This window comes from Streptomyces sp. NPDC059852, assembly GCF_042731455.1.
In the GTDB taxonomy this organism is placed as follows: Bacteria; Actinomycetota; Actinomycetes; order Streptomycetales; family Streptomycetaceae; genus Streptomyces.
In genome coordinates this window covers 1-110,548 of sequence record NZ_JBHWJK010000023.1, presented here as the reverse complement: position 1 = coordinate 110,548, position 110,548 = coordinate 1, and the positions used below count along the sequence as shown (strand labels likewise).

The following is a 110,548-nucleotide window of genomic DNA, read 5'->3' as shown; positions in this document are numbered from 1 at the left end:
GGCCGGAACCGTTCGGCTCCGGCCACCCCGGCGGCACGTTTCTGCTGAGAGCACCCAACCCAGGGACGTGCTCAGCTCTCCTCGGCGTGGGAGACCGCGCGGCGCGCGTCCGCGTCGAGGACACCCCAGCTGATCAGCTGCTCCGTGAGGACCGAGGGGGACTGGTCGTAGATGACGGCGAGTGTGCGCAGGTCGTCCTGGCGGATCGACAGCACCTTGCCGTTGTAGTCACCGCGCTGCGACTGGATCGTCGCCGCGTACCGCTGGAGCGGACCCGCCTTCTCGGCCGGCACGTGGGCCAGCCGCTCCAGGTCCAGGACCAGCTTCGGCGGCGGCTCGGCGGCCCCGCCCGGCGTCGTCCCCGGCAGCAGCTCCTGCACCGGGACGCCGTAGAAATCCGCCAGCTCTGCGAGCCGCTGCACGGTCACGGCGCGGTCGCCGCGCTCGTACGAACCGACCACGACGGCCTTCCAGCGTCCCTGGGACTTCTCCTCGACACCGTGGAGGGAAAGGCCCTGCTGGGTGCGGATGGCCCGGAGCTTGGCCCCGAGCTGTTTGGCGTATTCGCTGGACATATGGCTCCCCGGCACTGGGTCGACGCGACTGGCTTGGCTTCCATGCCGCGCGGTTGGTAACTCACTGTGAGGTTACGCAGCGTTACTCTCGTGCGTCAAGCCGAATGGTCCACACCGACGCTTCCGCTTCCGCCGTGGCCGATTGGGCCAGGGGGGTGACAGGAGGTGTACCGGCGGCCTGCTACCGTGGATGGCGCAAACCAGACGTCCTTTAAGGTCCGTCCCGTGAGGCGGAGAAGGAGGTCCCTTTCGTATGGACAGGCAGCAGGACACCTCGACGTCCGACGCCCGGCCCGTGCTTGAAGGCCCTGACATCGCGCGGGTGTTGACCCGCATCGCCCACGAGATCGTCGAACGCGCCAAGGGCGCCGACGACGTGGTGCTCCTCGGCATCCCCACCCGGGGCGTCTTCCTCGCCCGGCGGCTCGCCGCCAAGCTGGAGGAGATCACCGAGCGCAAGATCCCGGTCGGTTCGCTCGACATCACCATGTACCGGGACGATCTGCGCATGCACCCGCCGCGTGCGCTGGCCCGCACCGAGATCCCCGGTGACGGCCTCGACGGCCGCCTCGTCGTCCTCGTCGACGACGTGCTCTTCTCCGGCCGTACGATCCGCGCCGCCCTCGACGCCCTGAACGACATCGGCCGCCCACGCGCGGTCCAGCTCGCCGTTCTCGTCGACCGCGGTCACCGCGAGCTGCCCATCAGGGCCGACTACGTCGGCAAGAACCTCCCCACGTCGTTGCGGGAGACGGTCAAGGTCCAGCTCGCCGAGGAGGACGGTCGCGACACCGTGCTGCTCGGTGCCAAGCAGACCCCCCAGTAGCGCCGGACGGCGTACGCCGCAGTCGTACGCCCGCCCCGTGCGCCCAGGCGCACCCGTCTGCCCGAAATCCTTCATGAACTGCCTTACGGAGCCTGACAGATGCAGCGTCATCTCATCTCGGCCGCCGACCTCACCCGCGACGACGCCGTCCTGATCCTCGACACCGCCGAGGAGATGGCCCGGGTCGCCGACCGGCCGATCAAGAAGCTGCCGACCCTGCGCGGCCGCACCGTCGTCAACCTCTTCTTCGAGGACTCCACGCGCACGCGTATCTCGTTCGAGGCCGCGGAGAAGCGCCTGTCCGCGGACGTCATCAACTTCAGCGCCAAAGGCTCCAGCGTGTCCAAGGGCGAGTCCCTCAAGGACACCGCCCAGACCCTGGAGGCCATGGGCGTGGACGCCGTCGTCATCCGGCACGGGGCCTCCGGCGCGCCGTACCGCCTGGCCACCTCCGGCTGGATCGACGCCCACGTCATCAACGCCGGCGACGGCACCCACCAGCACCCCACGCAGGCGCTGCTGGACGCCTTCACGATGCGGCGCCGGCTCGTCGGCCGGGACGCCGGGCTCGGCCGCGACCTCGACGGGCGGCGCATCACCATCGTCGGCGACGTCCTGCACAGCCGGGTCGCCCGCTCCAACGTCGACCTGCTGCACACGCTCGGCGCCGAGGTCACCCTGGTCGCCCCGCCCACCCTGGTGCCGGTCGGCGTCGAGACCTGGCCCTGCGAGGTGTCGTACGACCTCGACGCCGTGCTCCCCAAGTCCGACGCCGTGATGATGCTGCGCGTCCAGCGCGAGCGCATGAACGCCGCCTTCTTCCCGACCGAGCGCGAGTACTCGCGGCGCTACGGCCTCGACGGCGACCGCATGGCCCGGATGCCGGAGCACGCCATCGTGATGCACCCCGGCCCGATGGTCCGCGGCATGGAGATCACCGCCGAGGTCGCCGACTCCGACCGCTGCACCGTCGTCGAGCAGGTGGCAAACGGAGTCTCCATCCGCATGGCCGTCCTCTACCTGCTGCTCGGCGGCAACGAACCGGCCGTCACCCACACCCGCACCGAGGAGAAGTGAAGAAGATGAGCAAGACCCTGATCCGTGGTGCGAAGGTGCTCGGCGGCGAGCCGCAGGACGTGCTGATCGACGGCGGCGTCATCGCCGAGGTCGGCACCGGGCTGAGCGCCGAGGACGCCGAGGTCGTCGAGGCCGACGGCAAGGTCCTCCTGCCGGGCCTGGTCGACCTGCACACCCATCTGCGCGAGCCCGGCCGCGAGGACTCCGAGACCGTCCTCACCGGCACCCGCGCGGCGGCCTCCGGCGGCTACACGGCCGTGTTCGCCATGGCCAACACCTTCCCCGTGGCCGACACCGCCGGCGTGGTCGAGCAGGTCTACCGGCTCGGCCAGGAGCACGGCTACTGCGACGTGCAGCCCATCGGCGCCGTCACCGTCGGCCTGGAGGGCCGCAAGCTCGCCGAACTCGGCGCCATGCACGAGTCGGCCGCCGGCGTCACCGTCTTCTCCGACGACGGCAAGTGCGTCGACGACGCCGTGATCATGCGCCGCGCCCTGGAGTACGTGAAGGCCTTCGGCGGCGTCGTCGCCCAGCACGCCCAGGAGCCCCGGCTCACCGAGGGCGCCCAGATGAACGAGGGCGTCGTCTCCGCCGAGCTCGGCCTCGGCGGCTGGCCGGCGGTGGCCGAGGAGTCGATCATCGCGCGGGACGTCCTGCTCGCCGAGCACGTCGGCTCCCGCGTCCACATCTGCCACCTGTCGACCGCCGGCTCCGTCGAGATCGTCCGCTGGGCCAAGTCCCGCGGCATCGACGTCACCGCCGAGGTCACCCCGCACCACCTGCTCCTCACCGACGAGCTGGTGCGCACCTACAACCCGGTCTACAAGGTGAACCCGCCGCTGCGCACCGAGCGGGACGTCCTGGCGCTGCGCGAGGCGCTCGCCGACGGCACGATCGACATCGTCGCCACCGACCACGCCCCGCACCCGCACGAGGACAAGGACTGCGAGTGGGCCGCCGCCGCCATGGGCATGGTCGGCCTGGAGACCGCGCTGTCGGTGGTGCAGGAGACCATGGTGGACACCGGGCTCCTCACCTGGGCCGGGGTCGCCGAGCGCATGTCCGTCAAGCCCGCCGAGATCGGGCGGGCCACGGGCCACGGCCGGCCCGTCTCGGCTGGTGAGCCCGCCAACCTCACGCTCGTCGACACGGCATACCGTGGGTCCGTGGACCCCGCGGGCTTCGCCTCGCGCAGCCGGAACACCCCGTACGAGGGGCGTGAGCTGCCGGGCCGTGTCACCCACACCTGGCTCCGGGGCAAGGCCACGCTCGTCGACGGGAAGCTCACGTGACACCTGCAACACTCCTCGCAGCCGGACTCGCGGCGGACCAGAAGTCGGCCGAGGTCACCGACTGGGCCGCCCGCGTCGGCTGGGTCGTCGGACTCGCCCTCTTCGTGGCGCTCGTCTACTGGCTGATGCGCGAGGGCTGGAAATGGCGCGGCACGCTCCAGAGCGACCTGCCCGCGCTGCCCAGCGCGCCGGACGACCCGGGCCCGGCGAGACTGAGCATGAGCGGCCGCTACCACGGTTCCACCACCGCCGGTCAGTGGCTCGACCGCATCGTCGCGCACGGCCTGGGCACCCGCAGCCGGGCCGAGCTCACGCTGACGGACGCGGGACTGGACGTCGTACGCCCCGGCGCGGCCGACTTCTACGTCCCCGCGGACCGGCTGCGCGGCGCCCGGCTCGACAAGGGCATCGCCGGCAAGGTCCTCACCGAGGGCGGCCTGCTCGTGGTGACCTGGGCGCACGGCGACCGGCTGATCGACTCCGGGTTCCGCTCGGACCACGCGGCGGAGCACACCGCGTGGGTCGACGCCCTCAACTCCATGACCAACGACACCAGCACGGAAGGCGCCGAACGATGACCACCTCCACAAGGGGAGCCGACAAGGTTCCCGCGGTACTCGTCCTGGAGGACGGCCGGATCTTCCGCGGCCGTGCCTACGGGGCCGTGGGGGCGACCTTCGGCGAGGCCGTGTTCTCCACCGGCATGACCGGCTACCAGGAGACCCTGACCGACCCGTCGTACCACCGCCAGGTGGTCGTGATGACCGCCCCGCACGTCGGCAACACCGGCGTGAACGACGAGGACCCCGAGAGCAAGCGGATCTGGGTCGCCGGGTACGTCGTCCGCGACCCCGCCCGCACCCCGTCCAACTGGCGCTCCCGCCGCTCCCTGGACGACGAGCTGCGCGCCCAGGGCGTCGTCGGCATCTCCGGCATCGACACCCGCGCCCTCACCCGCCATCTGCGCGAGCGCGGTGCCATGCGCGTCGGCATCTTCTCCGGCAACGCCCTGCCCGACGAGGGCACCATGCTCGCCGAGGTCCGCCAGGCCCCCGAGATGGAGGGTGCCGACCTCGCCGCCGAGGTCGCCACCAAGGAGGCGTACGTCGTCCCCGCGATCGGCGAGAAGAAGTTCACCGTCGCCGCCGTCGACCTCGGCATCAAGGGCATGACCCCGCACCGGATGGCCGAGCGCGGCATCGAGGTGCACGTGCTGCCCGCCACGGCGACCGTCGAGGACGTCTACGCCGTCAACCCGGACGGTGTCTTCTTCTCCAACGGTCCTGGGGACCCGGCCACGGCCGACCACGCCGTCTCCGTCATGCGGGGCGTGCTGGAGCGCAAGACCCCGCTCTTCGGTATCTGCTTCGGCAACCAGATCCTGGGCCGCGCGCTGGGCTTCGGCACGTACAAGCTCAAGTACGGTCACCGCGGCATCAACCAGCCGGTGCAGGACCGTACGACCGGCAAGGTCGAGGTCACCGCGCACAACCACGGCTTCGCCGTCGACGCCCCGCTCGACAAGGTCTGCGACACCCCCTACGGCCGCGCCGAGGTCTCCCACGTCTGCCTCAACGACAACGTGGTGGAGGGGCTCCAGCTGCTCGACCAGCCGGCCTTCAGCGTCCAGTACCACCCCGAAGCGGCAGCCGGTCCGCACGACGCCGCCTACCTGTTCGACCGCTTCACCTCTTTGATGAACACAGTCCTGATGGAGGGCCAGCGTGCCTAAGCGCACCGATATCCAGTCCGTCCTGGTCATCGGCTCCGGCCCGATCGTCATCGGCCAGGCCGCCGAGTTCGACTACTCCGGCACGCAGGCGTGCCGCGTGCTCAAGGCCGAGGGCCTGCGCGTCATCCTGGTCAACTCCAACCCGGCGACGATCATGACCGACCCGGAGATCGCCGACGCCACGTACGTCGAGCCGATCACCCCGGAGTTCGTCGAGAAGATCATCGCCAAGGAGCGCCCGGACGCGCTGCTGCCGACCCTGGGCGGCCAGACCGCCCTCAACACGGCCATCTCGCTGCACGAGGCCGGCACCCTGGAGAAGTACGGCGTCGAGCTGATCGGGGCCAACGTCGAGGCCATCAACAAGGGCGAGGACCGCGACCTGTTCAAGGAGGTCGTCGAGGAGGTCCGCAAGAAGATCGGCCACGGCGAGTCCGCCCGCTCGGTGATCTGCCACTCCATGGACGACGTGCTCCAGGGCGTCGAGACGCTCGGCGGCTACCCGGTCGTCGTCCGCCCCTCCTTCACCATGGGCGGCGCCGGCTCCGGCTTCGCGCATGACGAGGAGGAGCTGCGCCGCATCGCCGGACAGGGCCTCACGCTCTCCCCGACCACCGAGGTGCTCCTGGAGGAGTCCATCCTCGGCTGGAAGGAGTACGAGCTGGAGCTGATGCGCGACAAGCACGACAACGTCGTGGTCGTCTGCTCCATCGAGAACTTCGACCCGATGGGCGTGCACACCGGCGACTCCATCACCGTCGCCCCCGCGATGACGCTCACCGACCGCGAGTACCAGATCCTGCGGGACGTCGGCATCGCCGTGATCCGCGAGGTCGGCGTCGACACCGGCGGCTGCAACATCCAGTTCGCGGTGAACCCCGAGGACGGCCGGGTCATCGTCATCGAGATGAACCCGCGCGTGTCCCGCTCCTCGGCGCTCGCCTCCAAGGCGACCGGCTTCCCCATCGCCAAGATCGCCGCCAAGCTGGCCGTCGGCTACACCCTGGACGAGATCCCGAACGACATCACACAGGAGACCCCGGCCTCCTTCGAGCCGACGCTCGACTACGTGGTCGTGAAGGCCCCCCGGTTCGCCTTCGAGAAGTTCCCGAGCGCCGACTCCACCCTCACCACCACCATGAAGTCGGTCGGCGAGGCCATGGCCATCGGCCGCAACTTCACCGAGGCCTTCCAGAAGGCGCTGCGCTCGCTGGAGAAGAAGGGCAGCCAGTTCACCTTCGTCGGCGAGCCCGGCGACAAGGACGAGCTGCTGCGCGAGGCGGTCCGGCCCACCGACGGCCGTATCAACGCGGTCATGGGGGCCATCCGCGCGGGCGCCACCCCCGAGGAGGTCTTCGACGCCACGAAGATCGACCCGTGGTTCGTCGACCAGCTCTTCCTCATCAAGGAGATCGCCGACGAGCTGGGCGCGGCCCCCGAGCTGACCCCGGAGCTGCTGTCCGAGGCCAAGCGGCACGGCTTCTCCGACGTGCAGATCGCCGAGATCCGCGGCCTGCGCGAGGACGTCGTACGCGAGGTGCGGCACGCACTCGGCATCCGCCCGGTCTACAAGACGGTCGACACCTGCGCCGCCGAGTTCGCCGCGAAGACCCCGTACTTCTACTCGTCCTACGACGAGGAGACCGAGGTTGCGCCGCGCGAGAAGCCGGCCGTCATCATCCTCGGCTCCGGCCCCAACCGCATCGGCCAGGGCATCGAGTTCGACTACTCCTGTGTCCACGCCTCCTTCGCGCTCAGCGACGCCGGCTACGAGACCGTGATGGTCAACTGCAACCCGGAGACCGTCTCCACGGACTACGACACCTCCGACCGGCTGTACTTCGAGCCGCTGACGCTGGAGGACGTGCTGGAGATCGTCCACGCGGAGCGGCAGGCCGGCCCGGTCGCCGGTGTCGTGGTCCAGCTCGGCGGCCAGACCCCGCTGGGGCTGTCGCAGGCCCTGAAGGACAACGGCGTGCCGATCGTCGGCACGTCCCCCGAGGCCATCCACGCCGCCGAGGACCGCGGGGCGTTCGGCCGCGTCCTCGCCGAGGCGGGCCTGCCCGCCCCGAAGCACGGCACCGCCACCACCTTCGCCGAGGCCAAGGCCATCGCCGACGAGATCGGCTACCCGGTCCTGGTGCGTCCGTCGTACGTCCTCGGCGGGCGCGGCATGGAGATCGTCTACGACGAGACCCGGCTGGAGTCCTACATCGCCGAGTCCACCGAGATCAGCCCCTCCCGGCCGGTCCTGGTCGACCGGTTCCTCGACGACGCCATCGAGATCGACGTCGACGCCCTGTACGACGGCGAGGAGCTGTACCTCGGCGGCGTCATGGAGCACATCGAGGAGGCCGGCATCCACTCCGGCGACTCGGCGTGCGCGCTGCCGCCGATCACGCTGGGCGGCTTCGACATCAAGCGCCTGCGCGCCTCCACCGAGGCCATCGCCAAGGGCGTCGGGGTGCGCGGTCTGATCAACATCCAGTTCGCGATGGCCGGCGACATCCTGTACGTCCTCGAGGCCAACCCGCGCGCGTCCCGTACGGTCCCGTTCACCTCGAAGGCGACCGCGGTGCCGCTGGCCAAGGCCGCCGCCCGGATCTCGCTCGGCGCGACCATCGCCGAGCTGCGCGCCGAGGGCCTGCTGCCGCGGAACGGCGACGGCGGCGAGCTGCCGCTCGACGCGCCGATCTCCGTCAAGGAGGCCGTCATGCCGTGGTCGCGCTTCCGCGACATCCACGGCCGTGGCGTGGACACCGTCCTCGGCCCGGAGATGCGCTCCACCGGCGAGGTCATGGGCATCGACAGCGTCTTCGGCACGGCGTACGCCAAGTCGCAGGCCGGCGCGTACGGCCCGCTGCCCACGAAGGGCCGGGCGTTCATCTCGGTCGCCAACCGCGACAAGCGCTCGATGATCTTCCCGGCGCGCGAGCTGGTCGCCCACGGCTTCGAATTGATGGCCACCTCCGGCACCGCCGAGGTCCTCAAGCGCAACGGCATCAACGCCACCGTCGTGCGCAAGCAGTCCGAGGGCACCGGCCCGAACGGCGAGAAGACCATCGTCCAGCTCATCCACGACGGCGAGGTCGACCTCATCGTCAACACCCCGTACGGCACCGGCGGCCGCCTCGACGGCTACGAGATCCGTACGGCGGCCGTGGCGCGCTCGGTGCCGTGCCTGACGACGGTCCAGGCGCTCGCCGCCGCCGTCCAGGGCATCGACGCCCTCAACCACGGGGACGTGGGCGTCCGATCGCTCCAGGAACACGCCGAACACCTGACCGCGGCCCGCGACTAGCAGCCGACGAGGGGGACACCGGAAACGGTGTCCCCCTCTTCATGAGGGAATCATGTACAAGATCTTCTTCGCCTGCTTCTTCCAGCGGATGGACCCGGAGCAGGCCCATCACCTGGCCTTCCGGTGGATCCGCCTGGCGGCCCGCGTCCCCGTGCTGCGCACCTTCGTCGCCGCCGCGCTCGCGCCCCGCCACAAGGAGCTGCGCACGGAGGCCCTCGGGCTGCGCATGCACGGCCCCTTCGGGCTCGCCGCGGGCTTCGACAAGAACGCCGTCGCGATCGACGGCATGGCGATGGTCGGCTTCGACCACGTCGAGATCGGCACGGTCACCGGGGAGCCCCAGCCGGGCAACCCGAAGAAGCGCCTGTTCCGGCTCGTGCCGGACCGCGCGCTGATCAACCGCATGGGGTTCAACAACGACGGCTCGCTGGCGGTGGCCGCCCGGCTGGCGTCCCGTACGCCGGTCTTCCGGACCGTCGTGGGCGTCAACATCGGCAAGACCAAGGTCGTGCCCGAGGCCGAGGCCGCCGCCGACTACGTGAAGTCGGCCGAGCGGCTGGCGCCGTACGCCGACTACCTGGTCGTCAACGTCTCGTCGCCCAACACCCCCGGCCTGCGCAACCTGCAGGCCACCGAGTCGCTGCGGCCCCTGCTGACGGCCGTCCGCGAGGCCGCCGACCGGGTGGTGACCACCCGCCGGGTGCCGCTGCTCGTCAAGATCGCGCCGGACCTCGCCGACGAGGACGTGGACGCCGTGGCCGACCTCGCCGTCGAGCTGGGCCTGGACGGCATCATCGCCACGAACACCACCATCGCGCGCGAGGGACTCGGCCTGACGTCCGATCCCGCGCTGGTCGAGGAGACCGGCGGGCTCTCCGGCGCGCCGCTGAAGGCACGCTCGCTGGAGGTGCTGAGGCGCCTCTACGCGCGCGTGGGGGACCGGATCACCCTGGTGGGCGTCGGCGGCATCGAGAACGCCGAGGACGCCTGGCAGCGCATCCTCGCGGGCGCCACCCTGGTCCAGGGCTACAGCGCCTTCGTCTACCAGGGCCCCTTCTGGGCCCGCGCCATCCACAAGGGGCTCGCCGCGCGCCTGCGCACCAGCCCCTACGCCACCCTCGCCGACGCGGTCGGCGCCGACGTGAGGAAGACGGTATGACCGAGCCCTTCGGCAGTCGACTGCGCCGCGCGATGGACGAGCGCGGCCCCCTGTGTGTGGGCATCGACCCGCACGCCTCCCTGCTCGCCGAGTGGGGCCTGAACGACGACGTGGCCGGCCTGGAGCGGTTCAGCCGCACGGTCGTCGAGGCGACGGCCGACCGGGTCGCCGTGCTCAAGCCGCAGAGCGCGTTCTTCGAGCGCTTCGGCTCCCGCGGGGTCGCCGTGCTGGAGAAGTCGGTGGAGGAGGCGCGCGCGGCCGGCGCGCTCGTCGTCATGGACGCCAAGCGCGGCGACATCGGCTCCACCATGGCCGCGTACGCGGAGTCCTTCCTGCGCAAGGACTCGCCGCTGTTCTCCGACGCGCTCACGGTCTCGCCCTACCTCGGCTACGGCTCGCTGTCCCCGGCGGTGGCGCTGGCCCGGGAGAGCGGCACCGGTCTGTTCGTGCTCGCCCTCACCTCCAACCCGGAGGGCGGCGAGGTCCAGCACGCCGTCCGCGCGGACGGCCGGGACGTCGCCGCGACGATGCTCGCCCACCTCGCCGCGGAGAACGCGGGGGAGGAGCCGCTGGGCTCCTTCGGGGCGGTCGTCGGCGCCACGCTGGGTGACCTGTCGTCCTACGACCTCGCCGTCAACGGCCCGCTGCTCGCGCCCGGCATCGGCGCCCAGGGGGCCACGCCCGCGGATCTCCCCAGGGTGTTCGGCGCGGCGGTGCGCAACGTCGTCCCGAACGTCAGCCGGGGAGTGCTGCGGCACGGCCCCGACGTCGTGACCCTGCGTGATGCCGCGTCACGCTTCGCCGACGAGGTCCGCGAGGCGGTCGCGGGCGCCTGAGGGCCGGTGACGGCGTCCAGGTCGGCCGCGGAGTCCTCCGGCGAGGGGCCCGCGGCCGACTTGAGTCTGGATACATCCTCAAATCCGGGGCAGTATGTCTTAAATGTCCGGCCTGACGGAGGCTGACCAGGACTTTTCCGCTGTTCTCGCTGACTCTTGCGGACTTGCCCGCTAGTCTCCGACGAGAGTCAGTGGGCAAGCGTGTTGCTCGTGGCTCCCCAGGTGTGGGGCGACTAGGTTCCTCACCGGTCCGTATCCGACAGTTCGACATCCGAGGTGACGTAGGCGTGGCTCTTCCGCCCCTTACCCCTGAACAGCGCGCAGCCGCGCTCGAAAAGGCCGCCGCGGCTCGCCGGGAGCGGGCCGAGGTCAAGAATCGACTCAAGCACTCCGGCGCCTCCCTTCACGAGGTCATCAAGCAGGGCCAGGAGAACGACGTCATCGGCAAGATGAAGGTCTCCGCACTGCTCGAGTCCCTGCCGGGCGTGGGCAAGGTCCGCGCCAAGCAGATCATGGAGCGACTCGGCATCTCCGAGAGCCGCCGCGTGCGGGGCCTCGGCTCGAACCAGATCGCCTCCCTTGAGCGTGAGTTCGGCAGCACCGGCTCCTGAGTCCCGGCTCCCCGGGACCTCGGGTCCCGGGCGGTCCGCGATTGCTGGAATAATCGCCGCATGGCTGTAACACCCCGGGGGACGACCCCCGAGCCCCCGGACGCACGTCCGCGGCTGACCGTGCTCTCCGGCCCCTCAGGGGTCGGCAAGAGCACGGTCGTCGCTCATATGCGCAAAGAACACCCCGAGGTCTGGCTCTCCGTGTCGGCGACGACGCGCAAGCCCCGCCCCGGCGAGCAGCACGGAGTCCACTACTTCTTCGTCACCGACGAGGAGATGGACAAGCTGATCGCCAACGGCGAGCTGCTGGAGTGGGCCGAGTTCGCCGGCAACCGCTACGGCACACCGCGCGCGGCCGTGCTGGAGCGGCTCGACGCGGGCGAGCCGGTGCTTCTGGAGATCGACCTCCAGGGCGCCCGGCAGGTCCGCGAGTCGATGGCCGAGGCCCAGCTGGTGTTCCTGGCCCCTCCCTCCTGGGAGGAGCTGGTGCGCCGGCTCACCGGCCGGGGCACCGAGCCGCCCGAGGTGATCGAGCGCCGGCTGGACGCGGCGAAGATCGAGCTGGCCGCCGAGCCCGAGTTCCATGTGACCTTGGTCAACACCTCCGTCGAGGACGTGGCGCGCGAGCTGCTAGCCTTGATGGACGTTGTGTGATCGTGTCCGATCGCATGACTGAATCTTTCCCATCCATCGGAAGGTAGAGCGTGTCCTCTTCCATCTCCGCGCCCGAGGGCATCATCAACCCGCCGATCGACGAGCTCCTCGAGGCCACCGACTCGAAGTACAGCCTCGTGATCTACGCGGCCAAGCGGGCCCGCCAGATCAACGCGTACTACTCGCAGCTCGGCGAGGGCCTCCTCGAGTACGTCGGTCCGCTCGTCGACACGCACGTCCACGAGAAGCCGCTCTCGATCGCCCTGCGGGAGATCAACGCGGGTCTGCTGACGTCCGAGGCCGTCGAGGGCCCGGCGCAGTAAGTACGATCTTCAGCTTGCAGCTGACTTGTCCACAGGCCCGGCGGCGCGTCCGCCGGGCCTGTGGTGTGTAGTGGAGTCGTACGCAGCCGAGTGCGGGGAGAGACGGTGGACAAGCCGAAGGTCGTTCTGGGGGTCAGCGGGGGCATCGCCGCCTACAAGGCCTGTGAGCTGCTGCGCAGACTCACGGAGTCCGGCCACGACGTACGCGTCGTGCCGACCGCCTCCGCCCTGCACTTCGTCGGCGCCGCCACCTGGTCCGCCCTGTCCGGCAACCCGGTCTCCACGGAGGTCTGGGACGACGTCCACCAGGTGCCGCACGTCCGTATCGGCCAGCACGCCGACCTGGTCGTCGTCGCCCCGGCCACGGCCGGCATGCTCGCCAAGGCCGCGCACGGCCTCGCCGACGACCTGCTGACCAACACGCTGCTCACCGCCCGGTGCCCGGTCGTGTTCGCCCCCGCCATGCACACCGAGATGTGGGAGCACCCGGCCACCCAGGAGAACGTGGCGACCCTGCGCCGGCGCGGCGCCGTCGTCATCGAGCCCGCCGTCGGCCGTCTCACCGGCGTCGACACCGGCAAGGGCCGGCTGCCCGACCCCGGGGAGATCTTCGAGGTCTGCCGCCGGGTGCTCGCCCGGGGCGTCACCGAGCCCGACCTCACCGGCCGGCACGTCGTGGTGAGCGCGGGCGGCACCCGCGAGCCCCTCGACCCCGTGCGCTTCCTCGGCAACCGCTCCTCCGGCAAGCAGGGCTACGCCCTCGCCCGCACCGCCGCCGCGCGGGGCGCCCGCGTCACCCTGGTCGCCGCCAACACGCAGATGCCCGACCCGGCCGGTGTCGACGTGGTGCGGGTCGGCACGGCCGTGCAACTGCGGGAGGCCGTCGTCAAGGCCGCGGCGGACGCGGACGCGGTGGTCATGGCCGCGGCCGTCGCCGACTTCCGCCCGGCCACGTACGCCACCGGCAAGATCAAGAAGAAGGACGGCCAGGAGCCCGAGCCGATCGTGCTGGTGCGCAATCCGGACATCCTGGCGGAGATCGCGGGCGACCGGCCCCGGGCGGGCCAGGTGGTCGTCGGCTTCGCCGCCGAGACGGACGACGTCCTCGCCAACGGCCGCCGCAAGCTGGAGCGCAAGGGCTGCGACCTCCTCGTGGTCAACGAGGTGGGCGAGCGCAAGACCTTCGGCTCCGAGGAGAACGAGGCGGTCGTCCTGGGCGCCGACGGCAGCGAGACCCCCGTTGCGCACGGGCCGAAGGAAGCCCTCGCCGACATCGTGTGGGACCTCGTGGCGCGTCGCCTGGACGGCGCCGTCTGACCCACCCGGAAGGGTGTCGGGCAGCCGCCCGATTCGGGCGTGGCGCCTCTGGCCACCGCCGTGTGCGATTGGCAGAATGCCCGTGCCGCAGGTCACAGCCCTCCCGAGAGGCGAGACAGGGGGGTCCGTGACCGGGCACGACAGATAAACTGTCCACGGACGACGCCGGGCGCAGCCCCCGTCCCGTCCACCAATGATCAGCCAGCAGCCGCTGCAACCCCAGGGAGCGTTGTGTCCCGTCGCCTGTTCACCTCGGAGTCCGTGACCGAGGGTCACCCCGACAAGATCGCTGACCAGATCAGCGACACCATTCTCGACGCGCTGCTGCGCGAGGACCCCTCGTCCCGCGTCGCCGTCGAGACGCTGATCACGACCGGCCTGGTGCACGTGGCCGGAGAGGTCACGACCAAGACGTACGCGGACATCGCGACGCTGGTCCGCAGCAAGATCCTCGAGATCGGCTACGACTCCTCGAAGAAGGGCTTCGACGGCGCCTCCTGCGGTGTCTCCGTCTCCATCGGCTCGCAGTCGCCCGACATCGCGCAGGGCGTCGACGCGGCCTACGAGGCCCGCGTCGAGGGCGACGAGGACGAGCTGGACCGCCAGGGCGCCGGTGACCAGGGCCTGATGTTCGGCTACGCCACCGACGAGACGCCGACCCTGATGCCGCTGCCGATCTTCCTGGCACACCGGCTGTCCAAGCGCCTGTCCGAGGTCCGCAAGAACGGCACCATCCCCTACCTGCGCCCCGACGGCAAGACGCAGGTCACCATCGAGTACGACGGTGACAAGGCCGTCCGCCTCGACACCGTGGTCGTCTCCTCGCAGCACGCGTCGGACATCGACCTGGACTCGCTGCTGGCCCCCGACATCCAGGAGTTCGTGGTCGAGCCCGAGCTGAAGGCCCTCCTCGACGACGGCATCAAGCTCGACACCGAGAACTACCGCCTGCTGGTCAACCCCACCGGCCGCTTCGAGATCGGCGGCCCGATGGGTGACGCCGGCCTCACCGGCCGCAAGATCATCATCGACACCTACGGCGGCATGGCCCGCCACGGCGGCGGCGCGTTCTCCGGCAAGGACCCGTCCAAGGTGGACCGTTCGGCCGCCTACGCGATGCGCTGGGTCGCCAAGAACGTCGTGGCGGCCGGTCTGGCCTCCCGCTGCGAGGTGCAGGTCGCGTACGCGATCGGCAAGGCCGAGCCCGTCGGCCTGTTCGTCGAGACCTTCGGCACCGCCAAGGTCGACGCCGAGCGGATCGAGAAGGCCATCGACGACGTCTTCGACCTGCGTCCGGCCGCGATCATCCGCGACCTGGACCTGCTCCGCCCGATCTACGCCAAGACGGCGGCGTACGGCCACTTCGGCCGTGAGCTCCCCGAGTTCACCTGGGAGCGCACGGACCGCGTGGACGCGCTCCGCGAGGCCGCCGGGCTGTAGGCAGGCCCGTAGCTTCGTCACGCCGAGGCCCGGTGCCCTTCTCTGGGAGCCGGGCCTCGGCGTGTGCGCGGGGCGGCCCCGAGGGGGACGGGGGCGGCGCCGGATGTCAGTGGCGTTTGGTAGGAATGCAGGCGTGAGCAGCGAGGACGAGCAGCCGGGAGGCGGCACCGACGGGGCGCCGCCCGAGCAGCTTGCCCTCATCCGCGAGAGCGTGCGCAAGGCCAAGGTGCCCCGCGCCAAGCCGCGGACCTGGCGCGGGGCCAAGCTCGCGAACGAGCTGCCCGTGGCGCGGGTGCTGGTCGACAAGGGCGTGCTGCACCTCGACCGCTACTTCGACTACGCCGTGCCCGAGGAGCTGGACGAACAGGCACAGCCCGGGGTCCGGGTCCGGGTGCGGTTCGGTGCCGGGGCCCACAATGTGCGCGAGGGGCGCCGCGAGGGCGGCGGGCTGCGCGACGGGTTCATCGTCGAGCGCCTCGCCGAGAGCGACTACCAGGGGCCGCTGGCCGCCCTCGCCCAGGTGATCTCACCGGAGCGCGTCCTCGACCCCGAGTTGCTCGCCCTCGCCCGTGCCGTCGCCGACCGGTACGCCGGCAGCCTCGCCGACGTGCTGCAGCTGGCGATTCCGCCCCGGCACGCCCGGGCCGAGGCCCGCACCCTGCCGCCGCCCCCAGCGCCGCCCCCGGCGCCGGACCCCGGCCCCTGGCAGCGGTACGAGCACGGGCCGCGCTTCCTGGAGGCGCTGGCGTCCGGGCGGTCGCCGCGTGCGGTATGGACCGCGCTGCCCGGGCCCCGGTGGGCCCAGGAGATCGCCCTCGCCGTCCGCGCGACCCTCGCGTCCGGGCGCGGCGCGCTGGTCGTCGTGCCCTCCGGCCGCTCGGCCGCACGGGTGGACGCCGCGCTCACCGAGACACTGGGGGAGGGGCAGCACGCGCTGCTCACCGCCGACGCGGGCCAGGAGCGCCGCTACCTCGAGTGGCTGGCCGTGCGCCGCGGTTCCGTACGGGCCGTGGTCGGCACCCGGGCCGCGATGTTCGCCCCGGTGCGGGACCTCGGCCTCGTGGTGATCTGGGACGACGGCGACTCCGGTCACAGCGACGACAATGCCCCGTTCCCGCATGTGCGGGAGGTGCTGGAGCTGCGCGCCGCGGGCGGCAAGTGCGGTTTTCTGCTCGGGAGTTGGGGCTGCACGGTGGAGGCGGCGCAGCTCGTCCGCAGCGAGTGGGCCGTGCCGCTCATCGCGGATCGCGAGCGCGCCCGGCGGCTCACCCCGCTGGTTCGGACCGTCGGCGACGGGGACCTCGCCCGCGACGAGGCCGCCCGCGCCGCCCGGCTGCCGTCCCTCGCCTGGCAGACCGCCCGGGAGGGGCTGCGGCACGGCCCCGTCCTCGTCCAGGTCCCCCGGCGCGGGTACGTCCCCCGGCTCGCCTGCGACCGGTGCCGGGAGCCCGCCCGGTGCCGGCACTGCGCGGGACCCCTGGAGGCGAGCGGGGCCGGCGGTGCCCTGTCCTGCGCCTGGTGCGGGCAGGACAGCCCCGACTGGCACTGCCCCGAGTGCGGCGGGTTCCGGCTGCGGGCCCAGGTCGTCGGTGCGCGCCGGACCGCCGAGGAGCTGGGGCGGGCGTTCCCGGCCGTCCCCGTGCGGACCTCGGGGCGGGAGCATGTGCTGGACACCGTGCCGGGGGCGCCCGCGCTGGTCGTGAGCACACCGGGCGCGGAGCCGGTGGCCGAGGGCGGGTACGCGGCGGCGCTGCTGCTCGACGGCTGGGCGATGCTCGGCCGGGCGGACCTGCGGTCCGGTGAGGAGGCGCTGCGGCGCTGGATCACCGCCTCCGCGCTGGTCCGGCCGCAGGAGGCGGGCGGCACCGTGGTGATCGTCGCCGAGGCGACGCTCCGTCCGGTGCAGGCGCTGGTGCGCTGGGACCCGGTGGGGTTCGCCGTCCGGGAGCTGGCCGAGCGCGCCGAGCTGGGCTTCCCGCCCGTCTCCCGGATGGCGGCGGTCTCCGGACCGCCGGACGCCCTCGCGGAGTTCCTCGCGGGGGTCGAACTGCCGGGCGACGCGGAGGTCCTGGGACCGGTACCCGTGCCGGTCACCCCGGCGGGCCGCCCCCGGCGCCCCGGCGGCCCCCCGCCGGGCGAACAGTGGGACCGTGCCCTGATCCGGGTGCCCCCCGGCAGCGGGGCGGCCCTGGCGGCGGCGCTGAAGTCGGCCCGGGCGGCCCGGATGGCCCGGGGCGGCGGCGAGACGGTGCTGGTGCGGATCGATCCGCTGGACATCGGCTGACGGGGCCCTGCTGGGCGCCGGGTCGGGCGGAGGCGGACGGTATCGGCGTCCCCCGGGTGCCCCGGGCCGGAAAGTGGTCTGCCCTCCCGGGTGCGCTCCGGGAGGGCAGAGTCGAGGGGGTGTCAGCCCGTCGCGTCAGCCGTTGCGTGGGCCGGGGAAGGCCGTGGGGCGGGCCTCGTCACGGAGGGCGGGGCTGCCGGCCGTCGGCTGGGTCGGCATCGAGCGGGCGGCGGGGACCGTCGGCACCGTCGGCAGGGCGGTGGAGACGTTGACCGTGCGGGTGCCGGCCGGCTCGGCCGTGCGCTCCGCCTCGGCCGCGGCCTGGGCGGCGGCGCGGCGTGCGCCGTAGCGGCGGTGGACGGCCTGCTTGGTGACACCGAGGGCGGAACCGACCGCGTCCCAGGAGAAGCCCAGCGAGCGGTCGAAGTCGACGGCCGCCGTGACCAGGGTCTCGACGCTGTCCCGCAGCTCCTGGGCGAGGCGGACCGTCGGCGCGGGGGCGCGCCCGTAGACGACGAAGCCCGTGGACGGGCCGGAGCGGCGCGGGCGGTAGACGTTGCCCAGCTGGGCGGTGAGGGTACGCAGTGCGTCCACCTGCCGGCGGACCCGCTCGATGTCCCGCACCAGCAAGTGCAGGCTGGCCCGAGCCTGGGCGTCGTGGGTTGCGTGGTCGGCCATGAACAAGCCTCTCGAACCGGCGTGAAAAGGGACGGGCCGCCATGTCGGCGTATGCGGCCCGAAGGGGTCAACTCTTTCTTGACCAACGCGGCAGCGCCCCGCTGGTCACGCTGTGGGGGCGTGTGGGCATATGCCCACGCCCGGCGGAGGGGTGCGCGCCGCGGGCAGCGGCAGGTGGGACCGGCCTCCCGAACGGCCGGTGCTCCGGCGTGAGTCAGCGGCCCCCGCACCCATAGACTGGTGCGTCGCCCAAGCCGCCCCCGCCCGAGAGGCCCCGCCCACCCATGAAGCTCGTCTTCGCCGGCACCCCCGAGGTAGCCGTTCCCGCTCTGGACGCTCTGATCGCCTCCGGGCGGCACGAGGTGGCCGCCGTCGTCACCCGGCCCGACGCGCAGGCCGGACGCGGACGGCGGATGGTCGCGAGCCCCGTGGCCGAGCGGGCCGCCGAGGCCGGCATCGAGGTGCTCAAGCCCGCCAAGCCGAGGGACCCCGAGTTCCTGGAGCGGCTGCGGGAGATCGCGCCCGACTGCTGCCCCGTCGTCGCGTACGGCGCGCTGCTGCCGCGCGTCGCCCTCGACATCCCCGCCCACGGCTGGGTCAACCTGCACTTCTCGCTGCTGCCCGCCTGGCGCGGCGCCGCCCCCGTGCAGCACGCCATCATGGCCGGTGACGAGATCACCGGCGCCTCCACCTTCCTCATCGAGGAGGGCCTGGACTCCGGGCCGGTCTACGGGACGGTCACCGAGGAGATCCGGCCCACCGACACCAGCGGCGACCTGCTCACCCGTCTCGCCTTCGCCGGCGCGGGGCTGCTCGCCGCCACCATGGACGGCATCGAGGACGGCACCCTGAAGGCGGTGCCGCAGCCCGCCGACGGCGTCAGCCTCGCCCCCAAGGTCAACGTCGAGGACGCCCACGTCGACTGGGCCGCCCCCTCCCTGCGCGTCGACCGGGTGGTGCGCGGATGCACGCCCGCGCCGGGCGCCTGGACCACGTTCCGCGGCGAGCGCCTGAAGCTCATCCAGGTGCAGCCGGTGCCGGGCCGGGACGACCTCGCGCCGGGCGAGCTCGCCGCCGGGAAGAACAACGTGTACGTCGGGACGGGCTCGTACGCCGTCGAGCTGCTGTGGGTGCAGGCGCAGGGCAAGAAGCCCATGCGGGCCGCGGACTGGGCGCGCGGCGCCCGCATCGCCGCCGGCGAGCGGGTCGGCGCCTGACCGCGGGCACGCCGGGGCCGTGCCGGGACGTAGGCTGGTCGTATCTCTCGTCCAGCAATCCGGAGCACCTTTTTCGTGAGCGACACCTCTCGTCGGCCCCGCAGGCCCGGCAAGCCCTACCGTCGGCCCCAGAAGGACCCCGTCCGCATCCTCGCCTTCGAGGCGCTGCGCGCCGTGGACGAGCGGGACGCGTACGCCAACCTCGTGCTGCCGCCGCTGCTGCGCAAGGCGCGCGAGAAGGGCGACTTCGACGGCCGGGACGCGGCGCTCGCGACCGAGCTGGTCTACGGGACACTGCGCCGGCAGGGCACGTACGACGCGGTCATCGCCGCCTGTGTGGACCGGCCGCTGCGTGAGGTGGACCCGCCGGTGCTCGACGTGCTGAGCCTCGGCACCCACCAGCTCCTCGGGACGCGCATCCCGACCCACGCGGCCGTGTCCGCCTCGGTGGAGCTGGCCCGCGTCGTGCTCGGCGACGGGCGCGCCAAGTTCGTCAACGCCGTGCTGCGCAAGGTGGCCCAGGACGACCTGGACGGATGGATCGGGCGGGTCGCCCCGCCGTACGACGACGACCCCGAGGACCATCTCTCCGTCGTGCACTCGCACCCGCGCTGGGTCGTCTCGGCGCTGTGGGACTCGCTCGGCGGCGGCCGGGCCGGCATCGAGCGCCTGCTGGAGGCCGACAACGAACGCCCCGAGGTGACGCTGGTCGCGCGCCCGGGCCGGGCCACGACCGAGGAACTGCTGGTTGAGGAGGCCGCCGTGCCGGGCCGCTGGTCCCCGTACGCCGTGCGGCTCGCCGAGGGCGGGGAGCCCGGCGCGATCGAGGCCGTGCGCGACGGGCGCGCGGGTGTGCAGGACGAGGGCAGTCAGCTCGTCGCGCTCGCCGTGGCCAACGCGCCGCTGGAGGGCCCCGACCGGCGCTGGCTGGACGGGTGCGCTGGACCCGGTGGCAAGGCGGCGCTGCTCGGCGCGATGGCCGCCGAGCGCGGCGCGCTGCTGGTCGCCTCCGAGAAGCAGCCGCACCGGGCCGGGCTCGTGGCCCGGGCGCTGGCCGGCAACCCGGGGCCGTACCAGGTGATCGCCGCCGACGGGACGCGGCCCGCGTGGCGGCCGGGCAGCTTCGACCGGGTGCTGGTGGACGTGCCGTGCACGGGTCTCGGCGCGCTGCGGCGCCGGCCCGAGGCGCGGTGGCGCCGGCGGCCGGAGGACCTGGACGGGTTCGGTCCGTTGCAGCGGGGTCTGCTGCGCAGCGCGCTGGACGCCGTGCGGGTGGGAGGCGTCGTCGGGTACGCCACCTGCTCCCCGCACCTCGCGGAGACCCGGGCCGTCGTGGACGACGTCCTCAAGCAGCGCACCGGTGTCGAACTGATCGACGCGCGCGGTCTGCTGCCGGGCGTGCCCGAGCTGGGGGAGGGACCCGACGTGCAGCTGTGGCCCCATGTGCACGGCACGGACGCGATGTACCTGGCGTTGATGCGGCGCGTGGCCTGACGCGGCCTCACTCACGCTTGGGCGGAGCTGCCGCCGGTTCCAGCCGGTTCGGCCACCACACGGCCGGGCCCACGTCCAGGAACAGGGACGTCACCAGGACCGAGCGCACGATGAACGTGTCCAGGAGCACGCCCAGGGCCACCGTGAAGCCGATCTCGGCGAAGGCGACCATCGGCAGGGTGCCGAGGGCGGCGAAGGTGCCCGCGAGGACCAGACCGGCCGAGGTGATGACCGCGCCCGTCGCGGCGAGGCCCGTGACCACGCCGGGGCGGGTGCCCTGGTGCGTGGCCTCCTCGCGGATGCGCGTGGTGAGGAAGATGTTGTAGTCGATGCCGAGGGCGACGAGGAAGACGAAGACGAACAGCGGGAAGTCCGTCGCCTCGCCCGCGTAGTCGAAGACGTGGCGGAACGCCAGCGCGCTGATGCCGAGGGCGGCCGTGAACGACAGGATCACCGTCCCGACGAGCAGCAGCGGCGCGATCAGCGCCCGCAGCAGGACGCTGAGGATCAGCAGGACCACGACCAGCACCAGCGGGATGATCAGGATGTTGTCGTGGGTGGTCGCCCGGTCCGCGTCCAGCAGCGCCGCCGTGCCGCCCCCCACCTTCGCGTCGGCGTCCGGCACCGCGTGCACGGCGTCCCGGACCCGCTCGACGGTCTGTTTGGCGGCCTCGCTGTCGGCCGGGGAGCTCATCGTCGCCTCGAAGAGCACCTTGCCGTCCCAGGACGCTGCGGTGCCCGGCGGCAGGCCGAGCGACGTGGGCACCACACCCTCCGTCTCCGCCACCGCGCGGCCCACCTGCACGGCCTGCGCCTTGTTGCTGACGATGACCAGCGGGTCGCCGCTGCCCGCCGGGAAGTACCGGGCCGAGACCTCCTGGCCGGCGATCGAGTCCGGTTTGTCCGTGAACGCGTCGGCGTTGCTCAGGCCCTCCGCGCGCAACTGGATGAGGCCGAGCGAGCAGATCGCCAGGGCCACGGCCGTGGCGACCCAGGTCGCGCGCGGCCGGCGGGAGATACGCCGGCCGAGCCGGGCCCAGACGCCCCGGTCGTCGGGGTTCTCCGAGCCGAGCCGCGGGATCACGGGCCAGAAGATCCAGCGGCCGAAGACCACCAGCAGCGCCGGGAACAGGGTCATCATCGCGAGCAGCGCGACCGCCACGCCGATCGCGGCCACCGGGCCGAGGCCGCTGGTGGAGTTCATCTCCGCCGCGAGCAGCACCAGCATGCTCACCACGACGGTCGCGCCGGACGCGATCACCGCCGGGCCGGCCCGGTGCAGGGCGCGCGCCATGGCCTCGTGGCGGTCGTCGTGGCGGCGCAGTTCCTCCCGGTAGCGGGCGACGAGCAGCAGGGCGTAGTCGGTCCCGGCCCCGAACACCAGCACCGTCAGGATGCCCGCGCTCTGCCCGTTCACGGTCAGGCCCCCGTGCCGCGCGAGCAGGTAGATGAGGGCCTGGGCGGTGAACAGGGCGACGATCACGGAGACCAGCGGCACCAGCAGCAGGGACGGGCTGCGATACGTGATCAGCAGCATCACGATGACGACCGCCATCGCCGCGAACAGCAGTGTGGAGTCGATGCCCTCGAACGCCTCGGCGAAGTCCGCCGAGGTGCCGCCGGGCCCCGTGATGTGCACGGCGAGCCCGGCACCCCCGTCACCGACGACGTCCCGGATGGAGTCGACCGCCGACGAGATGCGCTGCCAGCCGTTCTCGTCCATGGTGATCGGCACCAGGACCTGTGCCGCGCGCGGGTCGGTCTCCCGGTCGAAGACGGGTCCGCGGGTCTCGGCGCCCCGGATGCCGTGGGCGGTCAGCCGCTTGAGCTCGGCCACGTCCTCGGCGATCTCCGCCCGGTCCCGGGCCGTCAGACCGCCGTCACGGGCGTAGACCACGACCGCGGGGATCTGCTCCGGCCGGAAGTTCTCGGACAGATGCAGGACCTGGGTGGACTCGGCGGAGCCCGGCAGCCAGGACGCCGCGTCGTTGTCCTGCGCGTCCGTCAGCTTCTGGGCCAGCGGTGCCGTCACGAACAGCACCACCAGCCAGAGGATCAGCACGACCCACTTCGCACGCCGCCCGCACACCAGGTGCGCCACGCCTCGCGTCCCGGTCATGGGCACCCCCGCAGCCGTCCGACGACCCGGTCGGCCGCCCAGCATGGCACGCGCGGCCCGCCCCGGGCATACGACGATCGTCTGAGGTCTGGACCGGGGGTAACAATCGCGCCCGGGCATGGCAGGCTTGGGTCATGGCCGCGCAGATCAACCCCAGCATCCTGTCCGCCGATTTCGCCCGCCTCGCGGACGAGGCGAAGGCGGTCGACGGAGCCGACTACCTCCACGTCGACGTCATGGACAACCATTTCGTCCCGAACCTCACGCTCGGCGTGCCGGTCGTGGAGTCCCTGGCCCGTGCGACGGACACACCGCTGGACTGCCATCTGATGATCGAGGCGCCCGATCGTTGGGCGCCGCAGTACGTCGAGGCAGGCGCATCCTCCGTCACCTTCCATGTCGAGGCCGCCGCGGCTCCCGTCCGGCTGGCCCGGGAGATCAGGGCCAAGGGCGCCCGTGCCTCCATGGCGCTCAAGCCGGCCACGCCCATCGAGCCCTACGAGGACCTGCTCCCCGAGCTCGACATGCTGCTGGTCATGACCGTCGAACCCGGCTTCGGCGGGCAGGCGTTCCTCGACATCATGCTTCCCAAGATTCGCCGCACCCGCGAGTTGATCAGCAAGCACGGTCTGCAGCTCTGGCTCCAGGTCGACGGCGGCGTGTCGGAGTCCACGATCGAGCGGTGCGCCGAGGCGGGCGCCGACGTGTTCGTCGCCGGTTCGGCGGTCTACGGGGCCGACGACCCGGCGGAAGCGGTCCGCGCGCTGCGGGCCCGGGCCGACGAGGCCACCAGGACGGCCGGCTGGGCGTGCGGCCACTGAACCAAGGGAACGTGAACGCCCGCCCATCGGGGCGGATCGAGTGCGCCGGATCTGCAAGGATGAACGGCGAATCCAGAGTGTGAACAGCAGTGAGGAGATCGCCGTGTCGGGTATGTCGGCGGGCCGGTCAGCCATGCGGATGGGACCCGCTGAGCTGGTGCAGGCGGCGGCCATGGCCCGCCGCTTCTACCTCGAGGGGAAGTCCAAGATCCAGATCGCGGAGGAGTTCGGCGTCAGCCGCTTCAAGGTGGCCCGGGTCCTGGAGACCGCTCTCGAACGGGATCTGGTGCGCATCGAGATCCGCGTGCCGGCCGAACTGGACGCCGAGCGCTCGGACGCGCTGCGCGCCCGGTACGGTCTGCGGCACGCCGTGGTCGTCGAGTCCCCGGCCGACGCCGAGGAGACGCCCGACCCGGAGAACCTGGGAGAGGTGGCCGCCGACCTGCTCGGCGAGCTGGTCGACGAGGGGGACGTGCTGGGCCTGGCCTGGGGCCGGTCCACCATCCACATGGCCGCCGCCCTCAACCGGCTGCCCCCGTGCACGGTGGTCCAGCTGACGGGCGTGTACGACGCCGGGACCGCCGAGCGCGGCTCGGTGGAGGCCGTCCGGCGGGCCGCGCAGGTCTCCGGCGGCGACGCGCACCCCATCTACGCGCCGATGCTGCTCCCGGACGCGGCCACCGCGAAGGCTCTGCGGCACCAGACGGGCATCGCCCGCGCCTTCGAGTACTTCGACAAGGTCACGGTCGCCTGCGTCTCCATCGGCTCCTGGGAGCCGGGCATCTCGACGGTGCACGACATGCTCAGCGACGAGGAGCGGGCGCACTACGCCTCGCTCGGCGTCGCCGCCGAGATGTCCGCGCACCTCTTCGACGCCCAGGGCCGCCGGGTCGGCCGGGACCTCGGCGAGCGGTGCATCACCGTCAAGGCCGACCAGCTCCGCCGTATCCCCGAGGTCGTCGCGATCGCGGGCGGGGCGCGCAAGGCGGCCGCGATCGACGCGGTGCTGCGCTCGGGGCTCGTCACCAGCCTGGTGACGGACACCTCCGCGGCGGACGTGCTGATGACGGCCGGTCCGGCGCCGAAGCCGGCGCTCAGCAGGTCGGACCCGGACGGCAACTGACGACACGTCGGAGAGGGGGCGGCCCGGTGCCGCCCCCTCCCCGTATCGACGAACATCGGAGCGGCACGCGTATGACGGAGCTCGTGGTCACCCTGGACCTCGACGGGGTCACCGACAAGGCGGCGCTGATGGACCGCTGCGCGAGGGCCCTGCGGCTGCCGGACTGGTTCGGGCGCAACTGGGACGCGCTGGCGGACTCCCTGTCCGACCGCACCGTCTGGCCCGAGGACGCCCGGGAGCGGGGCCTGTGGCTCGTCGTACGGAACTGGCGGGGCTACGCGGACGCGCGGCCCGAGGAGTGGCGGGTGGCGCGGGACGTCCTCGCCGAGGCGGCGGACCGCACCCGGGACCTGACCGTGCTGCTCGATCTCGGAGGTTCCTCCAAGTAGGCCTCCGACCTGCTTGGACGATGTGACCGTTCAGGGCGTTCCGGTCAGCATGGGACAATGAAGTACGTGCTCTTCCCCCGGGCTGTCCTGTCCGGGGGCCACCTCTGATCGACTGGGATGTGCAGCACGTGCGTTTCCTCAACGACATCCAGCCCGCGTACGACCTGACGTACGACGACGTCTTCATGGTGCCGAGCCGCAGCGCGGTCGGCTCGCGGCAGGGCGTGGACCTCAGCTCCCCGGACGGCACGGGCACCACCATCCCGCTGGTCGTCGCCAACATGACCGCCATCGCCGGCCGCCGCATGGCCGAGACGGTGGCCCGGCGCGGCGGCCTGGTCGTCATCCCGCAGGACATCCCGATCGAGGTCGTCACGGACGTCGTCTCCTGGGTGAAGAGCCGCCACCACGTGCTCGACACCCCGATCGTGCTGGCCCCCCACCAGACCGTCGCCGACGCGCTGGCCCTGCTGCCCAAGCGCGCCCACAACGCCGGTGTGGTCGTCGACGAGGACCGGCGTCCGGTCGGTGTCGTCACCGACAGCGACCTGTCCGGGGTGGACCGCTTCACCCAGCTCGAGGTCGTCATGTCCCGCGACCTGCTGCTCCTGGACGCGGACATCGACCCGCGCGAGGCCTTCAACAAGCTCGACGCGCACAACCGGCGCTATGCCCCCGCCGTGGACGCCGACGGCCGTCTCGCGGGCATCCTGACCCGCAAGGGCGCCCTGCGCGCCACCCTGTACACCCCGGCCGTCGACGCCGAGGGCAAGCTGCGCATCGCGGCCGCCGTGGGCATCAACGGCGATGTGGCCGGCAAGGCCAAGCAGCTGCTCGACGCGGGTGTGGACACCCTGGTCATCGACACCGCGCACGGCCACCAGGAGTCGATGATCGCCGCCATCAGGACCGTGCGGGCGCTCGACCCCCAGGTGCCGATCGCCGCGGGCAACATCGTCGCCGCCGAGGGTGTGCGCGATCTGATCGAGGCCGGCGCGGACATCATCAAGGTCGGGGTCGGCCCCGGCGCCATGTGCACCACCCGCATGATGACCGGCGTCGGCCGCCCGCAGTTCTCCGCCGTGATGGAGTGCGCGGCCGAGGCGAGGAAGTACGGCAAGCACGTCTGGGCCGACGGCGGTGTCCGGCACCCCCGCGACGTCGCCATGGCGCTCGCCGCCGGCGCGTCCAACGTGATGATCGGGTCCTGGTTCGCCGGCACCTTCGAGTCGCCGGGTGACCTGCAGCAGGACTCCAGCGGGCGGCTCTACAAGGAGTCGTTCGGCATGGCGTCCGCGCGGGCCGTGGCCAACCGCACGTCGGAGGAGTCCGCGTACGACCGGGCCCGCAAGGCGCTGTTCGAGGAGGGCATCTCGACCTCGCGGATGTTCCTCGACCCGGACCGGCCCGGGGTGGAGGACCTGATCGACTCGATCATCGCGGGCGTGCGGTCCTCCTGCACCTACGCGGGAGCCGCCTCGCTGGAGGAGTTCGCCGAGAAGGCCGTCGTCGGCGTCCAGAGCGCGGCCGGCTACGCGGAGGGCAAGCCGCTGCACGCCAGCTGGAGCTGACGTCTCGTCAAACGGCCCCGGTTCTCCCGTACTTCTCGGGAGGGCGGGGGCCGTTTTCGTGTGCCGTTGTCCGCCGGAGAGCCCGGGTCCTGCCGTGATCGGGCGGCTTCCGGTGCGTGCGGGGTGTTCGCGCAGTTCCCCGCGCCCCTCACGGCGCCGTGTGCAACGGTCGACAGCCTTCCTGCAACGAAACCCCACCGAGTCGCCGGACACGCAATGATCTTGCGGGTATGCGCAAGGTTGCTGCATTTCAACCGCAACGCCGATCCTCGTAGGCTGTCGCCTCGAACGTGGCGTGGCAGGGACCCCGCTCGGTGGGTCCCCGCCCTGAGGGGATGCCGCCGGTCCCTGCCCGTCTGACCGGCAGCGACAAGGAGCCAGCGCGTGCTCGACCAAGGCGCACCCCCGCAGGACAGACACCGGACGGCCGCCGCCGCCCCCCGTGGGACCGGCGCGCGTCTGATGCGCCGCAAGCCCGTGGAACACCTGGTCGCCGAGGGTGGCCAGGGCGAGGGAGGGTCCCTGCGGCGCTCCCTCGGGCTGTGGCAGCTCACCATGATCAGCATCGGTGCCACCCTCGGCACCGGCATCTTCGTCGTCCTCGGCGACGCGGTCCCGGAGGCCGGCCCCGCGGTCACCCTGGCCTTCGTGATCGCCGGTCTCACCGCCCTCTTCTCGGCCCTGTCCTACGCCGAGCTGGCGGGCAGCATCCCCGTCGCCGGCTCCTCGTACTCGTACGCATACGCAACGATGGGCGAGCTGGTCGCCTGGATCTGCGGCTGGTGTCTGGTCCTGGAGTACGGCGTCTCCGTGGCCGCCGTCGCCGTCGGCTGGGGCGAGTACCTGAACGAACTGCTCGACGGGACCATAGGCGTCACCATCCCGTCCGTGCTGTCCTCCGCCCCCGGCGAGGGCGGTTTCATCAACCTGCCCGCGCTGATCGTCGTCCTGCTGGCGATGGTGTTCCTCCTCGGCGGCGTCCGCGAGTCCGCCCGCGCCAACACGATCATGGTCGCGGTCAAGATCGTGGCGCTGGTCCTGTTCTGCGCGGTCGGCTTCACCGGCTTCAAGTCCGGCAACTACGCCGACTTCATGCCGCTCGGCATGGCCGGGGTCAGCGCCGCCGGCGCCACCCTGTTCTTCTCCTACATCGGCTTCGACGCCGCCTCCACCGCGGGCGAGGAGGCCAAGGACCCCAAGAAGGACCTGCCGCGCGCGATCATGCTCTCGCTGATCATCGTGACCGCGCTGTACGTCCTCGTCGCCGGCGTCGCCGTCGGCGCCTGGAACTGGACCAAGTTCGAGGGCTCCCAGGCCTCCCTTGCCGCGATCATGAACGACGTCAGCGGCCAGACCTTCTGGGGCACCCTGCTCGCCCTCGGCGCGGTCATCTCCATCGCCAGCGTGGTCCTCACCGTCCTTTACGGCCAGACCCGCGTCCTGTTCGCCATGTCCCGCGACGGCCTCGTCCCCAAGGCCCTCGGCAAGGTCCACCCGAAGACCGGCGCCCCCCGCCTCAACACGGTGATCGTGTCGCTGTTCTGCGGCGCGCTGGCCGCCCTCATCCCGCTGGGCAAGCTGGTCGACGCCACCAGCATCGGCACGCTGTTCGCCTTCGCGCTGGTCAACATCGCGGTGATCGTGCTGCGCAGGAAGCGGCCGGAGCTGGAGCGCACCTTCCGGGTGCCGTTCGGTCCGGTCCTGCCGGTGCTCGGCTTCCTGTTCTGCGTGTACAACATGGCCAGCCTCGACACCGTCACCTGGGTGGTCTTCGGGTGCTGGATGGCCGCCGGACTCGTGTTCTACTTCCTGTACGGGTATCGCCGGTCCCGTCTCGCCGTACCTGAAGTGAAGTGAACCGCCCGCAGTGCTGAACGATCTCGACGAACGCATCGTGCACGCCCTCGCCGAGGACGCCCGCCGCTCCTACGCCGACATCGGGCACCTGGTCGGCCTGTCCGCGCCCGCCGTGAAGCGGCGTGTGGACCGGCTGCGGGCCACCGGGGCCATCACCGGCTTCACGGTCCGCGTGGACCCGTCGGCCCTGGGCTGGGAGACCGAGGGGTTCGTCGAGATCTACTGCCGGCACAACACCTCGCCGGAGACGATCCGGCGAGGTCTTGAGCCGTACCAGGAGGTCGTGGCCGCGTCGACCGTCACCGGCGACGCGGACGCCGTGGTGCAGGTCTTCGCCTCCGACATGCGGCACTTCGAACGGGTCCTGGAGCGGATCGCCGGGGAGCCGTTCGTGGAGCGCACCAAGTCGGTGCTGGTGCTCTCCCCGCTGTTGCGCCGCTTCTCCTCCGGCTCGCCCACCTGAGAGCCGCCCCGGCGCCTATCATCGGTGTCATGACCTGGCGACATTGATCCACCAGCCGTGCCTCCCGAGGTCCGCCCCGGACGCCGTACCCCCGGTGTCCGCGACGTCCCTGCGGGAAGGCCCCATGACACTCTCACCCACGCGTGTGCCCACGACCGGCGTACGGCGCCTGACGGCCACGCTGTACGGCTACGCGTTCCTCGACGACTTCGTCCTGCTCTATCCGGTGTACGCGCTGCTCTTCGCCGACACCGGCCTGCCGCTCTGGCAGATCTCCTCGCTGTTCGCCCTGTGGTCGCTCACCGCCGTGCTCCTGGAGGTGCCCTCGGGCGTCTGGGCCGACACGGTCTCCCGGCGCCGGCTGCTGTGGATCGGCCCGCTGCTCACCGCCGCCGGCTTCGCGCTGTGGGTGACCGTGCCGTCGTACGCCGCCTTCGCGGTCGGCTTCGTGCTGTGGGGTGCGGGCGGGGCGCTCGGCTCCGGCGCGCTGGAGGCCCTCGTCTACGACGAACTGGACCGGCGTGAAGCCGCTGGCCGGTACGCGCGCGTCATGGGCCGGGCCCGGGCCGCGCGCCTGCTGGGCACCGTGGCCTCCCTCGGTCTCGCCGGGCCGGTGCTCGCCTGGGGCGGCTACCCGGCCGTCGGCGGCGCGAGCGTCCTGGCCTGCCTGGTGACCGCCGCGGTGGCCACCCTGTTCCCCGAGCGGCGCGAGCGCCCGGCCGGCGGCCATGGCGGCTGGGCCGGGACGCTGCGGTTCGGGCTCGCCGAGGTGCGCGGCGACCGGGCCGTGCGCGGCGCGCTGCTGCTGGTCCCGGCCGTCGCGGCGGTGTGGGGCGCGCTGGACGAGTACGTCCCGCTCCTGGTCCGCGACCTCGGGGTGGCCGAGTCGGCCGTGCCGTACCTGGTCATGCTGGTCTGGGCGGCCGTCACCGCCGGGAGCCTGCTGGCCGGGCCGGCCGAACGCCTCGGCACCAGGGGGCTGGCGGCGCTGCTCGCGGGCGCGGCCCTCGCGCTGGCGGTCGGCGCGGCGTCCCGCACCGTGGCCGGGATCGTCCTGGTCGGCGTCGCCTTCGCCGGGTTCCAGCTGGCCGAGGTGCTCGCCGACGTCCGCCTCCAGCACCGGATCGACGAGTCCCGCAGGGCCACGCTCACCTCGGTGGCGAGCCTCGGCACCGAGCTGGCCACGATCGCCGCGTTCGGTGTGTACGCCCTGCTCGGCACGGACCTCGCCCACGGCACCGTCTTCGCGGTGCTGGCGGTGCCGTATCTCGTGACGGCGGCCGCGCTGACCAGGGCCAGGACCTCCCGAAGGTGACCGATGAGGGTGCGGGGGACGGTCCCCGCACCCGGGTCGCGCAACGAATCGCCGCGAAGCCGTCCTGGAACGCAACGAACCGCTCACCGGCGCGCAACGGCTCCTTCTTGTCCCTGCCAGCCGGCCGACCGTACCTTCTTCATGGCCCCCACAACCCCCCTTTCGCCCCGGTGAGGACACATGCGCACCGCCCTGCTCCAGAGCTCCGGCCGCCCCGGCTCCACCGTCGAGAACCTCAAGGTCCTCGACGAGGCCGCGGGCCGCGCCGCCGCCGCGGGCGCCGGGCTGCTGGTGACGCCGGAGATGTTCCTCACCGGGTACGCGATCGGCGACGACATCGCCCGGCTCGCCGAGCCCGCCGACGGCGCGTACGCCGACGCGGTCGCCGGGACCGCCGTACGGCACGGGCTCGCGATCGCCTACGGCTACCCCGAGCGGGCCGGCGACGCCGTGTACAACTCCGCGCAGCTGGTCTCCGCCGACGGCGCCCGGCTCGCCGACTACCGCAAGACACACCTGTTCGGCTGCTTCGAGCGCGACCACTTCACGCCGGGGGACCGGCAGGTCGTCCAGACCGAGGTCGACGGCGTCCGGGTCGGGATCCTGATCTGCTACGACGTCGAGTTCCCCGAGAACGTCCGCGCCCACGCGCTGGCCGGCACCGAGCTGCTGATCGTCCCGACCGCGCAGATGCACCCGTTCCAGTTCGTCGCCGAGTCGATGATCCCGGTGCGGGCCTTCGAGAACCAGATGTACGTCGCGTACGTCAACCGCGTCGGCCAGGAAGGGGAGTTCGAGTTCGTCGGCCTCTCCACGCTCGCCGGCCCCGACGGCATCGCCCGCACCCGCGCGGGCCGCGCCGAGGACCTGGTCCTCGCCGACGTCGACCCCGCCCTCGTCGCCGCCTCCCGCGAGGCCAACCCGTATCTGCGGGACCGCCGCCCCGGCCTGTACGGGTCCCTCGTCTGAACCTCCCCGCTCTTCCCCCGCAGTCGCAGTCGCAAGGAGTCCGCACCCCATGACGTCCACGGTGCCCACCGCCGTCCAGCACGCCGACGAGCAGCAGCCGCCGATCACCATGTTCGGCCCGGACTTCCCCTACGCGTACGACGACTTCCTGAACCACCCGGCCGGCCTCGGCCAGATACCCGCCACCGAGCACGGCACCGAGGTCGCCGTCATCGGCGGCGGCCTGTCCGGCATCGTCGCCGCCTACGAACTGATGAAGATGGGCCTCAAGCCCGTCGTCTACGAGGCCGACCAGATCGGCGGCCGGCTGCGCACCGTCGGCTTCGACGGCCCCAGCACCGAGGGCCTGACCGCCGAGATGGGCGCGATGCGCTTCCCGCCGTCCTCCACGGCCCTCCAGCACTACATCGACCTGGTGGGCCTGGAGACCCGGCCCTTCCCCAACCCCCTGTCGGAGGCCACCCCTTCGACCGTCGTCGACCTCAAGGGCGAGTCGCACTACGCCGAGACGATCGACGACCTGCCGCAGGTCTACCGCGACGTCGCCGCCGCCTGGAACAAGTGCCTGGAGGAGGGCGCCGACTTCTCCGACATGAACCAGGCCATGCGCGAGCGGGACGTGCCGCGCATCCGCGAGATCTGGTCCAAGCTCGTCGAGAAGCTCGACAACCAGACCTTCTACGGCTTCCTCTGCGACTCCGAGGCCTTCAGGTCCTTCCGGCACCGTGAGATCTTCGGCCAGGTCGGCTTCGGCACCGGCGGCTGGGACACCGACTTCCCCAACTCCATCCTGGAGATCCTGCGTGTCGTCTACACGGAGGCCGACGACCACCACCGCGGCATCGTCGGCGGCTCCCAGCAGCTGCCGCTGCGCCTGTGGGAGCGCGAGCCGGAGAAGATCGTCCACTGGCCGTACGGGACGTCCCTGAAGTCCCTGCACGTCGACGGCGCCCCGCGTCCGGCCGTCACCCGGCTGAACCGCGCCGCCGGCAACCGGATCACCGTGACCGACGCGACCGGCGACATCCGTACCTACCGGGCGGCGATCTTCACCGCCCAGTCCTGGATGCTGCTCTCCAAGATCGCCTGCGACGACTCGCTCTTCCCGATCGACCACTGGACCGCGATCGAGCGCACCCACTACATGGAGTCCAGCAAGCTCTTCGTGCCCGTGGACCGGCCTTTCTGGCTGGACAAGGACGAGGAGACCGGGCGGGACGTCATGTCGATGACGCTCACCGACCGGATGACGCGCGGCACCTACCTGCTGGACGACGGCCCGGACAGGCCCGCCGTCATCTGCCTCTCCTACACCTGGTGCGACGACAGCCTGAAGTGGCTGCCGCTGTCCGCGCAGGAGCGGATGGAGGTCATGCTGAAGTCGCTCGGCGAGATCTACCCGAAGGTCGACATCAGGAAGCACATCATCGGCAACCCGGTGACGGTCTCCTGGGAGAACGAGCCCTACTTCATGGGCGCGTTCAAGGCCAACCTGCCCGGCCACTACCGCTACCAGCGGCGCCTGTTCACCCACTTCATGCAGGACCGCCTGCCCGAGGACAAGCGGGGCATCTTCCTCGCCGGCGACGACATCTCCTGGACCGCCGGCTGGGCCGAGGGCGCCGTCCAGACCGCGCTGAACGCGGTGTGGGGCGTCATGCACCACCTGGGCGGCACCACGGACGCCACCAACCCGGGTCCGGGCGACGTCTACGACGAGATCGCGCCGGTCGAGCTGCCGGAGGACTGACCCGGCTCAGAGTCCGGCGGCCCGCACCTTCTCGTACACCTCCGCGGCGGCGTCCTTGAGCTCCTGGGCGTCGCGCGTGTTCGTCTGGAGGTCGAGCAGGGCCTCGTCGACGCCGACCTCGGCGTACGCGGCGAGGTCCGCCACGATCTGGTCGGCGCTGCCCTGGAAGGGCTGGCGGTCCGCGCCGTCGTAGGGCGTGGCGGAGTACAGGGCGTTGACCCGCGGCACCCGCTCGATCGGCCGGGTCCGCCCGCGCTCGGCCGCGAGCTCCTGCAGTCGCCGCCACCCGGCGGCGTACGCGTCGACGTCCATGGCGACCGGGATCCAGCCGTCGCCGAGGTCGACGACCCGCCCGAGGGCCCGGTCGCCGGCCGCGGCCACCAGGACCGGGATCGGGCGGGCGGGCTTGGGGCCGATCACGGCCGCGTCGATCTTCGCCGTACGGCCCTCGAAGGACACCGGGTCCGGGCCCCACACCGCCCGGCACACCTTGATGACCTCCTCCAGGAGGCCGCCGCGCCGGTTGTGCGGTCCGATGGCCGCGGCGGCGAACTCGTCGGTCGACCAGCCCGTGCCCAGTCCCAGGACGACCCGACCGCCGCTCGCCGCGTCCAGCGTGGCGAAGGCCTTCGCGAGCTGGACCGCGCCGTGCAGCGGGGCGACCGTCACCCCGGTGCCGAGCCGGACCCGTTCGGTGACCGCCGCGGCCAGGGCCAGCGTGACCAGGGGATGGGCCATCCCGCGGTACCAGTCAGGCCAGGGCAGCCCCGGCACGTCGTACAGGCCCTGGGTGGGCGACTCGGGGACCAGCAGCCGCTCGTAGACCCAGACGCTGTCGTAGCCGGTCCGCTCGGCGGCGCGGGCCACGTCCGTCACGTCCTTGGTCAGGTCGTACTGCCGCAGCTGGGGAAGACCGAGTCCGAGGCGGATGGCCATGGCGGAGAGCTCCTTCGCGATCGGCGGACCCCCACCGGCCAACGTACTGAAGGCCCGGGGAACCGCCACTCGGCGGCCGCTCAGTCGCGCAGCGGGGTCAGCAGCATGCGCCCGGCCAGTCCCACGGCCGCGTCCAGCCGCTCGGTGAACTCCCCGGCCAGATCGGGGAGTCGGCGCAGCGCCCACAGGGCACGCGCCGCCGCCCAGGTGGCGTCCCGCGCCCGCTCCAGACTCCAGGAGCCGAGCAGATGGGTGAGCGGGTCCGCGATCCGGAACAGGTCGGGCCCCGGCATCAGCTCCTCGCGGATCTGCTCCTCCAGCGAGATGAGCAGATCGCCCACCCGGTCGAACTCGTCCTCCAGGTCGGTGGGTTCGCAGCCGAGGCTACGGCAGGCGTCCACCACGGCGAGCGCGAGATCGTGCCCGATGTGCGCATTGATGCCCGCGAGCGCGAACTGCAGCGGCCGTACGCCCGGATGGCGGCGCATCTGGAACAGGGGCCGCCAGCAGGCGGGCGGACGCCGGCTTTCCTCCGCCGTCTCCACGGCCGTGAGATACCGTTCCGCGAACCGCACGTCCAGGGTGATCGCGGCGCGCGCGTCGGGGAACCGCCCGGCGTCGATGTGCCGGTCGACGGCCTCGGTGACGGTGAGGTAGACGCGGTTGAAGACGGCGACCCCGTCGCGCTCGGGCAGCCTCGCGTCGAGGGCGCGCATACGGGAGAGGACGGCGTCCACGGGGGTGGTGAATTGTTCGCATTGCGCCATGGGGGCAGAGTCCCAGCTTTAGGCTGACCGGAGTGACGGCGGGCCCGGCGCTTCCCCAGAACGGGGGAACGCGCCTGCCGTGGGGGAGGGGGAGCAGGACGGTGCCAGGCACACGCGCCCGGCGACTGGCGTCACGCAGGGCCGCGCGCAGGAGGACCGGACGGCGCAGCGCCATGGTCGCCGCGGCCTCGGTCGTGGTGGCCGTCGGCACGACGACCGGGCTGATCTCCGCCCTCGACGGTGGGCCGGACCCGACGGAGGCCGGGCCGTCCGAGAAGACGCGTTCGGTGCGCCTCGACGCGCTGCCCGTCGCGCCCTCCGCGTCGCCGTCGCCCACCGCGTCCCCCTCCGCCTCGGCCTCGCCGAGCCCGCGGCGGACGGCGTCCGCGACGCCCTCGAAGACCCCGGAGCGGACGCGGCGCGCGGCGCCGGTCTCCACCGGGCTCTACCGCCACCCGGACTCCCAGGTGCAGGAATGGGTCCGCGACCACCCCGGCGACCCCCGGTACGCCGTCATCCAGTCCCGGATCGCCGCCCAGCCGGCCGCGGTGTGGTTCGCCGACTTCACGCCGGACACCATCACCGCCCGGGTCCGCGCGGTCACCTCGGCCGGCGCGGCGCAGGGCCGCACCCCGGTGGTCGTGCCGTACGTGATCCCGGACCGTGACTGCGGCGGGTACTCCGAGGGCGGGGCGCCCGGCCTGGCCGCGTACGACGCGTGGATCGACCGGTTCGCCGCCGGGCTGGGCTCCGGTGACGTCGTCGTCGTCCTGGAGCCGGACTCCGTGGCCCAGTCCGAGTGCCTCTCCGCGGGGGAGCGCGCCGCGCGCTTCGCGTCGCTGGCCCGGGCCGGCCGGGTCATCAAGTCCGCCAACCCCCGGGCCCGCGTGTACTACGACGCCGGGCACTCCGGCTGGCACACGCCGGCCAGGCAGGCGGGATGGCTGCGGCAGGCGGGTGCCGCCTCGGCCGCGTCCTCCGACGGCGTCTTCAGCAACGTCTCCAACTTCCACACCACGGCCGCCGAGATCGCCTACGACCGGCGGGTCCTCGACGCCCTCGGCGGCGGGCCGGGCCTGGGCGCCGTCATCGACACCAGCCGCAACGGCGCCGGCGCCCCGCCGGACGGTGAGTGGTGCGACCCGTCGGGCCGCAAGCTGGGGCGGGCGCCCACCCTCGCGACCGGCGAGGCCCGGATCGACGGCTATCTGTGGGTCAAGCTGCCGGGGGAGTCGGACGGCTGCAAGGGGGAGCCCGGCACCTTCACCGCCTCCTACGCCTACGAACTGGCGCGCTGAGGCCCCTCGCCGGCGCTTCCCTCGTCGTACGACGACGTGCCCTCGTCGAGCAGCGGCTGCTGCGTCCTGAGGTGGGCCGGGGCGAACGCCCGCAGCGCGTGGTAGCCGGTGATGACGACCAGGGTGCCCAGCGCGATGCCGCTCAGCTCGAAGGTGTCGGTGATCTCCAGCGTCACGTTGCCGACACCGATGATGATGCCCGCGGCGGCCGGCACCAGGTTCAGCGGATTGCGCAGGTCGACCTCGGCGTTGATCCAGATCTGCGCGCCGAGCAGGCCGATCATGCCGTACAGGATGACGGTGATGCCGCCGAGGACGCCGCCGGGGACGGCGGCCACCACCGCGCCGAACTTGGGGCAGAGCCCGAAGAGGAGGGCGAAGCCGGCGGCGGCCCAGTAGGCGGCCGTCGAGTAGACGCGGGTCGCGGCCATCACGCCGATGTTCTCGGAGTACGTGGTGTTGGGCGGGCCGCCCACGGCGGTGGACAGCATCGAGGCGGCGCCGTCCGCGGAGATCGCGGTGCCCAGCTTGTCGTCGAGGTTGTCGCCGGTCATCTCGCCGACGGCCTTCACGTGCCCGGCGTTCTCGGCGACGAGCGCGATGACCACGGGCAGCGCCACGAGGATCGCGGACCACTGGAACGACGGGCCGTGCAGCTCGGGCAGGCCGATCCAGTCGGCCTTCGAGACTCCGGACAGGTCGAGCCGCCAGTGGTCGGTGAGCTTGCCGCTCGCGTCGACCGAGTGGATACGGCCGAAGACCCGGTCGAACACCCAGGACAGGGCGTATCCGAGGACCAGGCCCAGGAAGATCGCGATCCGGGACCAGAAACCGCGCAGGCAGACCACGGCCAGACCGGTGAACAGCATCACGAGCAGGGCCGTCCACTGGTCCTGCGGCCAGTAGGTGGAGGCGGTCACGGGGGCGAGGTTGAAGCCGATCAGCATGACCACCGCGCCGGTCACGATCGGCGGCATCGCGACATGGATGACGCGCGCTCCGAACCGCTGCACGGCGAGGCCGACCAGGAACAGCGCCGCGCCGACCACGAGGACCGCGCCGGTCACGACCGCGCTCGACCCGCCGTCCGCCCGGATGACGGCGGCGACGCCCACGAAGGACAGCGAGCAGCCGAGGTAGCTGGGCACCCGGCCGCGCGTGGCCAGCAGGAAGATCACCGTGGCGACGCCGGACATCATGATCGCCAGGTTGGGGTCGAGTCCCATGAGGACCGGTGCCACGAAACTGGCGCCGAACATCGCGACCACGTGCTGGGCGCCGAGCCCGACCGTGCGCGGCCAGGACAGCCGCTCGTCCGGGCGGACCACCGCGCCGGGCGCCGGAGTGCGTCCGTCTCCGTGCAGTTTCCAGCGGACGCCGAGATCCATGGTGCGGTTTCGCTTTCGTCGTGCGAACGAGGGGTCCGGACCATTGTCCGGTACACCGACCGGGCCGCCGACCCGGGGCCACCTCGGATTCTGAGCGTCCGCTTAGGATGGTGGGGTCCTCTCGTACGTCCCAGGAGTCCCGCCGTGACCGCCGAAGCCCTGCCCCTGTCCGCCCCGTCCCACGGCCGGCTCGTGCCCGTCACCGTGCACTTCGACGACCTCGACGCGCTCGGGCTGCTGCACAACGCCCGCTACCCGCTGATGGTCGAGCGGGCGTGGACCGAGCTGTGGCAGGAGCACGGATTCCGCTTCGAGGGCGACTGGGTGGCCGCGGGTGACGCCTGCAACGCGGTCAAGGAACTGCGCATCACCTACGAGGCGCCGGTGACGAAGCCCGGCGCCTACGCGGTGCACCTGTGGCTGGAGCGCCTCGGCACCACCGGGCTGACGTACGGCTTCCGCTTCTGCTCGTCCGACGGCTCGGTGACCTACGCGCACGGCAGCCGGGTGCTGGTCCGGCTCGACGCCCGGACGCTGCGCCCGGCGCCGTGGAGCGAGGAGTTCAGGGCCGCGGGCCGGGAACTGCTGCGTCCGGCCGGCTGACCTTCGGGCGGTCGCGGTCGGCGGTGCGCAGGACGCCCGCGAACGCCGCGAGGCCCGAGGCGAGCAGGGTGACCAGGCAGAACGACACCACCAGGCTGGTGAGCTGGGCGAGCCCGCCGATCGCGCTGGGGGCGACCAGCCCCGAGGTGTAGGTGATGGTCGCGACGCCCGCGATGGCGAGCGAGGGGTTGGAGCCGCTGCGGCCCGCCGCCGCGAAGCACAGCGGCACGACCACCGCGATGCCGAGGCCCAGCAGCGCGAACCCGGTCATCGCCAGGGCCGGGGCGTCCGCGACGACGACCAGCAGCCCGCCGAGCGTCGCGAGGACGCCGCTGGCCCGGACCGTGCGCACCGAGCCGAAACGGTCCACGACCCGGTCGCCGGCGATCCGGGCGATCGCCATCGTGAGCGTGAAGCCCGTGGTGCACGCGGCCGCCAGGCCCGCAGAGGTGTCCAGCTGGTCCCGCAGATACACCGCCGACCAGTCCAGGCTCGCGCCCTCCGCGAAGACCGCGCAGAAGCCGACGGCCCCGATGAGCAGGGCGGACCGGGGCGGCAGCGCGAACCGGGGCGGCGGGTCCTCGTCCTCGGCGGGCTGCAGGTCCAGCACCCACCGGCAGGCCGCCACCCCGAGCACGGTCAGCACCGCCGCCGCGAGCGCGTGGTGCAGGCGCGCGTCCGAGCCCAGGTGCGCCGCGAGGGTGCCGGCCGCGGAGCCGATCAGGGCGCCGGCGCTCCACATGCCGTGCAGCCCGGACATGATCGAACGGCCCAGGCGGCCCTCCACCTCGACGCCGAGGGCGTTCATCGCCACGTCCGCCATGCCCGCCGTGGCGCCGAAGGCGAACAGGGCCAGGCACAGGGCAGGGAGGTTGGGCGCCAGCGAGGGCAGGGCCAGGGCGAGCGTCCACAGCGCCATCAGCCCGCGCAGTGCGTTGCGGGCCCCGAAGCGGTGCGTGACCCGCCCCGCGAGCGGCATCGCGAGGGAGGCGCCGAGCGCCGGGAACGCCAGCGCCAGACCGAGCTGGCCGGCGCTGACCCCGGCGTGGTCCTGGATCCACGGCACCCGGGTCGCGAACGACCCGGTGACGGCGCCGTGCGCGGCGAAGACGGCGGCCACGGCGTACCGGGCACGCCTGACCTCCCGCAGGTCGTAGACCTTCCCAGCGGTCCCGCTCATGAAGTGACCCCCTCCTGGCCCTCGCCTCCGCGCGGTCCGGCCGTAAACTATCAGGAACCCTGCCTGATAGATAGGGTGCCGGGACGCCGCCCGTCGCCGCGCGCGGCCCCGCCGATCTGGAAGGATCCCGGCATGCCCGCATCCCCGAGCACCGCCCGGGCCATCAACGACCGGGTCGCCCTGCGCCTGCTGCAGCAGGAGGGCCCGCTGACGGCCGGCCAGCTGAAGCAGCTCACCGGGCTGTCCCGGCCGACCGTCGCCGACCTCGTCGAGCGCCTCACGGACGCCGGCCTGATCACCGTCGTCGGCGAGGCGGGAGAGCAGCGCCGCGGCCCGAACGCCAGGCTGTACGGCATCGTCGCGGACCGCGCCCATCTCGCCGCGCTGGACGTCCGTACCGAGGGCGTCTCCGTGGCCGTGTCCGACCTGATCGGCACCGTGCTCGCCGAGGCGTCCGTGCCCATCGGCGACGGCACCTCGACGGGCCCCGCCGTCGAGCGAGCCGTCGCCCTCGTCGAGCGGGCCGTGAAGGAGGCCGGCGCGGACCGGCTGCACACCGTGGGCATCGGCGCCCCCGGCCTGATCGACCCGGCCAGCGGCGACCTGCGCGACTCCTCCGGCCTGCCCCCGTGGCACCGCGGCCTCGTCGCGACCCTCCAGGAGCGGTTCCCCGAGGCCCGCGTCAGCGTCGAGAACGAGACCAACCTCGCCGCCCTCGCCGAACAGCGCGACGGCGCGGCCCGCGACGGCGACACCTTCGTCCTGCTGTGGCTCGGGCACGGCACCGGGGCCGCCGTCGTCCTCGACGGGGCGCTGCGCCGCGGGGCGTCCGGCGGCACCGGCGAGATCGGCTTCCTGCCGGTGCCCGGCACCACAGGGCTGCCGTCCGCTACGGACTGCGCGGGCGGCTTCCACTCGCTGGCGGGCTCGGCGGCGATCGCACGGCTGGCGGCGGAGCACGGCATCCCGGCCGAGGACGCCCACGCATCGGCCGCCGCCCGCCTGGTGGGGGAGGCGGTGGCGCGTCCCGGCGAGGCCCAGCCGTTCCTCGACGCCCTCGCGGACCGCATCGCGCTCGGCGTGGCCTCGGTCGTCGCCGTCCTCGACCCCGGCTGTGTGGTCCTCGGCGGCGAGGTCGGACAGGCCGGCGGCCCGCCGCTCGCCGCTCTGGTCGAGGAACGGGTACGGCGGATGTCGCCCCTGCTGGTCGCGGTCCGCCCGAGCGCCCTCGGCGGCACGGCGGTCCTGCGCGGAGCCCTCCTGACGGCCCGCGACCGGGCCCAGGAGGTCCTGTTCGCGCCGCCGCCGGGGCGCTGAGACGCCCTAGGACCGGTGACCGGAGCGCCGGTCCAGGTACTCCTCGAACGTCCCCTTGCCCACCGCGTGTTCGGGCGCGAGGTGCCCGCCGGAGCGGAAGGCGCGGTACGCCCGGCCCCACAGCGGCACGCTCACCACGAGACGCCTGCGGCCCGTGGCCTTCAGATAGGCGCGGGCCAGCGAGTCGAAGGTCCGCACCTCCGGGCCGCCCATGTCCGTGACGCGTCCGGCGGGCTCCCCCTCGGCCAGTCCGGCCAGCCGGTCCGCGACCTCGGCGACCTCGATCGGCTGGTCCTTCACCCGGGCCGGCAGCAGTACGACCGGCAGTTTGGCGAGGGCGCCCAGCATCCGCGCGGGCAGATCGTGGAACTGGGTCGCGCGCAGCACGGTCCAGCCCAGCCCCGACTCCTCGACCAGCCGCTCCACGGCGAGCTTGCTGCGGTAGTAGCCGAACGGCACCCGGTCCACGCCGACGATCGAGATGTAGACCAGGTGGCGCACCCCGGCCCCGCGCGCGGCGGCGATCAGATGCCGCGCCGCGTCCTCGTCGCCGCCGTTCGGTGAGCTCGCGCAGTGCACGACCGTGTCCACGCCGGCCATCGCGGTGTCCAGCCCCGGCCCGCCCTTGCGCAGGTCGACGGCGTACGGCTGCGCGTGCCGGCTGAGCACCCGCACCTCGTGCCCGTCCGCCCGCAGCCGCTCGGTGACGAGCCGGCCGAGCGTTCCGGTCCCGCCGGTCACCAGCATCGTGGTCATCGTGTTCAGCCCCTTCGCGACGCGGACACTCCCGGTTCGGAGCATCCCTCGCAGTACCTGACGGAGCATCCCGGGGAGATGTGACATCCGGTCGTGGCCGAAGGGGCGAGCTTGGGGAGACCCGGCGGCGGGCAAGGGCCGTCGTCACCGCCGCCGGGCGCTCTCGTGGGTGCGGCGGGGCGCCGAGTCCCCGCCGCGCACCGCTGACAGTAGAGAGGACTAGACCACAGCGTCAATAGGTATGGACCAATCGCAAAGCTCCGCCGGCGCGGGGGAGTTGAGAGCCTCGCCGCTCGCCTGGAAAGTCCGGGGAAGTGTCCTGTGAGCCACCCCACACCCTTCGCCCGTATGGACGTCCATCGGTCGTGGCACACTGGCCATGTACCACAAGCAGCGCACTCCGGGGTCGGTGAAAGTCCGAACCGGCGGTTACAGTCCGCGACCCGGTCGCCTCCAGCGACCGGTTGACCAGGTGAAATTCCTGGACCGACGGTTAAAGTCCGGATGGGAGGCAGTGCGCGGCGGGCGAGCCTTGTGCGCGCCGCCGTACCGGTTCGTCCATGGGGCGGACCCTCGTCCGGCGTCGCCCCCAGTGCCCTCGCTCGTACATTCTGTCGTCATCGACAGCCCCGGAGTCCGTGCCCCTATGAGGCAGGAGGACCCGGGAAGTGTTCACCGGAATCGTCGAAGAGCTGGGCCACGTCACGGCCGTCGAGACCCTCGGCGACGCCTGTCGCTTCCGACTGCGCGGCCCTGTCGTCACCGACGGCGCCAAGCACGGCGACTCCATCGCGGTCAACGGCGTCTGCCTGACGGTCGTCGACCACGAGGGCGACGAGTTCACCGCCGACGTCATGGCCGAGACCCTCAAGCGCTCCAGCCTGGGCGCCCTCACCGTGGGCTCCCGCGTCAACCTGGAGCGGCCCACCGCCGTGGGCGACCGCCTCGGCGGGCACATCGTCCAGGGACACGTCGACGGCACCGGCCAGGTCCTTCAGCGCACCCCCTCCGAGCACTGGGAGATCGTGAGGATCTCCCTGCCCGCGGACCTCTCCCGCTACGTCGTGGAGAAGGGCTCCATCACGGTCGACGGCATCAGCCTCACCGTCGTCGAGGCCGGAGCCGACTTCTTCACCGTCAGCCTCATCCCGACCACCCTCGACCTGACCACGCTCGGCCACAAGCAGCCCGGCGACCCGGTCAACCTCGAGGTCGACGTCATCGCCAAGTACGTCGAGCGGATGCTGGGCGACCGCCTCTCCTCCGAAGGGACGGCCACGCGGTGAACTCGCTGAACTCCGAGGCGTTCACGCTGTTCGGCCAGCACATCCTCTGGTCGGACATGATCGGCAACCTCTTCGGCCTGGCCGCCCTCGCCCTCGGCTGGCGGCGCTCCCTGTGGACCTGGCCCGTGCAGTTCCTCGCCGGGCTGATCCTCTTCGGCGCCTTCTTCGGGCACCTCACCGGCAGTGCGGGCAAGCAGGCCGTCGTCATGGTCGTCGCCCTGTACGGCTGGTGGCAGTGGCAGCGCGGCAAGGGCCGCGGCGAGGACGGCCACATCGCCCCCCGCTTCGCCACCTGGCCCGAGCGCGCGGCCATGCTCGGCGCCGCCGCCATCGGCACCGTCGGGGTCGCGCTGCTGTTCAAGGCGTACCCGACGCTGTCCTGGGACCCCTGGCCGGACGCCTACATCTTCGTCGGCACCGTCGTCGCCATGTACGCCCAGGCGCGCGGCATGGTCGAGTTCTGGTTCGCCTGGCTCCTCGTCGACCTGGTCGGCGTCCCCCTCAACTTCGCCAACGGCTACGCCTTCTCCGGCTTCGTCTACGTCATCTACGGCGCACTCGTCCTGTGGGGCATGCGCGACTGGTGGCTGCGCTCCCGCAACGACGCGCGGCCCGTCCTGGAAGGAGCGCCGGCATGACCGCGGCACCGATTCTGTACAGCGCCGAGAGCGCCGAGGACCTCCGACTCGACCCGATCGAGCGGGCCGTCGCCGACATCGCGGCCGGCCGCCCCGTCGTGGTCGTCGACGACGAGGACCGCGAGAACGAGGGCGACCTCGTCATCGCCGCCGAACACGCGACGCCCGAGATCGTCGCCTTCATGATGAGCGAGTGCCGCGGACTGATCTGCGCGCCCATGGAGCCCGACGAGCTCGACCGGCTCGAACTGCCCCAGATGGTGGCGGACAACACCGAGTCGATGAAGACGGCGTTCACCGTCTCCGTCGACGCCTCCGGCGAGCACGGCGTGACCACCGGCATCTCCGCCTCCGACCGGTCCACCACCCTCCAGCTCCTGGCGAGCGGCACGGCCCGGCCCTCGGACCTCGTCCGCCCCGGCCACATCTTCCCGCTGCGCGCCCGGCCCGGCGGTGTCCTCGTCCGCAACGGGCACACCGAGGCCGCCGTCGACCTCGCCCGGCTCGCCGGACTGCGCCCGGCCGGCGCCATCGTGGAGATCGCCGGCGAGGACGGCGAGATGCTGCGGCTGCCCGAGCTGATCCCGTTCGCCCGCAAGCACGGCCTGACGATCGTCTCCATCGCCGACCTCGTCGCCTACCGCCGCGAGTCCGAGCACCCCCAGCCCGTGCAGCCGACCGCCCCCGACGAGGACCGGCTCGCCGCCGACTCCACCGTCCGGCGCGAGGCCGAGGTCCATCTCCCCACCGCCCACGGCACGTTCACGGCCTACGGCTACCGCTCCACCGTCGACGGCGTCGAACACGTCGCCCTCGTCCACGGTGAGATCGGCGACGGCGAGGACGTCGTGGTCCGCGTCCACTCCGAATGCCTCACCGGTGACGTCTTCGGCTCCCAGCGCTGCGACTGCGGACCCCAGTTGGAGGCCGCGCTGGACCGCATCCAGGACGAGGGCCGCGGTGTCGTCGTCTACCTGCGCGGCCACGAGGGCCGGGGCATCGGCCTGATGTCCAAACTGCGCGCCTACGAACTGCAGGAGCGCGGCCGCGACACCCTCGACGCCAACCTCGAACTCGGCCTGCCCGCCGACGCCCGCGACTACGGCGCCGGCGCGCGCATCCTCGCCGACCTCGGCGTGCGCAGCGTGCGTCTGCTGACCAACAACCCCGACAAGTCCGACGCGCTGCTCGCCCACGGCATCCAGGTCGGCCAGCGCGAGCCGATGCCCGTCCAGGCGGGCGAGCACAATCTGCGGTACCTGCGCACCAAGCGCGACCGGATGGGGCACGACCTGCCCTGGCTGGACCCCGAGCCCGCGGTCCCGGCCCCGTCCGCCCTGTCCACCTGCACCACCCAGTAAGACCACACCGAGGAGACACGAGAACGTGAGCGGCAAGGGCGCACCGGAGCTGTCCGTACGCAATGTGGGTGACCTGCGGGTCGCCGTCATCGCGGCACAGTGGCACGAGAAGGTGATGGACGGACTGGTCGACGGCGCGCTGCGCGCCCTGCACGACCTGGGGATCGACGAGCCGACCCTGCTCAGGGTCCCCGGCAGCTGGGAGCTCCCGGTCGTCGCCAAGGTCCTCGCGGGCCGGGGCTACGACGCGATCGTGGCCCTGGGGGTCGTCATCCGCGGCGGCACCCCCCACTTCGAGTACGTGTGCCAGGGCGTCACCCAGGGCCTCACCCAGGTGTCGGTCGACACCGGCGTGCCCGTCGGGTTCGGCGTGCTCACCTGCGACACCGAGGAGCAGGCCCTCGACCGGGCCGGCATCGAGGGCTCCAGCGAGGACAAGGGGCACGAGGCGGTGACCGCGGCCGTGGCGACGGCGGCGACCCTGCGCTCAGTATCCGAACCCTGGCGCTGACGAACGGCACATGTGGCATAGGCTGAGCGTCACCATGTCCAAGAAGACGTTCGAGGAGCTCTTCACCGAGCTCCAGCACAAGGCCGCCCAGGGCGATCCCGCCACCTCCCGCACCGCCGAACTCGTCGAGAAGGGCGTCCACGCCATCGGCAAGAAGGTCGTCGAGGAGGCCGCCGAGGTCTGGATGGCCGCCGAGTACGAGGGCAAGGACGCCGCCGCCGAGGAGATCTCGCAGCTGCTCTACCACGTCCAGGTGATGATGGTCGCCCGCGGGATCTCCCTGGACGACGTCTACGCCCACCTCTGAGCACCACCACCCCACCCCACCGCCGAGCCAACGAAGGAAGCCGACCTCATGCTGCGCATCGCCGTCCCCAACAAGGGTTCACTCTCCGGCCCTGCGGCGGACATGCTGCATGAGGCCGGCTACCAGCAGCGGCGGGAGTCCAAGGAACTGCGGATCGTCGACCCGGTCAACGAGGTCGAGTTCTTCTACCTCCGCCCCCGCGACATCGCGATCTACGTCGCCTCCGGCCAGCTCGACATCGGCATCACCGGCCGTGACCTGCTGATCGACTCCGGCGCCGACGCCGAGGAGATCCTGCCGCTCGGCTTCGCCCGCTCCACGTTCCGCTTCGCCACCAAGCCGGGCACCGTCGGCGGCGACCTCGCGGACCTCAAGGGCAAGACGATCGCCACCTCCTATGAGGGCATCGTCGCCAAGTACCTCGCCGACCACGGCATCGACGCCTCCGTCGTGCACCTCGACGGCGCCGTCGAGACCGCCATCCAGCTCGGCGTCGCCCAGGTCATCGCCGACGTCGTCGAGACCGGCACCTCGCTGCGCAACGCCGGCCTGGAGGTGGTCGGCGACCCGATCATGAAGTCCGAGGCCGCCGTCATCCGCCGTACCGGCGCGGACGCCGAGGACCCCAAGGTGCAGCAGTTCCTGCGCCGCCTCCAGGGCGTCCTCGTCGCCCGGACGTACGTGATGATGGACTACGACTGCCGCGTGGAGCAGCTGGAGAAGGCCGTCGCCCTCACACCCGGCCTCGAGTCGCCGACCGTCTCGCCGCTGCACAACGAGGGCTGGGTCGCCGTCCGCGCCATGGTCCCCGCCCGCGAGGCCCAGCGGATCATGGACGACCTGTACGACATCGGCGCCCGCGCCATCCTGACCACGGCCATCCACGCCTGCCGCCTCTGACACCCACCGAGATGTCCTCCGAGAGCCCCGTCATGTCCGAGCTGCCCACCCTCCCCGTCACCTTCCGGCCGGGGCGCACGCGCGCGATCCTGCTCAGCGCGGGCGTCGCGATCTTCGTCGTCATCACGGCGGTCGCGCTTCTGCTGGACAAGCTCGGCCCGGGGGAGCGGCTCAGCTTCGTCCTCACCGGCGCCCTGATGTTCGGCGTGCTCGCCCAGCTGGCGCGCGTCCGCGTGGTCGCCGACGAGGCCGGCGTCACCGTGGTGAACATCGCGTCCCGCCGCCGGCTGGCCTGGGCCGAGATCGTCCGGGTGAACCTGCGGCCCGGCGACCCCTGGGTGTTCCTCGACCTCAGCGACGGAACCAGCCTGCCCGCGCTGGGCATCCAGCCCGGTATCGCCAAGGAGAAGGCCATCGCCGACGCCCGCGCCCTGCGCGCCCTCGCCGAGACCCGCGCCGTCCAGGACCCCGAGGGCCCTCAGGGCCGTCAGGGCTGACCGACCCCCATCGGGGCGCACTCGGGGGCGTTCGCCCTGCCGCAAGTGCCCCGGTCTTGATTAATCTGTTGGCGGAGGCGTTTTTTCGACGCCTCCGCCTCTCGTGGGTCCGCCCGGTCCTTCGAAGGCCCCTGCTACCCGAGGAGTGATTCCCTCCAGCGATGGACGGATCGTCCTGTAGTACCTGCGCCGCCCGCCCCCGACATACCGGGGCGGCGGCATCATGAGTACCCCCCTGCTGCTCCTGGCAGCCGCGTTCCTCCTCATCCTCGCCAACGGCTTCTTCGTGGCCGCCGAGTTCGGCCTGGTCACCGTCGAGGCCACGGACGCCGAGAAGGCCGCCGCCGAGGGCGACCGACGGGCCCACCGGGTCGTCGCCTCCCTCCGGGAACTGTCCTTCCAGCTCTCCGGCACCCAGCTCGGCATCACCATCACCTCCCTGGTCGTCGGCATGCTCGCCGAACCGGCCCTGGCCCAGCTGCTGGGCGGCCCGTTCGGCGCGATCGGCGTCCCCGAAGGGGCCGTGTCCGGTGTCGCGGTCGTCGTCGGCATGCTGCTGGCCTCGGCCGTGCAGATGGTGATCGGCGAGCTCGTGCCCAAGAACTGGGCGGTGTCGCGGCCCCTGCAGGTCGCGCGCTTCGTCGCCGGACCCCAGCACGTCTTCGCCCGGCTGTTCCGCCCGGTGATCGCCGCGCTGAACTCCGTCGCCAACCGGCTCGTGCGGGCCATGGGCATCGAGCCCGCCGAGGAGCTGGCGTCCGCCCGCACCCCCGGCGAGCTGGTCTCCCTGGCCCGCCACTCCGCCCAGGCCGGCGCCCTGGAGCAGGACACCGCGGACCTGTTCGTCCGCACCCTGTCCCTCGGCGAGCTGACCGCGCAGCACGTGATGACCCCGCGGGTGAAGGTCAGCGCCCTCCAGTCGTCGGCCACGGCCGAGGACGTGGTGAACCTCACCCGCGCCACCGGCCTGTCCCGCTTCCCGGTCTACCGGGAGCGGATCGACGAGATCGTCGGCATGGTCCATCTCAAGGACGCGCTCGCGGTCCGCTCGAGCGACCGGCTGCGCACCCCCGTCGGCCGGATCGCCCGGCCGGCCCTGCTGGTCCCCGAGACCCTGCCGGTCCAGCCCCTCCTCGCCCGGCTGCGCAGCGAGCAGCCCATCGCCGTCGTCGTCGACGAGTACGGCGGCACGGCCGGCGTGGTGACGCTGGAGGACATCGTCGAGGAGATCGTCGGCGAGGTCCGCGACGAGCACGACGGGCAGGACCTGCCCGAACTCGCCGCGGCCCCGCCCGAGGACGGCCGGCCCGCCTGGGACGCCGACGGCAGCTGCCGGGTCGACATCCTCCAGCGCATAGGTCTCGACGTGCCTGAGGGGCCGTACGAGACCGTCGCCGGACTGGTCGCCGACCTGCTCGGCCGGATCCCGGCCGTCGGAGACAAGGCGGAGCTGCCCGGCTGGCGGCTGTCCGTGCGCCGGGTCGGTCACTACCGGGCCGAACGGGTCCGGCTGGTGCGCACCGGCGCCGTCGTGGAGGTCGCCCGATGAGCGTGCTCCAACTTCTCTTCGCCGCCCTGCTCGTGCTCGCCAACGGCTTCTTCGTGGGCGCCGAGTTCGCCCTGGTCTCGGTCCGCCGCAGCCAGGTCGAACCGCTCGGCACCGCCCGCGCCCGCCAGGTGCTGTACGGCCTGGAGCATCTGCCGCAGATGATGGCCGCCGCCCAGTTCGGCATCACCGTCTGCTCCCTGACGCTCGGCGCGGTCGCCGAGCCGACGGTGGCGCATCTGCTGGAGCCGGTGTTCGAGTGGGTGCGGCTGCCGGACGGCATGATCCATCCGCTGACGTATGTCATCGCGCTCGCCGCGGTCGTCTTCTTCCACCTGGTCATCGGCGAGATGGTGCCGAAGAACCTGGCGATGGCGGCACCGGAGAGGGTCGCGCTGTGGCTGAGCCCCGGCCTGGTGTACTTCGCCCGCTTCTGCCGGCCGATCACGGTCGCCCTGGGCGCGGTCGCGCAGGCGATCCTGCGGCTGTTCCGCGTGGAGCCGAAAGACGAGGTCGAGGCGGTGTTCACCAGCGAGCAGCTCAACCGGCTCGTGGAGGACTCCGGCCAGGCCGGACTCCTCGACCCCGAGGAGCAGGAGCGCCTGGAGGACGCCCTGGAGCTGGGCTCGCGCCCGGTGACGGACGTCCTGCTCCGGCGCGAGTCGCTGGTCACCGTCAGCCCCTCGGTCACCCCCGGACAGATCGTCGCCCTCACCGCCCGCACCGGCTACTCCCGGTTCCCGGTCGCGGCCGAGAACGGCGCCTTCATGGGCTATCTGCATGTGAAGGACGTCCTGGACCTGGAGGAGTCCGAGCGGGCGGTGCCGCAGCACCTGTGGCGCCCGATGACGACCCTGCGCTCCGAACTGCCCCTGGACGACGCCCTGACGGTGATGCGCCGGGCCGCCACCCATCTGGCCCAGGTGGCCGACGCCTCCGGCCGGGTCCTCGGCCTGGCCGCCCTGGAGGACGTGCTGGAGCTGCTGGTGGGCGAGGTCCGCGACCCGGCCCACCGGGAGCTGCCGGAGGTACGGGTGACCGCTCCCCGGATCGGCACGGGGGAGCCGGAGGGAGCCCTGGCCGGCTGAGCCGGCCGCAGGCCGCGGGACCCGTCAGTGCGCCGACGGGTCCTGCGGCCCCCGCCCCGACAGCACCTCGCCGTACGCCTGCATCAGATCGGGCAGCCTCAGCGTCGCCAGCTCCTCCCGGGTCAGCGCGCCCGGGTAGGCCGACAGCCGCAGGTCCCGGTAGGCGCAGCTCTTCTCGTAAAGGGTCCGCAGGAACCGCCCGTTGCCGAGCTCGTCGATCCACCCCTGGTCGACCACGTGCCCGGCGATGGACCGCAGCTCGTCCAGCGCCTCCTCGTCCCACAGGTCGCCGTTCTCGGCGGCGAGCACCTCGCCGATCGCGGTCAGCTCCAGGGGGCGGTACGAGGGGAAGTCGACGCGCGTGGTGAACCGGGAGGACAGCCCGGGGTTGGCGGCCAGCAGCCGGTCCATGCCCTCGGGATAGCCGGCCAGGATGACGACCAGGTGGTCCCGGTTGTCCTCGGCCCGCTTCAGCAGCACCTGCAGGGCCTCGTCGCCGTAGGCGTCGCCCTTGCCGTAGCCCGTGTTGGACAGTGCGTACGCCTCGTCCACGAACAGCACCCCGCCGAGCGCCGAGTCGATGAGCTCGTTGGCCTTCACGGCGGTCTGGCCCAGGTACTCGCCGACCAGGTCGGCGCGCTGGGCCTCCACGAGGTGGTCGCCGCCGAGCAGCCCGAGCGCGTAGAAGACCCGGCCCAGGATGCGGGCGACCGTGGTCTTGCCGGTGCCGGAGGGGCCGGAGAAGACGAAGTGCCGCTTGGGCGGCTGCACCGGCAGGCCCTGCCCGGCCCGCAGCCGCGCCATGTTCAGCTGCGCGGACAGCGCCTTGACCTGGCGTTTGACGGGCTCCAGCCCCACCATGCGCTCGAGTTCGGTCAGCGCCTCCTCCAGTAACGCGGGGTCGGTCGGCCCGGCGGGCAGCGGCTGCGACGACACGGCCGCCTTCTCCCGCACCGCCGGGTCCGCCACCGACGGCAGGGGAGCGGCCGGCGGCTCCGGGTCCGGCAGCCTCAGGTCGCGTCCCTCGACGCCGAACAGCGGGTCGAGCCCGTCGGTGCCGTCGACGTCCTGCCCGAACCCGGCCAGCGTGATCGCGGCCAGGTCGGCGTTGTCGTCGTATCCGTCGCCCTCGGCGATGGCGGCGAGCCGGGCCGAGGTGTCCATGAAGGCCGGGTCGACGCGGTGCACCGCCCGGTACAGGGGGAGCGCCGCCGCCGAGCGGCCGGTGCCCTCGTGCGCCCGGGCGAGCCAGTACCGCAGTTCCTTGCGCTGCGGCTGCTCGCTGCGGCACCGCATCAGCGCGGCCGACAGCAGCGGTTCGGCCTGCCCGTACATCTCCAGCCGCACCCGTGCCATGCCGCCGAAGAGACCGGCCTCGATGCCGAGCATCGGATCGTCGAGCAGCGGGTCGGTGTGCCGGACGAGCTGCTCCCAGTCCTTGACCAGATAGGCCCGGCAGGCGTGCAGGAAGCGGACCTGGTGGTCGGTGTCCACGGGCGGCAGCCCGGCGAGCGCGCGGTCCAGCTCGGGGACGTGCCGTCCGTCCAGCCAGTGCGAGGCGTGGGCCAGCAGCAGATCGCGCGGGCTCTCCAGCACCGGCTGCACCCACCAGCCCAGCCAGTACCAGGAGTTGAGCGTACGGCGGTGCCGGGCGCGCTGCTCCCCGAAGCGGTCCCGGTGCCGGAACATCCGCAGCAGCGCGGTCGTCGTGTCGACCCGCAGCGCGTGCAGGCCGAGCCAGCCGTCGGCCATCCCGGGATCGATCCGCACCGCGGTGCGGAACTCCTCCTCCGCCTGCGGATACGCCCCCATCGTGTACGCGTCCACACCTCGCAGCCAGGCGAGGTCGGCCGGGGCCTCGGGGCCCCGCGTGCCGAAGTCCATCACGTCCCCCACAAACCGTGCCCCCCGTCGGTTGACCGACCGCTCGCCCCCGGCCGCCGGTATCGAACCGCCGTACCGCGGACCGGAGTTGTCACGGTGCGCAGAGCAGCCGTCCGTAGGTCGCACCAGGGGCATCGTACCTGCGGGGGCGTGGCGCGCCCCAGGGTGCCGCACAGGCCATCGGGGGAGGTGGGAGCACATCGGGGAGCGCGCGGCGGTGACCGAGGGTGATCGGATCGCCCCTCTCGGCGCCCGGGAAACGGCGTCCGGGCAGAACGAAGCCCCCGATCACGGGGGAACAACCGGGGGCTTCGCGTCTGGAGAGCGGTTTCTCATGACCGCACATTCAGAACGTAAGACCTGTACGGCCCTTGGGTCAAGCCGAGTTGGGGCACTCCGGGAAGTCGCCGAGGGGCCCTCTTCACAAGGTCAGCACATTGCCGATGGGTCGTCACGGTGGGTGACGGAGCGGTTCGTTCCAGGGGTCGCAGCAGGCCCGGGAGTCACCTCATATCCCGTCGTCCCCTCCTTTTTCCGCCGGACCAGGAGGTCGGCGAAGGGCCGGGACGGGTCCGCGGCGAAGTGCGCGCGTTCCGCCGTGACCCAGCCGTCCCAGAACTCCCGCTGCTCCTCCCCGTCGCGGGCGCGGCCGCGGGCCCACGACTCGTCGGCCGGCAGCTCCATCCACAGCAGCCGGGCGAGATACGGCCGCAGGACGCGCCGGCCCGCGCCCACCCCCTCGACGACGACCACCGGCTCGGGCGGCAGGGCGACCGGGGGGCCGAAGCGCCGCGCGCGCCAGTCGTAAGGGGTGTAGCGGGCGGTCCCGCCGCGGGCGAACGGCTCGATCACCTGGGCGGTCAGGCGCGCGGTCCAGCCGAACAGCTCGTCATGGCTGGCGATGTCGTCGAGGTGCAGGACCGGGGCGTCCCCGAGGGAGCGCGCCAACTCGGCGGCGAACGTGGACTTTCCGGAACCGGCGTGCCCGTCGACGGCGATCAGGCGGACCGGACCGCAGGAGGGGGGCAGCCGGCGCAACCGGGAGGCGAGCTCGTGAATCGTTCTTCCCGAAGTCGAGGTCGGAGGGAGCGGAGGGAACGGAGGGAGTACCGGTGCGACACCCCGGCACATTCTAGTGCGCGGCCGGAATCGAGTCCGGACGTGATGGGAAAACGTGTCGCTTTGAACTACTCCCAGTTTTCATCATTGCCGTCGAAAAACTCCGGCCACCACGGGTGAAATCCATGTTCCGGAGACGGGCGACGCTGAGTAGGGTGCCAGGTGCGCAACGGTGAGGTGTCACAACGGGGGATGGGCCGGGACAGATGACCGCTGGGTTATTCGAGGGGCAGTACGTGTGGCATCCGGCGGCCGACGACCGGGTGCTCGCGCGGGTTTGCGTCGAGGTGCGCGCCGGCCGATATCTGGGCGCCCGCGAGGCATTGGCACAGACCCGCGGCGACTTCGCGCTGCGGGCCCACCGCTCGCTGGTGCTCGCCTCGGAGGCCGCCGACTCCGACCTCGTGGAGCGCTGGCTCGCCGAGGAGCCCGGCCCGGAGGCGAGGCTGCTGTGGGCGCGCGTCGCGGTGGTGCGGGCCCTGCGCGCGGCCGACGCCCGGGACCCGCGGGCCGAGGCCCTGGAGCGGATCGCGCTGGCCGCCTGCGACCGGGCCGCGCGGGCCGACCCCGCCGACCCCACGCCCTGGGTGGCGAAGCTGGCGATGGCCCGCCTGCACCGGCTGCGCGACACGGCGCCGAGGGGCCTGCTCACCGCGCCGCCCGGTCCCTGGCGCCTGTTCGCGCACGTCCTGTCGCTCGACCCCTGGCACCGCGAGGCCCACCACCGCTTCCTCGCCTGCTTCTTCCCCCGCCACGGCGGCTCCCTGACCGCCGCCTGGGACGTGGCCGCCTTCCTCGGCCAGCGGGCCCCGGCCGGCTCGGCCCTGGGACTGCTGCCGCTGGTCGCCCTCGTCGAGTGCTACGACCCCACCCGGCTGCTCGCCGGCCGCGTCTGGGAGCAGCCGCAGTGGCGCGCCACGGCGGTCGCCCTGCACCACGACTGGCTGCCCACGGTGGCCGACTACGCCTTCACGCCGGTCCTCGACCTCGCGTACCTCGCGCACGCCCTGGTCATGGCCCGGCGTGCGGAGGAGGCGCGGACGGCGTTCACGGCCATGGGGCCGTACGCCTCGCGCATGCCCTGGGCCGTCTTCGGCGACCCGGCCGACGAGCTGTCCCGGGCGCGCCGCGCCTGCGGTCTGCCCGTCCCCGGTGCCTGACGGCCTCCACCCCCCACCCAGAGGAAGGTCAGAACCGTGTCCTCACGGATACCGGCCCCGCGTGCCCGGGCGCGCGGGGCAGCGGATCCGATCGCGCTGGACGACGACGCGACCCTGCACGCGATGGGTTATCCGAGGAAACTCACACGTCGTTTTCAGGCGTTCGACAATTTCGCCATATCGTTCACCGTCATCAATGTGGTCGCCGGAATCTTCTCCGGTTTCGGATTCGGCCTCTCCGCGGGCGGTCCCGCGATTCTCGTCTTCGGCTGGATCGGCGTGTCCGTCATGGTGCTCTTCGTGGGGGCATCGATGGCGGAAGTCGCCTCGGCCTATCCGACGAGCGGCGCCCTGTATTTCTCCGCGGGGAAACTCGCCCGCCGGCACAAAGGCGCCTGGTCCTGGTACACGGGCTGGCTCAACTTCGTCGGCCAGGTCGGCGGTACGGCCGCCACCGGGTACGCCGCCGCCACCTTCCTGCAGGCCCTGATCGCCCTGCAGTGGCCGGGCTACGAGCCGACCGGCCACCGGACGGTGCTGCTCACGGCCCTGATCATCGTGGCGCAGGGGCTCGCCAACACGTACACCGTGCGGCTGGTCGCCGTGCTGAACCGGATCTCCGTGTGGTGGCTGCTGTGCGGGCTGGCCGTCATCGTGACCGCCCTCGCCGCCGTGCCCGACCGGCACCAGCCGGCGTCGTTCGTCACGCATTTCGCCAACAACACCGGTTTCACGAGCGGCCTTTACGGCGGCATGCTCGGACTGCTGGTCACCAGCTGGACCTTCACCGGCTTCGACGGCAGCTTCCACATGTCCGAGGAGACCGTCCGGGCGACCGTCAACGCACCAAAAGGGATCACCCGTTCGATAGCGTCCTCGGCGCTGGCCGGCCTCGTCCTGATGTGCGCCCTCGTCTACAGCATGCGGGACTACGACCGGGTGGCCGCCTCCGACGCCCCCGCCGTACGGGTCCTCATCGACGGGGTCGGCCTGGCCGCCGCGAAGGCGCTGCTGCTCATCGTGATCGGCGCGATGCTGTTCTGCGGACTGGCCAACCTCACCAGCAACGCCCGGCAGATCTTCGCCTTCTCCCGGGACGGCGCGATGCCGGGGTCCCGCTGGTGGCACTCGGTCTCTCCGCGCACCCGCACCCCGGTCAACGCGGTCTGGCTCGCCGTCGGCTGCTCGCTGGTGCTGGTCCTGCCCGGCTGGTGGTCGCACACCGCGTTCACCGCCGTCGTCAGCGTCAACGTCGTCGGGCTCTTCCTCGCCTACGGCATCCCGATCCTGCTGCGGCTGCGGCTCGGTGACGCCTTCGAGCCCGGCCCCTGGCACCTGGGCCGCTGGGGCCGCCCGGTCGGGACGGTCGCGGTGACCTGGATCGTGCTCAGCAGTGTCCTGTTCGTGCTGCCGCACGCCGCGCCGGTCACGGTGACCTCGTTCAACTACGCCCCGGTCGTCCTCGCCGCCGTCCTGGGCGTGGCCACGCTGTGGTGGTTCACCTCGGCGCGGCGCCGCTTCCACGGCCCGGTGAGCTACGGCCGTCCCGACGAGGTCGCCGCCATGGACCTCGTCTGAGGGGGTGTGCCGCGTACGCCGTCCCGGTGTACGCGGCACACGGGACGCCCGCCCCTCCGTGCGCACGCCAAGGGTGTCCCCGCGGACAACCGCAGGTCATGCCAGTGGTCGAGACCAATATTGGCAGGCGCGCCCTGGGTCGAAGTGCTGGCAGACGCCGCCCGGGACGGCCATAGTTGGCGCACACCCGTGCACCGGACCCACCCGACTCGACACCTGGGGGTCTCCCGCCCATGAGCACAGCCGAACAACCGTCCCGCAGAATCGTTCTGGCGGCAGCGGTGGCCGCAGCCTTCACCGGCACCGCGGGCTCCGCGACCGCCGCCGCCGGAGCCGCCGCTGAGGCCGGCGCCGACACCGACCGCACCGCCGCCCGCCAGGTCGACTACCGCGCCTGGACCTCGTACACGGACTGGCGCGGCGGAACGGCCGCGGGCGCCCGCGCCGTCGCGGGCTCCCGCCCCGGCCTGGTGATCGGCACGCCGGCGGGCACGACCGAGTACACGGATCCGCACACCGGGACGAAGGCCCGCTGGGAGTACGCGACCTGGACGTCCCCCGTCCACCGCCTCGCCGTCCCGGCGACCGAGGTGATCGCCTCCTGGAACGCGCACACGCCCGCCGGGAGCTGGCTCCAGATCGAGCTCAAGGGCACCTACTCCGACGGCACGGCGACCCCCTGGTACGTGATGGGCCGCTGGGCGGCCGGCGACCAGGACATCCGGCGCACCTCGGTCGACGACCAGAGCGACGGCCGCAGCAGCATCTGGACGGACACCTTCGCGATCGACGACCCGGCGACCGGGCTGCGCCTCGCCTCGTACCGGCTGCGGCTGACCCTGTACCGCACGCCCGGCACCAAGGTGACGCCGAAGGTCTGGCGGGCCGGTGCGATGGGCTCCGACGTCCCGGACCGCTTCACCGTCCCGGCCTCGAAGCCCGGGATCGCCCGTGAGCTGACCGTCCCGCGCTACTCGCAGGAACTGCACGTCGGCCAGTACCCCGAGTACGACAACGGCGGCGAGGCCTGGTGCAGCCCCACCTCCTCGCAGATGATCATCGAGTACTGGGGCGGCAGGCTCACCCCTGAGCAGCTGTCCTGGGTGGACCCGGCGTACGGCGACCCGCAGGTCTGCCACGCCGCCCGCTTCACCTACGACCACCAGTACGAGGGCTGCGGGAACTGGCCGTTCAACGCCGCCTACGCGGCCACCTTCGACGGCCTCCAGGGTGTGGTCACCCGGCTCGGCTCGCTGACGGACCTGGAGACGCTGATCGCCGCCGGCATCCCGGCCATAACGTCCCAGTCCTTCCTCAAGGAGGAGCTGACCGGGGCGGGGTACGGCACCGCCGGGCACCTCATGACCGTCGTCGGGTTCACCGCCGAAGGGGACGTGATCGCCAACGACCCCAACTCACCGACCAACGAGGCGGTGCGCCGGGTCTACCGGCGGCGCGAGTGGGAGAACATCTGGCTCCGGACCAAGCGCTACAACGCGAGCGGCAAGGTCGTCTCGGGCACCGGTGGCGTCTGCTACCTGTACTTCCCGGCCCGGCCGACGCCCCGCCAGCGCGCCGCGCTGGCCGCCGTGGGCGTGCGCTGACCTCGCCCCACGCGACCGTGGCAGGGCCCCGGGCGACCGGGGCCCTGTCGCTGTGAGCAAGGTCTCGGCCGCAGGAAGCGCCGGCGGTGGCAAGGTGGCGCATATGACCGCGCACTCCACCTCGGCGGGCCGCGTCCGCACCGGCGGACCCCGGGAAGACGGCCCCAAGATCCTCGAACACCTCATGGGCTGGACCCTCGTCGTGGTGCTCGCGATGCTCGTCACCCAGCTCGGACTGCTGTGAGCTGACCCACATCGGGCCACCGGGCCGGACATATACCGACCCCGCCGTGAGCGGACCCGTCAGCCTCGATCACACTCGAACAAGCAGCTGGCGCCCGTCTGCCATACTGCCGGATGTCCCGCCGCCCGTTGGATAACAGGGTCGAAATTGAATATGAGTCAGCAGCGCGACGTGGCCCGTCCCAGGGCCCGCGGCACCGAACGCTCCATGGCGCGCCGTGCCGAACTCATCGCCATCGGGCGGAAGCTGTTCGCCGACACGTCCTACGACGCGCTCTCCATGGACGACATCGCCCGGCAAGCCCATGTGGCCAAGGGGCTCATCTACTACTACTTCCAGTCCAAGCGCGGCTACTACCTCGCGATCATCCAGGACTCCGTGGCCGAACTCGTCACCTTCGCGGCGAGCGGCGGCGAACTGGAGGCCGTCGACCGGGTGCACCGCACCATCGACAGCTATCTGCGCTACGCCGAGCACAACCAGGCCGCCTACCGCACCATCGTCAGCGGCGGCGTCGGCTTCGACACCGAGGTGCACTCCGTCCGGGACGGCGTGCGCGAGGCGATCGTCGCCACCATCGCGGAGGGCGCGTACGGCCGCGCCGACATCGCCCCGCTCGCCCGCATGGGCCTGCTGGCCTGGGTGTGCAGCGTGGAGGGTGCCACCCTCGACTGGATCGACCACCCCGAACTGCCCCGCGACACGATGCGCGAGCTGCTGGTGAAGACCCTGGGCGGCGCCCTGCGCGCCATCGAGGAGCTCGACCCCGCCTACCGCGCCCCGCAGGCGGCCCGCCGCGAGGGCTGACCCGCACGGCAAGGGGCGGAGGCTCGTGGTCCTCCGCCCCGAGTCCCCCGTCGGACCGGTTACCTGATGGCCTTGATCAGCTCGCCGTTCGCCGTGTCGCCGCTCAGCTCCCAGAAGAAGGTGCCGCCGAGGCCCTGCTGCTCCTTGTAGGTCATCTTCGTGCCGACGGTCGCCGGGGTGTCGTAGCTCCACCACTGGTCACCGCACTTGGCGTACGCCGTGCCGCCCACCGTGCCGGTCGCCGGGCACTTGGCCTTGAGCACCTTGTAGTCCTCGATGCCCGCCTCGTAGGTGCCGGGCGCCGCGCCCGTCGCGGTGCCGCCGGGCTCCGCCTGGGTGACGCCGGTCCAGCCGCGGCCGTAGAAGCCGATGCCGAGCAGCAGCTTGGACGACGGGACGCCGAGGCCCTTGAGCTTCGCGATGGTCGCCGAGGTGTGGAAGTCCGCCTTCGGGATGCCGGAGTACGAGGTCAGCGCCGAGTGCGGAGCCGTGGGGCCCGCGGCGTCCCAGGCGCCGAAGAAGTCGTACGTCATCGGGTTGTACCAGTCGACGTACTGGGCGGCGCCCGCGTAGTCCGCGGCGTCGATCTTGCCGCCGCTGGTCGCGTCCGCGGTGATCGCCGCGGTGACCAGGTTGCCGGAGCCGAACTTGGCGCGGACCGCCGACATGAGGTTCCTGAACGCGTCCCGGCCGCTGGTGTCGCAGGTGGCGCCGCAGGCGTTCGGGTACTCCCAGTCGATGTCGATGCCGTCGAAGACGTCGGCCCACTTGGAGTTCTCGACCAGGTCGTAGCAGGACTGCGCGAACGCGGCCGGGTTGCGGGCGGCCTCACCGAACCCGGTCGACCAGGTCCAGCCGCCGAAGGACCACAGGACCTTCAGGCCCGGGTGCTTCTTCTTCAGCTCGCGCAGCTGGTTGAAGGTGCCGCGCAGTGGCTGGTCCCAGGTGTCGGCGACGCCGTCCACCGACTCGGCGGCGGTGTAGGTGCGTTCCGTCGCGGCGTAGGAGTCGCCGATCGCGCACTTGCCGCCGGTGACGTTGCCGAAGGCGTAGTTGATGTGGGTCAGCTTGTCCGCCGAACCGGACGTCTCGATGTTCTTGACGTAGTACTTGCGGTCGTACGTACCCCATTCGGTGAAGTAGCCGACGACCTTGGAGCCGGCGGAGAGCTTCGGGGCGGAGGCGGGCTCGGCGCCCGCCGGGGCTGCGCCGGCGAGCAGCCCGGCGCCGAGGACCGCCGCGCAGGCGGCCGACACGAGCGCGAGGAGCCGGGGGCGTGGGGGGTGCGGAATGTGCATCGGGGTGCGTCCTCCGTGGGGGGAGAGGGAAGCTGGGCCGATTGGCATGAACGCGATGATGAACCGCCCCGTCAAGGTAGGAGGACTAGACCAGTACGTCAATGGTTCGGACCAATTCCGGGCCGCGATAACGTGCTGGACACGTTGTGGAGTGAGCGGTCGTTAACTGGTGACGGCATGCGTCCGATCGGGCATACTCACTGCGCACAGCCGCTGGTCAGCAGCCTCCGAGACCCGGAGTCGGCGAGCATCGGACTGGGCTCAGAGAGACCCGGCGGAGCCGCCGCACCCAAGGCGACACGTCCGCCGACGTGCCCGACAGGGAGGATCGTCGCCATGCCCGACCGCGCCCCGCAGACGGTGGACCGTCAACTGCCCACGGACGAGGCCCGGGACCTGATCTCGCTCGTCCGCGACATCGCGCAGCGTGAGATCGCCCCGAGGGCGGCCGAGGAGGAGGACGCGGGACGCTTCCCGCGCGAGGTCTTCACCCTGCTCTCCGAGTCCGGCCTGCTCGGCCTCCCCTACGACAGCGAGTACGGCGGCGGCGACCAGCCCTACGAGGTCTACCTCCAGGTCCTGGAGGAGCTCGCCTCGGCCCGCCTCACCGTCGGGCTCGGCGTCAGCGTGCACACCCTGGCCTCCTACGCCCTCGCCACCTACGGCAGCAAGGAGCAGCAGGTCGAGCACCTGCCCGCGATGCTCGGCGGCGGCCTGCTCGGCGCCTACTGCCTGTCCGAGCCGGCGTCCGGGTCCGACGCGGCCTCCCTGCGCACCCGCGCGGTCCGCGACGGCGACGACTGGGTGATCACCGGCACCAAGGCGTGGATCACGCACGGCGGCATCGCCGACTTCTACACCGTCATGGCCCGCACCGGCGAGGAGGGCCCCCGCGGCATCAGCGCGTTCCTGGTGCCCGGCGACGCCGACGGGGTGAGCGCGGCACCGCCCGAGAAGAAGATGGGCATGAAGGGATCGCCCACCGCGCAGGTCCACTTCGACGGGGTCCGGGTCGGCGACGACCGGCGCCTCGGCGAGGAGGGCCAGGGCTTCGCCATCGCCCTGTCCGCGCTCGACTCGGGACGGCTCGGCATCGCGGCCTGCGCGATCGGCGTGGCCCAGGCGGCACTGGACGAGGCCGTCACGTACGCCACCGAGCGCCGCCAGTTCGGCAAGCCGATCGCCGACTTCCAGGGCCTGCGCTTCCTGCTCGCCGACATGGCCACCCAGATCGAGGCCGGCCGCGCCCTGTACCTGGCGGCGGCGCGGCTGAAGGACGCGGGCAGGCCGTTCGCCAAGCAGGCGGCCATGGCGAAGCTGCACTGCACCGACACCGCGATGAAGGTCACCACCGACGCCGTCCAGGTCCTCGGCGGCTACGGCTACACCGCCGACTTCCCGGCCGAGCGGTACATGCGCGAGGCCAAGGTCCTGCAGATCGTCGAGGGCACCAACCAGATTCAGCGGATGGTCATCGCCCGTCACCTAGCGGGTCCCGAGTCACGCTGAACTGGCCACGCTTGACCTGCGGCGCCGCGAGCCGGATCCACTCCGGGTCGTGGTGCCCGGGCAGCGTCCGGCCGCGGTCCGCCCACATGCGCATCAGGTCGCGGTAGATGGGCGGATCCGGCTGCTGGGGCGGCGCCGGCGGCTGAAGCGTTCCTGCGGGACGCGGCACGAAGACGCGCCGCTGGGGCCCGGTCGCGGAGTAGGTGGAGGGCATACCCGGGCAACGCGGAGGTCGCCGGACAAGTCACCGCTGCCGTAAATCGGGCGTGAGTTCGCGGACGCACCCATGCGGCGCGCGGCGGCGCGTCGGGTCAACACAACCGAACGGCACGGTGGTTGACGGTCCTCATACGCAACTCCCGCACCATGGCGGACAGAACAGAGCCATGGCGCGGGGGCGACGAGGATCAGACGCGGAGCGCTCGCTCAGGCGGCGTGGCGCCGCATGACCGGCACCCGCATGGGCCGCGAGCCCGGACCGCCGACGTGCGAGAAGGGCTGGGTCCGCCAGTCGAGTCCCTGAGGGAGCGTCAGCAGCAGGGCGGTGTCCTGCTCCTGCGGCTCCGCCGACTCGTCCGCGGAGCGGGCCTCGGAGGCGAGGCGGCCGGTCCCCGCGCACACGGTGAGACCGAACGGGTTCCACGGCGAGGCGCACAGCGCGTGCTCCGGCAGGACCTCCTCGTCCGCCAGCAGCGCGATGGGCTGCGCGCAGTCCGGGCAGATCACCCGGTACATCTCGAAGGTGTCGTACGCGTCGAGTTCGTCGTCCTCCAGGGCGTCGGGTTCGACGCCCTCCGGAGCGGGCTCGACCACAAGCTGCCGGCGCTTGGGCGCCGTTCGACCGGGACGCTTAAGACTCTGCATGGGATTCTCCCCCTCGGGCTGGGCCGTTCAGGCGCTGCGGCCTCGACCACAGCAAGCACTTCCCTCAGGTCCACGGCGTTAATCACGGCGCCATCACGGAGCCTGCTCGACGCCTGTGGCCTTCGTCACATGCCGTCCGCAGGTGCCCACGGCGGCCGGTTTGTCCCCCGGCGGACCGGCGGCGACCCGGCGACGACATCACGAACCGGCCATGACCTGGGCCGCCGAGGTATCCGAGGAGATCACGATCCCTGTAGGTTCATGCCATGGAGGAGCTGGACCGACAGATCGTGCAGCTGCTCGTCAAGGACGGGCGGATGAGCTACACCGACCTGGGCAAGGCCACCGGCCTGTCCACGTCGGCGGTGCACCAGCGGGTGCGCCGGCTGGAGCAGCGCGGTGTCATCCGCGGCTATGCCGCGGTCGTGGATCCGGAGGCCGTGGGACTGCCCATGACCGCCTTCATCTCGGTGAAACCCTTCGACCCCAGCGCCCCCGACGACATCGCGGACCGGCTCGCGGGCGTCCCCGAGATCGAGGCCTGTCACAGCGTGGCCGGCGACGAGAACTACATCCTCAAGGTCCGGGTGGCCACCCCGCACGAGCTGGAGGAGCTGCTCGCCCGGCTGCGGTCGCTGGCGGGCGTCTCGACCCGGACGACCGTGGTGCTCTCCACCCCGTACGAGGCACGGCCGCCGAGGATCTGACCGCCGCACCGGCGACCCCGGTCCGAAGGCGGCCCGGCGAGGCGCGAGACTGTTCCTATGAGTGAGTCCTCCGCCCAGCCGCAGACCGTCCTCCTCCGCCGGGGGGAGGTCCACAGCCCCGCCGACCCCTTCGCCACCGCGATGGTCGTGGAGAGCGGCCAGATCGCCTGGGTCGGTTCCGAGGGGGCCGCCGACGCCTTCGCGGACGGCGTGGACGAGGTCGTCGACCTGGACGGCGCGCTGGTCACCCCCGCGTTCACCGACGCGCACGTGCACACCACCGCCACCGGCCTCGCGCTGACCGGCCTCGACCTGTCCGGCGCCCCCTCCCTGGAGGCCGCCCTCGCCCTGGTGCGGGACTTCGCCGCGGCGCGCCCCGGCGACCGCGTCCTGCTCGGGCACGGCTGGGACGCCGCCCGCTGGCCCGGCGGCCGTCCCCCGACGCGCGCGGAACTCGACGAGGCCACCGGCGGCCGTCCGCTGTACCTCTCCCGGATCGACGTCCACTCGGCGGTCGTCACGACCGCGCTGCTCGAGATGACGCCGGGCGCCACCGGCGCGCCGGACGCCCCGCTCGTCGCCGACGCCCACCACGCCGTCCGCGCCACCGCGCTGGCCGCCCTGACCGGCGCCCAGCGCACCGAGGCCCAGCGCGCCGCCCTCGCGCACGCCGCGTCCCTCGGCATCGGCACCGTCCACGAGTGCGGCGGGCCCGACATCTCCTCCGAGGACGACTTCACGGGCCTGCTCCGGCTCGCCGCGTCGGAGCCCGGCCCCCGCGTCGTGGGCTACTGGGCCGAACAGGACGTCGACAAGGCGCGCGAGCTCGGCGCCGCCGGCGCCGCCGGGGACCTGTTCGTCGACGGCGCCCTCGGCTCGCACACGGCCTGTCTGCACGAGCCCTACCAGGACGCCGCGCACACCGGCACCGCCTACCTGGACGCGGCCGCCGTCGCCGCCCATGTGGTCGCCTGCACCGAGGCGGGCCTCCAGGCGGGCTTCCACGCGATCGGGGACGCCGCCGTGACCGCCGTGGTCGACGGGATGCGCGCCGCCGCCGACAAGGTCGGCCTCGCCCGGATCCGCGCCGCCCGCCATCGGATCGAGCATGCCGAGATGCTCACCCCCGAGACCGTCGCCGCCTTCGCCGAACTCGGTCTGACCGCCTCCGTGCAGCCCGCGTTCGACGCGCTGTGGGGCGGCGAGGACGGGATGTACGCCCAGCGCCTGGGCGCCGAACGCGCCCGTGCGCTCAACCCGTTCGCGGCCCTGCTGCGGGCCGGCGTGCCGCTCGCGTTCGGATCGGACAGCCCGGTCACCCCCCTGGACCCCTGGGGCACGGTCCGCGCCGCCGCCTTCCACCGCACGCCGGAGCACCGGGTGTCCGTGCGCGCCGCGTTCACGGCGCACACGCGGGGCGGCTGGCGGGCCGTCGGCCGGGACGACGCGGGCCTCCTGGTGCCGGGCGCGCCCGCGGACTACGCGGTGTGGCGCACCGGCGCTCTGGTGGTCCAGGCGCCCGACGACCGGGTCGCGCGCTGGTCGACCGACCCGCGCTCCGGCACCCCCGGCCTTCCCGACCTCTCTCCGGGCCGTGACCTGCCGGTCTGTCTGCGCACGGTGATCGGCGGACGCACGGTCTTCGTACGGCCGGGCGAGTGATCTACCGGGGTGGCGTGCGCGGACGCGGTGCGCGCCGGTGCCTCGTACGACCTGGGAATCCTCGGCGCTGACCTGGGACGCTTCCGAAAAGCCGCAGGTCGCACGCCTGTTGACAGGCGGAGGTCCGGGGCCGGTAGGTTCGGCGGCGTCCACCACCGGACGCCCGAGCAGACCACCGGGGAACTTCCGGGAAACGGTCGCAACGCCGCTGGGTCAGGGACGGTGTGCCGCATCGGCGCACCGCCACTGGGAGCCAGGCTCAGCGCCGGCGCGGCGACGACGGATCGTTCCGGCCTGCCGGGGAGGTGTGACCCGGGTGGGGCCCGGGCGCTCAGTAGACAACGGCTTCAGGTCGACCCGCAGCCGGCGGGTCCCAGGTCGGCCCGAAGGGCGCCGGGCCCCCATCCGCAGACGGCCGCGCACCGCCGTCCTCCGTGCGAGGCCCCCCGCTCGCGCATCCCATGGCGCCGTACGCCCGTGCTGTCACGTCGGCGCAGGCCGCGCCCACTATGGTGGTGCTCTGCGTACGGACATGAAGGGGCAGCAGTGAACGACGGCGACGGGACCCTCGCGGCACAGGACCGGGGGAGACAGTTCGGGCCGCTCGGCACGGCATTGGTGATCATTCCGACCTACAACGAGGCGGAGAACATCAAGAGCATCGTCGGCCGGGTCCGCGAAGCGGTCCCCGACGCGCACGTGCTCGTGGCCGACGACAACAGCCCCGACGGCACGGGCAAGCTGGCGGACGAGCTGGCCGCCCAGGACGACCATGTCCGGGTCCTGCACCGCAAGGGCAAGGAGGGCCTCGGCGCGGCCTATCTCGCGGGCTTCCGATGGGGCCTGGAGCACGGCTACGGCGTGCTGATCGAGATGGACGCCGACGGCTCCCACCAGCCCGAGGAGCTGCCGCGTCTGCTGACCGCCCTCAAGGCGGCCGATCTGGTGCTCGGGTCGCGCTGGGTGCCGGGCGGCCGGGTGGTGAACTGGCCCAAGTCCCGCGAGTTCATCTCGCGCGGCGGCAGCCTCTACTCCCGTCTCGCCCTGGATCTGCCGCTGCGGGACATCACCGGCGGCTACCGCGCCTTCCGCCGCGAGACCCTGGAGGGGCTCGGCCTGGACGACGTCGCGTCCCAGGGCTACTGCTTCCAGGTCGATCTGGCCCGCCGTGCCGTGAAGGCCGGCTACCACGTCGTCGAGGTCCCGATCACCTTCGTGGAGCGCGAACTCGGCGACTCCAAGATGAGCCGCGACATCCTGGTCGAGGCGCTGTGGCGGGTCACCACCTGGGGCGCGCAGGAGCGGGCGGGCAAGCTCCTGAGCCGGGGGAAGCCGTCGGCGCCCAAGGGGAAGCAGGCGTAGGCGCGGGCGGCCCCGGCCGCCCTCTTATACCGCTCTGAACCGGGCCCAGGCACACTGGACGCATGACGACTGGCGCACCGACCCCCACCTCACCCGCCCGGCCCCGGCGCTCCCGTCTGCGCGGCTTCCTGCCGCTGGGCGTCGCCGCGTGGCTGGTGCTGGAGATCTGGCTGCTGACGGTGGTCGCCGGCGAGGCCGGCGGGCTCACGGTCTTCCTGCTGCTCGTCGCCGGGCTGGTGCTCGGCTCGGTGGTCGTGAAGCGGGCGGGCCGGCGCGCCTTCCAGGCGCTCAACGAGGCGCTCCAGCGCGGCGGCACCCCGGAGCGCGGCGGGGGCAACGGGCTGATGATGCTGGGCGGCCTGCTGATCATGCTGCCGGGTCTGCTCTCCGACGCGCTCGGACTGCTCCTGCTGATCCCGCCGGTGCAGAAGGTGGTGAGCCGTTACGCGGAGCGGACCTTCGACCGCAAGCTGCGCGAGGCGGGGGCCGGGTCGTTCGGCGACGCCTTTCAGCAGGCGCGCATCCACCGCCCCGACGGCAAGGTCGTGCAGGGCGAGGTCATCCGCGAGCGGCCCGGGGACGAGCCCCAGGAGCCCCGCCCGCCGCTGACGCGCTGAGAAGAGGACGACGCACAAAACCGCAGGTGCCGTAGGGCACCTGCGGTGTATGCGCGCTCGTAGCCGGTGTCCGCTAGGCGGACTTGCGGCTGTCCCGGGGATGAACGGCGATGTTCATCGCCCCTGACCGGAGAACGGCGAGACGCTCCTCGAGGACCTCTTCGAGTTCCTCGCGGGTACGCCGCTCCATCAACATGTCCCAATGCGTACGCGCGGGCTTGGCCTTCTTCTCCTCAGGGCCGTCGCCGTCCACGAGGAGTGCCTGGGCTCCGCAGACCTTGCACTCCCACTCCGGCGGAATCTCCGCCTCGACCGAGAAGGGCATCTCGAACCGGTGCCCCTTCTCGCATGCGTACTCCACGGCCTGGCGCGGGGCCAGGTCGATGCCGCGGTCCGTCTCGTAGCTGGTCACCACGAGGCGCGTGCCGCGAAGAGCTCGCTCACTCATGAATCGTGCCTCCCGGGCTTGTCGCCCACAGGACAGGTGTCGCTGTCGTCGTCATCCGGTCAACGTCCGGTCGGCGGTAAAGATTCCCGTTCCGAGTCACGTTCCGGGTCATGCGTCGCCGTCGTAGCCGCAGCCTTGCTGACCAATGTCGTACCCACCGGCGCCCGGTTTGTCACATCTGCGAGGAGATGTGACCCAGCGTTTCGGCATCTTTGACGCGCAGTAACGGTACGCCTGGTAGGCCAAACGCGTACACTACCGCCCTTTCACTCCGAACGCTAAATCGTGGGCGGGACGCGGTTGCCCGCGTCGCTGATCGCCCGCCGTACGGGTACCCGCGCGAGCAGGATGAATCCGATCACGAAGAAGGCCACCAGCGAGATGATCGCGTCCCGGTAGCTCCCGGTGAGCTGATAGGTCAGACCGAACAGCAGCGGACCCAGCCAGCTCATGCCCCGGTCGCTCATCTCGTACGCCGAGAAGTACTCGGCCTCCTTGCCGGGCGGCACGAGATGGGAGAACAGGGACCGCGACAGCGCCTGGCTGCCTCCCAGGACCAGGCCGATCCCGGCCGCCAGCACGAAGAACCACACCGGAGCCCCGGCGGGCAGGAAGTACCCGGCCGCCAGCGTGAGCGTCCAGGCGACCAGCGATCCGAGGATCGTCCGTTTCGCCCCGTGGACCCGCGCCAGACGTCCCATGGTCAGCGCGCCGGCGACCGCGAGGATCTGCACCAGCAGCACGGCCCCGATGAGAGTGGACTGGCTCAGTCCCAGCTCCTCGGAGCCGTAGACCGACGCCTGCGTGATCACCGTCTGGATGCCGTCGTTGTAGACCAGATAGGCCAGCAGGAAGGCGAGCGTCAGCGGGTGCCGGCGCATGTCGCGCAGGGTCGCCGCGAGCTGCCGGAACCCGGAGGCGGTGCCCTGCCCGGCGGCCCGCTCGGCGGCCGGTCCCCGGTCGCGCAGCCGCAGCAGCGGGACCAGCGCGAACCCGCCCCACCACAGACCCGCCGAGGCGAGGCAGATACGGACCGCCATGCCCTCGGAGACCCCGAAGGAGTCGTGCCCCAGATACAGGGCGAGGTTCACGACCAGCATCAGCGAGCCCGACGCGTAGCCGAACGCCCAGCCCCGGGAGGAGACCGCGTCCCGCTCCTCGGGGGCGGCGATCTGCGGCAGATAGGAGTTGTAGAGCATCATCGCGACGGACTGCGCGGCGTTCGCCACCACGAGCAGCAGACCGCCCAGCAGATAGCGGTCCCCGTCCAGCAGGAACATCGCCGTGGTCGCCGCCGCGCCCGTGTACGCCGCGGCCGCCAGGAGCGGCTTCTTGCGCCCCGTCCGGTCGGCCGCCGCCCCGACGAGCGGCATCACCAGCACCGCCACGACGACCGACAGGGACACCGAGTACGCGAAGAACGACCCCGCGCGGACGGGGATGCCCAGCGGATGGACGAAGCCGTCCGCGTCCGCCGCCGCCTCGGCGACCGATGTCAGATAGGGGCCGAGGAACACGGTGAGCACGCTCGTCGAGTAGACGGAGCACGCCCAGTCGTAGAAGTACCAGCCGCGCTGTTCGCGGCGCCGTCCGGCGGCCTCGTCGGCCGCCCCCGTGCGCACGGTCTCGATGCCCACCCCGTGCCCTCGCTTCCCCGTGGAGATCCCGCGCGAGGGCGGAGCCAGGACGGGGGTCAGACCCAGACGCCCCGGTCCTCCATGACCTTGCGCAACGTGTCGATGTGATCGGTCATGATGCCATCCACTCCCAGGTCCAGGAGCCGGTGCATCCGCTCCGGATCGTTGATGGTCCACACGTGCACCTGAAGACCGCGCGCGTGGGCCGTCCGCACGAAGCGGTGGTCGACCACCTGGATGCCGGACTGGGCCTCGGGAACCTGCGCCGCCACCGCCGAGCGGCGCAGCGCCGCGGGCACGCCCCAGGAGCGCAGCCGCAGATTGAGCACTCCCCGGGTCCCGTACGACGTCGCAAGGCGCGGGCCCGCCAGCCGCTGGGCGCGGACCACACGCGCCTCGGAGAAGGAGCCGACGCAGACGCGGTCCCAGGCGTTCGCGCGCTCGACCAGCTCCAGGAAGGGGTGGAGCGCGGGCTCCGCCTTCAGATCGACGTTCCAGCGCACCTCCGGGAACGTCTCCAGCAGCTCCTCGAACAGCGGCACCGGCTCCTGGCCCGCCACCCGGGCCTGCCGCACCTCCGCCCACGGCAGGTCCGCGATCCGGCCCGCGCCGTCCGTCACCCGGTCCAGCGTGGCGTCGTGGAAGGCGACCAGCCGGCCGTCGCGCGTGGTGTGGACGTCGGTCTCGATGTACCGGTAGCCCTGCTCCACGGCCCGCCGGAACTGCAGTGCCGTGTTCTCCAGGCCGTCCGCCGCGCCGCCCCGGTGGGCGAAGGGGATCGGGCCGGGGTGATCGAGGTAGGGGTGGCGTATCCGCGTGGTGCTCACGGACGCAGTATCGCCCCTTCGGGGCGCCCGGCGGCAACGACCGTGCTGCCGCCGGACGCGGGTGGGACGGCGAACACCCGCAGGAACAGCTGGGCGAGCGGGCCGATGGACAGCGCGTACAGGATCGTGCCGGCGCCGACGGTCCCGCCCAGCGCGAAGCCGGTCGCGACGACCGCGACCTCGACGGCCGTCCGCGTCAGCCGGATGGAGCGCCCGGTCCGCCGGTGGAGGCCGGTCATCAGGCCGTCGCGCGGTCCCGGCCCGAAGCGGGCGGCGATGTAGAGGCCGGTGGCCACGCCGTTCAGGACGATGCCGGCCACGAGGAGCGGGACGCGCGCGGCGAGGCTGTGCGTCTCGGGGAGCAGCGCCAGGGTGCCGTCCATGGCCAGGCCGACCGCGAACACGTTGGAGACGGTGCCGAGACCGGGACGCTGGCGCAGCGGGATCCACAGCAGCAGCACGATCGCGCCGACGATGATCGAGACGACCCCGATGGTGAGTCCGGTGCGCTCGGCGAGACCCTGGTGGAGTACGCCCCAGGGCTCCAGGCCGAGACCCGCGCCGACCAGCAGCGCCGAGCTCACCCCGTAGAGGGCGAGACCCGCGTACAGCTGGGACAGCCGTCGTACGAGATGCCGCTGCCTGGACAATGTCGCCCCCTTGTGGTGGTCGTGGCCTGCCACATGACACCCTGTGGCTTGGGATGCAACGCCATCCATGGCCAATTCGAAGTAGGTGGACTGGAAATCATGGCGCAGTGGACCTCCGCGGTGGGTGCCGCGCAGCTCGCCCGACTCCTCACCTCGCAGCAGGACCGCCCCGCAGGCCCTGGTACCCGGCGTCCGCCCGCGTACCGGGCGCTGGCCGACGGCATCCGGCTGCTCGTCCTCGAGGGCCGGGTCCCCGTCGCCGCCCGGCTGCCCGCCGAGCGGGAGCTCGCCCTGGCGCTGTCCGTGAGCCGTACGACCGTGGCGGCGGCCTACGAGGCGCTGCGCGGCGAGGGCTTCCTGGAGTCGCGGCGCGGGGCCGGCAGCTGGACGGCCGTGCCCGCCGGCAACCCGCTGCCCGCGCGCGGCCTCGAGCCGCTGCCCCCCGAGGCGCTCGGCTCCGTCATCGACCTGGGCTGTGCGGCGCTGCCCGCCCCCGAGCCCTGGCTGACCCGAGCCGTCCAGGGCGCCCTGGAGGAACTGCCGCCGTACGCCCACACGCACGGCGACTATCCCGCCGGGCTGCCCGCGATGCGGGCGATGATCGCCGACCGGTACACGGCGCGTGGCATCCCGACCATGCCGGAGCAGATCATGGTGACGACCGGGGCGATGGGCGCGATCGACGCGATCTGCCAGATGTTCGGCGGGCGCGGCGAGCGGATCGCGGTGGAGTCGCCCTCCTACGCCAACATCCTCCAGCTGATGAGGGAGGCCGGCGCCCGGCTCGTGCCCGTCGCCATGGCGGAGGGGCTGGCCGGCTGGGACATGGACCGGTGGCGGCAGGTCCTGCGGGACGCGGCCCCGCGCCTCGCCTACGTCGTCGCCGACTTCCACAACCCGACCGGCGCCCTCGCCGACGAGGACCAGCGCCGCCGGCTGGTGGACGCGGCCCGGTCCGCGGGAACCGTTCTGGTCGCCGACGAGACCATGAGCGAGCTGTGGCTCGACCCGGAGCTGGAGATGCCCCGGCCCGTGTGCGCGTTCGACCCCGCCGGATCGACCGTCATCACCGTCGGCTCGGCCAGCAAGGCCTTCTGGGCCGGCATGCGGATCGGCTGGGTGCGGGCCGCCCCGGACGTCATCCGCAGCCTCGTGGCCGCACGCGCCTACGCCGACCTGGGCACGCCCGTGCTGGAGCAGCTCGCCGTCAACTGGCTGTTCGGCACCGGCGGCTGGGAGGAGGCCGTGGAGGCGCGGCGCGGGCAGGCCCGGGAGAACCGGGACGCGCTCGTGGCCGCCGTCCGCCGCGAACTGCCCGGGTGGGAGTTCGAGGTGCCACGCGGCGGCCTCACCCTGTGGGTCCGCACGGGCGGACTGTCGGGGTCGCGGCTCGCGGAGGCGGGGGAGCGCGTGGGCGTCAGGGTGCCGTCCGGGCCCCGCTTCGGGGTGGACGGCGCCTTCGAGGGCTACGTCCGGCTGCCGTTCACCGTGGGCGGCGCGGTCGCCGAGGAGGCCGCGACCCGCCTGGCCGCGGCGGCCAGGCTCGTGGAGAGCGGGGGCACCGGCGGGGGCGAGTCGGTGCGGCCCTTCGTGGCCTGACCGGTCGCGCCCGTTCGGGGCGTCGTCTCAGGACGTCTCGGCCACCACGGCCTCGACCGGGACCGGCTCCGGCTCCGCTTCCGGCTCGGCCTTCGTCAGCAGGGGCGACGGCTCGGCCTCCATCGGGGTGGTGCGCTCCGGCAGCAGATCCAGCACGGCCTGCCGGTGCGCCTCGCTCGTCGCGTCGTCGTACGGGTCGGGGGTCGCCGGCACCTGGAGGCGGTGGACCCGGCCGGTGCCCAGACGGGCGTAGCCGCGTCCGGGCGGGGTCTCGGCGACCGGCGTGGTGTGCGGGGCAGCGCCGAGGACGGACTCGAGCTGCTCCGCCGTCGCCGGGCCGAGCACGACACGCGCGCGCGTGTGCTGGCGTACGGCGTCGCCGAGGGCGTCCAGCGCGTCCCACTGCTCGGCCACGACCACCGTGATCCCGGCGGCGCGGCCGTGCCGCAGGGGCACCTGGAGCAGGGCCTGGGGGTCCTTGCGGCCGTCGGCGGCGGCCAGGTGCGTGAAGACGGTAGGGCGGTCCAGGAGGACCCACAGGGGACGCTTCGTGTCCTCGGGCGGCGGGTTGCCGGCCTGCCGGGCCCGGTTGACGGCGATCAGGCGCCGTTCCGTCTCGGTCGCCACCCATTCGATGCTGGCCACCGCCCCGGCTAGCCCGCACTCGACGGCCAGGACCCCGTCCCGGCCGGTCAGGCAGGCGTACTCGCCGGTGCCGCCGCCCTCCACGATGACCACGTCACCGTGCTGGAGGGCCTGGAGCGCGATCGAGCGCAGCAGGGTGGACGTACCGCTGCCGGGCTGGCCGACGGCGAGCAGGTGCGGCTCGGTGGACCGCAGACCGGTGCGCCAGACCACCGGCGGGACGTCGCGCTGCTGGGCGCCGTGGGTGAGCGGCAGCGTGCGGCGGACCAGGGTGGCGTCGGTGAAGCCCAGCACGGTCTCGCCCGGCGCCGTGACGAAGCGCTGCGCGGCGATGTCCGTGGGCAGCGGGGCGAGCGCCGAGACCGTCAGCTCGTTGCCCTCCTCGTCCCAGTCGAAGTGGTACTCGCGCCCCCGGCCCGCCTTGGAGGTCAGCAGATGCTCGATCCGGGTACGTGCCTGCGCCTCCCCGTCGGTGAAGTAGGCCGGGTAGCGGATCAGCAGCCGGGCCACCCGGCCCGTGCCGTCGAACTCGTACTCGGGCAGGGCTTTCTCCCAGTCGCCGCCGTGGGAGTACAGCGGCTCGGGGTCCTCGGGAGCGGAGAAGTACGGGACGAGCGCCTCGTACAGCGCCTTCAGCCGCTCCGTCCGGGACGGGTCGGGCTCTTCGGGAGCCGCCGGCCGGCGGTCCCTGCCCTGCCAGGCTGCCGCCGCCATCACGGTGATGACGGCGAGCAGCGGCCCGTACGGAACCAGCGCCACGACCAGGATCACCGAGGCCACCAGGAACAGCAGCGGACCGCGTCTGTCCTTGGGGGTCTCGGCCCATCTGCGCCGTCCGGCGGCAGCCAGCCGGCGCAGACCGCGGGTGATCGTGATCAGCGGGTGGAGGACGTCGGAGGCGCTGTCGCCCGCCGTCCGGGCCAGCTCCCGGCTACGGGCGAACTGCGTCCGGGCCAGCTCTCGGCTCCGGGCGAACTGTGCGCTGCCGGTGCTCAGGATGCGGGGGAGGGGGCGGCGGGCCACTGCTGTCTCCTACGAGTGCGTACGGGCGGGAGGGGGCGGCGTCAGAACTGGATGCCGCCCAGGAGGCTCGCCAGGCTCTCGCCGCCTGCCTTGATGCTCGGGGCGATGGCCGTGCTTGCCAGATAGAAGCCGAACAGGGCCGAGATCAGGGCGTGCGACGCCTTCAGCCCGTCCTTGCGGAAGAAGATGAAGACGACGATGCCGAGCAGTACGACGCCTGAGATGGAGAGGATCATCTGAGTGCTCCTGGTTTGTGGGGACAGTCACCATGAGTACTTCCAGGCTCACAGGATGTATCCATACGATAAAAGGTGCAACTGGGTGAAATACGGCGGATTTCCCCCGGTCGGCGGAGTGTCCTTGGCCGGATGAGCCGGGCTCCCGGGCCCCACTGTGTCTGCGATGATCTTTGCCGCGGAGGGCACCGGGTCATGTGCCGCGCGAGCCAGTACCCTGGCGAATCACCCGTACGGCCGCGCTCCGCTCGCCGGCCGTACCCTGCTCCCCGCAGAACCCAGTCCCCGTGCACGCAGGAAGGCGGTCCGGTCATGAGCGAAGCCCCCGACCCCGAGGTCGTGGAGCTGGCGACCAAGATCTTCGATCTGGCCCGGCAGGGGGAGACCGAGCAGCTCGTGGCGTACGTCGACGCGGGCGTTCCGGCCAACCTCACCAACGACCGCGGCGACTCCCTCGTGATGCTCGCCGCCTATCACGGGCACGCCGACGCGGTACGCGCGCTCCTCGCGCGCGGGGCCGAGGCCGACCGCGTCAACGACCGAGGCCAGACGCCACTCGCCGGAGCGGTCTTCAAGGGCGAGACCGAGGTGATCAAGGCCCTCGTCGAGGCAGGGGCCGACCCGGCCGCGGGCACGCCGTCCGCCGTCGACACCGCCCGGATGTTCGGCAAGGCCGAACTGCTCGAGCTGTTCGGCGCACACTGATCCGACGGTTCTGACCAGCGCGGACACGGAAAACGGGGGAGGCGGTACAGGGCCGCCGTAATTTCGGTCGCGGCGGACGGAAGTGCCGAGTCATCATGACGTCGTGATTCACGGACGCGAGGGCTGGGCAGGTGTTGCCGCACCGCGCGGGCCGTGATCGGTCCGCATGGGCCACCGACGAGAGGCAGAGGAAGATGGTCTACAGCAAGCAGGAAACGGCGGGCGCCCCGACGTGTTGTCACGCGGCCAGGTGAAGCAAGAACCCCGGTTGCGTCGACGCTTGATGTGAGGCTGTTTCCCATGTTCGAACCGGTCATAGCGCCCAGCGGTACGCTGCTCGGCCTGCTCCAGCGGGGCCGCGGCGACGGAACGCTGCACGCGCTCACCGCCCCGCGCTCCGAGGCGCTCGCGGCCCTCGACCAGTGCGTGCTGCACGATCCCCGGCACGACTGGCAGGTGGAGAACCGCTCCCTCTACTACGCCCGGCTCTACCTCGACCTGAACGGCGAGCTCGACACGATCGAGGCCCACCTGTTCGACGTGGAGGACACCCTCGACACCGAGGAGTCACGCACCGGGCTCGCCCTCGCCGTCCTGGGCCATCTCGCGTCCTACGGCCGGCGGGACGCCCTCGAACTGCTCCGCAGGTACGCCGCCTCGGGCACCAACTGGGCCTGGGCCCTGGACGAACTGGCGCTCAGGGACGACGACGCGGGCCTGCGCGCCCTCGCCGCCCCCGTCCTGGCGCGCTTCCCGGCCGACCCGGAGGGCGACGCCGAGCTGGCCGTCGCCGTACGCGACGCCTTCGAGCCACGGCCCTGGCGGCTGTGGGCCGACGATCCCCGCCCGTCGATCGCCACGCGCGTGCGTGCCGCGCACGAGACGGGCTGCTTCGACCGCTGGCAGCGGCAGATGAACCCCACCGGGCCCCGCCCGGGATGGAGCGTGCAGGCGGTCTTCGACTGGGCCCAGCAGGGCCTCGAACGCGGCGCCGCGCTGCACGTGCCCGCCGCCCGGTGCCTGTCGGCCGTCGCCGGGCCCGAGGACCGGCCGCAGATCCTCGCGGCGGCCCGGGACGGCGGCGACGGAGCCCGCTGCACCGCCCTGCGCTACCTCGCCGACACCGGCGCCCCCGATGTGCTCGACCTCGTGGAGGCCGCCGTCGTCACCGGGTCACCGGTCGTCGTGGAGGCCGCCCTCGACGCCTTCGAACGCATGCGCGGCGTCGCCGCCGTCGACCGGGCGCGCGGCTGGGCCCGGCGGCCCGACGCGCTGGGCGCCGCGGCCGGACGCGTGCTCGCCTGCCGGGGCGGCGCCCAGGACAAGGACCTCGTCCTCGCGGCCCTGCGGGAGGCCGTACGCGGCGAGGGTCCCGACGCCCCCACACTGTGGACTCTCGTCGACGGCACCGGGCGGCTCGGCATCGCCTGCGCGGCACCCGTCCTGCGCCATATCTACCGGGAGACCGCCTCCTCCCATCTGCGCGGCCGCACCGCCCGCGCCCTCGCCGCCACCGACCCCTCCTTCCCGGCCGGCTTCGCCGTCGAGTGTCTCTGGGACTGCGAGGAGAACACCCGCGAGCTCGCCGCCCGGCACGCCGAGACCGGCGACACCCGGGTCGTCGAGCGTCTGCGCCGCCTGGCCGCCGATCCGGCGGAGGAGGACGAGGTGCAGACGGCGGTACGCAGCCGGATCGGACCGGACGCGACGATGGGCTGACGCCGGGGGCGGGGCCGGGTCGGGCGCGCCTGCGCGGGCGGTGCCCGGCCTCGGGTCGGCGGACGTGGGTTGTCGCAGCGTGCCGGCGGGGCGGGGGTTCGCACCGTGCCGGCGGGCGCCTCTATCGGGGCGGCTGGCTGGTCCGGGGCTGCCGGAATGCGGAGCGTCCCGGGACGTGGTCTCGGCGCGGCGTGAGTGCCCGGGCCCGCCGCCGGGCCGGCCGGACGGCCCCGCGCCTCGTCGCCGGTCGTCCGGTACGCCCGGATCGCGCCGCCGGCCGGGGCCGCGTCGAGACCCGGCGCGCCCGCCGGACCGGCCGCCGGTGGCCGGTCGGGAACGCCGGGTACGCCGCCAGGCGGCAGGACGGCACATCCGCAGACCTGTGTCCGGAGCGGTCCGGTCCAAGATGGCATCGCCGCAGGGTGGGCGGGAGGCCGTACCTGGCGTGGCTGCATCGGTGAGGCGCCGGCCATGGGTGGCCCAGGCGCCGGCCGTGCTCAGCGGTGGCGTGTCGGGAGGAAGCGGATCGGGGTGCCCGGAGGGGCTTGCGCGGCGGCGGGGAGGTCGGGGGTGCGGACCACCGCTATCACCGGGTAGCCGCCCGTGGTCGGGTGGTCGGCGAGGAAGACGACGGGACGGCCGTCGGGCGGGACCTGGACCGCGCCCAGGACCATGCCCTCGCTGGGCAGTTCACGGGTGACCGCCCGGTCGAGGGCCGGGCCCTCGGTGCGCAGGCCGATGCGGTTGCTCGCGGGGGAGACCCGGTAGGGGCGGGACGTGAAGACCCGGATCGCTTCAGGGGAGAACCAGTCCGCGCGTGGGCCGAGCGTGACCCGCAGGACCAGTTCCGCCGGGGGCGCCGGCTGGGGAGCGACGTCCACGCGCGTGTGCGGCCCTACAGGGCGGCCCAGGGGCAGCACCGCGCCGTCCGTGAGGGGCGGCGGGCCCAGGCCGGAGAGCAGGTCGGTGGAGCGACTGCCGAGCACCGGCTCGACGGCGACGCCCCCGGAGACGGCCACGTAGGTGCGAACGCCCGTGGTGGCGGGGCCGATGCCCAGCAGGGCGCCCGCCGGCACCCGCACCGGAGCGCCCCACGCGACCGGTCGGCCGTCCACCGTGACCCGGCAGGGCGCGCCCGTGGCCGCGACCGTGACCGTGGAACGGGGCCGCACCGTACAGCCGTTGAGCGTCGTCTCCAGGACGGCGGCGTCGACGGGGTTGCCGACCAGCCGGTTGCCGAGCGCCGCCGCGGGCGGGTCCAGGGCACCCGAGTGCGGCACACCCAGATGCGCGTGACCGGGGCGGCCGAGGTCCTGCACGGTGGTCAGGGCGCCGGCGCGGACGACGGAGAGCGCGTGGTCGGTCATGAGCCGTCCACCGGGACGAACCGCACCCGCGTACCCGGCGCCAGCAGCGCCGCCGGCACGCGCGTGTGGTCCCACAGCACCGCGTCCGTGGTGCCGATCAACTGCCAGCCGCCCGGCGAGGAACGCGGGTACACGCCCGTGTACGGGCCCGCCAGGGCCACCGCGCCCGCGGGGACGGCCGTGCGCGGGGTCGCCCGGCGTGGGACGTCGTACCGCGCCGGCAGCCCGGTCAGATAGCCGAAGCCGGGCGCGAACCCGCAGAAGGCGACGCTGAATTCGGTGCCCGCGTGGATACGGGCCACCTCGTCCGGCGGCACCCCCCAGTGCGCGGCGACGTCGGCCAGGTCGGGTCCGTCGTACCGCACGGGCAGTTGGACGACGTCACGCGCGTGTGCCGGGGCGGGAGGGACGTCGGACACGGCGAGTTCGGCGGCGAGGCGGTCCGGGGCGGTCAGGCCGTCGAGCAGGACCGTACGCGCCGCCGGGACGATCTCGCGTACCATCAGCGAGCCTTCGGCGCGGCGGCGCAGCAACTCCGCGTGCAGGGCGCGGGCCTCCTCGCCCGAGGACACCTCCACCAGCAGCGCGTCGTCGCCGACGGGCAGCGTCCTCATGCGAAGGCCTCCACCCGGACACCCGACTCCTCCAGCCGCTCCCGCACCCGGCGGGCCAGTTCGACGGCACCGGGGGTGTCGCCGTGCAGGCACAGCGACCGCGCGCGTACCTCGACCCGCGTCCCCGCGTGGGAGGTGACCTCGCCGGCGCGGGCCAGCCCCAGCGACCGTTCCACGACGGCCTCCGGGTCGGTGACCACGGCACCGTCCCGGCCGCGCGGCACGAGCGTGCCCTGCTCGGTGTACGCGCGGTCCGCGAACGCCTCGGTGACCGCGGGCAGTCCGGCCTTGCCCGCCAGGTCCAGCAGCCGCGAACCGGGCAGGCCGAGCACGGGCAGGGTGGCGTCGGCGAGGAGCACGCCGTCGACGACGGCGCCCGCCTGCTCCTCGTCGTGCACGACCCGGTTGTAGAGCGCGCCGTGCGGTTTCACGTACGCCACGCGCGCGCCGGCGGCCCGCGCGAAGACCTCCAGGGCGCCGATCTGGTACGCCACTTCGGCCGTCAGCTCGGCGGGCGGCACGTCCATCGCGCGCCGCCCGAACCCCGCGAGGTCCCGGTAGGAGACCTGGGCGCCGATCCGCACCCCGCGCGCGGCCGCCTGCTCGCACACGCGCCGCATGGTGGCCGCGTCCCCGGCGTGGAAGCCGCAGGCCACGTTGGCGCTGGTGACGACCGACAGCAGCCGTTCGTCGTCGGTGAGCTGCCAGCGGCCGAAGCCCTCGCCCAGGTCGGCGTTGAGATCGATCGAGGTCATGAGTCGGTCGTTTCCCCGGTCCGGTGGTCAGGCGACGATGCGGTACTGCTCGTCGCGGGCGTCGGTCAGGAACATCTGACCCGGTGCGTGCGTGAGGGCGAACGGTGGGCGCGAGGCCATCACCGCGGCCTGCGGAGTCACCCCGCAGGCCCAGAACATCGGGATGTCGTCGGGCTCCAGGTCCACCGGGTCGCCGAAGTCGGGGCGGCCCAGGTCCGTGATGCCGAGCGCCGAGGGGTCGCCGCAGTGCACGGGAGCGCCGTGCACCGCGGGGAGCAGTCCCGTCTCCCGCAGCGCCGCCGCCACATGCTGCGGCGGCACCGGACGCATCGACACCACCATCGGTCCGCGCAACCGCCCCGCGGGACGGCACGCGCGACCGGTGACGTACATCGGGACGTTGCGGCCCTGTTCGACATGGCGGATCGGGACGCCGGCCTCACCGAGCGCCGACTCGAACGTGAAGCTGCACCCGATCAGGAACGACACCAGATCGCCGCGCCAGTGGGCGCGCACGTCCGTCGGCTCGTCCACCAGCTCCCCGTCCCGCCAGACCCGGTAGCGCGGCAGGTCGGTGCGCAGATCCGCGCCGTCCGCGAGGACCGTCGTCCAGGAACCGGCGTCCGTGACGTCCAGCACCGGGCAGGGCTTCGGATTGCGCTGGCAGAACAGCAGCATGTCGTAGGCCCAGTCGGCGGGCACCGAGATGAGATTGGCCTGTGTGTGGCCGGCCGCGACCCCCGCGGTGGGGCCGGCCAGCCCGGCCCGGAAGCGGGCGCGGGCCTCCGCGGGGCTCCACGCGCGCGCGTGCGGGTCGAGGTGGGCCACCGGCGAGTCCTCGACGCCGGGCGAGGCGGCGCTGCTGCTCACACCAGCTCCTTCCCGCGCGTCTCCGGCAGTCCGAGCAGGGCCAGCGCCGCGATGCCGTAGCCGATCGCACCGAACACCAGCGCGCCGCCCACTCCCCAGCTGTCCGCGAGGAAGCCCACCATGGTGGGGAAGACGGCACCGACCGCGCGGCCCGTGTTGTACGTGAAGCCCTGTCCCGTGCCGCGCACGGCCGTCGGGTACAACTCGCTCAGATACGAGCCGAAGCCGCTGAAGATGGCCGACATGCAGAACCCGAGCGGGAAACCGAGCACCAGCAGCAGGGTGTTGGCGCCGGCCGGGATGTTCGCGTACGCCAGGATGCAGACGGCGGACAGGAGCGCGAACAGCCAGATGTTGCGGCGGCGGCCCAGCAGGTCCGTGAGGTAGCCGCCGGTCAGATACCCGGCGAAGGCGCCCGAGATGAGGAAGGCCAGATACCCGCCGGTGCCGACGACGGACAGCTCCCGCTCGGTCTTCAGATAGGTCGGCACCCAGGTGGCCAGCGTGTAGTAGCCGCCCTGGACGCCCGTGGAGAGCAGGCCCGCGAAGACCGTGACGCGCAGCAGTCCCGGCTTGAAGATCGCGGTGAACGAGCCCTTCTCCGCGCTCTGTTCGCGTACGGCGACGGCCGCGGGGGCGTCGTGCACCCGGCGGCGCATCCAGATGACGAGCAGCGCGGGCAGGGCGCCCGTCCAGAACATCACCCGCCATGCCAGGTCGTCGTCGACGAACGAGAACACCAGGGTGTACGTGACCGCCGCGAGGGCCCAGCCGACGGCCCAGGAGCTCTGGATCGCCCCGAGGGTCCGGCCGCGGTGCCGGGCGCTCGCGTACTCGGCGACCAGGATGGCGCCGACCGCCCACTCGCCGCCGAAGCCGAGCCCCTGGAGGGCGCGGAAGACCAGCAGCCACTCGTAGCTGGGGGCGAACCCGCAGGCCACGGTGAACACCGCGTAGGTGACGACGGTGACCATCAGGGCCTTGACCCGGCCGATCCGGTCGGCCAGCACGCCCGCGAGGGCGCCGCCTATCGCGGAGACGACCAGCGTGACGGTGGTGAAGAGACCGGTCTGGCCGCTGTCCAGACCGAAGTACGCGGCGAGCGCCACCATGCTGAGCGGCAGGGTGAAGTAGTCGTACGAATCCAGGGCGTACCCGCCGAAAGCGCCCGCGAAGGCGCGGCGCCCGCGCGGTCCCAGGGCGCGCAGCCAGCCGAACGCGCCGTCGCCGCCCGCCTGCTCGGCGGGAGTGGTCGGGTGCGGAGCGTCCGGGGGAGCGGACTTCGAGGTCTGCGGTGGAGGGGTAGTGCTCATGGGCACCTCGCAGTGAAGGGAGGGGTGGGGACGGGGGCGGTGCCGGGCGTGGGGGGGGTGAGGGGAAGGGGGGAAGCCGGCGGGTGAGGGGAGGGGGACGGAGGAGCGGGGAGCGCGGATGTGCCGTCCTGGACCGGACGGTGTGCAGCAAGGTAGAGGATCGTTGAACGATCCTTCAATACCCCTGTTGTCTCGTCCTCCTGGCTGCGGTTGAATTCCGGGCATGGCAGAGCAGCTGGGCGAACTGGCCGACGACCGTGCCCTCCTGGGGCGGACGAGCACGGCGGAGCGGGTCTCGGACATCCTCAGGAGCCGTATCTCCGAAGGCTTCTTCCCGCCCGGGACCCGGCTGTCGGAGGACGGCATCGGCGGGGCGCTCGGTGTGTCCCGCAACACACTCCGCGAGGCGTTCCGCCTGCTCACCCATGAACGGCTCCTCGTGCACGAGTTGAACCGCGGGGTGTTCGTCCGGGTCCTCACCGTCGAGGACGTGGAGGACATCTACCGCACCCGGCGCCTGGTCGAGTGCGCGGTCGTGCGCGGGCTCGGCGAGCCGCCGTACCCCCTGGAGGGGCCTGCCGAAGCCGTCGCCGAAGGGCAGCGGGCCGTGCGCGAAGGTGACTGGAAAGCGCTGGGAACCGCCAACATCCACTTCCACCGTGAACTGGTGGCGCTGGCCGGCAGCGAACGCACCGACGAGCTGATGCGCAGCGTCTTCGCCGAGCTGCGGCTCGCCTTCCACGTCGTCGACGATCCCCGCCGCCTGCACGAGCCGTACCTCGCCCGCAACCAGGAACTCCTGCAGGCGCTGGAGGCCGGCGACACGGCTGGGGCCGAGCGGATCCTCGCCGTCTACCTCGACGACTCCCTGGAGCGCGTGGTCGAGGTGTACCGGCGCCGGGTGGGGGAGGGGGAGATCGTCTCCTGAGGCGGCTCGCGTCGGCCGGAGGCGATCCACGCCGCAGGCGGCTCGCGCCCGCCGGAGGCGATCCGCGCCGTTTGGATCGATGTCAGACCTAGGACCTAGTCTGTGCACCGTGACTTCGCCTGCATCGACGGACCGCGTTCCGCCCCAGCTCAGCGCGGGGCCGCGCCCCGCGCCGGGCCCGGCCGCCGACGAGGGCCTGGCGCGGCGGCTGCGCGCGCTCGCCTGCACCGCGCCGCTGCACGACCTCGACGCCCGCAAGGCCAATCTGGCCGGCGAGTACTCGGTGTACGGCATGGCCGAAGTGGCCCTCGCCGCCATCGACCTGGTCACACTCAACATGGACTTCGACACCGGCGCCGACCACGACCAGATAGTCGCCCGTCTCATCCCCCGCATCGCCGCCCAGGCCCCGCGGCGCCCCGTCGCCGAGCACGAGCGGGTGGCCCGCTGGGTCCTGGAGAACCTGATCAACGTCGGCAGCGTCGACCGCGGCTTCCGGGCCGTGTACGGCACGTTCACGCCGGACGGCAGCTATGTCCGCCGGGACTACGACTTCAAGCTGATCGAGGAGGTCCCGGGCCCGGGCGGCACCGTGTACCTGCGCACGACCGACGAGGCCGTCAACGTCCTGGTCGGCGCCCTGGACACGGACGTCACCAGCGCGCAGATCGCCGCCGAGGTCAAGCTGGAGGTGCTGATCAGCCGCGGGCGCCTCGCGGACGCCCAGCTGGCCGCCGAGCAGGCCAGGTACCGCACCGTGCAGTACTCCGAGACGCTGCGCCGCGCCCTGGACGCCACCCGTCGCAACGTCCGGGCGGTCGACTGGCTGAACGCCGTCCCGGACATGATCGCGGAGGCCCTCGACCACGTCGCCGACCGGTACCGCCACGAGAACGCCATCCTCACCAACATCCGCAAGGCCCGTGACGAGACCGAGGACCCGGAGCACAAGCGCCGCGCGGCCGAGCTGGTCGACATCGTCAAGGACTGCATCCGGCGCCACACCCAGCTCCAGTCCCGGCTGCTGGAGGCCGGACCGCTGTTCCGCGCCGAGCAGGACCGGCAGGCCTTCGCCACCCCCCTGACCACGTCGGGCATCGACCTGTACGGGCATCTCGTCGCGCCCGTCCTGCCGTTGCCGCTGGAGGGGGCCGTCCGCGTCACGGACGCCTTCTTCGCGCACGGCACCGGCCTGCGCACACCGGTGTCGGTGCGGCTCGGCGACCTCGTCGACATCCTGCTCACCCCGCCCGTGGAGCGGGAGCACCTGGGCGCCGAGATGCCCGAGCCGGACCTCATCGCCACCCCGGACGACAGCCGGTTCAGCGAGGAGCAGCTCGCCGCCGCCATGGAGCTGCTCGACCTGCCCGCCGACGCCCCCCGCCGGCTGTCCGGCCTGCTGGCCGAGGCACGCCGGCAGGACCCCGAACTGCCGTACCTGGTCGCCCTGCTGGCCGTCCATGCCGCCAGCCCTCCGGTGGGCACCGCCTACCGGCAGGGCGAGGAGAAGCTGCTCTTCGCCGTGGACGACGGGACGGAGCTGGACGACCCCGAGTTCGGCGGCGCCGACCTCATCGTCGGTACGGCGCTGCTCGACGCGGCCGGCATGGCCGCCGACCGGACGGAAGCCGCATGAGCCGACCGCCGCGCGGCGCCGGGCACCGGACGACTCGGAGCCATCAGTGCGCGGTGCACCGCAGTACGCCGCACCACCCGGTGACACCGCAGCACCGGGTGACATCGAAGCACCGAGTGAGCCCGTACGACCGCACGACCTCGTACGACCGCACGACCTCGCACCACCGCCCCAAGGAGCCGCAACCGTGACCGAGCACGTCGATCGGAGTGAGCCGGAGGCCGCCGTACCGCAGGCGCCCGCCGCCGTCACCCCCGCCGACGCCGCCGACGCGGCGCGGCTCGTCTCCTTCGGGCTGCAACCCAAGCTCCAGCCCGCCCGCGACCAGGAGTACACCGAACTGCTGCGCCGCTACCGTGAGGACCCGTCGTTCGCGCGGCTCGCCGACGCCGTGGCCACCGGACTCGGCCTGGTCGTGCTGGAGGTGTCCCCGCGCGCGGGCATGGCGGTCACCGCCGCCGACGACTCGGTGTTCGCGGTGCGCATGAGCGACTACGCGCGGCGCACGTCCGCCGACGGCGGCGACCGCTTCCTGCACGGGCTGGCCCATCTCGCCGTCGCCGCGATGGCGTTCCCGCGTCCGGAGGACCTCGCCGACGACGGCTACATCGGGCGCGTCACCGTCAACGGCGTCGACGCCTTCGTCCGCCAGGCCTGCCGCCGCCTGGAGGAGCGCGCCGAGGAGCAGGGTGAGAACACGGACCCCGCCACGGACGCCCCCGGTCTGGAGGCCGCCTGGCGCATCTGGATCAGACGCAGTGCCGCCGGGGCCACCAAGGACGCGCGCCGGCTCGCCGGTTCCACCACCGGCATCGTCGGCAAGGCGGTCGCGTTCCTCACCGACTCCGGCTTCCTCCAGCGGACCGGCGACGACCACGGCGGCACCTACCGCACCACGGCCCGCTACCAGCTCCAGGTCCGTGACATGGCGGGCAGCGCCGCGATGACCGAATTGCTGGAACTGGGCGTCGTGCCGGTCACCGACGGCACACCGACCCTGCTGCCCGCCGAGGACACCGACGCCCTGGACCTGGTGGCCGACGCCGGTCTGCCGTTCCACTCGGCCTGAGCCCCACCGACCTCCCCCACCTGCCGAAGACTTACGAGAGTCCGCCATGTACGAGCTGTCCCGGGTCCGCCTCTACTCCATCGGACCGGCCGGAGCGCGCTACGCCGACACCGTGCTCGACCTGCGCGGTGTCGGCGAGCCCGTGCCCGATCCCGCGCCCACCCAGGCGGAGTTCTTCGAGGAGGAGCCCGTCGGCCCGCGGCGCCGGCCCGCCCCCGCGGGTGTGCTCTTCCTGGAGAACGGCGGCGGCAAGTCGGTCCTGCTCAAGCTGATCTTCTCGGTGATGCTGCCCGGCCACCGCAACACCCTGGGCGGCGCCAGCTCCGGCGTGCTGCGCAAGTTCCTGCTCGCCGACGACTGCGGGCACGTCGCCCTGGAGTGGCAGCACACCCTGACCGGTGAGTGCGTGGTGGTGGGCAAGGTCAGCGAGTGGCGCGGCCGGCAGGTCTCCAACGATCCGCGCAAGTTCGCGGAGGCCTGGTACTCCTTCCGCCCCGGTCCCGGCCTCAGCCTGGACAACCTCCCCGTCGCCGAGTCCACCGCCGTACGGCCGCCGATCGAGGGGCAGTCCGGCGCGCAGGGCCGCCGGCGCACCATGAAGGGCTTCCGGGACGCCCTCACCGAGGCGGGCAAGGCGTACCCGCACCTCGAGGTGCACTGGGAGGACATCCACGACCGCTGGATCGAGCACCTCGGCGACCTGGGCCTCGACCCCGAACTCTTCCGCTATCAGCGGGAGATGAACGCCGACGAGGGCGAGGCCGCCGGCCTCTTCGCGGTCAAGAAGGACTCCGACTTCACCGACCTGCTGCTGCGGGCGGTGACCGACACCCGCGACACCGACGGTCTCGCCGACCTGGTCAGCGGGTTCGGCAACAAGCTGGGCCGGCGCGCCGAGCTGATCGCCGAGCGGGACTTCACCGCCGGGTCCGTCGACCTGCTCGGCCGGATCGTCGAGGCCGCCGAGACCCGCACCCGCGCCCGGGACATCCACGCCGGCGCCGAGCGCCGCACCCGCGCCCTCGCCCGGCGCCTCACCGCGCGGGGCACGCGGGAACGGGTCCGCGCCGCCGATCTCGCCCAGCGCGTCACCGCGGCCGCCCACGCCGTCACGCACGCCGAGGGCGCGCGCGAGCGCAGCGCGCTGATCGCCGCGGAACTCGCCTACCGGCACGCCTCGTTGGCGCTCGCCGCCGCCGAGAAGTCCGCCGCCGCGCAGAAGCGCGAGCTCGCCGACGCCCGCACCCTGCACTCCGCCTGGCAGGCCGCCGAAGCCGTCCTGCGGCACCGCGCCGCCGCCGACCGGGTGGCACGCGTGGCCGCCGCCATCCAGGAGGCCGAACGTGACGCGGCGCCCGCGCTGGCCGCCCGCGCCAAGGCGGCCGTCGATCTCGTCCGCGCCCTGCACGCGGCCGCCGAGCGCGCCGAGGCACAGGCCAACGAGGGCGAGGAACGGTCCGCCGCGCTCCAGGAGGCCGGCGAGTCCGCCTACCGGGACTCCACCGCCGCCGCCACCGAGGCCCAGCGCGCCCGCAGCGAGGCCGGGCACCTGCGGCAGCGGCTGACCGAGGTCGAGCAGGAGACCGCCGAGGCCGTCCGCGCCGGCTGGCTCGACGACAGCGCCCCCGACGCCGACCCGGCCCGTGCCGCTCTCGCGGCGAGCGACGCCGAGAAGTCCGCCGTCGCCGCCTGGGACACCGCCCGCGAAGCCTCCCGGCGGGCCTCGGAGCACGCGCGTGAGGCGGCCTCCGCGGAGTCCCGCGCCGAGCTGACGGCGGCCCGCGCGGCCGACGCCGCCTCGGCGGCGGAGCGCGCCTACGACGCCGAGCGCCGCCTCGCCGAGAGCCTCGCGGCGGAGGAACGCCTGGTCGAGCTGCTCGGCCTGTCCGGCGACTCGAGTCCCAGGCGCGGCGCGGTGCCCGCTCCGCGCACGGGCGACCAGGCCGGTGCGCGGGCGCGGACCGACGTGGGCGGGACCGTGGAGGGCGCGCTCACGCCGGAGGACCTCGACCGGTTCGCCGACGAACTGCGCGAACTCCTCGACGACGCCGTGGCCTCCGCCGAGCGCCAGCTCTTCGACCTGCGGACGGCCGCCGCCGACGACGCCCGGATCCTCGGCGCGCTCGGCGACGGCGGGCTGCTCCCGCCCGGCCCCGACGTTCTCGCCACCGTGGAGTTCCTCGGCGAGCAGGGCATCCCCGCGCTGCCCGGCTGGCGCTATCTCGCCCAGGCCGTCGACCCCGCCGACCACGCGCGCGTGCTCGCCGCCCGTCCCGAACTCGTCGACGGTGTGATCATCACCGACCCCGGCACACACGCCCGGGCCCGCGAGGCGCTGGCCGAGGCCGCCCTGCTGCCCCGCTCCACCGTCGCGGTCGGCACGGCGGCGGCCCTGCTCGCCCCGACCCCGGCCGCCGACGCGCCGGACACCGACGTCTTCCTCGTGCCACCGAACCCGGCCATGCACGACGAGCACGCCGCCGACGAGGAACGGCAGGCGCTGCGGGCCCGGGCCGGCGAGCGGGACGAGGAGATCCGCGTCCTCGCCGCCCGCCTCGGCAAGGACCGGGAACTGGCGGCACGCCTGGCCTCCTGGCGCACCGGCTGCCCGGCCGGACGGCTGCTGGAACTGGCCGAGGCCGCCCGGGAAGCGCGCGTGTTCGCCGAGGAGGCCGAGGCGGAACTCGCCGAGGCGCGGACCCTGCGCGCCGAGGCCGAGGAAGCCGCGGCCGAGGCCGCGGCGGTCCGCGACGAACGCCAGGAGGCCGCGCAGAAGGCACGGCGCGCCGCCGACGCCCTCGCCGGACTCGCCTTCCGGCTGCGCGAGCGGGCCGGCTGGCAGGTCAGACTGAGGGAACTCGCCGACGAGGCCGCCGAGTCCGAGGCCCGTGCCCAGTCCTGTCTGGAGCGCGCACGCGCCGCCGACGAGGACCGCCGTGCCGCCCAGCGCGCCGCCGACGACGCGCGCCGTACCGCACGGGCCCTGCGTGCCGAGCGCGCTGAGATCGCGGGCGCCCCCGACGACGTACCGGACACCGACGCGGACACTCCCAAGGCGTCCCTGCCGGCGCTCCGTGAGGCGTACCGGGCCGCGTCCCAGGTGTACGAGAAGGTCGGTGTCGGCGCCGACCTGCGTGCCGAGCAGGCCCGCGCGGAGAGCGACGAGAGCGCGGCCCGCACCGAGCTCGACCGGTTGAGCAACAAGGTCCGCACCCGCGCCGAACAGCTCCTCGAGTCGCCCGACGGCTCCGACGGGCCCTCCCGGCAGGCGGCCGCCTCGCGCGCGGAGGAACTGGTCCAGCTCCTGGAGACCCGTATGTCCGCCGCCAGCGAGCAACTGGGCCGGCTGCGCGGCGAGGCCGAGCGCCACGCCCCCCAGGAAGGTGACGCGCACACCGATCTGCCGGAGGAGCTGCAGCCGCGCGACGCCGAGCACGCCCAGGCCCTGCTGCGGACGGCGACCGGTGAACTCGCGGCTCACAGCGACGCGTTGGCGCAGGCCCGTGACGCGCACACGGAACTCCTCGAAGCCCACCGGGCCGCCGAGGACGCGGCGGGTGGGTTCGACGAGATCGCCGCGATGCTGCGCGACCTGCTGCGCGAGCACGGCTCGGACGAGGAGCAGGAGGAGGTCGAGCCCTACCCCGGCAGCCTGGAGGAGGCCCGGCGGTCCGCGGCCGAGGCCCGCCGCTCCCTGCGTGGCTGCGCCGCCGACCTCTCCGCCGCGGAGGCCGCCGTGCGCGAGGCAAGCGACGTCCTCGTCCGGCACGCCAACTCCACCCGCTACGAACAGGTCCGCACCCCGGCCCGTCAGCAGATCCGCGAGCTGCCCGCCTCCGCGCTGCCCGAGCACGCCCAGAAGTGGGCGGACGCCTTCGCGCCCCGGCTGCGCGTCCTCACCGACGAACTGGCCCAGCTGGAGCGCAACCGCGACTCGATCGTCGACCGGCTCCGTGGCCTCGTGGAGTCGGCCCTGGCGACCCTGCGTTCCGCCCAGCGACTGTCCCGGCTGCCCGAGGGACTGGGGGAGTGGTCCGGGCAGGAGTTCCTGCGCATCCGCTTCGAGGAGCCCGACCAGGCCACCCTCACCGAACGGCTGGGCGAGGTCATCGACGAAGCCACCCGGGCCGCCGTGAAGAAGAACTCCGACCTTCGGCGGGACGGCATGTCCCTGCTGCTGCGCGGAGTGGCCGCGGCGCTCCAGCCGAAGGGCGTCGCCGTCGAGATCCTCAAGCCGGACGCCGTGCTGCGCGCCGAGCGGGTGCCCGTCGGACAGATGGGCGACGTGTTCTCCGGAGGGCAGCTGCTCACGGCCGCCATCGCGCTCTACTGCACGATGGCCGCCCTGCGGTCCAACGACCGGGGCCGGGACAAGCACCGGCACGCCGGCACGCTGTTCCTGGACAACCCCATCGGGCGGGCCAACGCCACCTATCTGCTGGAGCTCCAGCGGGCCGTGTCCGACGCGCTCGGCGTCCAACTGCTCTACACGACCGGCCTGTTCGACACGACCGCGCTCGCGGAGTTCCCGCTCGTGATCCGGCTGCGCAACGACGCCGACCTGAGGGCCGGTCTGAAGTACATCAGCGTGGAGGAGCATCTGCGTCCCGGACTGCCGCAGCAGCAGGCGGGCGAGGCCGGGCACAGCGAGATCACCGCCACCCGGATGTTCAAGCGCCCCGCGCCCGTGGACCCACAGGCGGTGTGACGGGCGGCCACGCCGCGTCGGCCGAGGTCAGGGGTACGGCACCTGCCCCGCGCCGGCCGGGTCAGGGGTGCGACAGCTGCCCCGCTCCGGCCCGCCGGCGTATACGCGACTGGGCCCGCTCGGCCGACCGAGCCTGCCGTCGCGCCGCGCGGCGCTCACGCCGCAGGGACCGCGCCGTGCTGCTGGGCGTCGACACCACACCGTGCCGCTGGTTCCAGACCTGGCGGGTGACCCAGACGTCGAGGGCGGCCCAGGTCGCCACGACGACGCTGACCACACTGCTGATGACCATGGGGAAGGCCAGCCAGGACCCCGCGAGCGTGCACAGGAACGCCACCATGGCCTGGATCAGCGTCACGGAGGCGACGAGAACCGCCCGCACCGCCGCCGTCCGCACCGGATCGGGCATACGCCGCCGCGGCGCCGGCTCCTCGACCCACAACGGCCGGTAGGACGCCCACGCCCGCTCGTCGCCCGCGGTCCGCTCGGCACGCCCGTCACCGGTCACCGGAATGTCGCGAGCCGGCACATCGGGTCCGCTCCGCACCGCAGCGCTGCCCCGGGACGCCTCGCGCTGCTCCGCCGTACCCATCACCGTGTCACTCCCCACCGTCCGCGGACCGCTCGCCCGCATCCCAAGACCCAGCCCCTCAGCGACTGCCCGGCTTGCGCTGCTTTACGCCGCCGGGGGGCTGGATGCGGCTCTCGTGGTCCAATCCGCCCCCATTTCCCGTAGAGAAGGACGATCAGCGCCCCCGGAAGATTCCCCCGAAGAGAGATTTCCGGCCAACTGGCCGAGCGGGTGGGCCGGAACGATTCATCGGGGTGCACGATGTTTGCGGGAGGTAATTCCCGTCATGACCGGACAACTCCCCATGTCTCGTCACCAGTGCGGAAGTTCAGGCTCCGGATGTCTCTTCGAGTTACCAGTGCGTCGGTAGTAGGCTCGCGCCCATTGTTGACGCACAGGTGTGCCCCCTGGCCGGCAGGGGGACCGAGCTGGGGGAGGCCATGCGCTTTCGCGGGAAGTCGATCCGCCGGAAAATGGTGGCGCTGCTTCTCGTGCCGCTGGTGTCCCTGACCGCGATCTGGGGATTCGCCACGGTACTCACCGGGCGAGAGGTGGCCCAGCTGTTCACGGTGTCCTCCCTCGTCGAGAAGATCGGCTACTCCGCCGAGGACGCCGTCAGGGTCATCCAGCAGGAGCGACGCCAGGCCCTCGTCTACCTCGCCGACCGCCGCGCCTCGGACGCGCTGTCCGCCCTCCGGGAGAGCCGGAAGGCCACCGACACCGCCATCGCCGAGATCCGCCGGAACGCCCAGGACTCCGACGTCCGCGACGGCATGGACGCGAGCGACACCGCACACCTCACCGCCGTGCTGGACGCCTTCGACGGCATCGGGCCCCTGCGCCGCAGCGTCGAGGACGGGACGGTGAAACGCGCCGAGGCGCTCCACCAGTACAACCTCCTCGTCGAACCCTGCTACGCCCTCCTCGCCTCCCTCGACGGCATCGACAACGTCGCCATGGACAAGGAGGCCCGCGCCCTCCTCAATGTCACGCGCGCCCGCGAACTGCTCTCCCGCGAGGACGCGTTGCTCAGCTCCGCCCTCGTGGTCGGCCGGCTCACCCGCGACGAGATCCGCGACGTCTCCGATCTCATCGCCCAGCGCACCCTGATGTACGAGCTGAGCCTGACCGACCTGCCCTCGTCCGAACGCGAACGCTTCCAGCACTTCTGGAAGAACGGCTCCACGGCCCCGCTCCGGGTCGCCGAGCAGTCCGTCATCTTCTCCCAGCCGGGACGCCCCAGCACCGTGGACGCCCAGGACTGGGACACCGCCGCCGGCGGTGTGCTCGACGAACTCGGCACACTGAACGACGAGGCCGGCGACCGCTATCAGGACCGCGTCCGCCCCGTCGCGATGGGCGTCATCGTCAAGGCCGTCGTCGCAGGCGTCCTCGGACTGCTCGCCGTGCTGTTCTCGCTCTTCCTGTCCGTACGGATCGGCCGCGGCCTCGTCCGGGACCTGCGCCAGCTCCGCCTCGACGCCCACGAGGCCTCCGGCGTCCGGCTGCCCAGCGTGATGCGCCGTCTCTCCGCCGGTGAACAGGTCGACGTCGAGACCGAGGTCCCGCGTCTGGCCTTCGACAAGAACGAGATCGGCGAGGTCGGCCAGGCCCTCAACACCCTGCAGCGGGCCGCCGTGGAGGCCGCCGTCAAACAGGCCGAACTGCGCGCCGGCGTCTCCGAGGTCTTCGTCAACCTCGCCCGCCGCAGCCAGGTCCTCCTCCACAAGCAGCTCACCCTCCTCGACACCATGGAACGCCGGACCGAGGACACCGACGAACTCGCCGACCTGTTCCGGCTGGACCACCTGACCACGCGCATGCGTCGCCACGCCGAGGGACTGGTGATCCTCTCCGGCGCCGCCCCGTCCCGGCAGTGGCGCAAACCCGTCCAGCTCATGGACGTCGTACGCGCCGCGGTCGCCGAGGTCGAGGACTACGAGCGCATCGAGGTGCGCCGGCTGCCCCGCGTCGCCGTCACCGGACCGGCCGTCGCCGACCTCACCCATCTGGTCGCCGAACTCCTCGAGAACGCCACGGTGTTCTCCCCGCCGCACACCGCCGTCCAGGTCCTCGGCGAGCGGGTCGCCAACGGCTTCACCCTGGAGATCCACGACCGTGGCCTGGGCATGGCCGCCGACGCCCTGCTCGACGCCAACCTCCGGCTCGCCGAGACCCCCGAGTTCGAGCTGTCCGACACCGACCGGCTCGGTCTCTTCGTGGTCAGCCGGCTCGCCCAGCGGCAGAACGTCCGCGTCTCCCTCCAGCCCTCGCCGTACGGCGGCACCACCGCCGTCGTCTTCATCCCGGACGCCCTCCTCACCGACGACGTCCCCGACACCAACGGCATCGGCTTCCGCCTCGACCGGCCCACCCACTCGAAGGAGGCCGAACTGGAGGAGTCGCGACGAGCCGCGCTCTCGAAGGTGCCGGCCCGTACGCCGGGGCTGCCGGCCGCGCTCCTCGACGGCCCCGTCGAGCTCGAGGCCCCCGTCGACCTCGACGCCCTGAGCGACTTCCCGGACCCCCTCGACGAGGAGGACGGCGAGCGCGGCGGCCTCTTCCACCCGCGACGCGCCTTCGGCCACTCCGAGGACGACACCGCGAGCCGGCGCGGCGATCTGGGCCCGGTCGCCGGGGTCCCCGACGACCCGGACGACGACCCGAACGCCCCGGTCCCGCTGCCCCGGCGCGGCGCCCCCAAGCTGGTCAGCTCCCATGGACGGCCCGTCACCGACCACCGGACCCGCCTGGAGAAGACCGACGCGGAACCGTCGTACCGCCCGAGTCGCCCCCAGCCCGACGGCCTCGCCCCGCTGCCCACCCGGCGCCGCGGCACAGGCCCCCGGGGCGGCATCGCCGACGCGGCGCAACCCAAGCGGTCCGGCGAGCCCGCCGGCCCCCGACGGACGGCTGGATCCGACCGGTCCGAAGCACCGGACACCGCCAGGCCCGATGCCGTAGGCCCGCACGAGCCCGCCGCCCTGACCGGGCGCGCCCGGCGCCCCGAGATCGCGGCCGGCGGACCCGACGACACCACCCCGGACCGGAGCGCGGCCCCGCAGCCGCCCGCACCCGGCACGGGCCCACTGCCCCGGCGGGTCCGGCAGGCCAGCCTGGCACCCCAGCTCAAGAAGGCACCCGCCCCCCGCCCCGCGGCGCCGGACCCCGGCGAACGCGACGCGGACGAGGTACGCAGCCGTATGGCCTCGCTCCAGCGCGGCTGGCAGCGGGGGCGTGAGGAGAACGCCGCGGGCGACGACACCGCCCCGGGCGGCACAGCACCACAGGGAACGACAAAGGGGGACGGTCGATGACCGCACCAAAGGCGACCGACCACGCCGCGACCACCCAGAACGGCGAGCTCAACTGGCTTCTCGACGACCTGGTGGACCGCGTCGCCAGCATCCGCAAGGCCGTCGTGCTCTCCGGGGACGGCCTGGCGACCGGCGTGTCCAAGGACCTGACCCGTGAGGACAGCGAGCACCTGGCCGCCGTCGCCTCCGGGTTCCACAGCCTCGCCAAGGGCGTGGGCCGGCACTTCGAGGCGGGAAGCGTCCGCCAGACCGTCGTCGAACTCGACGAGGCCTTCCTGTTCGTGACGGCCGCAGGTGACGGCAGCTGCCTCGCGGTGCTCTCGGACGCGGACTCCGACGTCGGCCAGGTGGCCTACGAGATGACACTCCTCGTGAAGCGGGTCGGCGTGCATCTGGGGACCGCACCGCGCACCGATCTGTCCTCCGGCGGGTAGTGGGAAGGCATGAGCGCTGACGGTCAGGGAAGAAGCCACTGGTTCGACGACGAGGCCGGACCGGTCGTCCGCCCCTACGCGATGACACGCGGCCGCACCACGAGTGCGGCCCAGCACCGCCTCGACCTGATCGCGGTGGTCGTCACCGAACCGCACGCGGACGATCCGGAAGCCGACTCGACGCTGTCCCCGGAACATGTGGAGATCGTCGGACTGTGCCGTGAGACCCCGCAGTCCGTCGCCGAACTCTCCGCCGAGCTCGACCTGCCCGTAGGAGTGGTACGGGTCCTCGTCGGCGACCTCGTGGACGGCGAATTCGTCCATGTGAACCGCCCCGTCCCACCGGCCGAGATGGTCGACGAGAGTATTCTGCGCGACGTGATCGACGGCCTGCGGGCGCTGTGAGCGGCGCGGAAGCGGGGTAGTGACGTGACAGCCTGGCAGTTCTGGGTCGACCGGGGCGGCACCTTCACGGACATCGTCGCGCGCCGCCCGGACGGCCGGCTGCTCACCCACAAACTGCTGTCGGAGAATCCGGCCCGCTACGCGGACGCGGCCGTCGCGGGCGTCCGTGAACTCCTCGGCGACTCCACCGCCCCCGTCGAAGCCGTCCGCATGGGCACCACCGTCGCCACGAACGCCCTCCTCGAACGCAAGGGCGAGCGGACCCTCCTGGTGATCACCCGCGGCTTCCGTGACGCCCTGCGCATCGCCTACCAGAACCGCCCGCACATCTTCGCCCGCCGCATCGACCTCCCGGAGCTGCTGTACGAACGGGTGGTCGAGGTCGACGAACGCATCGCGGCCGACGGGACCGTGCTGCGCGCCCCCGACCTGGGGGCCCTCACCGGCCCGCTCCAGGAGGCGTACGACGACGGCATCCGGGCCGTCGCCGTCGTCTGCCTGCACAGCCATCTGCACCCCGGACACGAACAGGACATCGGCCGGCTCGCCGCCCGTATCGGCTTCCCGCAGATCTCGCTGTCCAGCGAGGTCAGCCCCCTGATGAAGCTCGTGCCCCGCGGGGACACCGCGGTCGTCGACGCCTACCTCTCGCCGGTCCTGCGCCGCTACGTCCAGCACGTCGCCGACGAACTCGACGGCGTACGGCTGATGTTCATGCAGTCCAACGGCGGCCTCGCCGAAGCGGGACAGTTCCGTGGCAAGGACGCCATCCTCTCCGGTCCCGCGGGCGGCATCGTCGGCATGGCCCGCATGTCGCAGCTCGCCGGCCACGACCGGGTCATCGGCTTCGACATGGGCGGCACCTCCACCGACGTGTCCCACTTCGCCGGCGACTACGAGCGCGTCTTCACCACGCAGATCGCCGGGGTCCGGCTGCGCGCCCCCATGCTGGACATCCACACGGTCGCGGCCGGGGGCGGCTCGGTGCTGCACTTCGACGGCTCGCGGTACCGCGTAGGGCCTGACTCGGCGGGCGCGGACCCGGGGCCCGCCTGCTACCGGGGCGGCGGCCCGCTCACCGCCACCGACGCCAACGTCATGCTCGGCCGCATCCAGCCCGCGCACTTCCCCGCCGTCTTCGGCCCCCGGGGCGACCAGCGCCTCGACGCCGGACTCGTCCGCGCACGCTTCACCGCGCTCGCGGCCGAGATCCGTGACCGCACCGGCGACGACCGCACCCCGGAACAGGTCGCCGAGGGCTACCTGCGGATCGCGGTCGCCAACATCGCCAACGCCGTGAAGCGGATCTCCGTCCAGAAGGGGCACGACGTCACCCGTTACGCCCTCACCACCTTCGGCGGTGCCGGCGGCCAGCACGCGTGCAAGGTGGCGGACTCCCTGGGCATTCGCACCGTCCTCGTGCCCCCCATGGCCGGTGTCCTGTCCGCGCTCGGCATCGGCCTCGCCGACACCACGGCCATGCGGGAACAGTCCGTCGAGGCACCTCTGGAGCCCACGTCGATGGGCGGCGTCCTGAAGACCGCGGACGACCTCGAGGCGGCCGCCCGCACCGAACTCCTCGACGAGGACGTCCCCGCCGACCGCATCCGGGTCACCCGCCGCGCCCAGCTGCGCTACGACGGCACCGACACCACCCTCACCGTAGAACTCACCGCGCCGGACGCCATGCGGCGAGCCTTCGAAGAACGTCATCGCGCCACGTACTCCTTCACGCTCGACCGCCCGATCGTCGTCGAAGCCCTCTCCGTCGAAGCCACCGGCATCACCGAACCCCCCGATCTCTCCGCTCTCGCGCCCCCCGGCACCGCCCGCGAGGACAGCGCGGAGGACCCGCGCACCGTCCCCCTCCACATGGGCGGCACCTGGCGCGACGTCCCCCTGCACCGCCGGGAGCGGCTGGCCCCCGGCGCATCCGTGACCGGCCCGGCGATCATCGCCGAGTCCGGTGCGACGACCGTCGTCGACGACGGCTGGCGAGCCGGGACGTCCGACGACGGGCATCTGGTCATGGAACGCGTGGCGGTCACGGAGAGTTCCGAACTCGACACGAAAGCCGATCCGGTTCTGCTGGAGGTCTTCAACAACCTCTTCATGTCCATCGCCGAGCAGATGGGCGCCCGCCTGGAGTCCACGGCCCAGTCCGTCAACATCAAGGAGCGCCTGGACTTCTCCTGCGCGCTCTTCGACCCGGACGGAAACCTGGTGGCCAACGCCCCCCACATCCCCGTCCACCTGGGCTCCATGGGAACGAGCGTCAAAGAGGTCATCCGCCGCCGCGGCGACCGGATGCGCCCGGGCGACACCTACGCCGTCAACGACCCGTACCACGGCGGCACCCACCTGCCCGACGTCACCGTGATCACCCCGGTCTTCGGCACCGACCCCCGGACGGACACGGAGGGTGAACAGAGCATCCTCTTCTACGTCGCCTCACGCGGTCACCACGCCGAGATCGGCGGCATCGCGCCGGGCTCCATGCCCGCGAACAGCCGCACCATCGACGAGGAGGGCGTCCTCTTCGACAACTGGCTGCTCGCCGAGAACGGCCGCTTCCGCGAGGAGGAGACCCACCGCCTGCTCACCGAGGCGCCCCACCCCTCCCGCAACCCCACCACCAACCTCGCCGACCTGCGGGCCCAGATCGCGGCCAACCGGAAGGGCGCCGACGAGGTCGCCCGCATGATCGACGACTTCGGCCTCGACGTCGTCCAGGCCTACATGCGGCACGTCCAGGACAACGCCGAGGAAGCGGTCCGCCGTGTCATCGACGCCCTCGACGACGGCGAGTACGCCTACGAGACCGACTCCGGCGCCGTCATCCGCGTACGCGTGCGCGTGGACCGCGCCCAGCGCACCGCCACCGTCAACTTCACCGGCACGTCCCCCCAACTGACCAGCAACTTCAACGCCCCCTTCGCCGTCGTCAACGCCGCCGTCCTGTACGTCTTCCGCACCCTGGTCGCCGACGACATCCCCCTCAACGACGGCTGCCTGCGCCCCCTGCGCATCGTCGTGCCGCCCGGCTCCCTGCTCGCCCCGGAGCCCCCGGCCGCCGTCGTCGCGGGCAACGTGGAGACGTCCCAGGCGATCACCGGTGCCCTCTACGCCGCCCTCGGCGTCCAGGCGGAGGGCTCCGGAACCATGAACAACGTCACCTTCGGCAACGCGCGCCACCAGTACTACGAGACCGTGGCCTCCGGGTCCGGCGCGGGCGACGGATTCCCCGGTGCCCCCGTCGTCCAGACCCACATGACCAACTCCCGCCTTACCGACCCCGAGGTGCTGGAGTGGCGGCTGCCCGTACGGCTCGACGAGTTCGCGGTCCGGCACGGCAGCGGCGGCGCCGGACGCTGGCGCGGCGGCGACGGCGCCGTGCGCCGCATCCGCTTCCTCGAACCCATGACCGTGTCGACGCTGTCCCAGCACCGCAGGGTGCCGCCCTACGGCATGGCGGGCGGCGCACCCGGCGCTCTGGGCGCCAACCGTGTCGAACACGCGGACGGCACGGTGACCACGCTGGCCGGAAGCGACTCGGCCGACGTCGGCCCCGGCGACGTACTCGTCGTCGAAACCCCCGGCGGCGGAGGCTACGGCCCACCGCCGCACGACCCCCATCAAGCAGGAGAAGAGATCGATGATCTTCGGGCGTTCTGAGCGCGGGAAGCCTCCGGTCGAGCCCGTCACGCTCAAGATCCTCGTGGCCGGCGGCTTCGGCGTGGGGAAGACCACGCTCGTCGGCGCGGTCAGCGAGATACGGCCGCTGCGCACCGAGGAGCTGCTCACCGAGGCCGGACGGCCGATCGACGACACGAGCGGTGTCGAGGGCAAGCGCACCACCACCGTGGCCATGGACTTCGGGCGCATCACCCTGCGCGAGGACCTGGTGCTGTACCTCTTCGGCACGCCCGGTCAGGAGCGGTTCTGGTTCATGTGGGACGAGTTGTCCGAGGGGGCGCTCGGAGCCGTCGTCCTGGCCGACACCCGCCGCCTCCAGGACTGCTTCGCGGCCGTCGACTACTTCGAGCGGCGAGGCATCCCCTTCGTCGTCGGCGTCAACTGCTTCGAGGGCGCCGCCCGTTACCCCGCGGAGACCGTACGGCAGGCCCTGGACCTCGACCCGGACGTACCGCTGCTCCTGTGCGACGCCCGGGAGCGCGAATCGGTCAAGGAGGTCCTGATCGGCGTCGTCCAGCACGCCATGGCGTTCCAGGCGGAGCGCCGCCACGCAGTGACCACCTGACAGCGGGACGATCCGCCGAGGGCCACGGCCCGTACCCCCGCCGACCGGGGTACGGGCCGCGGCCCGTGGGTCCACGCGCCTGTGGGTTCGCGCGGCCCGCACACGCGTGTGCCCCGCTCCGGGATCCTTACACCGGGACCGGCACCCCCCACGGAGAGGGACCGGTCCCGGCGGCGAAGGGGCTAACCCTGGCCGTCCTCCTCCCAGCCGAAGCTCTTCTCCACCGCCTTGCGCCAGTTGTGGTACTCGCGGTCGCGTTCCTCGGCCGACATGGACGGCGTCCACTCGGTGTCCTTCGCCCAGTGCGCCTTGAGCTCGTCCAGGTCGTTCCACACACCGGTCGCCAGGCCGGCCGCGTATGCGGCGCCCAGGCAGGTCGTCTCGGAGATCTTCGGCCTGATCACCGGCACGTCCAGCACATCGGCCTGGTGCTGCATGAGCAGGTTGTTCTTCGTCATGCCGCCGTCGACCTTCAGGCTGGTGATGTGCACGCCGGAGTCCTGGACCATGGCGTCCACCACCTCGCGCGTCTGCCAGCTCGTCGCCTCCAGGACGGCGCGGGCCAGATGTGCCTTGGTGACGTACCGGGTCAGGCCGGTGACGACACCGCGCGCGTCGGAACGCCAGTACGGCGCGAAGAGGCCCGAGAACGCCGGCACGATGTACGCGCCGCCGTTGTCCTCGACGCTGGCCGCCAGCGGCTCGATGTCGTCGGCGGTCCGGATGATGCCGAGCTGGTCGCGGAACCACTGGACCAGTGCGCCCGTGATGGCGATCGCGCCCTCCAGGCAGTACACCGGGGCCTCGCTGCCGATCTTGTACCCCATCGTCGTCAGCAGCCCGCTCTTGGACGGGACGGGGCGGTTGCCCGTGTTGAGCAGCAGGAAGCTGCCGGTGCCGTAGGTGTTCTTCGCGCTGCCCACGTCGTAGCAGGCCTGTCCGAACACGGCGGCCTGCTGGTCGCCGAGGGCCGAGGCGACCGGTACCCCGGCGAGCTGCCCGACGGCGGTGCCGTACACCTCGGCGGACGACTTGATCTCGGGCAGCATCGCCTCCGGCACGTTCATGGCCGACAGGATCGACGGATCCCACTGGAGGGTCTGCAGGTTCATCAGCATGGTGCGCCCGGCGTTCGTCACGTCGGTGACGTGCTTCCCGCCGTCGGTGCCGCCGGTGAGGTTGTAGATCAACCACGAGTCGATCGTGCCGAAGGCGATCTCCCCGCGCTCGGCCCGGTCCCGCAGACCGGGCACGTTGTCCAGCAGCCAGGCCGCCTTGGGTCCGGAGAAGTAGCTGGCCAGCGGCAGTCCGGTCTGCTCACGGAAGCGGTCCTGCCCCTCCGCGCCGCCCAGCTGGGCGCACAGCGCGGCCGTGCGCGTGTCTTGCCACACGATGGCGTTGTGCACCGGCTTGCCCGTCGCGCGGTCCCACAGGACGGTCGTCTCGCGCTGGTTGGTGATGCCGAGCGCGCTGAGCTGGTCGGCCTTCAGACCCGCTTTGGCGATCGCACCGGCGACGACCGCCTGCACCTTGGACCAGATCTCGGTCGCGTCGTGCTCCACCCAGCCGGGCTTCGGGAAGATCTGCCGGTGCTCCCGCTGGTCGACGGCGACGATGGCACCGTCCTGGTTGAAGACGATGCAGCGGCTGGAGGTCGTGCCCTGATCGATTGCGGCGACGAACTTGTCCGTCATGACGTCCCCTTCGTCGTATCCGTCAGAAAGCTGCGTTGAAGATGAGTCCCGCCAGCGCCCCGCCGATCAGCGGTCCGACCACCGGAATCCACGCGTAGCCCCAGTCCGACGACCCCTTGTTGGGGATCGGCAGCAGGAAGTGGATGATGCGGGGGCCCAGGTCACGGGCCGGGTTGATCGCGTATCCCGTGGGACCACCGAGGGACAGACCGATGCCGACCACCAGGAACGACACGATCAGGATCCCGGTCCCGGACAGGGCGAGTCCCTTGGTCAGCCCGAACGCCAGGATCGGCAGCACCAGCGCGATCGTCGCGATGATCTCGGTGATGAGGTTCGCCACGGGATGCCGGATCGCCGGCGCCGTGGAGAAGATCCCCAGCGTCGGCTGTGCGATGTCCTTGTCGGCGTTGGCCTGGAACTGCGCGAAGTAGACCAGCCAGCAGAGCACCGCCCCCAGCATCGCGCCCACCATCTGGCCCGCGATGTACAGGGGGACCTTGTCCCAGTCGCCCGTGTCGATGGCGATTCCCAAGGTCACGGCCGGATTGAGATGCCCACCGGACAGCGGGGCCGCGGTGTACGCGCCCGCCATGACGGCGAAACCCCATCCGAACGCGATGACGATCCAGCCGCCGTCCTTCGCCTTCGAATAGTTGAGGACGACGGCGGCGACCACTCCGGCGCCGAACAGGATCAGAATCGCGGTGCCTATGACCTCACCGACGAAGATGTCTCCATTGCTCATGGCGGCTCCTAGGCCTGGCCGGGACGATCGGCCCCGGTTTTCTCCGTGCGGGGTGCGTTCCCTTGGCGACTTCAGCCGAAGGTGGGGCGTGTCCCGCGCCCCACCCGGCGGCCGTGACTAGCGTGCCGTCGCAACCGAGTCGCCGGAGGGGAAGGGGCCTGATGCGGGCGCAACCGCGCGGCGCTCTGCGTGGATACGCCGACACATATGGGGCGATGTCGGCTGACACCGGGAAGTGTTCACCGGCGTCCGGGGGGCGTCAAGGTCGCGGACGCCGACGGTTGGGGGACGTGCCGACGGCTCACGGACCGTCACCGATCCGGCCCGTGGCACGCCCGCTCGGGTGCGGGACGAACGACGCGGCCCTGCACGGACCGACAGGCAGGCCAGCTCCTGCCGAGCCGGGCAGTGGCCACTGACCATGGCTCACATGAGGTCGGGCGGACGGCCTCCGTCGACCTCGTGACAGAAGAATCTCACCGTCTGCCCGGGTCCGCCACCGCCCGCCCGTGCGGCTGACCGTGGGCTTCGTGGCTCCACGCGCCCATGCCACCTACCGGTGACAGCGGTCCGGCCCCTCACCGCACGACGACCACCGCGGACCCGTGCCCGAACAGGCCCCGGTTCGCGGCCAGCCCTCTCGGGCGCCGGGGACGTGCTGGCCGCCGGCGACTCCGCGTAACTGCCAGGTCGGCTCGCGCACCTGAGCGATCGCTTGCTCCGGCACCGCCTCACCGAACGAGGCCAGCCCCCCGCCCGTGTGCACCGGTATGCGCCCGCCCGGCCCCGTCGCCCCCTCCCGCAGCAGCTCCCCGGCCTCGCCGTGGACACGTCGTAGACCTCCGCCAAGGACACATGTTCGGGAAGCGCGGCGTCACCGTGGACACCGCCCGTATCCGGACGGCCTCCCAACGTCGCCCCGGCGACATACCCCGGGTAGCCGCCACGCACCGTGTCCGCGCCGACGATCGATCCGACGTCCCGCCATTCGAGTCCCCCGTCCGCGAGCGCCGCGCGGGCCGCCTTCACGCCGTACTCGACGAAGCCGCGCCCCCACTTGCCCGACGGACGCATGCCCGCACCGAGCACCGCCGCGTCCCGCGTCATGCCTCCACCCCCGTAGGCCGCCACTGCCAGGTCGTCCAGGCCGTCTCCGTGTCCTCGTGCAGTCCACCGGCGACGGTGATCCCGGGAGCCGCCTGCCCAGGACCACGAGACGCTCGGCCGGAAGCTCCACTGCGATCAACGTGCACGGCGCCCAGGGAAGTTCCGGATCGGTCACGTAGCGTGACGGAGGCCGGTACTGGCTCGCGAGGGAAGAGGGTCGGCGAGCAGAGGGAACACCGCGTGCCGAGCAGCCGGAAGCCCGGCGACCACGGGCGTACGCGTACGCGTACGTGGCATGAGCCCTCCCGGCGCCCTGTCTGACGGATCGTCAGAAGGGTGCCAGAGGCAGCCGCTGAACGACAGGGGACCGGACGCCTGCCCTGTCGCTGAGGGCACTGTTCCGGCCCTCGAGCGCCCCGAATCTCCACCCGCCCATCCATATCCCGGCCCCCGGAAGACGGCCTTCCACTGATCGGATACAGTCCGCGCGTGTCCGAATCTCAGCACTCCGACCCCAACTCCGCAGCGAACTCCCACTGTTCGAGCTGCGGCGCGCCCTACGGAGAGGGCGTTTCCGGCTGGCCGCGCACCTGCTCCGCATGCGGCACCGTGGCCTACCGCAACCCGCTGCCCGTGGCCATCGCGCTCCAGCCCGTGTACGACACCAAGGGAACCGCCCTGGTCGTCATCACCCGGAGCATCGCCCCCGCGCGCGGAGGCGTCGCCTTGCCCGGCGGCTACATCGACGACCGGGAGGACTGGCGCCAGGCCGTCGTCCGCGAACTCAAGGAGGAGACCGGCCTCGACGCCGCCGCGCGCGACGTGCGGCTCGTCGACGCGATGAGCTCGCCCGACGGGCATCTGCTGCTCTTCGGCCTGCTCCCCGAGCGCCCCGCCGACCGGCTGCCGGCCTCCGCAGCGACCGACGAGACCGAGGGGTGGCAGCTTCTGCGCAGGCCGGAGGAGCTCGCCTTCCCCCTGCACACGCTGGCCGTCCAGGCGTTCTTCGAGGGCCGTTACATCTGAGCCCGGCGCCCGCCGAGCCCGCGCACCCGCACCGGACGGGGCGACGCGATGGCGCCGTCCTCGTGCTCCAGCTCGACGACCAGCTTCTCGCCCTCCCAGCGGGTGACGTAGCGCTCGATCACCGGCTCCTCCCAGCCGTCGCCCGGATCCGGCACCACGAGCCCGCCCCCGGTCCGCCCGGGGGCGGGAGCCCACACCTCCAGCTCCAGCCCGCCGTCGTCCCCCCGCACGGGGACGACGGCGCCCGAACGCGCCAGTACGGGGATCCGCGACAGCGGCGCGTCGACGAACACCTCCCCGGGCCCTTCGTGGACCCGCTCCGTCGCCGTGTCGTACCAGCGCCCCCGCGGCAGCCGCACCGTACGCCGCTCGACCCCCCGCTCCAGCACCGGCGCGACCAGCAGACAGTCACCGAGCAGAAAGGCGTCCTCACAGTCGCGCAGCCGCCGGTCGTCGGGCGCCGACCACCACAGCGGACGGACATAAGGCGCTCCCGTGCGCCCGGCCAGATGCGCCAGCGTCACGAAGTACGGCAGCAGCCGGCGACGCTCGACGAGCGCCACGCGCGCGTGCTCCAGCACCGGGGGGCCGAACTCCCACGGCTCCCGGCGTCCCGCCCGCAGACTCGCGTGGGTGCGGAACAGCGGCAGATAGGCGGCCATCTGGAACCAGCGCAGATACAGCTCCGCGGACGGGGAGCCGTCGAAACCGCCCACGTCGGGCCCCGAGAACGGCACCCCGCACAGACCGAGCCCCATGACCAGCGACAGTGACGCGCGCAAACCCGGCCATCCCGTCGCCACGTCTCCGGACCACGCACCTCCGTAGCGCTGCATCCCCGCCCAGCCGGACCGCGAGAACACGAAGGGCCGCTGCTCGGGAGCCAGGTCCCGCAGCCCTTCGTAGCCGGCCCTGGCCATGTTCAGGCCGTACACGTTGTGCGCCTCCCGGTGGTCCCCGCCCCGGCCCTCCAGGGCGTGCCGGGCCGAACGGGGCAGCGTCGTCTCCCCGAACGCCGCGAACGAGGTCGGCTCGTTCATGTCGTGCCAGAACCCCGCGAAGCCCTGCCCGAGCCGCTCCGCGTACAGCGCACCCCACCACCGGCGCGCACGCGCGTGTGTGAAGTCCGGGAACACCACCTCGCCGGGCCAGGCGACCCCGCGCACCACACGGCCGGCGGCGTCCCGCACGAACGCGTCCTCGGCGCTCCCGCCGTCGTACACGGCGTACCCGGGCTCCGCGGCGACCGCCGGGTCCACGACGGACACCAGGCGTACGCCGTCCCCGCGCAGGTCCTCGGCGAGCTCCGGCAGCTTCCCGAACGCCTCCTGGTCGACCGAGAACACCCGGTGTCCGTCGTAGTGGTCGATGTCCAGATGGACCGCGTCCAGCGGAAGGCCCCGCTCCACGTAGCCCGAGACGATCCGGCGCACCTCTTGCGCACTGCCGAAGCCCCACCGCGCGTGATGGTGCCCCAGAGCCCACGAGGGAGGCGGTGTGGGCGCACCGGTGAGCGACGCCCAGACGAGCAGCACGCGCGCGGGGGGGCCCACCATGACCCAGCACCGCACGGGCCCGCCCTGCATCCGCAGCTCGCTCGCGCCCGGCCGGTCGTGCCCGGAGCCGGCGCCCTCCTCACCCTCACGCAGCGTCACCGTGCCGTCCCACGACGTGTCGTGGAACACCAGATGGGCGGCCGCGTCCGCCACCACCAGCTGCACCGGCATGGTGATGTACAGCGGATCGTCGGCTCGCCCGAACGCACGGCCCGGGTCCGTGTTCCACAACCGGTACGTGCCGTCCCTCAGACGCGGCCCCGACGCCCGCCCGCCCAGCCCGAAGAACCGGGCGTCCGCGGCGACCTCCGACCGCTGCCTCCACCGCGCCACCCCACCCCCGACCGGCTCCCACCACCGCGGCGGCTGATCCCGGCGCACCAGCACCCCACCGGGCGTCTGCACCTCCACCGCGCCGTGCCGAGAGATCACCACGGTCACGCGCTCGGCCACCACCCGCCAGCCGCCCTCCGTGTCCGGCTCCAGCACCGCCCGGGCATCCGGCTCAGGGGACCCCGCGAGCGCGTACGACGGCTCGGGGGACGCCCCGTCCCACCCCCAGAAGACCGCCCCGTTCACCGCGACGATCACGCGCAGCTCGGAGCGGCCGAACCGGATGACCCCGCCCCCAGGGCCGGGCCGCACCTCCTGCACGGTGCCCGGCACGCGGGCGCGCTCGGGTCCCCCCGGCGGCAACCCGGCGGCATCGGCACGCCGCGTACGCCACGCCGCCCGCAGGGTGCGCACGACATGGGCGGCCCCCGCAGCGCCCACCGCCTTCATCGAACGCACCAGGTCACGACCGTTCATGCTGCTCAGCCTGCCATTGAGGCCCCCCACGCGGGGGGTCGTTCAACTGCCGTTCACTCGTGCCCGGACCACATCTTCACGACACGGACTATGTGGGGCGCACCCTGGTGCCGAAGTCGATCACATGGCATCGTCCGTGTCATCCGCGTCACGCGCACACCCCCGCCGTGCGCGGCCGACGCACACGACGCGCAGAGTCCGGGAGCCACCCCATGACGATCGAGAACCCCCAGCCGCTCTGGCAGCCAGATCCGCAGCGCATCGCCGACGCCCAGATCACCAGGTTCCAGGCCTGGGCCGCCGAGTACCACGGCGCTCCGGCCGAGGGAGGCTACGCAGCCCTGCACCGCTGGTCGGTCGACGAGCTGGAGACCTTCTGGAAAGCCGTCACGGAGTGGTTCGACGTCCGTTTCTCCAGCCCCTACGCGCGCGTGCTGGGCGACCGCTCGATGCCCGGCGCCCAGTGGTTCCCCGGCGCGACCCTGAACTACGCAGAACACGCCCTGCGGGCCGCCGCCACCCGGGCCGACGAACCCGCGCTCCTGCACGTCGACGAGACCCACGAACCCCGCCCCGTCACCTGGGCCGAGCTGCGCCGCCAGGTCGGCTCCCTCGCCGCCGAACTGCGCGCCCTCGGCGTACGCCCCGGAGACCGCGTCAGCGGCTACCTCCCGAACATCCCGCAGGCCGTCGTCGCCCTCCTCGCCACCGCCGCCGTCGGCGGCGTCTGGACCTCCTGCGCCCCCGACTTCGGCGCCCGCAGCGTCCTGGACCGCTTCCAGCAGATCGAACCGGTCGTCCTGTTCACCGTCGACGGCTACCGCTACGGCGGCAAGGAACACGACCGCCGCGACGTCGTCGCCGAACTGCGCCGCGAACTGCCCACCCTGCGCGCGGTGGTGCACATCCCGCTCCTCGGCACGGACGCACCCGAGGGCGCCCTGGACTGGTCGGCCCTCACGGCAGGCGACCAGGAACCCGTCTTCGAGCAGGTGCCCTTCGACCACCCCCTGTGGGTGCTCTACTCCTCCGGCACCACCGGTCTGCCCAAGGCCATCGTCCAGTCCCAGGGCGGCATCCTCGTCGAACACCTCAAGCAGCTCGGCCTGCACTGCGACCTCGGCCCCGACGACCGGTTCTTCTGGTACACCTCGACGGGCTGGATGATGTGGAACTTCCTCGTCTCCGGCCTCCTCACCGGCACCACGGTCGTCCTCTACGACGGCAGCCCCGGCTACCCGGACACGGGCGCCCAGTGGCGGATCGCCGAACGCACCGGAGCCACCCTGTACGGCACCTCGGCCGCCTACGTCATGGCCTGCCGCAAGGCCGGCGTCCACCCCGGCCGGGACTTCGACCTCTCGAAGGTCCAATGCGTCGCCACCACCGGCTCGCCCCTGCCGCCCGACGGCTTCCGCTGGCTCCACGACGAGGTCCGCGACGACCTGTGGATCGCCTCCGTCAGCGGCGGCACGGACGTGTGCTCCTGCTTCGCCGGGGCCGTCCCCACCCTGCCCGTCCACATCGGCGAACTCCAGGCCCCCAGCCTCGGCACCGACCTCCAGTCCTGGGACCCCAGCGGCAAGCCCCTCATCGACGAGGTCGGCGAACTCGTCGTCACCAACCCCATGCCGTCCATGCCGGTCTACTTCTGGAACGACCCGGAAGGCACCCGGTACCACGACAGCTACTTCGACACCTACCCCGGCGTGTGGCGCCACGGCGACTGGATCACCCTCACCTCACGCGGTTCCGTCGTCATCCACGGCCGCTCCGACTCGACCCTGAACCGCCAGGGCGTCCGCATGGGATCCGCCGACATCTACGAGGCGGTGGAGCGGCTGCCCGAGATCAAGGAATCCCTGGTCATCGGCATCGAACAGCCCGACGGCGGCTACTGGATGCCCCTGTTCGTCCACCTGGCGCCCGGCGCCGTCCTCGACGACGCCCTGCTCGGCCGCATCAAGCAGACCATCCGCGAACAGCTCTCCCCGCGCCACGTCCCGGACGAGATCATCGAGGTCCCCGGCGTCCCGCACACCCTCACCGGCAAGCGCATCGAGGTCCCTGTCAAGCGCCTCATGCAAGGCACCCCGCTGGACAAGGCGGTCAACCCGGGCTCCATCGACAACCTCGACCTCCTCCACTTCTACGAGGACCTGGCCCGCAAGCGCGCCTGACCAGCCCGTGGCCCGGACCCCCTTCGCACGCCAGGCGAGTCCGGGCCACGCCCGGGCCCGTTGTCAGTGGCTCTGGTTACTGTGAGTGAGCATTGATCGCTGCACTGCTCACAGGGGGAAACCATGACGGACACCGACCGCAGCACCAAGCGACACGTCCTGCGCCGCGAGATCGCCGGCACGATCGGCCTGCTCACCGACGAACACGACTTCCGGGTCATGCGCCGCTACCGCAGCTTCACCTTCGACGACCACACGACCTACCTCGAACAGGTCGAAGCCGTCCTCCGCACCCGCGCGGCCCAGGGCACCCACACCACCATCGCCCTCTTCGACCCGGAGGACTACGCGGCCTTCTGCACCGGCACCGGCCTCGAACCCGACACCCCGGCCAGCCGCACCCGCTTCACCGCCGAACTCGCCACGACGGGCCCCACCGTCCCCTACGACGGCCGCCCGCTCACGGAGCTGGTCCCGGAACTCGTCGACGAAGCCGTCCGGCAGGCCACCTGGGAGTACGCCGCGATGCTCCTGGCGCGCCTCGGCCCTTGCGTCACCTGCGGTGAGGACATCGGCCGTGCGACCTTCACCCGCGCCTCCCGCCTCGTCACCCGCGTCCTCGACACCGCGCCACCCGGCAACCGCCACCTCGTGTGCAGCGTGACGGGCACCCCGGAGACCCTCCTCGCCGTCCTCCACGCAGACCAGCAGCCCGACGGCACCCACCACCTCGACGCGGCCGAACTGCTGGAGTTCACCACCGTCCTCGCCCTCGGCCTCGCCACCCGCAGCCCCGGCGGACTGGTCATGAGGACCAGCGCCCCGGGCACCACCGACCGCGTCTACGGCTGGCGCCTCCGCGCCGACCAGGGCGACGGCCTCGTCCCTCTCACGGCCGGTGAGGTCTTCGACGCCTACTGCACCGACGTGGACTCCGGCGACCTCATCTCCCCGGAGTCAGGCGTCGACTACTGCGTGCCGCCCGACCTCGGGGACGACGGGGCACCGCCGGCCCACCGGCACTGACGTGAAAGGGGCGCCCCACCCGCAGGTGGAGCGCCCCGGCACACCGCCGAACGCGTCCGGCTACTCGCCCGACAGCACGGCCTGAGCGGCGCTCCGCGCCTCGTCGGCGCTGTCCGTCGCACGCGCCGCCGCGGCCGCACGCTCGCACTGGGCCAGCGTGTACTTCGCGAGCGTCGCCCGGACGTACGGGATCGACGCCGACCCCATCGACAGGGAGGTGACCCCCAGGCCGGTCAGCACACACGCCAGAAGCGGATCCGACGCCGCCTCACCGCACACGCCACAGCTCTTGCCCTCGGCCTTCGCCGCCTCGGCGGACAGCGCGACCAGGTCGAGCAGCGCGGGCTGCCACGGGTCCTGAAGCCGGGACACCGCACCCACCTGACGGTCCGCGGCGAACGTGTACTGCGCGAGGTCGTTCGTCCCCAGCGACAGGAACTCGACCTCCTGCAGGATGGACCGTGCCCGCAGCGCGGCCGACGGGATCTCGACCATCGCGCCGAACTTGGCCCGCAACCCCGCCTCACGGCACGCGTCCGCGAACGCCTTGGCGTCGGCGCGGTCGGCCACCATCGGAGCCATGACCTCGAGGTACACCGGCAGACCCTCGGCAGCCTTGGCCAGCGCCGTCAGCTGCGTCCGCAGCACGTCCGGGTGGTCCAGCAGCGTCCGCAGCCCACGCACACCCAGCGCCGGGTTGGGCTCGTCGGCCGGCGTCAGGAAATCCAGCGGCTTGTCCGCGCCCGCGTCCAGGACACGGACGACGACCCGACCCTCCGGGAAGGCCTCCAGCACCTGGCGGTAGGCCGCGACCTGCTTCTCCTCGGACGGTGCCTGCTTGCTGTCGTCGAGGAACAGGAACTCCGTGCGGAACAGACCCACACCCTCGGCCCCGGCCTCCACGGCCGCCGGCACGTCGGACGGTCCGCCCACGTTGGCCAGCAGCGGCACCTTGTGCCCGTCCGCGGTGGCGCCCGGCCCGGTCGAAGCGGCCAGCGCGGCCTTGCGCTCGGCGGCCGCGGCCTCCAGCTCGGCCCGCTTCTGCGCACTCGGCTCCACGAAGACGTCACCGGTGCTGCCGTCCACCGCGACGACCGTGCCCTCGGCGAGCTCACCGGCGCCCGGAAGCGCGACCACGGCCGGCACACCGAGCGCCCGCGCCAGGATCGCGCTGTGGCTGGTCGGCCCGCCCTCCTCGGTCACGAACCCCAGGACCAGCGTCGGGTCCAGCAGCGCCGTGTCGGCCGGAGCGAGATCACGGGCCACCAGCACATACGGCTCGTCACTGTCCGGGACACCCGGCATAGGGACACCCAGCAGCCGCGCGACGATACGGTTCCGCACGTCATCGAGGTCCGCCACACGCCCCGCCAGGTACTCACCGGCACCGGCCAGCAGCTCGCGGTACGAGGCGAAGGCGTCGTACACGGCACGCTCCGCCGTGCTGCCGACGGCGATCCGGCGCTCCACGTCGGCCATCAGCTCGGGGTCCTGGGCCATCATGGCCTGCGCCTCGAGCACCGCCTGGGCCTCGCCGCCCGCCAGGTTGCCGCGTGCCATCAGATCGGCGGCCACCGCCTCCACGGCCTTGCGAGCGCGCCCCTGTTCGCGCTCGGCGTCCTCCGCCGGGATCTGCTTGGCCGGCGGTTCCAGGACCGCCGTCCCCATGTGCCGTACCTCGCCGATCGCCACACCGTGGCTCACGCCGACGCCTCGCAGCGTTGTCTCCATCTCACCCGTCTCCGTTGACGCGGCGGGCCCCGCCGCCGCGGTGGTTGTGATCGCTACCTGTACGCCGCCGTACGACGGCGGTGATGTCACTTCCAGGTGAAGAGACTCTCGCCGGCCTTCACTTCGCCGCTCTCACGGAGCTCGGACAGCGCCTCGGCGGTGGCCTCGAGCGCGACGACCGGGCACACCGGGGACTTGCCGGCGGCCTCGACCGCGGACGGGTCCCAGCGGACGACGGCCTGGCCGCGCGCCACGGTGTCGCCCTTGCTCACCAGCAGCTCGAAGCCCTCACCGTTCAGCTGCACGGTGTCGATGCCGAGGTGGGTGAGAACGCCGTGGCCCTGGTCGTCGACGACGACGAAGGCGTGCGGATGAAGCGAGACGACGACTCCGTCCACCGGAGACACGGCCTCGGAGGGCTCACGGACGGGGTCGATCGCGGTGCCCGGGCCGACCATGGCCCCGGAGAAGACCGGATCCGGTACGGACGCCAGTCCGACGGCGCGTCCGGCGAGCGGGGACGTCACGGTGGTCATGGGAAGCCTCCCAGGGGTGGAGATCCATAGGGCCGTCTCTGCCTGTGCGGGACGGCACACTGTTGAGCAGGGTATGTCACATGAAGTGCCGATTCCGCGCGAGCACTTCAGAGTGGTCTAGACCATACAGCAAACCGATTTGCACCCGCTCGTCGGCCGCGTGTACAGTCGTACTCCTGCTTGGGGGTGAGCGACGCCGTTGCGCGTCGTGGCCCGGCAGCACCCAAACTTGTCAGATCCTATCTTCGGATCCCTTTCTGCATGCCTGCGGAACGGTGGTCAGGAGGACGGAAAAACACTGATAGAGTTTGGAACACCGAAGGGAAGCGCCCGGAGGAAAGCCCGAGAGGGTGAGTACAAAGGAAGCGTCCGTTCCTTGAGAACTCAACAGCGTGCCAAAAGTCAACGCC

General features: G+C 72.6%; 91 protein-coding genes, 2 pseudogenes and 1 riboswitch. Of the genes and pseudogenes, 62 read left to right on the top strand and 31 right to left on the bottom strand.

Annotated elements, in window-relative coordinates; genetic code table 11:
- Window positions 1-71: 71 nt before the first annotated feature.
- Window positions 72-575, bottom strand: a complete 504-nt coding sequence (gene bldD / locus ACFV46_RS26245; RefSeq protein WP_004002691.1) for a transcriptional regulator BldD — start codon at window positions 573-575, stop codon at window positions 72-74.
- A 253-nt stretch (window positions 576-828) separates the two neighbouring features.
- Here bldD and pyrR point away from each other — a divergent pair, with 253 nt between their 5' ends.
- From pyrR to ACFV46_RS26175, 14 genes are all read left to right on the top strand, one after another.
- The gene (pyrR, locus tag ACFV46_RS26240) at window positions 829-1,401 is read left to right on the top strand and encodes a bifunctional pyr operon transcriptional regulator/uracil phosphoribosyltransferase PyrR (protein WP_108705968.1); all 573 of its coding nucleotides are present in this window, start codon (window positions 829-831) and stop codon (window positions 1,399-1,401) included.
- A gap of 99 nt (window positions 1,402-1,500) precedes the next feature.
- Window positions 1,501-2,478 carry an aspartate carbamoyltransferase catalytic subunit gene (locus ACFV46_RS26235; RefSeq protein ID WP_062674313.1) on the top strand — a complete coding sequence of 326 codons (978 nt, stop codon included), beginning with the start codon at window positions 1,501-1,503 and terminating at the stop codon, window positions 2,476-2,478.
- A 5-nt stretch (window positions 2,479-2,483) separates the two neighbouring features.
- On the top strand, window positions 2,484-3,770 hold the full coding sequence (locus ACFV46_RS26230; RefSeq protein WP_385499956.1) for a dihydroorotase: 1,287 nt from the start codon (window positions 2,484-2,486) through the stop codon (window positions 3,768-3,770).
- Window positions 3,767-4,348 (top strand): hypothetical protein, encoded by a 582-nt coding sequence (locus tag ACFV46_RS26225; protein ID WP_385499955.1) that lies wholly within the window; start codon window positions 3,767-3,769, stop codon window positions 4,346-4,348. Before ACFV46_RS26230 ends, ACFV46_RS26225 begins: the two co-directional genes overlap by 4 nt.
- Window positions 4,345-5,502, top strand: coding sequence for a glutamine-hydrolyzing carbamoyl-phosphate synthase small subunit (gene carA / locus ACFV46_RS26220; protein ID WP_385499954.1), 1,158 nt, complete (start codon window positions 4,345-4,347; stop codon window positions 5,500-5,502). Before ACFV46_RS26225 ends, carA begins: the two co-directional genes overlap by 4 nt.
- Window positions 5,495-8,803 carry a carbamoyl-phosphate synthase large subunit gene (gene carB, locus ACFV46_RS26215; protein WP_361934499.1) on the top strand — a complete coding sequence of 1,103 codons (3,309 nt, stop codon included), beginning with the start codon at window positions 5,495-5,497 and terminating at the stop codon, window positions 8,801-8,803. Before carA ends, carB begins: the two co-directional genes overlap by 8 nt.
- A 52-nt stretch (window positions 8,804-8,855) precedes the next feature.
- Window positions 8,856-9,962 (top strand): quinone-dependent dihydroorotate dehydrogenase, encoded by a 1,107-nt coding sequence (locus tag ACFV46_RS26210; protein WP_361934497.1) that lies wholly within the window; start codon window positions 8,856-8,858, stop codon window positions 9,960-9,962.
- Window positions 9,959-10,798, top strand: coding sequence for an orotidine-5'-phosphate decarboxylase (gene pyrF / locus ACFV46_RS26205; RefSeq protein ID WP_385499953.1), 840 nt, complete (start codon window positions 9,959-9,961; stop codon window positions 10,796-10,798). Before ACFV46_RS26210 ends, pyrF begins: the two co-directional genes overlap by 4 nt.
- Before the next feature lie 287 nt (window positions 10,799-11,085).
- Window positions 11,086-11,409, top strand: a complete 324-nt coding sequence (locus ACFV46_RS26200; protein ID WP_003977346.1) for an integration host factor — start codon at window positions 11,086-11,088, stop codon at window positions 11,407-11,409.
- A gap of 60 nt (window positions 11,410-11,469) precedes the next feature.
- Entirely contained in the window at window positions 11,470-12,063 is a 594-nt protein-coding gene (gene gmk, locus ACFV46_RS26195) for a guanylate kinase (RefSeq protein WP_361934492.1), read from the top strand.
- Window positions 12,064-12,113: 50 nt separating this feature from the next.
- Entirely contained in the window at window positions 12,114-12,386 is a 273-nt protein-coding gene (gene rpoZ, locus ACFV46_RS26190) for a DNA-directed RNA polymerase subunit omega (RefSeq protein ID WP_003988945.1), read from the top strand.
- A gap of 105 nt (window positions 12,387-12,491) precedes the next feature.
- Window positions 12,492-13,703 (top strand): bifunctional phosphopantothenoylcysteine decarboxylase/phosphopantothenate--cysteine ligase CoaBC, encoded by a 1,212-nt coding sequence (gene coaBC / locus ACFV46_RS26185; RefSeq protein ID WP_385499952.1) that lies wholly within the window; start codon window positions 12,492-12,494, stop codon window positions 13,701-13,703.
- A gap of 231 nt (window positions 13,704-13,934) precedes the next feature.
- Window positions 13,935-15,143 carry a methionine adenosyltransferase gene (gene metK, locus ACFV46_RS26180; protein ID WP_361934486.1) on the top strand — a complete coding sequence of 403 codons (1,209 nt, stop codon included), beginning with the start codon at window positions 13,935-13,937 and terminating at the stop codon, window positions 15,141-15,143.
- Between the two features lie 133 nt (window positions 15,144-15,276).
- Window positions 15,277-17,427: a primosomal protein N' gene (locus ACFV46_RS26175; protein WP_385499951.1), complete on the top strand. Its 2,151-nt coding sequence runs from the start codon at window positions 15,277-15,279 to the stop codon at window positions 17,425-17,427.
- 135 nt (window positions 17,428-17,562) lie between these two features.
- Here ACFV46_RS26175 and ACFV46_RS26170 read toward each other — a convergent pair whose 3' ends face one another.
- Complete coding sequence (locus tag ACFV46_RS26170) at window positions 17,563-18,105, bottom strand: hypothetical protein (RefSeq protein WP_376729729.1); 543 nt, start codon at window positions 18,103-18,105, stop codon at window positions 17,563-17,565.
- Between the two features lie 284 nt (window positions 18,106-18,389).
- On the opposite strand from ACFV46_RS26170, the gene fmt reads away from it, so the two are divergent.
- Both fmt and ACFV46_RS26160 read left to right on the top strand, forming a co-directional pair.
- The gene (gene fmt, locus ACFV46_RS26165; RefSeq protein ID WP_361934477.1) at window positions 18,390-19,322 is read left to right on the top strand and encodes a methionyl-tRNA formyltransferase; all 933 of its coding nucleotides are present in this window, start codon (window positions 18,390-18,392) and stop codon (window positions 19,320-19,322) included.
- Window positions 19,323-19,397: 75 nt separating this feature from the next.
- The gene (locus ACFV46_RS26160; protein ID WP_385499950.1) at window positions 19,398-20,816 is read left to right on the top strand and encodes an RsmB/NOP family class I SAM-dependent RNA methyltransferase; all 1,419 of its coding nucleotides are present in this window, start codon (window positions 19,398-19,400) and stop codon (window positions 20,814-20,816) included.
- Between the two features lie 7 nt (window positions 20,817-20,823).
- On the opposite strand, the gene ACFV46_RS26155 is transcribed toward ACFV46_RS26160, so the two are convergent.
- Window positions 20,824-22,935 (bottom strand): MMPL family transporter, encoded by a 2,112-nt coding sequence (locus ACFV46_RS26155; RefSeq protein WP_385499948.1) that lies wholly within the window; start codon window positions 22,933-22,935, stop codon window positions 20,824-20,826.
- A 134-nt stretch (window positions 22,936-23,069) separates the two neighbouring features.
- Between ACFV46_RS26155 and rpe the strand changes: the two genes are divergently transcribed.
- From rpe to ACFV46_RS26110, 9 genes are all read left to right on the top strand, one after another.
- Window positions 23,070-23,756 carry a ribulose-phosphate 3-epimerase gene (rpe, locus tag ACFV46_RS26150; protein ID WP_151783036.1) on the top strand — a complete coding sequence of 229 codons (687 nt, stop codon included), beginning with the start codon at window positions 23,070-23,072 and terminating at the stop codon, window positions 23,754-23,756.
- A 79-nt stretch (window positions 23,757-23,835) separates the two neighbouring features.
- Window positions 23,836-24,879, top strand: coding sequence for a sugar-binding domain-containing protein (locus ACFV46_RS26145; RefSeq protein ID WP_361934468.1), 1,044 nt, complete (start codon window positions 23,836-23,838; stop codon window positions 24,877-24,879).
- A 71-nt stretch (window positions 24,880-24,950) separates the two neighbouring features.
- Window positions 24,951-25,268 (top strand): barstar family protein, encoded by a 318-nt coding sequence (locus ACFV46_RS26140; RefSeq protein ID WP_385499946.1) that lies wholly within the window; start codon window positions 24,951-24,953, stop codon window positions 25,266-25,268.
- Between the two features lie 128 nt (window positions 25,269-25,396).
- Window positions 25,397-26,839 carry a GuaB1 family IMP dehydrogenase-related protein gene (locus ACFV46_RS26135; RefSeq protein WP_361934519.1) on the top strand — a complete coding sequence of 481 codons (1,443 nt, stop codon included), beginning with the start codon at window positions 25,397-25,399 and terminating at the stop codon, window positions 26,837-26,839.
- 384 nt (window positions 26,840-27,223) lie between these two features.
- On the top strand, window positions 27,224-28,696 hold the full coding sequence (locus tag ACFV46_RS26130; protein ID WP_361934462.1) for an amino acid permease: 1,473 nt from the start codon (window positions 27,224-27,226) through the stop codon (window positions 28,694-28,696).
- Between the two features lie 10 nt (window positions 28,697-28,706).
- Window positions 28,707-29,159, top strand: a complete 453-nt coding sequence (locus ACFV46_RS26125) for an Lrp/AsnC family transcriptional regulator (protein WP_361934459.1) — start codon at window positions 28,707-28,709, stop codon at window positions 29,157-29,159.
- Window positions 29,160-29,283: 124 nt separating this feature from the next.
- Complete coding sequence (locus ACFV46_RS26120; RefSeq protein WP_385499944.1) at window positions 29,284-30,474, top strand: MFS transporter; 1,191 nt, start codon at window positions 29,284-29,286, stop codon at window positions 30,472-30,474.
- Window positions 30,475-30,654: 180 nt separating this feature from the next.
- Entirely contained in the window at window positions 30,655-31,443 is a 789-nt protein-coding gene (locus tag ACFV46_RS26115) for a carbon-nitrogen hydrolase family protein (protein ID WP_361934453.1), read from the top strand.
- A 49-nt stretch (window positions 31,444-31,492) separates the two neighbouring features.
- Window positions 31,493-33,193, top strand: coding sequence for a flavin monoamine oxidase family protein (locus tag ACFV46_RS26110; protein WP_385499943.1), 1,701 nt, complete (start codon window positions 31,493-31,495; stop codon window positions 33,191-33,193).
- A gap of 6 nt (window positions 33,194-33,199) precedes the next feature.
- Here ACFV46_RS26110 and ACFV46_RS26105 read toward each other — a convergent pair whose 3' ends face one another.
- Window positions 33,200-34,129, bottom strand: coding sequence for an LLM class F420-dependent oxidoreductase (locus ACFV46_RS26105; RefSeq protein ID WP_385499942.1), 930 nt, complete (start codon window positions 34,127-34,129; stop codon window positions 33,200-33,202).
- A gap of 80 nt (window positions 34,130-34,209) precedes the next feature.
- Window positions 34,210-34,896 (bottom strand): DUF5995 family protein, encoded by a 687-nt coding sequence (locus ACFV46_RS26100; RefSeq protein ID WP_385499940.1) that lies wholly within the window; start codon window positions 34,894-34,896, stop codon window positions 34,210-34,212.
- Between the two features lie 173 nt (window positions 34,897-35,069).
- Between ACFV46_RS26100 and ACFV46_RS26095 the strand changes: the two genes are divergently transcribed.
- The gene (locus ACFV46_RS26095; protein ID WP_385499959.1) at window positions 35,070-36,194 is read left to right on the top strand and encodes a glycoside hydrolase family 6 protein; all 1,125 of its coding nucleotides are present in this window, start codon (window positions 35,070-35,072) and stop codon (window positions 36,192-36,194) included.
- Here ACFV46_RS26095 and ACFV46_RS26090 read toward each other — a convergent pair.
- Window positions 36,176-37,582, bottom strand: a complete 1,407-nt coding sequence (locus ACFV46_RS26090; protein WP_385499938.1) for a uracil-xanthine permease family protein — start codon at window positions 37,580-37,582, stop codon at window positions 36,176-36,178. The two genes, ACFV46_RS26095 and ACFV46_RS26090, sit on opposite strands and share 19 nt — an antisense overlap.
- A 144-nt stretch (window positions 37,583-37,726) precedes the next feature.
- Here ACFV46_RS26090 and ACFV46_RS26085 point away from each other — a divergent pair, with 144 nt between their 5' ends.
- Window positions 37,727-38,185 carry a thioesterase family protein gene (locus ACFV46_RS26085; protein WP_151783025.1) on the top strand — a complete coding sequence of 153 codons (459 nt, stop codon included), beginning with the start codon at window positions 37,727-37,729 and terminating at the stop codon, window positions 38,183-38,185.
- On the opposite strand, the gene ACFV46_RS26080 is transcribed toward ACFV46_RS26085, so the two are convergent.
- Entirely contained in the window at window positions 38,145-39,365 is a 1,221-nt protein-coding gene (locus ACFV46_RS26080; RefSeq protein WP_361934437.1) for an MFS transporter, read from the bottom strand. The two genes, ACFV46_RS26085 and ACFV46_RS26080, sit on opposite strands and share 41 nt — an antisense overlap.
- Before the next feature lie 132 nt (window positions 39,366-39,497).
- On the opposite strand from ACFV46_RS26080, the gene ACFV46_RS26075 reads away from it, so the two are divergent.
- Window positions 39,498-40,682, top strand: coding sequence for an ROK family transcriptional regulator (locus tag ACFV46_RS26075; RefSeq protein WP_385499937.1), 1,185 nt, complete (start codon window positions 39,498-39,500; stop codon window positions 40,680-40,682).
- Window positions 40,683-40,688: 6 nt separating this feature from the next.
- Here the strand turns inward: ACFV46_RS26075 and ACFV46_RS26070 are convergent, their stop codons facing one another.
- On the bottom strand, window positions 40,689-41,438 hold the full coding sequence (locus tag ACFV46_RS26070) for an NAD(P)H-binding protein (RefSeq protein ID WP_361934431.1): 750 nt from the start codon (window positions 41,436-41,438) through the stop codon (window positions 40,689-40,691).
- Window positions 41,439-41,829: 391 nt separating this feature from the next.
- A riboswitch (FMN riboswitch) is annotated at window positions 41,830-41,960 on the top strand.
- 146 nt (window positions 41,961-42,106) lie between these two features.
- Between ACFV46_RS26070 and ACFV46_RS26065 the strand changes: the two genes are divergently transcribed.
- The 9 genes from ACFV46_RS26065 to ACFV46_RS26025 all read left to right on the top strand — a co-directional run bounded on the left by ACFV46_RS26065 (window position 42,107) and on the right by ACFV46_RS26025 (window position 49,572).
- On the top strand, window positions 42,107-42,724 hold the full coding sequence (locus tag ACFV46_RS26065; RefSeq protein WP_086868032.1) for a riboflavin synthase: 618 nt from the start codon (window positions 42,107-42,109) through the stop codon (window positions 42,722-42,724).
- Window positions 42,721-43,362, top strand: a complete 642-nt coding sequence (locus ACFV46_RS26060) for a nicotinamide mononucleotide transporter family protein (RefSeq protein WP_364921350.1) — start codon at window positions 42,721-42,723, stop codon at window positions 43,360-43,362. The genes ACFV46_RS26065 and ACFV46_RS26060 overlap by 4 nt, the downstream gene beginning before the upstream one ends.
- Entirely contained in the window at window positions 43,359-44,723 is a 1,365-nt protein-coding gene (locus tag ACFV46_RS26055) for a bifunctional 3,4-dihydroxy-2-butanone-4-phosphate synthase/GTP cyclohydrolase II (protein WP_385499934.1), read from the top strand. Before ACFV46_RS26060 ends, ACFV46_RS26055 begins: the two co-directional genes overlap by 4 nt.
- Window positions 44,724-44,748: 25 nt before the next feature.
- Window positions 44,749-45,234 (top strand): 6,7-dimethyl-8-ribityllumazine synthase, encoded by a 486-nt coding sequence (gene ribH / locus ACFV46_RS26050; RefSeq protein ID WP_004002733.1) that lies wholly within the window; start codon window positions 44,749-44,751, stop codon window positions 45,232-45,234.
- Window positions 45,235-45,268: 34 nt separating this feature from the next.
- The gene (locus ACFV46_RS26045) at window positions 45,269-45,541 is read left to right on the top strand and encodes a phosphoribosyl-ATP diphosphatase (protein ID WP_361934420.1); all 273 of its coding nucleotides are present in this window, start codon (window positions 45,269-45,271) and stop codon (window positions 45,539-45,541) included.
- A 48-nt stretch (window positions 45,542-45,589) separates the two neighbouring features.
- A complete protein-coding gene (hisG, locus tag ACFV46_RS26040; protein ID WP_385499932.1) occupies window positions 45,590-46,441 on the top strand; it encodes an ATP phosphoribosyltransferase in 852 nt (283 codons plus the stop codon).
- 32 nt (window positions 46,442-46,473) lie between these two features.
- The gene (locus ACFV46_RS26035) at window positions 46,474-46,938 is read left to right on the top strand and encodes a PH domain-containing protein (protein ID WP_361934514.1); all 465 of its coding nucleotides are present in this window, start codon (window positions 46,474-46,476) and stop codon (window positions 46,936-46,938) included.
- A 223-nt stretch (window positions 46,939-47,161) separates the two neighbouring features.
- Window positions 47,162-48,487 (top strand): hemolysin family protein, encoded by a 1,326-nt coding sequence (locus tag ACFV46_RS26030; protein ID WP_376729718.1) that lies wholly within the window; start codon window positions 47,162-47,164, stop codon window positions 48,485-48,487.
- Window positions 48,484-49,572, top strand: coding sequence for a hemolysin family protein (locus ACFV46_RS26025; protein WP_361934411.1), 1,089 nt, complete (start codon window positions 48,484-48,486; stop codon window positions 49,570-49,572). Before ACFV46_RS26030 ends, ACFV46_RS26025 begins: the two co-directional genes overlap by 4 nt.
- A 24-nt stretch (window positions 49,573-49,596) precedes the next feature.
- Here ACFV46_RS26025 and ACFV46_RS26020 read toward each other — a convergent pair whose 3' ends face one another.
- Together ACFV46_RS26020 and ACFV46_RS26015 are read right to left on the bottom strand one after the other, a co-directional pair.
- Window positions 49,597-51,456 (bottom strand): AAA family ATPase, encoded by a 1,860-nt coding sequence (locus ACFV46_RS26020; protein WP_385499930.1) that lies wholly within the window; start codon window positions 51,454-51,456, stop codon window positions 49,597-49,599.
- 429 nt (window positions 51,457-51,885) lie between these two features.
- Window positions 51,886-52,515, bottom strand: coding sequence for a uridine kinase (locus ACFV46_RS26015; RefSeq protein ID WP_376729735.1), 630 nt, complete (start codon window positions 52,513-52,515; stop codon window positions 51,886-51,888).
- Window positions 52,516-52,781: 266 nt separating this feature from the next.
- On the opposite strand from ACFV46_RS26015, the gene ACFV46_RS26010 reads away from it, so the two are divergent.
- The 5 genes from ACFV46_RS26010 to ACFV46_RS25990 all read left to right on the top strand — a co-directional run bounded on the left by ACFV46_RS26010 (window position 52,782) and on the right by ACFV46_RS25990 (window position 57,968).
- Window positions 52,782-53,735, top strand: coding sequence for a hypothetical protein (locus ACFV46_RS26010; protein WP_361934405.1), 954 nt, complete (start codon window positions 52,782-52,784; stop codon window positions 53,733-53,735).
- Window positions 53,736-53,858: 123 nt separating this feature from the next.
- Window positions 53,859-55,313, top strand: a complete 1,455-nt coding sequence (locus ACFV46_RS26005) for an amino acid permease (RefSeq protein WP_385499957.1) — start codon at window positions 53,859-53,861, stop codon at window positions 55,311-55,313.
- A gap of 233 nt (window positions 55,314-55,546) precedes the next feature.
- Window positions 55,547-56,917: a peptidase C39 family protein gene (locus tag ACFV46_RS26000; RefSeq protein WP_385499928.1), complete on the top strand. Its 1,371-nt coding sequence runs from the start codon at window positions 55,547-55,549 to the stop codon at window positions 56,915-56,917.
- 103 nt (window positions 56,918-57,020) lie between these two features.
- Entirely contained in the window at window positions 57,021-57,161 is a 141-nt protein-coding gene (locus ACFV46_RS25995; RefSeq protein ID WP_107115766.1) for an SCO1431 family membrane protein, read from the top strand.
- A gap of 147 nt (window positions 57,162-57,308) precedes the next feature.
- The gene (locus ACFV46_RS25990) at window positions 57,309-57,968 is read left to right on the top strand and encodes a TetR/AcrR family transcriptional regulator (RefSeq protein ID WP_385499927.1); all 660 of its coding nucleotides are present in this window, start codon (window positions 57,309-57,311) and stop codon (window positions 57,966-57,968) included.
- Between the two features lie 59 nt (window positions 57,969-58,027).
- On the opposite strand, the gene ACFV46_RS25985 is transcribed toward ACFV46_RS25990, so the two are convergent.
- Complete coding sequence (locus ACFV46_RS25985) at window positions 58,028-59,266, bottom strand: glycoside hydrolase family 18 protein (protein ID WP_361934393.1); 1,239 nt, start codon at window positions 59,264-59,266, stop codon at window positions 58,028-58,030.
- A gap of 336 nt (window positions 59,267-59,602) precedes the next feature.
- Here ACFV46_RS25985 and ACFV46_RS25980 point away from each other — a divergent pair, with 336 nt between their 5' ends.
- Complete coding sequence (locus ACFV46_RS25980) at window positions 59,603-60,775, top strand: acyl-CoA dehydrogenase family protein (RefSeq protein WP_361934390.1); 1,173 nt, start codon at window positions 59,603-59,605, stop codon at window positions 60,773-60,775.
- A gap of 426 nt (window positions 60,776-61,201) precedes the next feature.
- Here the strand turns inward: ACFV46_RS25980 and ACFV46_RS25975 are convergent, their stop codons facing one another.
- Window positions 61,202-61,639, bottom strand: coding sequence for a hypothetical protein (locus ACFV46_RS25975; protein WP_062674396.1), 438 nt, complete (start codon window positions 61,637-61,639; stop codon window positions 61,202-61,204).
- 266 nt (window positions 61,640-61,905) lie between these two features.
- Here ACFV46_RS25975 and ACFV46_RS25970 point away from each other — a divergent pair, with 266 nt between their 5' ends.
- From ACFV46_RS25970 to fxsA, 4 genes are all read left to right on the top strand, one after another.
- The gene (locus ACFV46_RS25970; RefSeq protein WP_004002750.1) at window positions 61,906-62,346 is read left to right on the top strand and encodes an Lrp/AsnC family transcriptional regulator; all 441 of its coding nucleotides are present in this window, start codon (window positions 61,906-61,908) and stop codon (window positions 62,344-62,346) included.
- A 57-nt stretch (window positions 62,347-62,403) separates the two neighbouring features.
- Entirely contained in the window at window positions 62,404-64,008 is a 1,605-nt protein-coding gene (locus tag ACFV46_RS25965; RefSeq protein WP_385499925.1) for an amidohydrolase, read from the top strand.
- 546 nt (window positions 64,009-64,554) lie between these two features.
- A complete protein-coding gene (locus ACFV46_RS25960) occupies window positions 64,555-65,370 on the top strand; it encodes a polyprenol monophosphomannose synthase (RefSeq protein WP_385499924.1) in 816 nt (271 codons plus the stop codon).
- A 62-nt stretch (window positions 65,371-65,432) separates the two neighbouring features.
- Window positions 65,433-65,987: an FxsA family membrane protein gene (fxsA, locus tag ACFV46_RS25955; RefSeq protein ID WP_385499922.1), complete on the top strand. Its 555-nt coding sequence runs from the start codon at window positions 65,433-65,435 to the stop codon at window positions 65,985-65,987.
- Window positions 65,988-66,060: 73 nt separating this feature from the next.
- On the opposite strand, the gene ACFV46_RS25950 is transcribed toward fxsA, so the two are convergent.
- From ACFV46_RS25950 to ACFV46_RS25935, 4 genes are all read right to left on the bottom strand, one after another.
- On the bottom strand, window positions 66,061-66,435 hold the full coding sequence (locus ACFV46_RS25950) for an RNA polymerase-binding protein RbpA (RefSeq protein WP_003977404.1): 375 nt from the start codon (window positions 66,433-66,435) through the stop codon (window positions 66,061-66,063).
- 278 nt (window positions 66,436-66,713) lie between these two features.
- A complete protein-coding gene (locus tag ACFV46_RS25945) occupies window positions 66,714-68,072 on the bottom strand; it encodes an MFS transporter (RefSeq protein WP_361935824.1) in 1,359 nt (452 codons plus the stop codon).
- A gap of 56 nt (window positions 68,073-68,128) precedes the next feature.
- Window positions 68,129-68,899: a glycerophosphodiester phosphodiesterase gene (locus tag ACFV46_RS25940; RefSeq protein WP_361935821.1), complete on the bottom strand. Its 771-nt coding sequence runs from the start codon at window positions 68,897-68,899 to the stop codon at window positions 68,129-68,131.
- Window positions 68,896-69,549 (bottom strand): YitT family protein, encoded by a 654-nt coding sequence (locus ACFV46_RS25935; RefSeq protein WP_376729709.1) that lies wholly within the window; start codon window positions 69,547-69,549, stop codon window positions 68,896-68,898. Before ACFV46_RS25935 ends, ACFV46_RS25940 begins: the two co-directional genes overlap by 4 nt.
- A gap of 99 nt (window positions 69,550-69,648) precedes the next feature.
- Between ACFV46_RS25935 and ACFV46_RS25930 the strand changes: the two genes are divergently transcribed.
- Complete coding sequence (locus tag ACFV46_RS25930; protein ID WP_376729708.1) at window positions 69,649-71,148, top strand: PLP-dependent aminotransferase family protein; 1,500 nt, start codon at window positions 69,649-69,651, stop codon at window positions 71,146-71,148.
- Window positions 71,149-71,175: 27 nt separating this feature from the next.
- Here the strand turns inward: ACFV46_RS25930 and ACFV46_RS25925 are convergent, their stop codons facing one another.
- Window positions 71,176-72,816, bottom strand: a complete 1,641-nt coding sequence (locus tag ACFV46_RS25925; protein WP_385499921.1) for a hypothetical protein — start codon at window positions 72,814-72,816, stop codon at window positions 71,176-71,178.
- A gap of 41 nt (window positions 72,817-72,857) precedes the next feature.
- Window positions 72,858-73,052, bottom strand: a complete 195-nt coding sequence (locus ACFV46_RS25920) for a hypothetical protein (protein ID WP_004002760.1) — start codon at window positions 73,050-73,052, stop codon at window positions 72,858-72,860.
- Window positions 73,053-73,364: 312 nt separating this feature from the next.
- Here ACFV46_RS25920 and ACFV46_RS25915 point away from each other — a divergent pair, with 312 nt between their 5' ends.
- Window positions 73,365-73,757, top strand: coding sequence for an ankyrin repeat domain-containing protein (locus ACFV46_RS25915; protein WP_151782999.1), 393 nt, complete (start codon window positions 73,365-73,367; stop codon window positions 73,755-73,757).
- 300 nt (window positions 73,758-74,057) lie between these two features.
- Window positions 74,058-75,476: a HEAT repeat domain-containing protein gene (locus tag ACFV46_RS25910; protein WP_385499919.1), complete on the top strand. Its 1,419-nt coding sequence runs from the start codon at window positions 74,058-74,060 to the stop codon at window positions 75,474-75,476.
- A gap of 497 nt (window positions 75,477-75,973) precedes the next feature.
- Here the strand turns inward: ACFV46_RS25910 and ACFV46_RS25905 are convergent, their stop codons facing one another.
- Genes ACFV46_RS25905 through ACFV46_RS25885 form a run of 5 tightly spaced genes read right to left on the bottom strand, consistent with a single transcriptional unit; the run spans window position 75,974 to window position 80,395 of the window.
- Window positions 75,974-76,843 (bottom strand): biotin-dependent carboxyltransferase family protein, encoded by an 870-nt coding sequence (locus ACFV46_RS25905; RefSeq protein WP_385499918.1) that lies wholly within the window; start codon window positions 76,841-76,843, stop codon window positions 75,974-75,976.
- Window positions 76,840-77,457 carry an allophanate hydrolase subunit 1 gene (locus tag ACFV46_RS25900; protein ID WP_376729704.1) on the bottom strand — a complete coding sequence of 206 codons (618 nt, stop codon included), beginning with the start codon at window positions 77,455-77,457 and terminating at the stop codon, window positions 76,840-76,842. Before ACFV46_RS25900 ends, ACFV46_RS25905 begins: the two co-directional genes overlap by 4 nt.
- On the bottom strand, window positions 77,454-78,212 hold the full coding sequence (locus ACFV46_RS25895; protein ID WP_385499917.1) for a LamB/YcsF family protein: 759 nt from the start codon (window positions 78,210-78,212) through the stop codon (window positions 77,454-77,456). The genes ACFV46_RS25900 and ACFV46_RS25895 overlap by 4 nt, the downstream gene beginning before the upstream one ends.
- Window positions 78,213-78,239: 27 nt before the next feature.
- Window positions 78,240-79,082: a putative hydro-lyase gene (locus ACFV46_RS25890; protein ID WP_376729702.1), complete on the bottom strand. Its 843-nt coding sequence runs from the start codon at window positions 79,080-79,082 to the stop codon at window positions 78,240-78,242.
- Window positions 79,079-80,395, bottom strand: coding sequence for an MFS transporter (locus ACFV46_RS25885; protein WP_376729701.1), 1,317 nt, complete (start codon window positions 80,393-80,395; stop codon window positions 79,079-79,081). Before ACFV46_RS25885 ends, ACFV46_RS25890 begins: the two co-directional genes overlap by 4 nt.
- Before the next feature lie 223 nt (window positions 80,396-80,618).
- Here ACFV46_RS25885 and ACFV46_RS25880 point away from each other — a divergent pair, with 223 nt between their 5' ends.
- The 4 genes from ACFV46_RS25880 to ACFV46_RS25865 all read left to right on the top strand — a co-directional run bounded on the left by ACFV46_RS25880 (window position 80,619) and on the right by ACFV46_RS25865 (window position 88,736).
- Complete coding sequence (locus tag ACFV46_RS25880; protein WP_385499916.1) at window positions 80,619-81,323, top strand: GntR family transcriptional regulator; 705 nt, start codon at window positions 80,619-80,621, stop codon at window positions 81,321-81,323.
- Between the two features lie 109 nt (window positions 81,324-81,432).
- The gene (locus ACFV46_RS25875) at window positions 81,433-82,959 is read left to right on the top strand and encodes a hypothetical protein (RefSeq protein WP_385499914.1); all 1,527 of its coding nucleotides are present in this window, start codon (window positions 81,433-81,435) and stop codon (window positions 82,957-82,959) included.
- A 187-nt stretch (window positions 82,960-83,146) separates the two neighbouring features.
- Window positions 83,147-84,028: a hypothetical protein gene (locus tag ACFV46_RS25870; protein ID WP_385499912.1), complete on the top strand. Its 882-nt coding sequence runs from the start codon at window positions 83,147-83,149 to the stop codon at window positions 84,026-84,028.
- A gap of 46 nt (window positions 84,029-84,074) precedes the next feature.
- Window positions 84,075-88,736 carry a hypothetical protein gene (locus ACFV46_RS25865; RefSeq protein ID WP_385499910.1) on the top strand — a complete coding sequence of 1,554 codons (4,662 nt, stop codon included), beginning with the start codon at window positions 84,075-84,077 and terminating at the stop codon, window positions 88,734-88,736.
- 61 nt (window positions 88,737-88,797) lie between these two features.
- Here the strand turns inward: ACFV46_RS25865 and ACFV46_RS25860 are convergent, their stop codons facing one another.
- The gene (locus ACFV46_RS25860) at window positions 88,798-89,328 is read right to left on the bottom strand and encodes a hypothetical protein (RefSeq protein WP_376729697.1); all 531 of its coding nucleotides are present in this window, start codon (window positions 89,326-89,328) and stop codon (window positions 88,798-88,800) included.
- Window positions 89,329-89,747: 419 nt separating this feature from the next.
- Here ACFV46_RS25860 and ACFV46_RS25855 point away from each other — a divergent pair, with 419 nt between their 5' ends.
- The 5 genes from ACFV46_RS25855 to ACFV46_RS25835 are packed head-to-tail and all read left to right on the top strand — an operon-like array spanning window position 89,748 to window position 97,724.
- A complete protein-coding gene (locus ACFV46_RS25855; protein WP_385499909.1) occupies window positions 89,748-92,624 on the top strand; it encodes a nitrate- and nitrite sensing domain-containing protein in 2,877 nt (958 codons plus the stop codon).
- The gene (locus tag ACFV46_RS25850) at window positions 92,621-93,058 is read left to right on the top strand and encodes a roadblock/LC7 domain-containing protein (RefSeq protein WP_151782986.1); all 438 of its coding nucleotides are present in this window, start codon (window positions 92,621-92,623) and stop codon (window positions 93,056-93,058) included. Before ACFV46_RS25855 ends, ACFV46_RS25850 begins: the two co-directional genes overlap by 4 nt.
- Before the next feature lie 9 nt (window positions 93,059-93,067).
- Window positions 93,068-93,463: a DUF742 domain-containing protein gene (locus ACFV46_RS25845; protein WP_151782985.1), complete on the top strand. Its 396-nt coding sequence runs from the start codon at window positions 93,068-93,070 to the stop codon at window positions 93,461-93,463.
- A 24-nt stretch (window positions 93,464-93,487) separates the two neighbouring features.
- Window positions 93,488-97,138, top strand: a complete 3,651-nt coding sequence (locus tag ACFV46_RS25840; protein ID WP_385499907.1) for a hydantoinase B/oxoprolinase family protein — start codon at window positions 93,488-93,490, stop codon at window positions 97,136-97,138.
- On the top strand, window positions 97,119-97,724 hold the full coding sequence (locus ACFV46_RS25835; protein ID WP_361935772.1) for an ATP/GTP-binding protein: 606 nt from the start codon (window positions 97,119-97,121) through the stop codon (window positions 97,722-97,724). Before ACFV46_RS25840 ends, ACFV46_RS25835 begins: the two co-directional genes overlap by 20 nt.
- Before the next feature lie 182 nt (window positions 97,725-97,906).
- On the opposite strand, the gene glpK is transcribed toward ACFV46_RS25835, so the two are convergent.
- The 4 genes and pseudogenes from glpK to ACFV46_RS25815 all read right to left on the bottom strand — a co-directional run bounded on the left by glpK (window position 97,907) and on the right by ACFV46_RS25815 (window position 101,524).
- Window positions 97,907-99,418 (bottom strand): glycerol kinase GlpK, encoded by a 1,512-nt coding sequence (gene glpK / locus ACFV46_RS25830; protein WP_385499906.1) that lies wholly within the window; start codon window positions 99,416-99,418, stop codon window positions 97,907-97,909.
- Window positions 99,419-99,440: 22 nt separating this feature from the next.
- On the bottom strand, window positions 99,441-100,166 hold the full coding sequence (locus ACFV46_RS25825; protein ID WP_361935766.1) for an MIP/aquaporin family protein: 726 nt from the start codon (window positions 100,164-100,166) through the stop codon (window positions 99,441-99,443).
- A gap of 578 nt (window positions 100,167-100,744) precedes the next feature.
- Window positions 100,745-101,273, bottom strand: a pseudogene (locus tag ACFV46_RS25820) (hypothetical protein).
- Window positions 101,270-101,524, bottom strand: a pseudogene (locus ACFV46_RS25815) (hypothetical protein). Before ACFV46_RS25815 ends, ACFV46_RS25820 begins: the two co-directional pseudogenes overlap by 4 nt.
- A gap of 238 nt (window positions 101,525-101,762) precedes the next feature.
- Here ACFV46_RS25815 and ACFV46_RS25810 point away from each other — a divergent pair.
- Window positions 101,763-102,299 (top strand): NUDIX domain-containing protein, encoded by a 537-nt coding sequence (locus tag ACFV46_RS25810; protein ID WP_062673420.1) that lies wholly within the window; start codon window positions 101,763-101,765, stop codon window positions 102,297-102,299.
- Here the strand turns inward: ACFV46_RS25810 and ACFV46_RS25805 are convergent.
- Window positions 102,290-104,665 (bottom strand): TIM-barrel domain-containing protein, encoded by a 2,376-nt coding sequence (locus ACFV46_RS25805; RefSeq protein WP_385499905.1) that lies wholly within the window; start codon window positions 104,663-104,665, stop codon window positions 102,290-102,292. The two genes, ACFV46_RS25810 and ACFV46_RS25805, sit on opposite strands and share 10 nt — an antisense overlap.
- 212 nt (window positions 104,666-104,877) lie before the next feature.
- On the opposite strand from ACFV46_RS25805, the gene ACFV46_RS25800 reads away from it, so the two are divergent.
- A complete protein-coding gene (locus ACFV46_RS25800; RefSeq protein WP_385499903.1) occupies window positions 104,878-106,845 on the top strand; it encodes an acetoacetate--CoA ligase in 1,968 nt (655 codons plus the stop codon).
- A 123-nt stretch (window positions 106,846-106,968) separates the two neighbouring features.
- On the top strand, window positions 106,969-107,871 hold the full coding sequence (locus ACFV46_RS25795) for a hypothetical protein (RefSeq protein ID WP_385499902.1): 903 nt from the start codon (window positions 106,969-106,971) through the stop codon (window positions 107,869-107,871).
- Window positions 107,872-107,931: 60 nt separating this feature from the next.
- Here ACFV46_RS25795 and ptsP read toward each other — a convergent pair whose 3' ends face one another.
- Window positions 107,932-109,602 carry a phosphoenolpyruvate--protein phosphotransferase gene (gene ptsP / locus ACFV46_RS25790; RefSeq protein ID WP_361935757.1) on the bottom strand — a complete coding sequence of 557 codons (1,671 nt, stop codon included), beginning with the start codon at window positions 109,600-109,602 and terminating at the stop codon, window positions 107,932-107,934.
- 86 nt (window positions 109,603-109,688) lie between these two features.
- Window positions 109,689-110,138: a PTS glucose transporter subunit IIA gene (locus tag ACFV46_RS25785; protein ID WP_361935755.1), complete on the bottom strand. Its 450-nt coding sequence runs from the start codon at window positions 110,136-110,138 to the stop codon at window positions 109,689-109,691.
- Window positions 110,139-110,548 lie beyond the last annotated feature (410 nt).

Coding starts and splice junctions, on each gene's coding strand:
- ACFV46_RS25985 (WP_361934393.1), bottom strand. CDS start 59,266: ATGCACATTCCGCACCCCCCACGCCCCCGGCTCCTCGCGCTCGTGTCG.
- ACFV46_RS26035 (WP_361934514.1), top strand. CDS start 46,474: ATGTCCGAGCTGCCCACCCTCCCCGTCACCTTCCGGCCGGGGCGCACG.
- ACFV46_RS26070 (WP_361934431.1), bottom strand. CDS start 41,438: ATGACCACGATGCTGGTGACCGGCGGGACCGGAACGCTCGGCCGGCTC.
- ACFV46_RS25795 (WP_385499902.1), top strand. CDS start 106,969: ATGACGGACACCGACCGCAGCACCAAGCGACACGTCCTGCGCCGCGAG.
- ACFV46_RS25805 (WP_385499905.1), bottom strand. CDS start 104,665: ATGAACGGTCGTGACCTGGTGCGTTCGATGAAGGCGGTGGGCGCTGCG.
- ACFV46_RS25885 (WP_376729701.1), bottom strand. CDS start 80,395: ATGAGCACTACCCCTCCACCGCAGACCTCGAAGTCCGCTCCCCCGGAC.
- ptsP (WP_361935757.1), bottom strand. CDS start 109,602: ATGGAGACAACGCTGCGAGGCGTCGGCGTGAGCCACGGTGTGGCGATC.
- ACFV46_RS25995 (WP_107115766.1), top strand. CDS start 57,021: ATGACCGCGCACTCCACCTCGGCGGGCCGCGTCCGCACCGGCGGACCC.
- ACFV46_RS25835 (WP_361935772.1), top strand. CDS start 97,119: ATGATCTTCGGGCGTTCTGAGCGCGGGAAGCCTCCGGTCGAGCCCGTC.
- ACFV46_RS25975 (WP_062674396.1), bottom strand. CDS start 61,639: ATGCAGAGTCTTAAGCGTCCCGGTCGAACGGCGCCCAAGCGCCGGCAG.
- ACFV46_RS26230 (WP_385499956.1), top strand. CDS start 2,484: ATGAGCAAGACCCTGATCCGTGGTGCGAAGGTGCTCGGCGGCGAGCCG.
- ACFV46_RS25965 (WP_385499925.1), top strand. CDS start 62,404: ATGAGTGAGTCCTCCGCCCAGCCGCAGACCGTCCTCCTCCGCCGGGGG.
- ACFV46_RS26090 (WP_385499938.1), bottom strand. CDS start 37,582: ATGGATCTCGGCGTCCGCTGGAAACTGCACGGAGACGGACGCACTCCG.
- ACFV46_RS25905 (WP_385499918.1), bottom strand. CDS start 76,843: ATGACCGACCACGCGCTCTCCGTCGTCCGCGCCGGCGCCCTGACCACC.
- ACFV46_RS25920 (WP_004002760.1), bottom strand. CDS start 73,052: ATGATCCTCTCCATCTCAGGCGTCGTACTGCTCGGCATCGTCGTCTTC.
- ACFV46_RS25980 (WP_361934390.1), top strand. CDS start 59,603: ATGCCCGACCGCGCCCCGCAGACGGTGGACCGTCAACTGCCCACGGAC.
- ACFV46_RS25895 (WP_385499917.1), bottom strand. CDS start 78,212: ATGACCTCGATCGATCTCAACGCCGACCTGGGCGAGGGCTTCGGCCGC.
- ACFV46_RS25950 (WP_003977404.1), bottom strand. CDS start 66,435: ATGAGTGAGCGAGCTCTTCGCGGCACGCGCCTCGTGGTGACCAGCTAC.
- ACFV46_RS26170 (WP_376729729.1), bottom strand. CDS start 18,105: ATGGCCGACCACGCAACCCACGACGCCCAGGCTCGGGCCAGCCTGCAC.
- carA (WP_385499954.1), top strand. CDS start 4,345: ATGACCACCTCCACAAGGGGAGCCGACAAGGTTCCCGCGGTACTCGTC.
- ACFV46_RS26055 (WP_385499934.1), top strand. CDS start 43,359: ATGACCGCGGCACCGATTCTGTACAGCGCCGAGAGCGCCGAGGACCTC.
- ACFV46_RS26210 (WP_361934497.1), top strand. CDS start 8,856: ATGTACAAGATCTTCTTCGCCTGCTTCTTCCAGCGGATGGACCCGGAG.
- bldD (WP_004002691.1), bottom strand. CDS start 575: ATGTCCAGCGAATACGCCAAACAGCTCGGGGCCAAGCTCCGGGCCATC.
- ACFV46_RS26110 (WP_385499943.1), top strand. CDS start 31,493: ATGACGTCCACGGTGCCCACCGCCGTCCAGCACGCCGACGAGCAGCAG.
- ACFV46_RS25860 (WP_376729697.1), bottom strand. CDS start 89,328: ATGGGTACGGCGGAGCAGCGCGAGGCGTCCCGGGGCAGCGCTGCGGTG.
- pyrF (WP_385499953.1), top strand. CDS start 9,959: ATGACCGAGCCCTTCGGCAGTCGACTGCGCCGCGCGATGGACGAGCGC.
- ACFV46_RS25970 (WP_004002750.1), top strand. CDS start 61,906: ATGGAGGAGCTGGACCGACAGATCGTGCAGCTGCTCGTCAAGGACGGG.
- ACFV46_RS26000 (WP_385499928.1), top strand. CDS start 55,547: ATGAGCACAGCCGAACAACCGTCCCGCAGAATCGTTCTGGCGGCAGCG.
- ACFV46_RS26030 (WP_376729718.1), top strand. CDS start 47,162: ATGAGTACCCCCCTGCTGCTCCTGGCAGCCGCGTTCCTCCTCATCCTC.
- ACFV46_RS26075 (WP_385499937.1), top strand. CDS start 39,498: ATGCCCGCATCCCCGAGCACCGCCCGGGCCATCAACGACCGGGTCGCC.
- ACFV46_RS26080 (WP_361934437.1), bottom strand. CDS start 39,365: ATGAGCGGGACCGCTGGGAAGGTCTACGACCTGCGGGAGGTCAGGCGT.
- ACFV46_RS25910 (WP_385499919.1), top strand. CDS start 74,058: ATGTTCGAACCGGTCATAGCGCCCAGCGGTACGCTGCTCGGCCTGCTC.
- hisG (WP_385499932.1), top strand. CDS start 45,590: ATGCTGCGCATCGCCGTCCCCAACAAGGGTTCACTCTCCGGCCCTGCG.
- ACFV46_RS26095 (WP_385499959.1), top strand. CDS start 35,070: ATGGTCGCCGCGGCCTCGGTCGTGGTGGCCGTCGGCACGACGACCGGG.
- ACFV46_RS25930 (WP_376729708.1), top strand. CDS start 69,649: ATGGCGCAGTGGACCTCCGCGGTGGGTGCCGCGCAGCTCGCCCGACTC.
- rpe (WP_151783036.1), top strand. CDS start 23,070: ATGGCCGCGCAGATCAACCCCAGCATCCTGTCCGCCGATTTCGCCCGC.
- ACFV46_RS26120 (WP_385499944.1), top strand. CDS start 29,284: ATGACACTCTCACCCACGCGTGTGCCCACGACCGGCGTACGGCGCCTG.
- ACFV46_RS26100 (WP_385499940.1), bottom strand. CDS start 34,896: ATGGCGCAATGCGAACAATTCACCACCCCCGTGGACGCCGTCCTCTCC.
- ACFV46_RS26105 (WP_385499942.1), bottom strand. CDS start 34,129: ATGGCCATCCGCCTCGGACTCGGTCTTCCCCAGCTGCGGCAGTACGAC.
- ACFV46_RS26010 (WP_361934405.1), top strand. CDS start 52,782: ATGACCGCTGGGTTATTCGAGGGGCAGTACGTGTGGCATCCGGCGGCC.
- glpK (WP_385499906.1), bottom strand. CDS start 99,418: ATGACGGACAAGTTCGTCGCCGCAATCGATCAGGGCACGACCTCCAGC.
- ACFV46_RS25915 (WP_151782999.1), top strand. CDS start 73,365: ATGAGCGAAGCCCCCGACCCCGAGGTCGTGGAGCTGGCGACCAAGATC.
- ACFV46_RS25880 (WP_385499916.1), top strand. CDS start 80,619: ATGGCAGAGCAGCTGGGCGAACTGGCCGACGACCGTGCCCTCCTGGGG.
- ACFV46_RS26235 (WP_062674313.1), top strand. CDS start 1,501: ATGCAGCGTCATCTCATCTCGGCCGCCGACCTCACCCGCGACGACGCC.
- ACFV46_RS25845 (WP_151782985.1), top strand. CDS start 93,068: ATGAGCGCTGACGGTCAGGGAAGAAGCCACTGGTTCGACGACGAGGCC.
- fmt (WP_361934477.1), top strand. CDS start 18,390: ATGAAGCTCGTCTTCGCCGGCACCCCCGAGGTAGCCGTTCCCGCTCTG.
- pyrR (WP_108705968.1), top strand. CDS start 829: ATGGACAGGCAGCAGGACACCTCGACGTCCGACGCCCGGCCCGTGCTT.
- ACFV46_RS25850 (WP_151782986.1), top strand. CDS start 92,621: ATGACCGCACCAAAGGCGACCGACCACGCCGCGACCACCCAGAACGGC.
- ACFV46_RS26155 (WP_385499948.1), bottom strand. CDS start 22,935: ATGACCGGGACGCGAGGCGTGGCGCACCTGGTGTGCGGGCGGCGTGCG.
- ACFV46_RS26020 (WP_385499930.1), bottom strand. CDS start 51,456: ATGGACTTCGGCACGCGGGGCCCCGAGGCCCCGGCCGACCTCGCCTGG.
- ACFV46_RS25825 (WP_361935766.1), bottom strand. CDS start 100,166: ATGAGCAATGGAGACATCTTCGTCGGTGAGGTCATAGGCACCGCGATT.
- gmk (WP_361934492.1), top strand. CDS start 11,470: ATGGCTGTAACACCCCGGGGGACGACCCCCGAGCCCCCGGACGCACGT.
- ACFV46_RS25855 (WP_385499909.1), top strand. CDS start 89,748: ATGCGCTTTCGCGGGAAGTCGATCCGCCGGAAAATGGTGGCGCTGCTT.
- ACFV46_RS25865 (WP_385499910.1), top strand. CDS start 84,075: ATGTACGAGCTGTCCCGGGTCCGCCTCTACTCCATCGGACCGGCCGGA.
- fxsA (WP_385499922.1), top strand. CDS start 65,433: ATGACGACTGGCGCACCGACCCCCACCTCACCCGCCCGGCCCCGGCGC.
- ACFV46_RS25800 (WP_385499903.1), top strand. CDS start 104,878: ATGACGATCGAGAACCCCCAGCCGCTCTGGCAGCCAGATCCGCAGCGC.
- ACFV46_RS26005 (WP_385499957.1), top strand. CDS start 53,859: ATGGGTTATCCGAGGAAACTCACACGTCGTTTTCAGGCGTTCGACAAT.
- ACFV46_RS26025 (WP_361934411.1), top strand. CDS start 48,484: ATGAGCGTGCTCCAACTTCTCTTCGCCGCCCTGCTCGTGCTCGCCAAC.
- ACFV46_RS26115 (WP_361934453.1), top strand. CDS start 30,655: ATGCGCACCGCCCTGCTCCAGAGCTCCGGCCGCCCCGGCTCCACCGTC.
- ACFV46_RS26045 (WP_361934420.1), top strand. CDS start 45,269: ATGTCCAAGAAGACGTTCGAGGAGCTCTTCACCGAGCTCCAGCACAAG.
- ACFV46_RS25900 (WP_376729704.1), bottom strand. CDS start 77,457: ATGAGGACGCTGCCCGTCGGCGACGACGCGCTGCTGGTGGAGGTGTCC.
- ACFV46_RS25785 (WP_361935755.1), bottom strand. CDS start 110,138: ATGACCACCGTGACGTCCCCGCTCGCCGGACGCGCCGTCGGACTGGCG.
- ACFV46_RS26140 (WP_385499946.1), top strand. CDS start 24,951: ATGACGGAGCTCGTGGTCACCCTGGACCTCGACGGGGTCACCGACAAG.